The following is an 82514-nucleotide window of genomic DNA, read 5'->3' as shown; positions in this document are numbered from 1 at the left end:
CTCCTAACTCCTAACTCCTAACTCCTAACTCCTAACTCCTAACTCCTAACTCCTAACTCCTAACTCCTAACTCCTAACTCCTAACTCCTAACTCCAAACTCCAAACTCCTAACTCCAAACTCCTAACTCCTAACTCCAAACTCCTAACTTCTAACTCCTAACTCCAAACTCCTAACTCTTGTCTTAAACTTTGCAGTTGTTTTTCCAGTTCTTCAATGCGCCAGAGCAAAGAACGAATCACGGTTGCTTCCACATCGGGTAGCTTTCCATGTTCTAAAGGAGAAAGGCTAGCGTTTTGATTTTGGGAAATAATTCGGCCGGGAACTCCTACGACTGTGCGATCGCTAGGGACATTTTGCAAGACAATGGAACCTGCACCAATACGGACGCGATCGCCAATTTGCAGATTACCTAAAACTTTCGCACCCGCCCCAATCACTGCATTTTTACCCACTGTGGGATGACGCTTACCAGTCTCTTTACCAGTTCCGCCAAGGGTGACATCTTGGTAAATTAGTGTATAGTCGCCCACAATCGCAGTTTCGCCAATCACAACCCCCATTCCGTGGTCGATAAACACGCCCTGGCCAATCTCTGCACCTGGGTGAATTTCAATTCCCGTCAAAAATCGCCCCAAATGAGAAATTAAACGGGGGATAAAACCGACTCCTCGACAATGTAACCAGTGAGCAAGACGATGCAAACATAGCGCGTGCAATCCAGGGTAGCAAAACACCACTTCTAGCCAATTACGTGCTGCTGGGTCGCGCTCAAAAATAATGCGATAATCACTCAATAGTGGCTCAAAAAAAGCGCCAGAGTGGAGATTTTTCAGCCTGGATGTATGTTGTGCAGAATCCTGCGTTTTGGTAGTCTGGTTATCGCTAGTATTGTCTAAAGACTGTCGCATCGGTAATGTCTATCTGGTAAACGAGTCATCTGCTATTTTTATGCTTATATCAGCCGACTCCCAACTCGATACAAAACCCAATGCTGATTGGATTTATTGGATTGATTAAGGTTGTACTCAAACGCCCAAACCCCCACTCAAGATAAACTTAAAATTTATCTTGGGGTAGGGGCGCTAGTATTTAACGATGGGGGTACTAGTATTTTTGGGGCAGGGGTTAAGAATTTCTGTACTCGCTACAAGAAACTTTACCTGTAAGTCTTTGCAAACATTTCATCAATATATTTTGCAATATATTAAGCTGTACTCTGATATACTCAAATATGAGTTTGATGAGGCTAGAAATCGATTTTCTGTATATGCTACTACTATTATTATCCTATTATTTGATTAGGCAAAACACAGGTTTCTTTATTTTATTTTAGGATTTGCTGTCTGTATGTATATATACGTTTCAAAATATAGTTATCGCTCATAGTGAATATCTTATTATATAGATGTGTTTCTTTCCTCAAAAGCCTCAAAAGCTTATCCGAACGGTATTGGCAGAAAAAGAGCCAGAATTTCAAAGTCCCTCTCCCATATATGGGAGAGGGATTTAGGGTGAGGGCAAAAACTACGGTTCTCAACTTATATCCGGTTTAAATTCTTATTTTTTTCAAAAAGATTCCTAAAAACTGTCGTAAAAATAGAATGAAATAGCCCTGGGGGGTAAAAACTAACTTTGACTACTTTCGTGATTTTTTCAATTGTTCTAAATAAACAGCAACCTCCATCATAATGCTGTTACATCTTTGTTAAGAATAGTTACAAGCTCTTAACACAAGGAAATATTTCTTATGCCAGTCTCACTTGAAAATAATGCACCACATCAGGTTGTAATCGTTGGCGGTGGCTTTGGTGGACTGTATGCAGCAAAGGGTCTGAATGCAGCGAATGTAAATGTTACTCTCATTGATAAACGTAACTTTCATCTATTTCAGCCGCTTTTATATCAAGTTGCCACAGGTACGCTATCACCTTCCGATATTTCCGCACCATTGCGATCTGTATTTAGCAAAAGCAAGAATACAAAGGTGTTGTTGGGAGAAGTAAATAATATCGATCCAAAAGCGCAACAAGTTATTTTGGGTGATGAAGTAGTACCTTATGATACCTTAATTGTTGCCACAGGTGCGAACCATTCCTATTTCGGTAAAGATAACTGGGAAAAAGTTGCTCCTGGCTTAAAAACTGTGGAAGATGCGATAGAAATGCGTCGCCGGATATTTGGCGCATTTGAAGCAGCAGAAAAAGAAACCGATCCAGAAAAACGCCGGGCTTTTTTGAATTTTGTGATTGTGGGGGGTGGCCCGACTGGTGTAGAATTAGCAGGTGCGATCGCTGAGTTGGCATACAAAACTCTCAAAGAAGATTTCCGCAGCATCAACACCTCAGAAACAAAAATTTTACTATTACAAGGTGGCCCTCGCATCCTCCCACACATTGCACCAGAGTTATCGGCATCAGCAGCAATAGCTTTGCAAAAGTTGGGTGTAGAACTCCACACTCACACCAGGGTGACAAATATTGAAGGTGATATCGTTACTTTCAAGCAAGGCAATGAATTTACAGAAATTGCCTCAAAAACTATATTGTGGGCAGCAGGTGTCCAAGGTTCTCCAATGGGGAAAGTATTATCAGAAAGTACAGGTGTAGAGTGCGATTACTCTGGGCGTGTAATTGTAGAACCTGACTTGTCTATCGAGGGTTATGACAACATTTTCGTAATTGGAGATTTAGCTAACTTCTCCCACCAAGATAGTAAAGTCTTACCTGGTGTTGCACCCGTAGCTAAACAACAAGGAGAGTATGTAGGTAAACTAATTCAACAACGGCTTAAAGGTAAGACTTTGCCACAATTTCATTACAACGATGTGGGTAGTTTGGCGATGATTGGGCAAAATTTAGCTGTTGTAGATTTAGGCTTCCTCAAACTCACAGGTTTCCTTGCTTGGGCATTTTGGCTATTAGTTCACATCTACTTCTTAATCGAGTTTGACACTAAATTACTAGTAGTATTTCAGTGGGCGTGGAATTATATCACTCGTAATCGTCGCTCTAGATTGATTACAGGCCGAGAAGCTATTGTAGAACCAAAAACTGTTAACAATAGCGTGCAACAGCCTTCTGTGACACCTCTGTAACTTCAGGTATCATATAGTCAATCATGCTACAAGGGGCTATTGGAGTGATGAGTGCCGTGTGGTGGCAAATCTTGCGCGAAGATTAGCTGTTCCTGCAAAAGAATATGGGAATAATATCATGTTCGGTCAATCATTTACGGTATGTCATTGCGAATGTAACTAAGGAACGTGGATTAAATAATTCGTAATTCGTAATTCGTAATTCGTCAATTTTGTTTTGTAATGAAGAGTGCTGTTGTGGGGACGGTTTCCGACTCGCATTACAACGTGGGATTTAACCCCAATCGCATTACTTGTCGGTTTTAGAACTGGGGGACTTAAACCCACGGAACTAGTTAAATAAAATGCAAAACTTCATCAATTATCTAGCTTCCCTCTCCTGATCAATTATCTAACTTCCCTCTCCTGATCAATTATCTAACTTCCCTCTCCTTTATAAGGAGAGGGATTGAGGGTGAGGTAATTTAGCGATATAAATTGTATATTATTTAATTCTTGTTCCTAAGCCAAATGAAGCAATAGCAAGGTTTTGATATTGCCACGCTCCGCTCGCAATAATATAAAATCCGTTTGTATAAGAATTATTGCTCTTTCCTCTCCCTCTGCGCCCTCTACGTCTGGAGCGGTTTTTTAATCATTCAGATGCTACCGGATTTGATATGACTTGCATTTAAACGGACATAATACCGCTCTAAGCAATTTTGGCAATTTGGCATCTCATGACTTCGAGTTGCAGTTTCAATAGAGATATCAACACAATGGGACAGTGAAGAAGTTGTACGAGGGATAGGGCAAAACTTCCCGCTTCTGGTGTCCCAGCTATGCCAGTTGTCAAATGAGTGCTGTAGAATAGCTCTACATAATTGATACAGCACTCAACAGAGTTCAGTTCCCGCTCTGCAACTGGCTAGAAATTAACAAAACCAAATATAGCCCAGATGGCAAAACGCTTGTCAGTGGTAGTCTAGCTAATTAGTTACAGTTAGCACATCTTTGCAACGGAAAACTCTCTTTCCTCCAGCAAGAACTACGGTCTTAATGATAAGTCTTTAACGAGACACGATATGATATACCCAACTTCAGTCAGAAGTAGATTACCACATTCTTGTATTAGTGGGATAGGTTGATCAATCATCTCCAAAAAGAATGAGATTTACATAATTTGGCAGGTGACAGAGTAGAAATAGAAATTCTAAAATTAAATCAGGGACTTGCAGAATTAAAAATAATCGCCTCCTCCAGGTAGCGGGAAACTCTTCAGTTATAAGTATCGTCCTTAACCAGGCTGCTCCTCACATAATTACCATATCAGCCCTCAGTCAGGAAGGTTTTGAACATGAAAGGCCAACAAGGATCTAATCGTATTTCTTCAGGCGCAATTGCAGCCGTGTCAGCAGTGGTTGTAGCCGTGGGTGGCGGTGTGGCTTGGTTTACTACACACTCCAGCAATACTCCCACACCAGCAAACCCCTCTGGGCGCATCGCTCAACCACCACAGCCATCAACTAAGGAGCCATCAACTAAGCAGCCAGCTAATGAGCAAAGCCCTAACGTTTATTGGCTCAGACCAACGGACAAAAATGTTTCTTTAGTCCCCCAGCCTGTTAGAGTCGCTTCTATACGCCCCAACCAGCCATTAGAAGCAGCTTTCCAAAGTTTGTTAGCAGGCCCTACAGAAGGGACGACAGATTCTACAACTATCCCCAAAGGAACCAAACTTTTGGGACTGAAGACAGAAAATGATGAGGTTCACGTTAATTTATCTGAAGATTTTACCAGTGGTGGTGGAAGCACATCAATGATGGGTCGAGTCGGACAAGTTGTTTACACTGCGACAACTTTAAATCCCAAAGCCAAAGTGTACATTGACGTGAACGGCAAACCGTTGGATGTTTTAGGCGGTGAAGGTTTAGAGTTACAACAGCCACTAACTCGTGAAAGCTTTCAGAAAAATTATCAGCTTTAAAAAAGTTAGGAGTTACAAGTTAGGAGAGAGGAGTTTTAACTCATAACTCATAACTCATAACTCATAACTCATAACTTTCTTATAATTACCGTTTGCTATTTAACACACGAAAGTTACGGGCTTGCTGTTCTAACCTTGTGGCAAGGCGATCGCAAACCCGATTACACAAATCAAAAATCATTTCATCTTCCACCCGGTAATAGGCACAAGTTCCTTCACTGCGGCGGCTAAGGATACCTGCTTGCCACATTACCTTCAGGTGTTTTGACACATTTGCCTGAGAAGTCTGTGTTGCCTCTACCAACTCTTGCACGCATTTTTCTTCATCCCGTAATAAGTGGAGCAGGCGCAGGCGCATTGGCTCACTTAACAGACTGAAGTATTCAGCTATTTGTTGCACCACTTCTGGCGGTAAAGGCAACGTTTGTTTCATCAGGATTAACCCGCAAGGACTGAAGTTTTAACGATGACTCATTTGGGATGACTCATTTCATATATAGATTAATACTTAATCAGGGTTAATTCGCATCAAAGGTTGACCATATTCTACAGCGTCGCCATTTTGCAGAAGAATTTCCATCACCTGTCCAGAGACTTCGGCTTCGATTTCATTCATCAGCTTCATGGCCTCAATGATACAGACAGTTTGACCCTTGCGGATGCGATCGCCCACTTCCACAAATGCCACTTCCCCAGGTGCCGGAGCGCGATAAAACGTTCCCACCATTGGGGAAGGCACTTCTACTAATCTTTGGTCAATAATTGAGGGGGGATTTACTGACAACTGCAATTGTGTGCTAGTACCAGTATTCTCAAACACACGAGATGTGGACACCTCCGTTACCTGACTCGTGTTCACCTGGTTTCCCCCAGATGAACCCGATGTCGAGCCAGAACCCACCACACCGCCGAAGGTCGCTTGACCTACCGATAACATCTGATTGCTGACGCTGACAGCTTTACGGACTGTTAGTTCAAAATCATCGCTTTTGAGCGTCACTTCTACAATATCTGTTTGGGCGATAGTTGCTAGTAGTTGGCGGATTTCATTAAAGTCCAATGGCACAGTTTTTATTACCTCGACCTATCCGTAAATGAGCATCTTAAGTGTCGCAGGGATTTAATCCCTATGTAGGGATTTAAATCGGGACTTGCATCTTTGTAGAGATGAAAGTTATTCCCTGCTGATATATTTATCTTCCTGAGTATCAACTTTGATGCGTTCTCCTTGAGAAATAAACAAAGGAACCATCACAACTGCGCCAGTTTCCAGAGTTGCTGGTTTTGAGCCACCTGTGGCAGTGTCACCTTTTAAACCTGGATCTGTTTGTACAATTTCCAAAACCACAGATTTAGGCAATTCTACTCCTAGCACCTGGTCGCCCCACTTAATCACTTCGGCTTCCATACCTTCCTTGAGGTATTTGACGCGATCGCCAATTTGGGCGCGGGTTAATCTGCCTTCTTCGTAGGTTTCCATATCCATAAAGACGAACTCATCGCCCTCTTTATAGGTATGCTGCATCGTACTTTTTTCTAGAGTGGCTTGCGGCAACGTTTCCCCGGCTCGGAACGTTTTTTCCATCACACTGCCACTCTGGACATTTTTTAACTTAGTTCGGACAAAGGCGGAACCTTTACCTGGCTTGACGTGCAGGAATTCTAGCACCCGCCATACAGACCCATCTAATACAATTGAAACACCGGGTCGAAAGTCGTTACTGGAGATCATGAAACTTTCAAATTTTGGAAGACAATCGGCATTTATTGTACCCTTCTAGGGTCGTCATTGGGCATTTGTCATTAGTCATTAGTCATTTGTCATTAGTCATTTGTCATTTATCCTCCGCCCTTAACGTGGGAAGATTATTGATGGGTTACGTCCAGTCAATAATCTAATGCTGCATTTGAGTTATCCCATGCTTAACTTATTAAAATCGTGGCTGAAGAACAGCCTAATGGCAATACTGCTGGTAACAATATTTTTAGGCATAACTACAGCTGGGTGGACTCCCTCTAGTAGCGCCGCACTGCCCGCAGGCAATGCAATTACCGACGGCAAAGCTTTGTTGCGGTATGCACTCCCGATAGATAACAAACCTGTACGGCAATTACAAGCCAGTTTAGAGGACATCTCTGCCCAACTGCGGGCTAATCGACGCTGGGGTGCTATTTCCAAAGACATCAGCCAAGCATCCCGCATTCTCGATAAACCCTCCCAAATCTTAACAAGCGTTCCCGCAGAACGCCAACCCCAAGCCGAGGCTTGGATTACCGAGTTGAAATCTGGGGTAGGTAAATTAGAAGAATTGGCGAAGAGTAAAGATAAAGAACAAATTCTTCAAGAGAGAGGCAAACTTCTGAATCTCGTTACTGGGCTAGAAGAGTCAATGGTGAAACAATTCCCCTTTGAAGTGCCTACTGAGTACAGTAACCTGCCACAACTTAAAGGTCGCGCCACTGTAGAAATAAAAACCAACAAAGGCGATTTGACCCTTGTAGTAGATGGTTATAGCGCCCCTATCACTGCTGGGAATTTTGTAGATTTGGTGCAGAGGGGTTTTTATAATGGCTTAGAATTTACCCGTTCTGAAGAATCTTACTTTTTGCAAACTGGAGATCCTGCTGGCAAAGATGTAGGTTTTATTGACCCAACAACGGGCAAATATCGCGCTATTCCGTTAGAAGTCTTAGTTCAAGGCGATAAAGCACCTACCTATGGCATTACACTAGAAGAAGCTGGTCGTTACGTTGATATGCCAGTTCTACCTTTCTCTGCTTTTGGTGCAGTGGTGATGGCTCGTCCTGAAAGTGAAGTAAATGGTGGTTCATCACAATTCTTCTTCTTCCTCTTTGAACCAGAACTCACCCCCGCCGGACGCAACCTATTGGATGGTCGTTATGCCGTTTTTGGCTATCTCACCGAAGGAAAAGAGGTTTTGGATCAACTGAAAGCGGGTGACAAAATTGAATCGGCAACAGTCGTTCAGGGAATAGAAAATCTGGTTGAGCCGCAAGCAGCATAATATATTTTAGATTTTGGATTGAATCCAAAATCTAAAATATATTGATGTTTTTTTTAAATCGAACGTAATAATTAATTTTTTATGCTTCTAAAAATTTAAATTTTGCGTAAAACAAACCTTTCTAGATTGCGATCTGATGCTTTTCGGTTAAACACATTGCAATACTTTTCTCGTAATAAGCTGCTTCATTGATAAAAATAGGATAAGTAGTTGAGTTTGCTTCGTAAAGGATTGTTTGACCATCAAATGTTAAGAACATAGGATCACCTGGATTTAAAGCCTCATAATCTTTAAACTGAAGCTGAGGATGAATCATGGCTTTAATTTCTCCGTGTTCGTTTCTCGGATAATCAATTGCTTCTATATATCTGTAGAAGATAAGAGTATTTGGGAACGGTGGTACTTTTTGCTGGTTGTACAGTTCTAAATAATCTAAAATTGTGTAAATTATGGCTTCAGTTTTCAGAAAAATATCTGCATTCAAAACACCTTGAGGAACAGAGCCAACCTCAATAGCAACGCTAAATTTGCCAAGCGATCGCAGCGAATTCTCACCTCGACCAGAGTTTCCAGAACTATAAACCTTGACTGAAGGATTAAGATAACTGAGATAGGCGGCTAATTGCAGATTGAAGGGTTGCTCATTATCGATAATAATGGTTACACCCATGTTGGCAGTTGTACTATGTAAATCCAAGATAAAATCAACAGGAGTTTTACCATTTTGACCAAACAGATGGTCAATCTCTTGAGCTAGTAAATCCTCATAAGCAGAAAGTGTTGAATCCTCTAAATTTTGACGCAGAAAGCACCGATTTAAATCTTTGTCAATGTATCGTCTTGCTGCTGCAAATGCTTTAGGATTAGCCAACAAGGTCAGTGTTTCAAAATTGGATTTACGAATTAGCTCAGGAAATTGCTCAAAAAGTTTGATCAAGTATGCTCCAGTAAACTCGTTCCCATGAGTTCCACCTCCAATCAATACTCGATTGATTTGGCTGTTAAGTTTCATTTCTGCTTCCCTAATTGCAAGTGGCTGTATTGCTCTGAAGATATCTTGGAAAACCATGATATAATCACCTTGTTTATGCAACATTCCATGACTCAAAGGTCATAATGCTGAAAAAACAAGAATCTTTAGGCTCTCACAAATGGTCAAATTGGGATGAACTAGAACTGCGTCACCTAAAGTATGCGATCGCTGTAACCCAGAAGCAGGGATTTACCAACGCTGCTGCATATCTGGAAATCGATCAGGGATTTTTGAGTAGGCAAATCAAGTGGCTGGAGAAAAAAATTGGATTTCAACTATTTGATCGCAACCAGCGCCCGTTAAAATTAACAGATGCTGGAAATGAGTTTTTGCAAGAAGCGCGTCAAATTCTCAGTCAGGTTGAACGAGCAATTGAATCAGGTCAACGGTTAAGTCGTGGTGAGAAAGGACGATTAACTATAGGAATCAATACATCCATCGCCAACAGCAAACTACCCGATATCCTCCGAGCATTTCATGAGAAGTTTCCAGAAGTAGAATTGGTGTTACAGGAAATAGCTTCCTATGACCAAATTGAGAAGTTGCGAAACCAACAACTGGATTTAGGTTTCTTTCATCTGCATAATTTACAAAATATCAAGAGCAATAATGATGATGTTTTGACTTTTACGCGTATTCTCCAAGAATCGCTGGTCATTGTTTTACCGGAAAACCATCGTTTCGTAAGGCGAACTAGCATTTCACTTGCAGCACTGGCAAATGAGCAATTTATCTTACCACCACATAACTTGTTATATAACTTACGCGATCAAATTAATCGGCTTTGCGTAGATGCAGGTTTTCAGCCAAAAGTAAGACAAGAAGCAGCATGGATATCAACTGTTCTGAGTTTAGTTGCAGGTGGAATGGGGATTTCACTACTTCCGGCAAACGTACAAAATCTTCAACGAAGTGGTGTAGTCTATCGTTCTATACAAGGACAATCACCAGTATTAGAAATCGTTGCTGTTTGGCGAAGTGATAATGGATCTATAATTTTGAAGAATTTCCTTGAAGTGATTGGGAATTTAGCATGAATTTATCTTCAATATTTTTAAACTTAGCATCGCTGAGGAATTTTTAGTCTAATCACGATTGAAAGAAGACTACTATCTATGATCTACTAAGTAAGTGGGCGCAAATAATCATCACTCGCTTGTAGTTGCGCTTTAGCGCTAAAGCGCAACTACGAGCCAAATACAGAGATTTTATTTTTCGTTACATAGTTTGGTTTTATCTTGCCTACCTACTTAGCCCAGATTACCTGCATTCAACACCTCTTCAACTGCAATATTAAATTCTGGAAAAGTCCGCGATCCAATTTGCTGGTTGGCGGTAAAAACTGTTTCTTCATAAAATCCATCTTCCAGTAGTAACACTGAAATTTTTGCTTTCATGGGGTCTACAATCCAATATTCAGGAACCTCTAAGGCCGCATATTCAGAGCGCTTATGGCGATAGTCTCGTTTAATTGATTCACGACTGACCACCTCGACAATTAGTAACGGCGGTGACTCAAATACTGCTGAGGCATTTAATAATTCTCTAGCTTGTTCCACTGTCATTACACACAAATCAGTCAACCTAGATTTATTTCTACCCGTTCTCACCCCACTTTCTCGAAAACTCAGCCAAGGTAAGCTGCAACGTTTGATTTCTGCATCTAGTAATTGCTCAAGAAATTTGGCAATCAGAAAATGTTCAATATTAGGTGGATTTATTAGCTCTAGCTTGCCATCCACCAGTTCATAATGGAAACTGCTACCATCATCATAGATTAAGTACTCCTCAAAGGTGATGCTGGTTACTGGTGTACTGACCATCCCAACTGTCTCCTAAACGATACCCCGATCTTAAACTTACAATACCAACCTCAGCAACGCCAATTTGATGGGGCTAAGTACTTGAGTGAACGTAGACTGAAGGGTGCTATTTTGTGCAACACTATCATGCCAGATGGGAGTATTAGAAATGATGGTTGTAGGGAAATGAGGGAGAATAATTACTAACTCTTAACTTCTAGCTTCTAACTCCCCTAACTCAGATTCCCGGCGGTGAACACCTGATCAACTGCGATCGCTAATTCGGGAAAAACCCGTGATACTATTTGCTGAGTGGCTGTAAAAACTGTTTCTTCATAAAATCCATCTTCCAGTAGTAACACCGAAATTTTTGCTTCTAGTGGGTCTACAATCCAATATTCAGGAACCTCTAAGGCCGCATATTCAGAGCGCTTATGGCGATAGTCCCGTTTCACCGACTCTGGACTTACCACCTCAACAATTAGTAACGGCGGTGACTCAAATACTGCTGAGGCATTCAACAATTCTCTGGCTTGTTCCACTGTCACTACACACAAATCAGTCAACCTAGATTTATTTCTACCCGTTCTCACCCCACTTTCCCGAAAACTCAGCCAAGGAGAGCTACAACGTTTGATTTCTGCTTTCAAGGCAATATCCAAAAAATCGACAATCAGGAAATGTTCAATAGTTGGTGGATTCATTAGCTCTAGCTTGCCATCCACCAGTTCATAATGGAAATCGCTACCATCATCATAGGTTAAGTACTCCTCAAATGTGATACTAGTTACTGGTGTTGTTACCATCCCAACTGACTCCTAGACGATACCCTTATCTTAAAGACTAAAACAAATCATTAGTTTTCTTAGTAATTTTGTAATTTTGCAACACGGAAAACCGATTGTGAACAGTGAGTTATCTTCTCAACAAGTAAAAGATATTGGTGAACAAGGTCTTTTAGAAAGATTACAGCGCTTTTGTCCTCCAGAAATTATCGGCGATGATGCAGCAGTTCTGGTGACTGCACCAGAGCAATCTTTGGTGGTGACAACAGATGTGCTGGTTGATGGCGTACATTTTAGCAATGTCACCACTTCCCCAGAAGATGCTGGTTGGCGGGCTGCTGCTGCCAATTTATCAGATTTAGCAGCAATGGGCGCTTCACCATTGGGAATTACCGTCGGGTTGGGACTCCCCGGTGAAGTTAGGGTGAGTTGGGTTGAGCGATTATACCAGGGAATGACACAATGCCTGCAAAAATACAATACCTCAATTGTTGGGGGTGATATTGTGCGATCGCCTGTAACTACTCTGGCAATTACTGCTTTTGGTCAAGTTTCCCCTAATCGAATTATCCGCCGTTCTGCTGCTGTTGTGGGAGATGCGATCGTCGTTACAGGCGTTCATGGAGCCTCAAGAGCCGGCTTAGAACTGCTCTTGCATCCCGAATTAGGACAAGACCAAGACCTCAACGACGCAGAACGCACGGCTCTAATCCGCGCCCACCAACGCCCACAGCCACGATTAGATGTCTTACCAATCCTCCACAAAATCTTAACTCCTAACTCTCAACTCCTAACTCCTAACTCCCAACTACCGATTGCTGGTATGGATAGCAGCGATGGTTTGGCAGATGCGATTATTCAAATTTGCCGCGCCAGTGGCGTTGGCGCTGTTCTAGAACGCAGACAAATTTCCATTCCAGCAGCTTTTGACCATTGGCTGACACAACAAGCCCTAGAATATGCTTTATACGGTGGCGAAGACTTTGAATTAGTGCTGTGCTTACCACAAGAGTCAGCATCAGCCTTAGTGCAACATCTTGGTAAAGATGCTGCGAAAGTAGGCAGCATTACACCCGGATCAACAGTACTATTGCACGACGAACAAAAAAAATTCCCTGACCAAGTTCTAAGTCTTAGCCAGGGATTTCAACACTTCAATAGTTAGAAGTTATGAGTTATGAGTTATGAGTTATGAGTTTTAATTCCTTACTTTTCATTCCTAACTCCTCACTCCTCACTCCTAACTTTTTAATTAAACCCACTTCTCGGCTACCAATTCTGCCAAATCCAAAACTCGTTGGCTGTAACCCCACTCGTTGTCATACCACGCCATAACTTTTACTAGGTCATTGCCCATAACCAAAGTCAAGTTAGCATCAACGATCGAAGAAGCATCACTACCTTGATAATCGGAAGATACCAGTTCTAGTTGACTATAATCCAAAATGCCTTTAAGTGGCCCTTCAGCAGCATCTTTGAGAGCTTGGTTAACTTCTTCAGTAATAGTACGCTTCTCAACCTGAACTACGAAATCTACCATTGAGACGTTCGGGGTAGGTACGCGCAAGGCAACACCATTTAGCTTGCCTTTGAGGTCTGGAATAACCAGCGCCACTGCTTTTGCTGCACCAGTGGAGGTGGGTACAATGTTGATCGCTGCTGCCCTCGCCCGTCGCAAATCCCGGTGAGAAGCGTCTAGCAAGCGTTGGTCACCTGTATAGCTATGGGTGGTGGTCATCGTGCCTTTGATGATGCCAAACTTATCGTTCAACACCTTGGCAATCGGTGCCAAGCAGTTGGTAGTACAGCTAGCGTTACTGATAATGTGGTGTTTATTGTGGTCATAGTCGTGATGATTCACACCAACCACAAAAGTGCCATCCTCGTTTTTACCAGGAGCGGTAATCAGAACTTTTTTGGCTCCAGCATTTACATGCTTGAGCGCTCCTTCTTTGCTAGTAAATACCCCGGTTGCTTCGATAATTAGGTCAATTCCCCACTCTTTCCAGGGCAAGTTTTCAGGGTTGCGATCGGATACGCACTTAATGGTCTTACCGTTAACGATGATAGAGTTATCATCGGCACTAATCTCAGCACCCTTGATCTTCCCTAGCATTGAGTCATATTTCAGCAGATGAGCATTGGTTCTAGGGTCTGAAGTGTCATTAATAGCCACAAGGTCGATTTGACTATTCTCTCTACCCACCCAGCAGCGTGCAAAGTTACGTCCAATCCGCCCGAAACCGTTGATTGCAACTCTAATCACAGTGTCTTGCCCTCTGTATTTATGCTTATATGTTGATATCGTTGACCCCAATCATATCGCAAAGGGGGGGGGCAATCTTAACGATAAAGTGTTAGATCAATAAAAAAACACATAATTTATTCAGATTTGTTCGAGTAGAGATTGTTGTTAGTGATATATGATCTGACCGATTCCGGGACTAAATAACGAATTGACTGGCATTCGCGGCAAAATTTGCGGATTAGACTTGACGAAACTCCTACTAAAGGTATATCTAAGAGTTGCCAGTGAATAATATGTGACTGCTCTTTAAGTTGTTCCTCCACTTGCTTGCAGATTAATTTGCTTTGAGTTATAGTCTCACCACCTAGCAGTCGGGGTGCTATTAACCAATCACACATTTGTGCTAGTTCGTGTCCACGGTACCAACGGGGTAAAGTTTGGAAAGTATCCAAACCTACGATCCAGTACCAGTGAGTATTTGGGTAAGAAGCAGATAAGTCAATCAGGGTGTTAATAGCATAAGAAGTCCCAGAGCGATTTGCCTCCACTAGTGAGACAGTAAACGCTGGGTTATCTTCTATGGCTAATTGCAGCATTGCCGCACGATGTTCAAACAAAGCTGCTTGTTTGTACAAAGGATTTAGGGATGGCACCCAAATTACCTTTTTAAGGGATACTTGATGCAAAGCTCTCTCGGCTACCAGCAGGTGTCCGCAATGAATTGGATCAAATGTGCCACCAAAAATTGCTAGTTGCTGCATCCAGTTATGCGTGCATTTTATGCAATTGAAAAATAGTTTCATTATCAATGTACTATTGTAGTCAATTCATGCCTAGACTGGATGCAATTTAAAATCAGCTTGACTAACAATGTATGATGTAGCCAATTCCAGTAAGGTAGCCAAAAAGATGTATTTGACATTACAAGAATTTCTTTCCCGATGCGACCAAAATTTTCAGAATAATCTTGAAAACAGTTCAGAAATAGTAAAAACCTCCAAGCAAGGTAAAATCATTCTGAACAAGCAAAATCAGAGCAAAAATATCATCTGGGCATCAAACATAAACATGATTAAGGGACAGTTACGGTAAAAATCAAATTCCTGTTATGATACGCGTGTCATTTGTGATCTATGGTGTGGTGTGGTGTAAAAGGAGTAAGAAATGACAAATTCTGTAGATTTTAGTGGTAGACCATTTCATTTCATTGGCATCGGTGGTATAGGTATGTCTGCTCTGGCATACGTTCTCGCCAAGCGCCAATTTCCAGTATCAGGTTCGGATCTTCGTCCTAACCACATTACGCACAAGTTGGAATCTATCGGCGCTCATATTTTTGGTAAACAAGAGGCAAGCAATCTCGAATTCTTTCGCCCTCAGGTATTAGCGAATGCAGTAGTATTAAATTCACAAGAAGAATTACCTACTGCTACTAACTCAATACTGCCTCAAGTAATTTGTTCAACAGCAATTAACACGAATAATTTAGAATACAAAGCAGCGCTGGAATTAGGTTGCCCAATTTTACATCGTTCAGATGTACTAGCAGCTTTAATTGCCGATTACCACAGTATTGCAGTCGCAGGAACACACGGCAAAACTACAACCAGTAGCATGATTGGCTATATGCTTTTGGAAGCAGGTCTTGACCCAACGATTTTAGTTGGTGGCGAAGTCAATGCTTGGTCAGGGAATGCTCGATTGGGACAAAGCCAATATTTGGTAGCCGAAGCAGATGAATCTGATGGTTCCTTGATAAAACACGCTCCAGAGATTGGCATCATCACCAATATTGAACTCGATCATCCAGACCATTACGAGTCATTAGAAGAAGTAATTGACATTTTCCAGACATTTGCTAAGGGTTGTAAAACGTTAATAGGTAGCATTGACTGTGCCACAGTGCGCGATCGCTTGCAACCCACAATTACCTACAGCTTACACTCAGATACCGACGCTGATTACACCGTCACTAATATTGATTATCGGGCTGATGGGACCACGGCTCTAGTCTGGGAAAGAGGCAAAGCTTTGGGCGTGTTGAACTTGCGTTTGCTCAGTCGGCACAATCTCAGTAATGCCTTAGCAGCAGTAGCTGTTGGTCGTCTCTTGGGCTTAGAATTTGGAGAAATTGCCAAAGGTATCGCCACCTTTGAAGGAGCAAGACGCCGCTTTGAATTCCGGGGTGAAGTCGATGGTATTACCTTCATAGATGACTATGCTCATCATCCTAGCGAGATTCGCGCTACTCTTGCCGCAGCACGCTTACAAGCAAGACCAGGACAAAGAGTAGTTGCCATCTTCCAACCCCATCGCTATAGCCGTACACTGACTTTTTTAGAAGAATTTGCCGATTCCTTTACCCATGCTGATTTGGTTGTACTGACTGATATTTACAGTGCAGGTGAACCCAATTTAGGGCAAATTACTGGTGAACATCTAGCGGCCCAAATTGCTAAAAAGCATTCTCCTGTAGTTTATCAACCAACTTTACCCTCAGTGCGTGAGTTTTTGCTGCAAAGCCTACGCCCAGGAGACTTGGCGCTGTTTTTGGGGGCTGGGAACTTGAATCAGGTAATTCCTGAAATAATTACGACACTTTGCGAACCAGCTAAAGCCACATCTTAAGTGGAGGCTTTGCGAAGTTTTATTTCTGAGCAAAGCGCCCCTCTAGCAACGGTTCCATCTGTGAACTCTCTTACCGTATTGTAACGGTAAACAAATGTAAAAATTTTACCAAAAAACTAAAGATGACCATTTCCCAGGCAGCTGGAAACGTCTGCACAGTTTCTGCTTTGAATACAAAGAAACCCCAAACAACTAATTCGGTGGAGAGTGAAGTAATCTACTTACCCAATACTGATTGTGCGATCAAATCCCAGGCTTCTTTGTCAGCCTTTACTTCCTATAGAGTTGGGGGAGCAGCTGATTTATACGTTGCCCCTCGAAACATAGAAGCACTGCAAGCAAGTCTTAAATACGCAAAAGAACGTAATTTAAAGGTGACAACACTGGGAGCAGGTTCTAACTTGCTGGTGAGCGATGGGGGTATATCAGGCTTAGTTATTGCTACTCGTCATCTCCGCTTCAGCAACTTTGACCCCAAAACCGGTCAATTAACCGTTGCTGCTGGAGAATCAATTCCTACCTTGGCATGGGCGGCAGCAGAATTAGGATGGCAAGGATTGGAGTGGGCTGTTGGCATCCCTGGAACAGCCGGTGGTGCCGTGGTGATGAATGCAGGCGCACATAATAGCTGTATCGCAGAGATGTTAGTTAGCGCCCAGGTACTTTCACCCGATGGTACATTGGAAACTCTTACCCCCGATCGCTTAGGTTATAGCTACCGAACTTCATTATTGCAAGGTGGCGATCGCATAGTCACCCAAGCCACATTGCAACTCGCGCCAGGTGCCGACCCAGCAAAAGTTCTGGCTATCACTAGAGAACACAAAAAACATCGGTTAAGCACTCAACCATACAACTTCCCCAGTTGTGGTAGTGTGTTCCGCAATCCCAAACCTTACAGCGCTGGCTGGTTAATTGAACAAACTGGTCTCAAAGGCTACCAAATTGGTGGAGCGCAAGTAGCACAACTCCATGCTAATTTTATCGTCAACCGTGGTGGAGCAAAAGCTAGTGATATCTTCTGTCTCATTCGCCACATCCAACATCAAGTACAAGAACGTTGGTCTATTAATTTAGAGCCAGAAGTCAAAATGCTCGGAGAGTTTCAAGGTGCTTGTGGATAAAAAATGGCGAGTGGGGGAGATGAGGGAGATGAGGGAGATGAGGGAGATGAGGGAGATGAGGGAGATGAGGGAGATGAATTAATAACCAATGCCCAATGCCCTATTCCCTACTCCCTACTCCCCTTGGTTGAAGCAAGAAGCAGACCCATCTATTGGAAACTTTAGTTCAATAACTAGCTTTTAAAAAGTTTAGTCAAGTTTTGTGTAGCAGGCAAATTACTTACCGCATCTATAATTGAATTTGATTTGTTATTCAGCGCACAGGCGTACAAATAATTATGACAGGTAAAGGACAAGGATTTGGCTTTGGCTTAGGAAAAATGAAGGAACTGGCTGACGCTTTTAAGAAAGCGCAGCAAGTTCAAGAAGGCGCAAAGCGACTCCAAGAAGAATTGGAGCAAATGGAGATTCTAGGAGAATCTGGCGGTGGTCTGGTGAAGGTGATTGTCAGTGGAAACCAAGAACCCAAGCGGGTAGAAATTTCTCCAGAGGCTCTAAAGGAAGGTGCAGAAGTACTTTCTGATCTAGTAACAGTGGCAATGAAAGAAGCCTACAACAAATCCACAGCAACAATGCGGGAACGTATGGAAGAATTGACCAGTGGACTAGAACTTCCTGGATTTTAGTCATTAGTCATTAGTCATTAGTCATTGGTCATTGGTCATTGGTCATTGGACAAAGGGCAAATGACTATTGACAAAGGAGAAAACATATCTATGGCTTACAAGTTGTTATTTGTCTGCTTAGGTAACATCTGCCGATCGCCATCGGCAGAAAACATTATGAATCATCTAATTGAGCAGGCTGGCTTGAGCGAACAGATACTCTGTGACTCAGCAGGTACATCTAGTTATCACGTTGGTAGCCCACCTGACAGACGCATGAGTGCTGCGGCTGCTACAAAGTTGGGAATTAAACTACGTGGTCAAGCCCGCCAGTTTCAAAAGTCAGACTTTCAAAACTTTGATTTAATTTTAGCGATGGATCAAGAAAATTATGAGAACATTCTCACTCTCGATCAAACTAAGCAGTATCAGCATAAAGTGCGTTTGATGTGCGAGTTTTGCTCTCGACATACCCTGAAGGAAGTTCCAGATCCTTATTACGGTGGTGAAGAGGGATTTAATCGGGTTATTGATTTACTGATCGATGCTTGTGAAGGTCTGCTTACAAAAGTTAGGAGTTAGGAGTTAGGAGTTAGGAGTTAGGAGTTAGGAGTTAGGAGTTAGGAGTTAGGAGTTAGGAGTTAGGAGTTTGGAGTTTGGAGTTTGGAGTTTGGAGTTTGGAGTTAGGAGTTTGGAGTTTGGAGTTTGGAGTTTGGAGTTTGGAGTTTGGAGTTTGGAGTTATCAGTTAAAATAATTTGGTTTAAGTCGCCCACTATATCTGTTCACTGTTTCAAAGGCTACGCTGTACTCCAATAACTGATAACTGTTGATTGTTCACTGATTTTATTTCTAACTGCTCACTTTTAACTAGTTCCGTGGGTTTAAGTCCCCCGGTTCTAAAACCGGTAAGTAATGCGATTGGGGTGAAATCCCCATTACAAAACAAAATTTGCGAATTACGAATTACGAATTACGAATTACGAATTACGAATTACGAATTACGAATTACGAATTACGAATTACGAATTACGAATTACGAATTACGAATTATTTTAACTCCTAACTTTTTTATTCCACCAAACCATGCTTTATCGCAAAACGCACTAATTCCGCTCGATTGCTGGTTAAGGTTTTTCTTAATAAACTGCTAACGTATTTTTCCACGGTGCGAGGACTCAGGTGTAGCTGATGACCCATTTCGGCATTAGAAAGACCATGAGTCAATAACTCTAAGACTTCTTGTTCTCTATGAGTTAGGGATGAGTGCAAGTGGGATTTCTGAATTTGAGTGGAGAAAGAATTATGGGTATCTACCCCTTTTGTCGAGGCGGAAATGCCCAAACTCTCTTTACGAGAAAACCGATACTCCGATTGGATAATTTGCGATCGCTCCAAAAGATTGCGGATTGCTGCTGCTAACTCTTCCAGTTCAAAAGGCTTGGGTAAGTATAAATCACACCCTGACTGGTAGCCCAAAATTCTTTCTTGGGTCTTAGTTCGCCCTGTTAATAAAATTACAGGTAATAACCGAAACACTGGTTGTTGACGCACTCGGCGCACTAGTTCGTAGCCATTCATCTGTGGCATCACGATATCCGTAACAATTAAATCTGGATGATGCTCTTCTACCATAACCAAAGCCTCTTGACCGTCATTAGCCGTAATCACTGAGTAGCCAGACAGTTCAAGATAGTCACTAACAGACAGACGAGTGCCCAAATCATCATCCACTACAAGGATCGTCAAGGGCATGGACAATACACCCCTAGCATTTTTTTACTTATGAATTTGCTTTTACGCGCTTAATCGGTGAACACAGCCAATAATAGTGTTCTTATGTTTCATCCTATGACAGTATTACCAGCTAATGATGTCTTTAGGGATGATTTATAAAGAAAATCTTAAATGCTTAAGAAGGTTTAAAGAAGTGTAACTCACCTTTGACTCGCTCTATTTAGGAGGCATAGAGAGCTTTGTATTTTGTAACAACTCATCAACAAAGCACAGTAAATACTACTATAGTGTAAATTAATATTAACTTAATAAATAATTTATGAAAAGCTAACTAGGGATAAATATCTTTTATTTTTTGCCCTTTGTAATTAATTATTAGCTAATCACTAACGATTATTGGCATCATAGCAATTCTTTGTGAAACTACACAAAATCAAACTAGGTAAGACTTAGGGCTTAAGCCTCAAGTCTTACCTAGCTCACAGGTAATCGGTATCATATAATTTAAAGTTACCAGCAAACTCTTAATTGGGAACTGATAAAAGCTAAATTAGTGATATACAGTTGAGAATTTATAGCAGTTCTAAGATACAGCCTATAATTAACAAGCGAATCCAAATAATTTTTTAGGTACATTTAAAGCACACGAAATTATCAATGAGCGACAAGAGCGACAGTTACAAAGTTATTAGCGACAACCGCCAAGCCCGTTATTTGTATGAAATTCTAGAAACTTACGAAGCTGGAATTGAGTTGACAGGAACCGAGGTTAAGTCGATTCGTGCGGGTAAAGTCAATCTCCAAGATGGCTATGCTTTGCTTCGCAATGGTGAAGCATGGTTGATCAATGTGCATATCTCGCCTTATAACGCTAGTGGACAATATTTTAATCATGAACCACGGCGCACACGCAAGCTGCTGTTGCATCGCAAAGAACTCCGCAAGCTAATTGGCACAGTAGAACAGCAGGGTTTAACTTTAATCCCTTTGAAAATGTATCTCAAACGCGGCTGGGTAAAAGTGAGTATAGCCCTTGGCAAAGGTAAAAAGCTCCACGATAAGCGAGAAGACCTGAAACGACGCCAAGACCAGCGTGACATTCAACGGGCAATGAAAAACTATTGAGCGTCAGTGTCGCTAAACTACTACACCAGAGTGAGAAACCGATTGCTGTAAAAAGTATGTTGTATGTCCACAGCGTGAGTTGTGAAAATTCCTAATTTATAGCCGCAGATTGATTTTCTTTAGGTTGGGAATCGATAAAGTGGTGAGTAACTTCGGATGGCATAAGGAATTGTCAAAACTTATGAAAAGTAATTTCATTAGAGCTATTGGTGCTGGTGTTCTCACCTTGAGTATGGGAATTTTACCCTTAACTCTATCCGCACAAGCTCAAACGACAACTGACTCCGGAGCCAATACTGGTTCAGGAACGACCACTAACAATAACGATCGCAACAACGATCGCAACGGTTTTGATTGGGGTTGGCTAGGATTAATTGGTCTAGCTGGTTTGGCTGGTTTGGGTGGTAAGAAGAGTGGAAACGAACCCACCGCTTACCGCGACCCTAATGCTCCAGGCTCCACTACCTACAGAGACTAGTACCGCAAAGCCCAAGTTACGCATCCAAAAGTCAAAAGTGACTCATGCTTTAATTTTTTTGTGCTTTCTGGCTGTAATCAAATGGTAGGTTTATTTCCGCGCCCCCTGTACTAGACAATTGAAAATTCACTTAGTTGTCAGTTGTTTAGTAGAAAACAACTGACAACTTAATCATGTTAGTTTACTGTTGGTTCTAAGTTAGATGAATTTGTCTGATTTTGAGCTAAAGGTGTCCAATAGCTAGCAATTAAGGCAACTATGAGCCACCAAAGAGTATTAACTTCAGGACGATACCAAACAGTATCTACGGTTCCATGAGCTAGCATCCCCAACAAAATAGCGATCGCTCCAATTAACCAAAATCCCTCTCCACTTCTCAATCGTCGCAGTCGTCGCATTTGTAGAAATGCCATGTTAAATGTGACAATTATTAGCCAGAGAAAACAGGCTAAACCAACAAAGCCAGTTTCTACAGTCACTTCAAACAAAATCGAATAGGCACTTAAAGCAGTGTAACGAGGGCGTTGGTAGAGAGGATAAACTTGATTAAAAGAGTTGTGTCCAGGGCCAATGCCGAAAATCGGGCGATCGCGGATCATCTCGAAAACAGCATCCCACACATTTCGGCGAAAATTATTACTGCTATCTTGACGGTCAGCAAAAATACTGAACACTCGTAGGCGCACTGGCTCTACAAATATCACTGCTAGCAACAATACGCCAATCAAACCTCCCAACACAATCGGTAGCGACCAAGTACGCCAAAAACGAGGCATTTCCAAGCTTTTCCAATAAACTAGCAATGCCATCACAGCCAAAATTGCCACCACTAGTCCAATCCAACCGCCACGACTAAACGTGAGGATCAGGCAGGCAGCATTGACAATTAGCATTGTTAATGCTAAAGCTTTTTTGATCCAGCTTTGCCATGCAAAAATTGCCACTAAGCTAAAAATTACTGCTGGTAAGAGGTATCCAGCCAATAAGTTGGGATTGCCTAAATAACTGTAGACTCTAGTAGTCTTAGACATAGGAGATTCTGGATCAACCCAAGTTGCCAGTGCCGTGGCTCCAAAAAACCATTGCCGCAACCCATATACACTGACAATTAACGATATGTGCAGATAAAGGATGATAATCCAAGACCGGAGGCGAGGCGACCTCAGTATCCTGGCACAAAGGGCAAATAGCAGCAAATACAAGGTTAACGTTCCCAGGTCGTTAAGTGCCGCCTTTTTGACTGGTGACAATGCCGTTGCGACTGCGGCAACCCCCCAGTAGAACAATACCAACAGGTGAATCGGAGTGACTGAGGAGACATTTGCTGGTGTTACTTCATCAGATAAAGTCAACAACAGCCAAAATGCTACACAAGCCCCCAGCAACAAGCCTACCAATGTACTCGAAGCAAAAGGTGCAAGCGCATATACTAAACTGAGTAAAGCAGCTGCTATCGCATCTCCCCACCCAATCAAGACGCTGGTTTGCCGCCAAGAACTTAACAGTCCCACCAAAGAACGGTGTACGTAACTGGTAGCAAGGTATTCTTTGAGCGGTAAAGATGATAAAGTAAATCGTTGCCAGACTAAATTCATAAAAAACATTGCGATCAATTAGTCTGCCGACGCAGAACTTGGAATTGATCATAATGCCTATGGCTATAAAAAGGTAATAACGAAAATCGCACATCGCATGATGGCGTTCTTATTCCTAGCACAATACGGCGCAAATGGCCGGAATACAATTGTTTTGAATGGGTGAATGCGTAACTTGGGCTTTGCGGTACTAGCCATTCGCTACTACGTTTAATCAAAAACCACTTCAGCCTATATTAAGTAGAGCGGCGTGAATAATTCAAGGTTTGTAGTGAAGCAGCACGATCTTGGGGGTTTCCCCGATGAGCGACTAACAAACCCGTTGGGTGAGGATTTTAGTCCTCATAAGATGGCTGAAGCCGCTCACTAAGCTAATCAGCATTTAAGTTGCATAATCAGGGCGGGCAAATCGCCCCACCCCACAAGATATTGATAAAATTTTGATATGCAAATTAGATGTATTTTAGCTTACTAACTAATCTCAAGATTTTTTACATTACTTAATCTAGTTTGATTTATTCTCACCGACTTACTTAAGTTAAGATAGCCGTTCATGTACTTAGCACACACCAAATAGATGGACTATACCTCTTTTCTTACCCCTAATATCCAATCCTTATTATGATTAGACATCGCCAATTGCTTGTGAAGGACTCGCCACTTGCAGTGGCAAAGAAAGCACATAACGATATCCTGATTCTGGTGAACCTTGAATCAAAATTTGTCCACTATGCAATTCTGCCAGTTGACAACTCAGCAATAAGCCCAAGCTTTCACGAGAAATATTTCCATGTGATTTAGCTAAATTTATACCTGAACTAGCAGCAAAGAAATTTGAGTGATTCCCAGTGAAGTTTTTTGAGTTGTCCACTGCTACTGATGAAATTTCTCCTTGCTCCTGGGTTTGTGCATGAGTATTGTAAGTTGCTACCTCACCTGTTAGCTCCAGCAGCGACAAAGAATTGAGACGGAAGTAGGGATCAACTTCAGTAATACCATCCCCTAGCCAAGGATGGGAAACCCAAATAGTAATATTGAGCGTATCTTCCTTGTAAGAAACATGAATGCGAACAATGCTACCTGTAGCCGAAAGTTGAATCACACTAAAAACTAGGTGATAGAGAATTTGTCGCACCTTGTCTTTATCTAAAGGCCAAATGCGATTGCGTCCCGGTTCTATAGAGAGGCGGATATCTTGTTCGCGGCGATTAGCCGCTTCATCAAGGGTGTTGATAGCTTGTTGACATAGCATTTCGATATCCACAGGAGCGATATTTAGCACGTTTGAGTTTTGATCCATAGCTCCTAGTTCGGTAATTTCGTTTACTAAGGAAAGTAAGTACCGACCACTGTGTTGGATAATTTCTAAATATTCTCTCTGCTTAGTCGTCAAAGGCCCATAAATTTCACGTCCTAAAACACTAGCCATACCGAGTACAGATGTTAAAGGCGTGCGTAACTCCTGAGTTAGCTGATCCAAAAGTTCCAGTTTCAGTTCCTTGGTAGAAACAGAGCCGCTTTCTGTAGTGGCTGGGGTGATTTTAATCTCAGTATTACGTTCGCCATTGATTGAAAATATCGGAGCGATCGCCGGAGTGCTTGATTCGAGTCTCCGTTGCAGGAGTCGGTTACGTTCAAATTCACTCATGCTCCAACGAGCTATGATTTGTAAAAACTCAATGTCTCGGTTTGTAAAATTGCGCGGTACTAAATCCATCACCGCCAATGCACCCAAACAATGTCCCTCAGCATCAATCAGTGGCGCTCCTAAGTAAGCACGAATACCATAATCCTGCACCAACTTGCTACTAACAAGTACTGGGTCTGTCAGGTTATGTGTATCATTAATTACAAATATTTGAAGACTCTCTACTACTTGAGTACAAAAGGATTCCCGGCGTGATAGTTGGCGGCTTTGTGCCAAATGATTCATCAGTCCCAGCCTAGATAAGCCTACCGCCGATTTGAACCAGTGGCGTTCTTGATCCACAAATCCCAATATGGAAATTGGTGCTTCCAAAAAGTGGGCAGCAGTTTGTGTCGCCTCTTCAAAAACGGGAATCGTTTCTGGTTGCCGCAAACCTAAATCTGACAAAGCTTTGAGGCGTTGTTGTTCTCTTGATTCATGAGAGTCCCAACCATCCTTTAGGGCAAATAATTTATTTTCAGGCTCCATCATTGCCACTGCTACCTTAATAATTTATCGATACTGTAATTGATATAATCCCTATTTCTGGGTTATCAATTGCTATTTTAAGCATTCCCTAATTTTGCCTCTGACAAACAAATTTTGAGCAAAAATTTTTTATCTCTTATATTAAGTCGGCAACGCGCTATCCACAAGTTACTAGTTACTGCTGCTGAATATTCTTTATCTAGCGCTGGTGTAGCCTTTATTGCTTGGGATTTTACAGTCAGACTGCGTTAGATTTCGATTCCGTCAGGGTAACCTAATGCTAAGGATACAATACAAAGGGGCTGTGATTCTTTATGTACAGAAGGAAAAATTCTTACTGAAATTTTTTAAAGTAGATTTACTTAGAATCATTTTAAGTATGTAGTTTTTATAGCAAATAATACTTATGATAGCTAGCATTAATGGCTGACAATCCTAGATAGTTTATATAAGTCTCGATCCAATAGATTAAACCTATTACGATTTCATGCTGAAAATTGTGCAGGGGTTTCTATTTTTTCCATCCGAGGAAATATTTTTTTGAGGACAATTCGTAATGAATAAAATGACCATTAGAGTTCCTTTTGTAAACCTGAACTTACAACATGAACCAATTAAAACGCAATTGCAAGAAGCAATCCAATCTGTATTGGAACAGGGAGATTTTATTTTAGGGCAAGCAGTCTCAGATTTTGAAGCAGCATTTGCGGCAGCGTCTGGGGCAGCTTATGGAGTTGGGGTTGCATCAGGAACAGATGCGATCGCTCTCGGATTGCAAGCGTGTAATATTGGTGCTGGCGATGAAGTGATTTTACCAACAAACACTTTTATCGCAACCTTGATTGGGGTACAACGGGCTGGGGCGAAGCCAATTCTGGTAGATTGCGATCGCCAAACAGCTTTAATTGACTTAAAAGAAGCAGCAAAGGCAATTACGCCTCATACCAAAGCAATTATCCCTGTGCATCTCTATGGTCAAATGGTATCACCACATGAACTATTGAACTTGGCCGATACTTACAAACTACTAATTTTTGAAGATGCCGCACAAGCACACCTCGCCCAAAGAGATGGATATCACGCTGGTTCAGTCGGCATAGCAGCAGCCTTTAGTTTCTATCCAAGCAAAAATTTGGGAGCATTTGGGGATGGAGGAATGCTGCTGACACAAGATTCAGATATAGCCCAGAAGATGATCCGCTTGCGAAATTATGGTGCATCGCAAAAGTATTTTCATACTGAACCAGGTACAAATAGCCGCTTGGATACTTTACAAGCAGCAGTTTTGCACCAGAAACTACCATATTTGTCACAATGGAATCACGATCGCTTGACTATTGCCCAGCAATATGATATAGAACTAGCACCATTGGCAACTGCTGGTATTATTCCTATGGAAAACCAAAGTGATACCGGCCATGTGTATCATCTTTATGTGATTAGAGTTGATGATTCTTGCCCCATAGAACGCCAGCAACTCCAGGAAAAACTGACAGCCGCAGGAATTCAAACAGGCATTCACTACCCAATTCCTTGTCATCTCCAGCCAGCATTCACCAACTTAGGCTATCAGGCGGGAGATTTTCCCCAAGCAGAAAAACTCTCAAAAGAAATATTATCATTACCAATGTATCCTGGTTTGAGCATTAGCCAAGTTAAAGAAGTTGTAGCTGCGATCGCTGATGCAGTCTCAACTTCTAAAGCAGAAGCACTTCCCTTAAACACTGAGAGTTTTTGAATTACTGAAAATCATGGCACTCCCGCAACAGGTTAAATACAGAAACGCCTCAGACTTATTAAATCTAGCTATTTTAGGCGTTTTGTTGCTGCTTTATGCTCCTATATTGCTACACTGGTTGGATGGTTGGCTGAACAAAAATATTAGTACAGAACACGAATATTTTAGTCACGGGATTATTGGTTTACCATTTGCAGCTTATTTGGTTTGGATGAACCGGAAAAAGTGGAGACGTTTACCAGATACGATCCATCCTTTGGGCGCTGTTTTGTTGTTATTCGGGGCAGTGTTTTATCTTAGTGGTGTTACAGAGTGGGTTAACCTTTCCTTGCCCGTTATACTGGCAGGATTATGCTTGTGGTTTAAAGGAATAGCAGGTTTGCGATCGCAAGGATTCCCCCTACTACTAGTATTTTTGGCAACCCCAACGGCAGTACCCTATCTCATTGCTCCCTATACTATGCCTCTCCAAAGCTTTATCGCTGGTACAGCAGGCTTTATACTGAATCAATTTGGTATGGACGTAACCGTAGATGAAATCAATCTCTACGTGGGAGGACGGATTGTAGAAGTTGCCCCCTATTGTGCAGGGCTGAAAATGTTGTTTACTACTCTCTACGTCGGCTTGATGCTGCTTTATTGGACAGACGCTTTGTCTTCACGCCGCACAGTTATAGCGTTTTTATCTCTTGCTGCGATCGTTAGTACTTGTGCCAATATCATTCGTAATACTTTACTGACTTTCTTCCACGGCACAGGTCAAGAAGCGGCTTTTAAATGGCTGCATGAGGGTTGGGGTGGTGACCTCTACTCTTCTTGTATGCTGGTGTCATTAGTACCTTTACTGAATTGGATTTATAGCTATTTTTCAGTATCAGAAACTCAGCAAGAAGGCGAAAGTCATTAGTTGGGAGTCTTGAGTAAATTCTAACGAGTATCAGAACTGCTTTAATGAGTCTATAAAACTAGGTTATGCGATCGCATCGCTTCCAAACCGGTAGCGATCGCATTATGAATTTTGAACTATGCGGGTTCTTACAGCATGAGATTTTACACAGTTCAGCTTTTATGAGCCGACAGTGACGGGGTAAGACAACACAAAGGGCTTGAAACTAGCTCCAGATTTGGGAGTACCGCTTAACTCCAACTCATAAGCTCCTACTTTAGGAAATACAATGTCGGCTCCGGGAATGCTTTTATATTGCTTGGTTGATACATTATGTAAACTGGGTTTCAGCAATGGGGTATCAGTTTCATTGTGAGGTTCAGGGTAGACACCCAACTGACAGTTACATTGTGTCAGAGGGATTAGTCGCCCGCCTTTACGGGTGAGGACAATCCAAACATGAGCGGTTTTGCCAGCTTGAGGATTATCATAGGGTTCAATATGCAGCATCCCGCCCACATCGTTTGATACCTTTTCGGTATGGGCATTAACTGGTGTGGCAATCAAAACCGAAATTAATAATAGCCATCCCAAATTCTTCTCTCGAGTAAAGTGGAACATAGAGTTTCTAAGAGTAAGCGAAGTAGACCAGGGTAACTGGGGAAAGGCAATTAAACCAAAATTCAAAGATTTTTTATGCTATTTTCCACCAGATATTTAAGAAAGATAATTTTAAAAGAATACTTGCGTCAAAAGACAACCTGTCAAACTTTGCCCAAAAATTTCTTACTACCTACTTAAGACTCAATCTCAACTAAAAACTCGTTGACTCCTGAACTTTTACCTAAATATCTAACTTAAAGCTATATCAGCTTATTTCTTATGATAGTTACTAAAACTCATTTGGATGAGTGAAAGTAATGAGTGAGAGTAAATATACTTAGTAGCTGAGGTTCAGAGCATGGACTCAACAGGTAAGGTTCAAACTATGGACTCGTCCTGGTCTCTTCCAGTGCCGTTGAAAGAGTATGCAATGAGCCGAGTAACTGTCTACTTTTATAGCGACAGATGGGTTCCAATTAAATATTGTTTTTTGGTAAAAGCAATTTTGCTTCACCAGAAGGCGAAATTAGAAGGCAAGGAAATTTTATTATTTCCTGTTAATCTAGACCCTAATGAAGTCTCAAACTCTTTTAACTAAAATGGATTGAGATAGACTATTTTTAACTAGTTCTGTGGGTTGAAGTCCCCCGGTTCTAACATTCTTCCCTACTTGTGGGGCAGAAAGTCGGGAATTCATTATTAAGTTTAGATAGACCAGTAATCTTACTTTTACTGAGGTTTGTCTCTGTATTTTGCTGCATTTGTTTTTTAAACCAACCCAGAACGCAGTGCCACAACTGCTGCTTGTACGCGATCGTCTACTGCTAATTTATTCATAATCCCTCTGACGTGAGTTTTGATGGTGTTGGGACTGAGATAGAGTTTTTCGGCAATCTCCGGGTTACTCAAGCCGTCTACCATAAGTTTCAAAACTTCTAACTCGCGCCCAGATAAGTTGGCGTTGTTGCTGGCGGGTAAGGGCGGTTTGAGATTATCAATTACTCGCCGCGCAATTTGGGGATCGAGATAGGCTGCACCATCAACTGCGGCTGCGATCGCACTTAACAATCGTTCCACACTTGCACCTTTAATACAATACGCATCTGCACCACTAGATAGTGCCGCAATAATTTCTGTCTCCGTTTGATGAGATGTCAGCATCACCACATGAGTTGCTGGCAGGGCCGCCTTAATTTGCTGTGTTGCTGCAATGCCATCCAATCGCGGTAACCCAATATCCATAACCACCAAATCAGGTTTCAGTTGCAGTGCGGCTTGAACTCCCAAATAACCATCTTCTGCTTGTCCAACAATCTCTAACTGAGGATGAGCCATTAACGATTGCTCTAATCCCAGTTGCATCATTGGATCATCTTCAACAATTAACACACGCAATGGCAAAGCATTGGCTGGCAGATTTAAGGGATAGCGAGTATCTAAAGACATTTTTATTTATTAAGAGTCATTTGTCACTTGTACTGAACGACTTGTGCCGAGCGTAGTCGAAGTAAGCCGAGGTATTTGTGATTTGTTCTTTGTCATTTGTTATTAATCTTTTGCATTTTATTCTTTGCTTTTTTGCCTACCAATGACCAATGACTAATGACTAATGACAATTTTTTTTTATTCTTCCACGCGATAGCCTAACTCTGCTAAACTGATGCGCGACTGTCGCCATTTTGGCTGAACTTTCACAAACAATTCTAGGTAAACTTTACCAGAAATTAACTTTTGAATTTGTTCGCGGGCTTCACTACCAATAGCTTTGAGCATTGCTCCACCTTTGCCAATGAGTATGCCTTTTTGGGAATCGCGCTCGACGTTGATAGTCGCAAGTATACGGGTAATGCTGGGAGTTTCTTCTACTAGATCAATAGCGATCGCTACTGAATGGGGTACTTCTTCACGAGTCAATAATAAAATTTGTTCTCGGATTAATTCACCCATAATAAAGCGTTCTGGCTGGTCAGTTACCAAATCTGGCGGGTAGTATAAAGGCCCAATTTCTAAATGTTCTATTAATAATTCTTGAAGTTGCGGTAATCCTGCACTTGTCTTGGCAGAAAATTTTACGATTTCCCATTCATGGGACTGGGCCATGTGAGCGTAACTATCATCTAGAAACTGAGAATCGGACGGTTGTTGGTCGATTTTGTTCACGCCCAAAATCACTGGTGTTTTGCTGCGACACAGCAACTCGGCAATATAGCGATCGCCTGCTCCACAAGCTACGGCTCCATCTACCACAAATAGCACTACATCTACCGATTCAATGGCAATTTTGGCATTTTGCACCAAAACTTCCCCCAATTGATGATGGGGCTTATGAATTCCTGGGGTATCTACAAAAATTAACTGGGCTTCTGGTGTAGTTAAAATACCGCGCAGACGGTTACGTGTTGTTTGTGCTACTGGTGAGGTAATGGCAATTTTTTGTCCTACCAATTGATTCATTAAAGTAGATTTACCGACATTAGGACGACCAACAATGCCGATAAAACCTGATTTGAATTCAGGAGGAGCCTGTGGAATTGTGACTTCTCCTGGAAAAGAGAAGTTGTAATTATCAATACTAGTCACCTTTGGCTCCACCCTCATATTTTACAGCTGGGATAACTTGGTTTTTTCTTAGACACAAAACAAGCATAAAATTCCCCTGGTATTTTTAGGGATTGCTTTTGCCGAGGTTTAATCTACTACTGGCTCTACACTTATATATTACAGCTAAGATAACTTTGTTTTATTTTTAATACAAAACAAACATAAAATTACTTTGGCATTTACAAGGAGCGGATTTGGTTAGGTTTAATCTGCTGCTAACTTTCGCTTAAATTTCATCGATTATTCAATATATTTGGATCAAAATGTCATTGAGAAGCCCTCACTCAGCCTGAAAGGGGAGTGTGAGAGGATGTCACACTGATGAAAAAGGTTTAACCCAACGGAGTTGAATAGCGACATTAAGAGCCAACGCAGCCAAAGTAAACCACAACACACTTTCTCCAGCCAACACCAAAAAAGGCCAAATTATGGTGTGAGAATTCCAAGCAAGTTCTATCTGAGTTAATCCCCGCACCAAGCCAAAGGCCAGTACACCACCAGCTTTGAGTTGAGGATTTTTATCTGAGCGGATGATATAACGGTAGGTGACACCAAATAGTAAGCCAGTAAAAGTTGCAACTGCACCACTTACCCACAAGTGCAAATCAACATCACTTTGCAGAAATGCGAGTGTCTGAAAATACTTTGCCAAAACGAAAGTATTCAAAAGAATAGAAAGAGTAAAAGCAAAACACACAGATAAACCCCCAATTATTGCAGCTTTCAAGGATTCTAGGCGTTCTGCCATTAGTTGAGCATCTAAAATTGCGTTCACTCTATATAGATAAAGATTAAGTATTGGTAAATTCTTCCCTAGCTTCCAATATGATAAATGTTAGAGCAGCTTTGTAATTAATTAAATGCTGCTCTTATGTGGGAATTTTGATGATAAACTCGGTTCCCACACCTGGTTGGGAATCCACATCTAATACACCTTTGTGTTTTTCTACAACTATTTGATATGCGATTGACAAGCCCAGTCCAGTACCTTTACCAACGGTTTTTGTGGTAAACAACGGCTCAAACAAGTGTTGTTTTAGCCTTTCAGGAATACCAATGCCATTGTCAGCAATCCGAATTATGACCAATTCAGAATCTATTTCTGTTGTAATTTTAATCTGAGGAATTAGATTCTTCTTTTTGCTCTGCATTATAGCTTCATCAAGGGCATCAATTGCATTGGCCAGAATGTTCATAAATACTTGATTCATCTGCCCAATATAGCAGTTTATCTCTGGTAATACTCCATAAGTTTTAATAACCTCAATGGCGGGAAGATCGCCATTAGCTTTGAGGCGGTGTTGCAAGATCATTAATGTACTATCTAGCCCTTGGTGCAAATCAGCAGATATTTTTATATCAGTATCCGATCGGCAAAAGCTACGGAGTGAATTAGAAAGGTTTTGAATTCGTTCACTTCCTACTTCAAGTGATCTCAAAATTTTTACCATATCTTCGAGAACAAAGTTCAGTTCCAAGTCCTTAATAGCATTGGTAATTTTGGCTGTTGGGTTTGGATATTCTTGTTCATAGAGTAAGAGCAACTTGGTTATCCCTGCAATGTATTCTTGCAAGGGTGGAATATTGCTGGAAATAAAGTTGATGGGGTTGTTGATTTCATGGCCAATACCAGCGATTAACTCTCCGAGTGTTGATAGTTTTTCTTGCTGCACTAGTTGGACTTGGGCTTGTTGCAAAGCCTTGGTGCGATCGCTAACTTGTTGTTCTAAAGATTCAGTCAATTGTTTGAGTTGTAGATGTACGCGCACTCTAGCAATCACTTCCTCTTGTGCAAACGGTTTAGGGATATAATCTACTGCACCAAGTGAAAATCCCTTCGTTTTGCTTTCCGTATCCGCTAAAGCAGTGGTGAAAATAATCGGAATGTTTTGGGTAACAAAATTAGCTTTGAGGCGGCGACAAGTTTCAAAACCGTCAATACCGGGCATTTGTACATCCAGCAAAATCAACTCTGGTTGATTGCGTTCGGCTTGAGCGATCGCAGTTTCTCCATCGACTGCAACGCGGAAACGAAAACCCTTACTGTTGAGTGCTTCACACAAGACAGATAAATTTGTCGGATTATCATCCACAATCAAAATAAATCCCTTATTTGCAGTTTGGCCCATGATGAATTTTAAATTGAAATTTAACTAAAATTAATTGATGTATTGTTGAATAAAATAATTCAGGAGTCATAATTCAGAATAGAATTAGCATAGTTAGTCACTTACTAACTTCCTGAAGCTTCAGCTTGCAGCTTATATCATTTATTCTGAATCCTCAATTCGGACTCTTGAATACTTACAATAAAAGTTTCTAAACGTTTGAGTTGGAAATTACTAGCAAGCTCGACAAGTTGCTGGTTAAAAACGCTCAAGCTCTGATCAGATGCAGAAAGTTCTTCAGCAAGTTCTAATATTTTTTGAATATCACCGTCTTGTGTCAGTTCGAGTAACTCTTGCAAAACCTCTTGAGCCGGATAAATTATCTCATTTTGTTGCTCCAAAGCACCTGTATAGTTTTTTTTAATTGCGTCTACCTTACCGTCAAAAATCCATTCTAGTTGCAAAAATTGTCGTAGTATTTCCAGCAGCATTTCAGCTTCTATAGGCTTTGCTAGAAATGCATCTGCACCTACATCAATACTCTTGTGCTGGTCGATTGCAAATACGCTGGCTGACGAAGCAATGACAGCAATCTCTTTAAATAACCCAGACTTACGCAAACGTTCGATCAACTCAAATCCATTCAATCTAGGCATCACTAGGTCAGTGATAATCATCTGTGGTTTGTAGAGTAAAGCCTGTTCCCATGCTTCCTCACCGTGACTAGCTTCTACAACAGTAAACCCAACAGGCTCTAGTAAATTTACAATTACCGATCGGTTTTCCCATTTGTCATCCGCAATCAAAATGGTGCGCCTTTGTCCTTGATAACCAATAATGGTTCCCTGCTCAACCACTCTAGAAACCTTTGCCCAGTCTTTAGATTCTGGCAATGTTGCCTCAAACCAAAAAGTGCTACCTTTGCCTAAGCTACTTTGCACCTGAATTTGGCTACCCATCAACAAAACAATGTTTTGGCTAATTGCTAATCCCAAGCCTGTACCTTCAGATTGTCGTTTCTGATTTCCTACTTGCTCAAAGGGCAGAAAGATTTTTTCGGCTTGTTCAGGGATTATACCCGTGCCGGTATCTATTACCTGAAAGCGAATTTTATAGTTAGTTTTTCCGTTGGCGTTTGATTCTTGACCAATCACCTGAACTTTGAAGGTGACACTACCTTGATTAGTAAATTTAATCGCATTACTAAGCAAGTTAATCACTACTTGCCGTAAGCGTTTTTCATCAGCATGAATACCCGTTGGTAAATCAGGATCGAGTTCGACGTGAAATGCGATAGCCTTTTGTTCTGCCCGGATGCGGCAAATTTCAGTCACGCTATCGATAAAGGCAGGTAAGTAAAAATCTACAGGATACAATTCTAGTTTTCGAGCTTCTATTTTGGAGAGATCCAGGACATCATTAATTAGGGTTAAAAGATGAGAACCACATTGATAAATTATGCTGATTCCTTTGCGTCCTTTCTCACTTAAAGATTCTGTGCGTTGGATAATTTGTGTATAGCCAAGAATACCGTTAAGAGGTGTGCGTAGCTCATGACTCATATTGGCGAGAAATTCACTCTTAGCTTCGCTGGAGTTTTGAGTGACTTTCTGTTCAAGGCGTAGTTCTTTTTCGATGCGCTTGCGCTCTACAATTTCAGTTGAAAGCGCTTGATTGATAACTTCTAACTGGGCAGGGCTAGGTAATGTTAAAGCTTGAGGCATGAGATAAAATAACGCAAATGCCGTATATATCGAAATAATGGCAGTTAAAGCTTTTAAAGCACCTGCAATCCAATAGTCTGGATGCCAAAGCGTCCAAATATCCATCAAGTGTCCAGTACCGCAAGCAATGATAAAAGCTCCAAATAACAAAAAGACTCCGTTGAAAGGAACATCTTTGCGCTTGGAAATAAAGTAAATTATTAGGAAGGGAATAGAATAATAGGCCAAAGCGATCGTGGCATCAGAAATAATGTGGAGCCAAACTAATCCAGTTTTCCACAGATAACAATGTCCGTGGGCAACAAAACCGTTAGAGTGGAAAGGATAGTTGAAAAATGTCGGCATGATACTAGGGGTTGGTAGATTTGAAATATATACGCATAGCCCTAGTATTCCCAAACCATCAAGTCAGAAAGCGCGATCGCTAATTTTTTACATTTGTCTTTATTAATGGTTGAAGTCCTAGCGTACCAAGAAAAAATGGTGTATCGTTTGCGCTCGCTTGCAAAACTTGCAATGTCATTTATAAAAAAAATCTGAGCTTGCCCAATCCCTGTATGATAAATATTAGAAACGTTTTGTAATTATTTGAAAAGCGGGACTATGGAGATTTTGACACTAGGTTGGGTATCACTGTTAGTTGTGTTCACTTGGTCAATCGCAATGGTAGTTTGGGGACGTAACGGACTATAGAGGTATTGTGGAAAGTCCATTTTTGAGTATTTTAACAATAGTAGCCATAGTGCTACTCGTAGTAGTCACTGGTGGTATTGGTTATTTGACCGTGGCAGATTGGCGCGATCGCCGTCGCCGAGATGAAGACAAACGCACCAGCCGCAGCGCCACTCCCAAGCGGCGATAATTTGTTTGTGGTTGAGAAATGTTTTTGTAGGGACACGCTATTATCCTGTCCCTACACTATTTTATTTGGCATTCCCAGGAAAGAACTGTTACCTTTGCGATCGCAACGGGAATCATGAGATAGAAGACTTTCAATATTTCAAGTCCCACTGGGAATGGAAAACTCCTCTACTACTCAACCCATAGAACCAAATTCAGAACAGCAAGAATCTCATTTAGATGTGACACTCTCTCTGCGTCAGAATGAGCAACAAAAAGCCTTGTCTGGAGTTATTGCCCGCATCCGTGAGTCTCTAGACATAGAAACGATTTTCAAAATTACAGTCACTGAAGTCCGCCAGCTTCTGAAAAGCGATCGGGTTAGTGTGTTTCGTTTTTATCCCGAATTGGGATGGGAAGGGGAATTTATCTATGAAGATGTGGGAGCAGAATGGGATTCGGCATTAGCAGCCAAACTGCACGATCACTGCTTTGCTGCGGAGTTTGCACAACTATATCAGCAAGGTCGGATTAAAGCAATGGCTGATATATATCAAGCTGGTGTCAGTGATTGCCACGTCCAAATGCTAGAAAGATTCCAAGTGCGTGCCAATATAGCTGCCCCCTTGATGAAGGGTAAAGATTTATGGGGATTGCTGTGTATTCATCAGTGTAGTAATCCTCGGCAATGGCAAGCATCAGAAATTGAGTTTGTACAATTAATCGCCGAACATCTGGGAGTTGCTTTACAACAAGCAGATTACCTGGAACAAGTAAAACTACAATCAGCAGAACTAGCACAAGCAAAAGCCAGAGAAAAAGCAGCCCAATGGCAAAGAACCATCGCTATAACCATTGAGAAAATTCGTCAGTCTCTAGACTTGGAAAGCATTTTCCACACAACCACCGGAGAACTTAGGCAGCTGCTAAATGCTGACCGCGTGGCTATTTATCGCTTCAATCCCGATTGGAGTGGTGAATTTGTGTTTGAATCAGTGGTAGAGGGTTGGATTTCCCTGATAGATGAGCAATTGCAGCGGTCGGAAGTAAGTGAAAACGTCAGTGGATGTAGCGTCAAAGATTTAGCTAAACCTCCAGTCGCTGACACTTACTTACAAGATACAGAGGGTGGTAGCTTCAGTCGCTGTGAAGTGTATCGTGTTTGTAATGATATTTACAATTCAGGGTTTAGTGACTGCTACATTAAAATCTTAGAGATATATCAAGCAAGAGCTTATGCGATCGTTGCTATTTACCACGGTAACAAGCTCTGGGGCTTGCTAGCAGTCTACCAAAATGCCAGAACCCGTGATTGGCAAAAAGATGAGGTTTACTTGCTTACCCAAGTTGGAACCCAACTTGGTGTAGCTTTGCAGCAAGCGGAATTTATCCAACAAATGCAAACCCAAGCAGCAGAGATAAGTAAAGCTGCCGAAAGACAAAGAGCTTTAGCGAACACTGTAGAAAAAATTCGTCAGTCTCTTGATATTGAAGCCATCTTTAAAACCACAACTCAAGAAGTCCGTCGGTTATTAGAAGTGGAACGAGTCGCAATTTATCGCTTCTATCCTGATTGGAGTGGCGAATTTGTCGCTGATTCTATTGTTGATGGCTGGACACCAATGGTTAAGCCGCAGCCTGTGACAGAAGGCGTTTTTGTACAAGGAAAGCAAGCGGGTAAGTATGCACGAAATGAAGTTTTTGTGCCAATTTCTCAGGGCGAGAAGTTGTGGGGATTGCTAGTAGCTTATCAAAATTCCCGGCCTCGTTATTGGCAAGATGAGGAAATCAACTTATTGGCACAAGTTGGCACCCAATTGGGGGTAGCATTACAGCAAGCTGAGTCTTTGAAACAGATGGAGCTGCAAACCCAAAAACTGGCTAAAGCTGCTGCACGAGAACGGAAAGCAGCCGAAAGAGAGAAGGCATTAGCCGCAACGGTGGAGAAAATTCGCCAGTCTCTTGATATTCATACCATTTTTGCCACCAGTACAGAAGAAGTCCGGGGACTATTGGAAGTTGATCGAGTCACAATCTATCAATTCGGGGCTGATTGGAGTGGCAAATTTGTTGCTGAGTCTTTAGCCCAAGGTTGGACACCAATAAAAGAAATTGTACCTGTAGTTGCAGATGATTACTTACAAGAAACGCAAGGCGGAAGGTTTGCTAATGCTAGAAGTTGTGTAATTAAAGATATTTATAGCGCCAATTATTCTATTTGTCATATTGACCTGCTTGAGTTAATGGAGGCTAGGGCATATATGATTGTGCCGATTTTTCAGGGTGAGAAACTCTGGGGATTACTAGCAGCTTATCAAAATATCAAGCCCCGTGATTGGCAAGAGGATGAGGTAGATTTGCTGATGCAGATTGGGAATCAATTAGGGGTAGGACTTCAACAAGCAGAATTACTCGAACAAACTCAACGTCAAAAAGAAGAAATTACCCAGACTCTTAAAGAATTACAGCACACTCAAAGCCAGCTGATCCAAAGTGAAAAAATGGCAGGTTTAGGGCAGTTAGTTGCGGGTATAGCACATGAAATTAACAACCCGATTAGTTTTATTTATGGCAACATCACTTATGTTACTGAACATGCCGAAAATTTATTAAAATTACTGCGCCTCTATCAAAAACAGTATCCTAAGACAACAGGAGAAATTCAAAAGCAAGCAGCAGCAGTGGATTTAGATTTCATTAATGATGACTTGCCCAAAATTCTAACTTCAATGAAGATAGGGGCAGATCGGATCTCTCAACTGGTCTTATCATTGCGAAGTTTTTCTCGACTTGACGAAACAGGAATGAAGCCCATTGATCTTCATGAAGGCATCGACAGTACTTTGTTGATTTTACAACATCGATTAAAACCAGAGACTAATTCTTTTACTATTGAGGTAGTTAAACAATATGGTGAATTACCTCCATTAGTCTGCTATGGCGCCCAGATGAATCAGGTATTTATGAATATTCTCAACAATGCGATCGATGCACTAGAAAACTCAGAAACTAGTAGAAAAATTGACAATCCTAAAATTTTGATTCGTACAGAAGTGATATCCGGGAATACTATTCTGATTTGCATTGCCGACAATGGTTGTGGGATTCCACAGATGATGCGATCGCGCATTTTTGAACCTTTCTTTACCACCAAACAACCTGGACAAGGTACTGGCTTGGGGTTATCTATTAGCTACCAAATTATTGTGAAAAAACACGGCGGTAATATCAAGTGTGTTTCTGAACCTGGTAACGGCTGTGAGTTCTGGATAGAAATCCCGATAAAACGGACAATTTAGGGGTTAGCGATACCTGCGGTAGCCTTTTATAGATAATAACACTACGCGAACGGCGGGCAACTATTGGAGAGGCTACGCCAACGCCTACGCTCTTTTTATCTCACACAAAGGCGCAAAGGAAGGAGAGAGCGATCGCCTACTCCAAATCTTCTATACTTGTACTATGTAAAGGTAATCAAATTCTCTATGATTACAAACACTAATACCCAAATGCAAACCAATCAATACCCATTTGCTCAAGAATTAATCACAGATACTCAAGGTAACATTCGTAAAGTAATTATAGATTTTCAAGATTATCTACGCTTATTAGAAGCGATTGAAGATGAAGGATTGATATTAGCAATTAAGGAAGTACAACAAGAAACGCCATTAAATATTAATGAAGCATTAGCCGAATTAGAAAGAGAGTGAATACCCAGTATCTATCCAGTTTTATTAAAGATTTAAAAGCACTAAAAAGTACTACTATGAGACGATTAAAGTACTTGCTTTTGAAGAAATACCACAAATAGCTAACTTTGAAGAAATTACTAATATCAAAAAGCTTCAAGGATATGATGATATTTATCGTATTCGTATAGGTGATTATCGGATCGGGATTATATTTGACGGTGAAACACTAATATTTCAGCGTGTGTTACATCGTAAAGATATTTATCGATATTTTCCAAAGTGAGTCAAATTAGTTATTTTTTGGAATTGTGCGATCGCACTGTAGAGTTTTTGCGATCGCTTAATTGATAATACTTACCTCGTTCAGTAAGGCGATCGCTCTTTTTAACGAACCGCAGAGAACACAGAGGAAGAAGAGAGCGATGCCAACTCTTGGAGACGCTACGCGAACGGCGGGCAACTCTTGGAGACGCTACGCGAACGCCTACGCTTGGTAGAATAGATATTTTATTGTTGATGTTGCAACCAAGCCACTAAATCAGCTTGCATTGAGAAATCTAGTAAGGCTTCGGCTAAATCCTCTAACAATGTTAAAATTATATATCCATAAAGGAGAAGATTATGAGCAATCAATCTGTTCCTAAAACAAATAGTCTCTATGCACAAGATTATCACTTGTGGTTAGAATACACTGTTGATTTATTAAAAAACAAAAATTTTTTAGAATTAGAGTTAGAAAATTTAATTGAAGAAATTCAAAGTATGGGAAGAAGTGATAAAAATGCTTTAAGGACTAATCTTAGAGTGCTTTTAATGCACCTTCTCAAATACAAATTTCAACCCCAGAACCGATCTAATAGCTGGTTATATACAATCTATGAACATCGTCAAAGATTACAAGAAGCATTTGTAGATAGTCCTAGCTTAAAATACTATTACACGGAAGTTTTTGACATTTGTTACCAACACGCTAGAAAAGAAGCATCTATTGAAACAGGTCTTCCTCTGTCTATTTTTCCCAAAGACTATCCTTTTTCTGTTGATGAAACCTTAGATTCTGATTTTTTTCCAAATTAATCATAATCGCACGGTGGAGTTTTTGCAGGCGATCAATCGCTCTTTTTAACGAACCTTTCTAGGCGCAGAGAACACAGAGTCAGGAGAGAGGAAACTTTATAACTTAGAGAATTAGGAGACAACAAATGACCATACAGCTACAACTGAAACCAGAAATAGAAGCTCGTCTTATTGCTGAAGCTACTGCACAAGGTTTATCGGTAGAAGCTTATCTTGCATCTCTGATTGAAAACAGTTTAACCAGCCACGAAGAAAATTTTTTGTATCAAGTATCAACTCAGGAAGAATGGGAAGCTATATTAACAGATTTAATAAATAGTCCTGCTTTTTCTTTAGCACCAGCACTTTCAGATGCAGCGATTAGTCGAGAGAGTATTTACACCAGAGAAGATGAAATGTTATGAGCTATTTGGTGGATACTAATATTTTGCTGCGTTTGGTGCAGAAGAATAGCCCAATGCACTTTGATACTCAAAGAGCTATCTTGATGCTCAAGAGACAAGGGGAATTATTATATATAATTCCACAGAATCTCATTGAGTTTTGGGCTGTTGCGACAAGACCAATTAATAGTAATGGTTTAGGTTTGTCTACGGCTCAAGCAGTAGAAGAAACTGAGAAACTGAAGAAGATATTTATACTACACCTTGATATACCTGCTATTTGTAGTGAGTGGGAGTCTCTAATTGTTAAATACCAAGTCATGGGAAAACAGGTGCATGATGCACGTTTAGTTGCGGCGATGGTAACGCACCAGATTACACATATACTTACATTTAATATTGATGACTTTAAACGTTTTTCTGAAATTGTAGTTGTTGATCCGCGCAATGTTACACCGCAGTCTTAATTATATTTCAGAGCGATGCCTTCGGCGGGCTTCGCCTACGCTCTTTTTAACGAACCGCAGAGGCGCAGAGAACACAGAGAAAGAAGAGAGCGATCGCATTTGTTGTGAAGGTGCAATTAGACTATGGCTATTTCACTCTAATTCTAAAAACAGTGACTCCAAATCTCTATATCCACTCATGACACGGGCAATATCAATTCCATCTTCTCTGGGATAGTATAAGATGATATATTCTTCAATGTTAAATCCCCGTAAATTGGCAGATAATTGCTCATAACTTTTTCCCATATTGGGAAATCCAGCAACTAATTTGCATTTCTGGCGAATTGCATCAAAAAGTTTACTAGCAGCACTGGGACTATTCTGAGCAATATATTCACAAATAGTATTTAAATCTTTGACTGCTTGATCAGAAAAAGAGTAGTTACTCATTTTCGAGACTCAGCAATTTTATTGATTTTTTCTTGTAGTTGAGCAAATACTATCTCACCATCTGTAACCTCTCCTCTAGCAATTTGTTCCTTTCCAATCACTATTTTTTGTCGAAGTTCTTCCAAACGTTGTTCTCGTGCTTGTAGCAATTTTAATGCTTCGTTCATTAATTCTTCTGCATTAGCATATCTCCCAGTTTGAATTTGGGATTGAATAAACTGCTCATGCTCAGGTTTAAGGGAAATATTCATTCCAAATAACCCTACTAAATTTACTATATTCAAATTTTATCGCTAATTGACTTGACGATCGAATACGGCTCAGTTTTCAACTAAAAGATTAATGCGATCGCATTTCAATAAAAAGCAAGCGATCGCACAATGGAGATTTTTCAGGCGATCGCTCTTTTGGTTAAATGCATCAAAGTCTAATCGTGGGTTGTACCGTCTGGCATAATAGCACCAGCAAGATTTGCATCTTCTAAATTTGCACCAAGGAGATTTGCGTTTGTAAGGTTGGCTTTTTCTAGATTGGCATTACTCAAGTTTGCCCCACGCAAGTCGGCTGATGTTAGATTTACTCCACTTAAGTTTTCTTGGTTTAGACCAGCACCGCAAAGATTAGCTTCACTCAAGTTTGCACCATTAAGTTCTGGATACTTAAAAATTGCCCCTACTAAATTTACAGAACTTAGATCAGCACCTATGAAATTTGTTCTAATTAATTTTGCTTCGGTTAAATTTGCTTGACTTAATTGAGCCGCAGTTAAGTTAGTTTGTTCTAAATTTGCCTGATTCATATTTGAGCCTTTGAGGTTTGCCGAAGTAAGGTTTGCGTCTTCTAGGTTCGCTTGACTTAAGTTAGCTGCTTGCAAGTCAGATCCAGCTAAGTTCACATTATTCAAATTAGCACCTGCAAAATTAGCATTTTGTAGCGATGCACCAGGAGCAATAAAATAACTTCCAGCTTCAGCCGGATCAAAACCTGTGGGAAAGATAGTCAATGTGTTGTAATAGCTATATTGCAAATCTATTCCCTCAATATTTGCTCCCTTTAGATTTACTCCTAATAGATTTGTATGGATCAGATTGGCATTACTTAGATTTGCCCTCATCAACTTTACTCCACTCAAATTTACCCCGCTTAAATTTGCTCCACTGAGGTTGGCTAAACTGAGGTTGACTTCACCATCTAAAATAGCTTCACTGAGATCAGCTTCACTAAGATCAGCTTCGCGTAAAGATGCCCCAGTCAAATCAGCTTCACGAAAATTAGCTTTTTTCAGTTTTGCCTTATCTAGCTTGACCGATCTGAGGTCTGTTTTATAAAGACATGCATCCTCTAGATTAGCTTCAGTTAATTTTGCACTGGATAAGTCAGCTTCACTGATATCTGCTTCTCTCAGATTTGCACGAGTTAAGTTTGCATATCTGAGAGAAGCAGCATTTAGATCAGCAAAACTTAAATTAGCTTCACTTAAATTCGCTTCACATAAGTCAGCTTTACTGATATCTGCTCCTTCCAAATTTGCGCCACTCAAATTGAGGTTACGCCAGTTGACATCGCTTAGATTAGCATTTGTCAAATTAGCTTGACTTAGGTTAACCTCGTCTGCTAACGTTTCACCACTCAAATCGACTCCAGCTAAATTAATCCCGCTAAAGTTACGTTCTCCTGCCTTATAACGCTGCCAAAATTCTTCAGCATTAATAGGTATTTCCTGTCCTAACACTGTTTTACTTTGTTGCTGTTCAATACGCTCAATAAATTGCTTCACAACTTCACCATCATCAAGATTTGCTTCTTTATTTGATGCGTTACTATTATCCAAATCTTTACTAATATTAGACAGATGATTGAGGGGCTGTTGTAATTCTGCAAATTGTACATTTAATTGTGCGATATTTTGTTGTATAATTTCAATCTGCTGTAATTCAAGTCTGTTGTTAAATTGTTCTTTAAATTGATCAAAATACTTTTTTAGCCAAGCAATATTTTTTCGTCGCAGATCCTGTTCTACTTCTAACTGTGAAATCCGCAATGCCAAAGATTCTAAAGTTACTTCTGAGTTGGAGCTATTCATAAATTTACCGCTAACTATATTGTGCCTATATTTATAAATTGCCCAAATTCCACCTTAGATTAACAGCCAACAGTCACAGTTTTCACGGTTTTCTTTGCGCCTATTCGTGAGGTAATTCCCCAACAAAAAAACTTGCCCCAGAAGCATCACCCCCCCAAGGCAAGCAAACTCTCTACATTCTTTCTTTACTCCGCGCTCTCTGCGCCTCTGCGGTTCGTTAAAGTTGCTTCACTTCCGAAACCAACTTCGACACCATATCTTTAGCGCCACCAAAAAGCATCGTAGTTTTATCCTTGTAGAACAACTCATTATCTACACCGGCAAAACCCGTACTCATCCCGCGCTTAATCACAATCGTCTGCTTCGCCCGATCAACTTCCAAAATTGGCATACCATAAATCGGGCTATTTTTATCACTCCGCGCCGCCGGATTTACCACATCATTTGCCCCAATTACTAAAGCCACATCCGCTTGCTCAAATTGGGGATTAATATCATCCATGTCGTACAACTGCGTATAAGGCACATTTGCCTCTGCAAGTAACACATTCATGTGTCCCGGCATTCTCCCAGCAACGGGGTGAATGGCATACTTGACATCAACGCCCATTTTTTCTAACTGATCTGACAATTCCCGGACACTATGTTGCGCTTGGGCAACTGCCATACCATAACCAGGTACAATTACCACAGAACGGGCATAACCCAACATCATCGCCCCTTCTTCGGGATCGATACTGCGGACAGTTTGATCAGTTGCACCACCACTAGCAGCAGCACCACCAGAACTAGAACCTGTACCAAAAGCGCTGAACAGCACACTAAATAACGAGCGGTTCATCGCCTTACACATAATTTCGGTGAGGATTAAGCCAGATGCTCCCACCAAAGCCCCAGCGATGATTAACATATTGTTCATCACCACGAACCCAGCAGCAGCAGCCGCCACACCTGACAACGAGTTCAACAGCGAAATTACCACCGGCATATCGCCGCCACCAATGGGGATGACGAACATCACGCCCAATACTAAAGAAACGCCAACCACTCCCAAAAATATCGGTAAGCTATTTGGTGTGATGATTAAGTAAGCACTACCTACTATATAAGCACCCAGAAGCAAGAGGTTAAATGGTTGCTGGAAAGGAAATGTAATCGGGGAACCGCTAATTAAACCTTGCAATTTGGCAAAGGCTAAAAAACTACCTGTGAAGGTAATACCACCGATTAACACATCCAATAGTATGGAAATGTTGACATCTAGCGGTATCGCCTGAGAACTATCTAATAATCGCCAGAATTCGGCAACAGCTACTAAAGCCGAAGCTGCACCACCCAAACCGTTGAGTAAACCCACCATTTGGGGCATTTCGGTCATTTGGACTTTGTAGGCAACGATCGCACCAATTCCCGATCCAATCGCCAAGCCCAACAATATCATCTCGTAATTCAACACATGTTGATCCAGCATTGTCGCGGCGATCGCTAGCAGCATCCCTACAGCCGCAACGAGATTACCATTCCGCGCTGTAGCAGGTGATCCCAGTTTTTTCAACCCCAGAATAAATAACGATGCAGCGACTAAGTACGTCAGCTGAATGCCAGTTGGTAAAAAGTCGCTCACGCCTTAATCTCCTTCTTCTTGAACATTTGCAACATTCTGTCTGTCACTAAAAAACCACCCACAACGTTGATTGTTGCCAATACCACAGCAATCAAACCGAGAATTACTGATACATTCGTGTCTCTCGCACCAGCAGCAACTATTGCTCCCAGTACCGCAATGCCAGAAATCGCGTTTGAACCTGACATTAAGGGCGTGTGTAAAGTCGGTGGTATTTTATTGATGACTTCAAAACCGATAAAAGATGCCAATACAAATACAAACAAAGCAGCAAGTAATGCCTCTGTCATGCTTGAAAAACTCCTAGTTGATTTTTCATTAGCCCACGGAGGTGGGCTTCGTTTGTGTAGCCGCGAATTCCATTCGCCCCGGCTCTAAGTTGACATTTATGAACATGTTATGCTCCTACTAACCTGCTCCAACGCCGCTCAAAGCTTGTAAAGCATCCCTGACTCGTTGATTGCGAATTTCACCTGCGTGGGTAACGCAAGCTGCATCAACGATGTCGTCGCTAAAGTCCACCTGCAAAGCTTTGTCTTTAATTAGTAATTGCATCAACGAAGTTACGTTTTTGGCATACAATTGGCTGGCATGAATTGGCATCGATGATGGGAGATTGATCGGGCCGATAATTGTTACACCGTTCCACACAATATCTTTGCCGGGTTCAGTACAGGCGCAGTTACCACCCTGTTCGGCGGCCAAATCCACAATCACTGAACCTGGTTTCATTTGTGCCACCATTTCTTCTGTAACTAGCCGTGGTGCTTGTCTCCCAGGTACTTGAGCGGTAGTAATCACCACATCAGAATTCTTAATGTGTTCGGCGACAACTTCTTGAGTGCGTTGTTTGCTAGCTTCCGAAATTTCCTTAGCGTAACCACCTGCGGCGACGGTTTCTTCGTCTAATTTAACTTCAACGAATTTCGCCCCCAAACTTTGGACTTCTTCTTTAACGGCGGGACGAATATCAAAGGCTTCTACCACTGCTCCCAAACGTCTCGCGGTGGCGATCGCTTGCAATCCGGCTACACCAGCGCCCATAATAAATACTTTCGCTGGAGCGATCGTCCCGGCGGCTGTGGTTAACATCGGGAAATATTTCGGTAATGCAGCTGCGGCAATTAATACAGCCTTGTAACCTGCTAATGAAGCTTGCGAGGACAAAGCATCCATACTTTGCGCCCTGGTAGTACGGGGAATCATTTCCATACTCAAGGCTGTGACTTTACGGTTTGCTAGTTGCTGTGCTACAACGGGGTTTCCCAAAGGATTGAGGAAACTGACTAAAACAGCCCCTTCCTTTAGCAAGTCAATTTCTGAGCGTCCATCTTCTCGTTCTTGTGGGGGACTGACTTTCAACAGAATATCTGTTTCGCCCCATAATTTGGCAGTATCGCTGATTATTGTGGCTCCTGCGGCTTCATAGTCAGAATCGTTAAAAAATGCTCGCTCTCCTGCACCTGTTTCTACCCACACTTCCAAACCTTGTTTTACCAATCGGGTAACGGTGTCAGGAATTAATGCCACACGACGTTCACAAACTTCAATTTCTTTAGCAACTGCTATTCTCATGAAATCTCCTGAAGATAAATACCTAATCTCTGCTAAGTAAACGATTGTCTAGATGAGAGTATCCCGCACTCATAGTACTTAGGCAGGAACATCACCCATGAATTTTACTTGTAGATTGAACAAAAGAAACTTTCCTCTCCCACTCCTAGCTGTCCAGGCAAAGCCTGATGCCGTTCGCAGATGTCATATCACATAGTTGCAAACAGGGTTACGTATTGCACATCCTAAATTGATTCCCAAATTTTGCATCTTTATCTTCAGCTTGTTTTCGGGATTGATAAATTTTGGTATTCCTTTCTTATAGAGTAATATTGACCAAATTTTGAAAGCTTTATAATTTCCCAATTAAATTTTAATGATTACGACTTTGATTCCAACTTATTTTAATCAGTTTAGTTTAGCTTAACTGGCGATCGCTGATGGCACGCCTCAATTTTTATAACAAAATTCTCAAATTTAGATACACTTATACATATTTGGAAACACAATCTAACCCCGACTGTGTTTATATTTAGTTTAAAATTTGACCAACCTAGTCATCAAATCAGCACTCTGTAAGGGTAATTAAGTAAATAAATTATACGTTAAGTAGGTAGGCAAGATAAAACCAAACTATGTAACGAAAAGTAAAATCTCTGTATTTGGCTCGTAGTTGCGCTTTAGCGCTAAAGCGCAACTATGAGCGAGTGATGATTACTTGCACCCACTTACTTAAATTTATAACTAAGTAGTTTTGCTGTCGCCCAAACCTTAGTGAGGATGACACTTTTTTTTGTTATTGAACGTCAATTGTCAGGAAGTCAGTAGTAAAGTTTAGTAACGAATAATAACACACAGTTATTTGAGATAACAGATTTATATTTTGGTAGAGGAAGCCTGATTATGCGACGTTTACTTTCTGCTTTAGCCGTGACTAGCTTTGTAGTTACTGGATTACCAGCCCTAACTTTGGCACAAAGTTTACCTGGATTTACGCTCTTTAGCGGTGTCAAAGCCGAAAATCAGCTGCCCTTCCGGTTAGATTATGGTGGGCAAGCTAATGGTTGGGATCGTTACATATTAAGGATTCCAGCCAAAAAAATGAAATTGGCAGTGGGTCAATTTGCAATTACCTACCCTAATTATTACAAAGGAACTTTTGACCAGAAAAAAATTGAAGTCCGAGTCAAAGGCAAAGCAGTTCCGCTTTCTGAGGTGAAGTGGGACAAAGAAGGTAAGCTGATTAATATTTTTCCCCAAGACCCAGTGCCAGCAGGTAGCGCAGTTGAGGTAGTCTTATCTAACGTGAAAAATCCATCTTTTGGCGGAGTTTACTATTTTAACTGTCAAGTCCTCTCCCCTGGCGATGTGCCACTCCTGCGCTACATGGGAACATGGATTTTGAGCATCAATTAAGTTTGGGGGCTGGGGAGATGAGGGAGATGAGGGAGAAAGAATAACTAATGACAATTCCCTATTCCCTATTCCCTATTCCCTATTCCCTAATAAAGTAATAGAATTAGAGATTGTGAGTTTTTATAAAAATCACCTAAGAGGAGAAGAGTATGAAAAGAACACTAGGCGGCACTAGCCGTAAGAGAAAAAGAACCTCTGGTTTTCGGGCTAGGATGCGGACACCAGACGGCAGGAACGTGATTAGCGCCAGGAGAAGAAAGGGGCGTCACCGTCTAAGCGTTTAGGGCGTATCTAAGCTAAAAGAGCATCTGTGGCTTTGCCTAAAGCAAATCGATTAAAATCCCGCAAGGATTTTCAGGCAGTTTTCCGGGAAGGGATTCGGCGTAATGGCTCTTATTTAACATTGAGAGCCTTAAAGCCGTTATGTTCAACAAAACCTTCTTTGTCTACTGCTACCCAGACAACACAAGCAACTGACTTAAGAACTCTTGCCAGTACGCGGATTGGCATTTCCATAAGCACAAAAGTCAGCAAAAGGGCAGTGGTTCGCAACCGAATCAAACGGCAAATTGCTTCTGCTTTACATAACTTGCTGCCCAAATTATCACCAGGATGGCGGCTAGTGTTCATTGTCAAACCCACAGCAGTAGAATCTAAGTGCGTAAGCCCACAATTTCTGCAAGAATTAGAGCAGTTGTTGGCACAAGCTGAGGTGTTCGATGGGAATTCGTGAAGATGTTTATTATGAAGGTGGCCCCCATCGCGGGGATTTAATTGTCAACGTGTTGATTGGGCTAACCATTGTCGGGATACCATTAACAGTTGGGGCAATTGTCAGAGCATTGTGGCTGCGTTTCCGCATCACCGATCGCCGAATTACTGTGATCGGAGGTTGGCAGGGACGCGATCGCACTGACATAATTTACTCAGAAATTGTCAAAGTCGTTACAGTCCCCCGTGGCATTGGCTTATGGGGAGATATGGTACTAACCCTAAAAAACGGCAGTCGTCTCGAATTGCGGGCAATTCCCAAGTTTCGGGAAGTCTATGACTACATCAACGAAAGAATTGTTGCGAAAAATCCCGAATATAGCGCTGCTGCTAACAAGTGATCAGATTAGGGAGTAGGGAGTAGGGAGTAGGCAATGCAAAATTTACTTAGATAAAATCCAAAGTTAAGAACTTCCCACTTACCAAAAACTACATACCACTCCCAATTCCCCACTCAATTTTTTGGGATGTGCGGCTATCCGTAGCGAAGGGTAGTCGCACATAATTCATGATTTAGATAAATTAGATTCAGTTTACAGTAGCTCAGGTTGAATTCAGAATAATGGATTTTGGTATCGGCTTTCTCTCGAACAACGTGATGCTGCCAATCATAGATTTTTTCTATGGTATTGTGCCTAGCTACGGATTGGCGATCGTTGCTTTGACATTGATAGTCCGCTTCGCGCTCTATCCCCTGAGTGCTGGCTCAATTCGCAATATGCGGAAGATGCGAATTGTACAACCTCTGATGCAGAAGCGGATGGCAGAAATCAAAGAGCGCTATAAGGATGAACCGCAAAAGCAGCAAGAGGAAATGGTCAATGTTCAAAAAGAATTTGGCAATCCCTTAGCAGGCTGTTTTCCATTACTAGTGCAAATGCCGGTCTTATTAGCGCTGTTTGCCACTTTGCGGGGTTCGCCTTTTGCAAGTGCTAACTACAGCGTTAATCTGCAAATCTTACCCGCAGCACAAATCGAACAAATTCAACCGCAAGCCTTTGCCACTGCTCCTCAAAATATTTACGTTGCTGATGGAGAACACGTTAAAGTAGCTGCCATCCTTCCTAGTGGTAACAAACTAGCGGTGGGAGAACAAACTAAGATCCAATATCAGACCGTTGAGGGCAAACCATTTCAGGTACTCTTAGCAGAACACCCAGAAAATAAGCTGGTTCCTGATTGGAAAGTTACCAAAGGTGAAGATAGGGTAAAAATTGATGCCCAAGGCAATGTAGAAGCATTGCAGCCCGGAGAAGTTACTATTCAAGGAACAATTCCTGGACTAGCAGCAGACAAAGGCTTTCTATTTATTGATGCCTTAGGCAGGGTTGGCGCAACCGATCCAGATGGCACAATCCACTGGGATATCGTCGCCATGATCGTCTCCTTTGGAATCAGCCTTTATGTTAGCCAAATGCTATCCGGGCAAAATTCCAGTGGTGGCAATCCGCAGCAAGATACAGTTAACAAAATCACTCCAGTAATTTTTTCTGGGATGTTTTTGTTCTTCCCCTTACCTGCTGGGGTGCTGATGTATATGGTAATTGGTAATATTTTCCAAACTGCACAAACTTATCTTCTCTCGCGCGAACCTCTACCAGAAGAACTGCAAAAAATCGTAGCAACCCAGGAAAAAGAAGCAGTAGTGGTAGAACAAAAGGCATTGCCATTTGAACCAAAAAGTGCCAAGAAAAAGGCGACAGGGGGATCATGAGCAATATTCCCATGCAGCGAGGTCAGCAGTGGTTAAAAACCCTGCTGGAACTCACTGGAATACCTGCTGAAATTCAGGGTCATTTAGAAGCAGCCCAATCTCAAGAGGGCGATTCGCCAGAACCAGATAACTACTGGTTAACAATTGATCAAACTAAGTTGACGACAGAACAAATCCAGGTATTAATTGGTGCTGATGGTTCTGTGTTAGATGCGATTCAGTATCTAGCAAATTCGGTTTTAAACTTAAGCCAACCCCCTGAAGAACAAGCCTCTTACACCATTGAGTTGAATGGCTACCGGGTCAAAAGAGAAGCCGAAATTCGCGCATTAGCAGAAGCAGCAGCCGATGAAGTGCGCTTTTCTGGTAGAGAAGTGGAAATCAAATCCCTTAGTTCTGCTGAAAGGCGACAAATCCATACCTTCTTGAAGGAGTTTGGAGATTTGGAAACCTTCAGTCGCGGTAAAGAGCCGCATCGTCATCTGGTTGTCCGTCCGGCTTCGTTGGAAGAAGTTAGGAGTTAGGAGTTAGGAGTTAGGAGTTGGGAGTTGGGAGTTGGGAGTTGGGAGTTGGGAGTTGGGAGTTGGGAGTTGGGAGTTGGGAGTTGGGAGTTGGGAGTTGGGAGTTGGGAGTTTGGAGTTGGGAGTTTGGAGTTGGGAGTTGATTGAAAACTCATAACCATATAATTTCAAAACTTCTCTTGTTCTTAAGAGATAAAGTAAAGATGTAGTATCAGTATTATTGCTGGTAATGAAGATAAATTCTTAGTGAGGATGTCTCACAAATCCTATGGACGCAATTTTTATTCCGCAGCTAACTCAAGCCCCGGAGCGGACAGAGGAAGTTCAGGTTCAGGAATTTCTGCCTGGTCTGGAAACGTTGACACCAGTTCGCGCTCGTGTGCGCGTGCAGCATCATGGCAATTACCTGGAAGTGTCCGCTCAGGCAGAAACAATTATTACTTGTACCTGCAACCGATGTTTGCAGCAATACAATCGACGTTTAGGGCTTGATACGAAGGAAATCATCTGGTTAGACGAAAATGCAAATCAGGCAAATGACTTGCCTTTAGAGCGAGAAGTAGTTATGGAAGAGTTGCTGGAAACCCTTCCACCCGATGGTTATTTTTATCCAAACGAATGGCTCTATGAGCAGATGTGCTTGGCAGTACCTCAGCGCCAATTATGTAATCGCAATTGTCCAGGTATTCCTGTAAATAGTACTATTGATATTTCTGATAGTCCTGAAACTCCAGTTGATCATCGTTGGGCTTCTCTGGAAGCACTGAAAAAGCAACTTCCGGGATAGACAAATCACTATCAACTTCGTCAACGCGCTACTAATAGCGCGTTTTTTAAGTAGTTAATTATTATACCTGTATGGTACACAGTAAAGCTAGGAACTGAAAGTATAGTCCCAAATAATTCGCCAGACAAACTCGCTAATTATTTGCCCTCTCCTTCATCTTTTTGCCAAATTGGGATGCTCCCAGTTGTTGACTGAGCGCACTGTAAGTAAGTCGGTCCAAATAATCATCACTGGTTTGTAATTGCGCTTTAGCGCAAGACAGCGCAACTACGAGCCAAATACAGAGATTTTACTTTTCGTTACATAGTTTGGTTTTTTCTCGGTGGCCTACTTACTTCTGAGTCAAAGTTATACATCTAGGAGGAGCGCTCTGTCACCGCTTCGCTACAACTGGCTCATCATTAAATTTTTGTCTGCTCACACCCAAGCCTAGATACACAATTGATTTTTAATTATGTAAAGTTACGCTTTCACTGCCTTGAAAGCCCTGATTTCCCGTAGGGGCAATTCATGAATTGCCCCTACATTTCGTACCTAATGCGTAAGTCCTAGTTAAGTCATGTTACATATTTAGATTTCTATCCTGACATGCTTAATAATTAATATTTAGTATTTGATCCTAAAAATCACTTACTATTGGAAAATTTTGAAGAATTACCAGGAGTAACTCAATGCTTATTTCAAATTTAAAGACTGAAAATATGTTTGTGGAATTACTTGATAAGGAAGCGGAATCCATATCTGGAGGAATTAGCGTCACAGCCGATAAACTTAACTTATCATTCACAAATGTAGCTTTAGACCTAGAGGGTTTTAAGATTTTCCTTAAAAAAGGATCTATCAAGTTAACTGGAGTAAAATTAAGTGTTTGAAGATAAAAGGAGAGCGAACATTCTGATTTTGCAAAAATAAAACAAGCCATATTATTCGCGAGTTTCGATTGCGAATAATATGGCTTCAATATTGTAGTTCTTCCTCCTCTTGCTCAGGTCGATAACTAATGTCTAGAAGACAATCATCAAGAGGATGAATTATTCTCTGTATCTCCTGCCAAATAAAACGTCTAAAAACTGATTTTCCCACTGTTGAGATGTCTTATCAAAGGCCAACCATCGCAGAAACATAAATACCGTTTGGTGTTATAAATATTACATTTGGGTCATAAGATATTTCTTGTCTCTTGAAGCCTCCAACCTGTATTAGCGTGGTGTCTTTGCTCAAAATTCTAATACTAATTCCTCGGTTGTCGGTTGAGTAAGTGATGTCAACATTGAAAACTTCACCATTTGGCAGTCTGACTGGCGCGAAATGAATACCAAGGACATTTTAAGCTTCTGCAAAAGGGCGTGAATTTACGTTCAATAGAGGCTTAAGTTCAATTTCGCAGAGGCTTTTCCATTGCCCCGACAATTCTTCACCGTACTGCAAATACAACTTCATTTGATCTTCCTAAAGTTAATAAGTAGGTAGGCATAATTAAATATAAGATCAAACCTCACCCTCAATCCCTCTCCGTGAGTTCGGAGAGGGAAGCCGGATTGAGGGTAAGGTTTTATATTTAATTTGACCCACTTACTTATATCGTCATAAGCGCATTTCAAATGCTATTGAAAAGCAGTTTTAGAGGCATCATATTGGGATAAACAAGCAACAATAATAGTTAGCATATAGTTATTATCGGTAGCGGCTCGATTTGATTTTTGACGATTACTACGTTTGCTAAAATTAAATGTTATCAATCACCTAATGATTTAAATTCTGTTTACCACAAAAGAGCGATCGCCTTTAAAAAATATCTCACATAGAGCGATCGCACTCGCAACCGCTATGAACTGGTAGATGTTGGTTTTTTAGTTGTTAGAGGTGATACAAACCTGAACAATGAGAGAATAACTAATAACCACAGCTATATATGAACTTCCGTGAAGAGTTTAAACTGCTGCTACGCGCCCGCTACCCGTTAATTTATATTCCCACCTATGAGGAAGAACGGGTAGAAGCAGCTATCCGGGAAGAAGCAACCAACCAGGGTAATCGCCCAGTGTATACTTGGGATTTTGTCGATGGCTACCAGGGAAACCCTAATGATGTTGGGTTTGGGCGGCGTAACCCATTGCAAGCTTTAGAATTTATCGAAAAATTACCAGCTTCGGCACCAGCTGTATTGATTCTCCGAGATTATCATCGCTTTTTAGATGATGTAGCGATCGCTCGCAAACTCCGCAATCTGTCTCGGCTTCTCAAGTCGCAACCAAAAAATATTGTCCTACTCTCACCGCGCATCGCCATTCCTGACGACTTAACCGAAGTGCTGACAGTAGTGGAGTTTCCCTTACCCGCCGGCCCAGAAATTAAAACTGAGGTGGAACGCTTACTACAAAGTACTGGCAACTCCCTTTCTGGCAAAGTTTTAGATGATTTGGTGCGCTCTTGTCAAGGGCTTTCGATGGAACGGATTCGCCGGGTTTTGGCAAAAGCGATCGCTACCCACGGTGAATTGCAACCAGAAGACGTGGATCTCGTTTTGGAAGAAAAGCGCCAAACTATCCGCCAAACCCAAATCCTGGACTTCTACCCCGCTAGTGAGCAAATATCTGATATTGGCGGACTGGATAATTTAAAAGACTGGCTGATTCGGCGGGGAGGTTCATTTACTGATAAAGCGCGACAGTACGGATTACCGCACCCCCGTGGTTTAATGTTGGTGGGTATTCAGGGAACTGGTAAATCGTTAACCGCAAAAGCGATCGCTCATCACTGGCATTTACCCTTGTTACGTTTGGATGTGGGAAGGTTATTTGGTGGTTTGGTGGGTGAATCAGAATCTCGGACTCGGCAAATGATCCAAGTAGCTGAAGCCCTCGCTCCCTGTATTTTGTGGATTGATGAAATAGATAAAGCCTTTGCTGGAGTTGGTAGCAAAGGTGATGCAGGAACAGCCAGCCGGGTGTTTGGTACTTTTATTAACTGGCTAGCCGAAAAAAGCTCACCCGTTTTTGTTGTCGCCACCGCCAACGACATTCAAGCCTTACCACCGGAAATGCTGCGTAAGGGACGATTTGATGAAATTTTCTTTGTGGGATTGCCCACCCAAGAAGAGAGAAAAGCAATTTATGATGTTCATTTATCCCGATTGCGCCCCCATAACTTAAAAAGTTATGACATCGAAAGGTTAGCTTATGAAACGCCCGATTTTTCTGGAGCAGAAATTGAGCAAACTTTAATTGAAGCGATGCATATTGGATTTAGCCAAAACCGCGACTTTGCGACTGACGACATTTTAGAAGCAGCTAGTCAGATCATCCCCTTAGCGCGAACTGCTGTAGAGCAAATTCAGCACCTCCAAGAATGGGCTGCTGCGGGGAGAGCGCGTTTAGCATCTAAACACAATCCTTTAAGCGATCGCCTGCGGCGGACTACGTGAACGCATTCAGTAGTAGCTACAATAATTGGTTAGTTAATAATTGCTAGTTAATAGTCAATAGTTAATCATGATATTACTATTGACTATTGACCATTGGCGATCGGGTTTTAACTATGTTGTCTGGCTTCATAAAGTTTATACTTGGGTTTTTCTTAGCGATCGCTGTGCTAATAGGTGGCGGCGCTGCAATTGGACTCTATTTCATGAATCGCACCGGCATACCCCCTGCCAAACCGGTTTTTTCTAATGATAGTCCCTCGGTGAAAGCCCAAGCTCCCAAAGCAACTGAGCCTAAAGGAGCTAAATCCACACCTGGGGCAAAGGCTGAATCGTCTTCAAGCCCAACCTCCACTCCCACAGAATCACCAAAGGCTAGCCCATCACCAAAACCATTGCCATCGGGAGCTTACCGAGGGCGTGTTAGTTGGCGTGAAGGCTTGAGTTTGCGATCGCAACCAAATCAAGAAGCTGAAAAAGTTGGTGGGGTTGGTTTTAATCAAAAAATTATTATCTTGGAACAAAGCGAGGATAAATCCTGGCAAAAGATCCGTTTGGAAGGTAGCGAACAAGAAGGTTGGGTAAAAGCAGGTAATACTCAAAAAGTTGATGAACAATAACATTTGGGAATGTTCTTCGGGGCATTGGTTATTAATTCTTGTCCCTCACTCCCTCATCCCCCTACTCTCTACTTCAATCACTTGTAAAGAACCATACACAAAATAAACACAACACAGAGCAAGTCGTATAATTAGGTGTAGTCATAACTTGAAAAAAACAAGTGGAAACAGGGGTAAATAGCTATTCAACCAAGCTTGCCTCAGTCTACGAGGCATCCGCAAGTGTCAAGGTTGTTCCTACCGTAGCTAATTTCAAATTTTTGAATTGGAAAAAGTTATCTAGTGGTGTGGCGATCCGTCTTTTGTCCGTAGCATTGACTACGGGGCTTCTGAATATCGCTGGACAAGCTTTAGCACTTCAGAAAATAGGAAGTAATGGCGCTGAAGTTAGCAGTAGCCAGAGGTGTTTAAAAAACTTAGGCTACTTTAAGGGCCCAGTAAGTGGCAAGTTTGCTAACTTGACTCAGAATGCTGTGATCAAATTCCAGCAAGCCAATAGAATTCCTGCTGATGGTGTTGTGGGTGCTAGTACTCAAAGAGCCTTGCAACGAGCATGTCAAAGTAGAACTTCTAGCAGAAATACTAGTGGTGGATTGCGGCCAAGTGGTCAATATCCTGTTCTCTCTCAAGGCAAAACTGGTGCAGCCGTAACAAAGTTACAACAGCGTTTGCGGCAGTTAGGCTACTTGAATGCTAATCCCACTGGAAATTTTGGCCCAATGACTAGAGATGCTGTAATTGCATTCCAGCGAAATTATCGCATATCTGGTAAGGGGATTGTGAATCAACAAACGTGGAACGCACTACTAGGTTCCTCTCCGACTCCAGCCAGATCAAGTCTCTCAACTCAACAAGTGAAAGAATTACAAGTGCGTTTGCGGCAGCTAGGTTATTTTAATACTGCTGCTACCGGGAATATTGGCCCAATGACTAGAGATGCTGTAATTGCATTCCAGCGAAATTATCGCCTACCTGTTGATGGCATTGCCAATACTCAAGTTTTGGAGTCAGTGCGTAGAGCCTCCACACCTGGATATACTACTCAACAACCAGGCAGAAGTTATCTGACTATAGGCGATCGCGGAGAAAATGTCAGATTAGTTCAAGAGCGTTTGTCGCAGTTGGGTTTCTCTAATACCAATCCTGATGGCGTTTTCAACGATTACACCAAAGAATCTGTGATTGCATTTCAGCAATCTTCTCGACTCAATTCTACTGGAAATGTAGATTGGCAAACTTGGGAAGCATTAGGGTTGAATAGCTCGAATGTGGGGAATTCTGCTGAGAATAATAGTTATGTATTTACTAATACTAATGACTATGTAGCAGATGAAAATAATCGCTATTTACCTCCTACTAATAACCTAGTGCCTGTGACTAATGGCAACACATTAGTTGCTAATAATCCCTACAGAGTAATAGTACCAATTTCCAATAATGATACTCTGAGTAAAGTGCAACAATATATACCCAATGCTGTCACGGAACAATCCCATTTAGGGGATTATGTGAATGCTGGAGAATTTAGCGATCGCGCACAAGCAGAAACACTAACGAAAAAGCTTCGCTCATTAGGTCTTGATGCACGGGTAAAATACAATTAATTCGTAATTCGTAATTCGTAATTAAATTGACAAACTCAATTGGGAACCTTCTTGAGTTTTATTCACTTCAATCCTGGCTTGAAAAGCTTCTTTGAGGTGGGGCATGTGGGTGACAGTGAGGATGCAGGCGAAATCGGAAGCGATCGCATTAATCGCTGCAATCAAGCGATCGCATCCTTCGGCATCCTGTGTACCAAAACCTTCATCTACAATCAACAATTGCAACGCCGCCCCCGCCCGTTGCGCTAATAATTTCGCCAAAGCCAAACGGATGGCAAAGTTAATTCTAAAGGCTTCTCCACCAGAGTAAGTTTCATAAGATCGCGTTCCTCTAGAATCGGCGATTAAAATATCTAAGGTATCTATCAGCTTGGCATTTTTCTTGGTTGATTTAGCACTACGCCCAGCTTTTTGAGTAATAAATTGTACGTGAAATTGATTACCACTCAGCCGCGAAAGTAGTTGATTTGTCTCGGCTTCCAGTTGCGGTAACACATTCTCAATCATCAGTGCTTGGATACCATTTTTACCAAAGGCTTGCGTTAATTCCTGATAAACACGGTATTCATGCTTGCAAGATTGGAGTTGCTGGTGCTGTTGTTCATACTGAATTTGTAGCGTTTCTAGTTGATGCGCCAACTGCTCTAAACGCCCTAACTTGGCAATTTGCTCATCGAGTTGCCGTCTGCGTAGTGCTAACTGCTGCTCTAAAGTTTGAATTTGGGCAGAGGGGTTAGCTGTTGCTTGTAGTTGCTGGATAATGCTTTCAATTTGCCGACCGAGTTTTTGCCGCTCCGTTACTCTGGCGCTTCTGGATTCCTCTAAGTCTTGTAATCTAGTCTGGAGTTGAGGATACTGTTGCTGGGCTGAGTGCAGTTGTTGATACCGCAAATGCCAAGATTGAGCTTGGCGGACAGCTATACGCAGATTGTTGTGCTGCTCAGAACTGTAGCCAATTTCGGTAATGTGACGCTCAAGAGCCGCGATTTGTTTAGCACATTCAGAATCAATCTGATCCTGCTGGATTCTGGATTGTAATTGAGCAATTTGGGATTGTAATTCTGGTTTTCGGGCTAATAGTTGCGTTTGTCGCTTAGTAGCATCTTTAATCTGCTGGAGTTTTATTTCTGCCCATCGCCACCGCTCAACTTCGCTCCGGGCGAGGGCGTGGTCTTGTTCATTATAATTAACTTGTTGCAGATATTGGTCTAGTTGCTGGAGTTCAGCTTGTTTATCAGGAGCGTAATCACCAGCTTGGAGCGATCGCTCTAAATGCTGTTTTTCAGCAGCAATCTGTTGTAACTGTTGTTGCACATCAGTTGTAGCTTCTAACTGGGCTGCCAACTGTCCCCGGTGTTCACGCAAACCATCGTAGCCCGCCAATTGTTGGGAAATTTCCCGATATTCCTGCCTGAGTGTCTGAATTTCTTTGTCTGACACAGCCAATTGTTCCCGTAGTACCCAAAACTGCCCTTGAGTATCCTCTATCTCAGCGTGGGTTTTTTCTACCACGCGACTCCAGTGATGTTCATCCAGTGGACGTTCGCATAATGGACAAAGCGCTTCAGGATTTTGGAGCATTTGCAATTTCTGCTCTAATTCTCCCAGCAGTTTTTCATAGTCGCGTTGGTGGGCTTGCAGACGTTCGATAAAATGCCGCCTTTCTTGCCCTTTTTCTTGGACTCGTTGCAAATAAACCCGCTTTTTCTCCAGTTCTTCAATCTGGATTGCCACATCCATCACCGCTTGTTGCAGTTGCGGTTGGCGGCGGTGCTGGCGTTGCAATTGGTTCTCAGTACTTTGGAGTTGTTCGAGTCGCGCTACTAAACCCGCATGAGTGCGATCGAGTTGGCTTTGTAAAGTTGCGCGTTGTTGCAACAAAGGAGTCACTTGCATTTGCAGTTGATCTAAACGAGCAACATGGTGACGGGCTGCGGTTAGTTGTGACAAAGCAGCTTCTACTTCACCTGATTTAGTCAGAGTTAGCTGAATTTCTCGCTCTTGTTGCTGCAAAGCTTCGATTTGGGCTTGGGCTTGTTGCAGTTGCCGTTCGATTTCGTGAATTTGTTTGGTAAGCTGTTGTTGCTTTTGTTGGCGAGTCTGCCCAGCGCGGGTGTATTCTTCAAATTTGGCAGCAAAGGCTTCTTCTTGAGATTGGAGACTTTGATATTGGGCGTATCCAGCTTTAATTTCAGCTTCTTGGTGTAATATTTTTTCTAAATCTGATAGCTGAGAGCCAATAGCTGATTGTTCTTGTTGGAGGCGATCGCAATCTTGGGTAAGATTTTGGTATTGCTGCTTTATAAAACTGAGTTGTTGTTCCCAATTTGTGCGCTGGTGCTGGACAACTTGCAAACTTTGTAATTGAATATTATCAAAAGCTTGCACCTGTTGCAGTTGGTTGAGTTGGGCTTCTAACTCGACTCTTTGCGCTTCGGTTGTCTCGCGTTGTTGCAACTGAATTTTAATCGACTCTAAAGAACGCTCTAACTCTAGTGCCTGTGCTTTGAACTGACGAGAAGATTCCTTTGCCCGTTCTTCCAAATCATCGTACTGATTAAGTTTCAACAACTCCGCTAAAATTTCTTTGCGTTCGGTAGGGCGTTTGAGCATGAACTCATCTGCACGGCCTTGGCGTAAGTAAGCAGAATTAATAAATGTATCGTAATCGAGCTTGATGTGTTCTAAAATCAAATCTTGGGTTGCTCTTACCCCTTTGCCAGTGAGTGAGCGAAACCCAGATGGTATTTCTATTTGAAATTCCAGAACGCTAGTACCTGCCCGAATTCGGGTACGAATCACGCGATATTTTTGCTGATTACTTTGGAAAGTAAAATCAACCCGAACTTCTTTCGCGCCAGAATAGATCACATCATCTTCAGCAGTGGCACGGCTTTCACCCCAAATTGCCCAAGTGATTGCTTCCAAAAGTGAAGATTTACCCGCACCATTGGAACCGGAAATACAAGCCGTATGCAAACCACGAAAATCTAAAGTTGCATCACGGTAACTGAGGAAGTTTTTGAGGATAAGTTGTACTGGGATCATTCACCCTATAGCGTCACATCTACTTTTAATAATTAACAGTACAGATGCACTGTTTGTTAGTTTAGCTATCTAGTTATCAGGTTTCTAGTCTTGAAGACATCAAATTTACAAAATTTAACAATATAATCAGCAAATTTCTCTTGTTGCATGAAAAAGTTTTGTTGTCTTAGGAGAAAAATGAAACTTCTGTGGAGCTTTCTTGTTATTTCTGCCTGTAATCTGAGAGAAAAACATTCCTAGAAGAGTGGTTACAACAATTGAGATGATTGGACTAAATTTCGCGTCAAAGTAAAACAATCAAGGTGATAGGGGAAAAAACGTTAATATACTCAGTAAATATAAATGTACATTTCTGAGATAGACATCATAAACCAATGGATATAGCTCTACTTGTTAAAGTTCTGGCTCCCTGTCTGCCATTTCTGTTAAAAGTGGGTAACAAAGCCGTAGAAGGGGCATCTCAGAAAGTAGGTGAGGATGTTTGGAATAAAGCCAAAGCTATTTGGGCTAAGTTACATCCCAAAGTAGAGGCGAAAGAAGCAGCGACGGATGTGGCACAAAAGCCAGAGGATGATAGATTTACAAGCAAGTTTGCGAGTGCAACTCAAGAAGATTTTAGAAGCGGATACAGCACTTGCAGAGGAAATAGCTAAAATTTTGCAAGCATCGACTGACCAACCAGGAGACAATATTCAGGTCAGTGCTAATGCTTACGACCAAAGTACGGTTAAGCAAGTTGGGAAGATTGACGCAAACCAAGTAAGTTTTTAATTGAGTAATTAAAAGTTACTTGGGCGGTTATAAACCGCGGCTACACAGGCAAAACCCACCTCAGTGGGTTATAAAAGTTTGATTTTTCTTAGTCCGCGGAGGCGGACTTCGTTTGTGTAGCCGCGAATTCCATTCGCCCCGGCTCTAAGTTGACACCAATCTAGAATACTGCCCACCCTACAAATTTTGATGTTCCGAGTTCTGAACACCAACTTCCGAGTTCTGAGTACTGATATCTTGCAGCATTCTTGATTAGCGCCATAGCCCACCCAGAAATAAATTTCTGGGCTGATAGCTAAAGTCCACTCAAGTGGACTAAAACCCTTGTTCAGTCTTCAATAGATAGACTTATAGCTATAAGAGAGGTGATATTCATTCTGAGGCGGTTGTTGGGATCTTTCATCACTTTTATCAGTTGCAAAATTATGACTCTGCCTTTGATGCGCTTTGGAATTGCAATGATTTTTTAACCTTGCGGGGTCATTATGCAGACCAAGTAGAATTATATGGGCAGTTGGTAAGTAAATGGAAAGAAATTGGCAATAGAAAAAACTGGAATTATGGGGCTGCTCTCACTAATTTGGGCAATGCTTACCGATCCTTGGGACAATACCCACAGGCGATTGAGTTTCTGCAACAGTCATTAGATATAGCCAGAGAAATCGGCGATCGCAATGGAGAAGGTAGTTCATTAATAAATTTGGGTAATACTTACAACTCGTTGGGACAATACCAACAATCAATTGACTGCTACTATCAGAAGGCTTTACAGATTTTTAAGGAGACAGGGGATCGCAAGGGAGAAGGCGATTCTTTAATAGGTTTGGGTATTGCTTACAACTTCTTGAGACAGTACAAACAGGCGATTACCTACCATCAGCAGTCTTTACTGATAAAAAGAGAGGCAGGTGATCGTCAGGGGGAAGGAAATTCCTTAGATGCTTTGGGTATTGGTTACAACTTTTTGAGACAGTACAAACAGGCGATTATCTACCATCAGCAGTCTTTGGCGATAGACAAAGAGATAGGCGATCGCAATGGAGAAAGCAAATCTTTAAGCGCTTTGGGCAATGTTTACCAATCTTTAGGGAAGTACAAACACGCGATTATCTGCTATCAGCAGTCTTTAGAGATAAAAAAAGAGATAGGCGATCGCAATGGCGAAGCGATCGCATGGTTTAATTTAGCTCAGGCATTAGAAAACATGCATCGAGAATTAGACGCGCTGGGTGCTTATCGCAATGCCCGTGAACTATTTCAGGCGATAGGAATTGATGATAACGTGGAACTTTGCAACAATGCAATTGAACGTCTTTCTCAACCACAAACGCCTGTAGTCTCCCGTCGTGGGTTTTGGGTGTGGTTGCGTTGGTTATGGCGTTGGGTTTGCTCTTGGTTTCGGCGCTGAAAGAGAGATACGCCATAATTACTCACAGCGTTATAATATTACTTAATTTATGACAAAAATAACTGAATTATGAAAAAAATAGAAATCGAACTGGATCAAGAAACATTTGCAAAAATAGAAAAATTAACACAAACTTATCATTGCGAAATTTCGGACATAATCAAAGCAATGATTGAGCAACTAACACAACCAGAAGTTATTAATGATTCCTTTATCGGTAAATGGTCTAATGAGGCGGAATTAGTTGATACAATGGTTGCAGATATTTTAAAACAGAGGAATTTATAAAAACTAATTTAGCTGTGAGAAAATCTTTAATTGATACAGACATTGTATCAGAGATTCGCAAATTAAAAAATATTAAAATAAATGCTAAAGCCATTGCTTATAGAGCTATATGGCAACAGTACACAATTTCTGTAATTACTGTTTCTGAAATTATCAAGGGATGGAGGAAAATAAATCGCAATGACCGCATTCAAGAATTTTTAGCAGATTTGTCTCAATTAGAAATTTTGCATTTAGACCAAAGCTGTGCAGAAATTTCAGGCTTAATTCAGGCAGATTTAGAAAAAGCAGGACAACCAATAGGATTAGCAGATGTCTTAATAGCTTCTATAGCTATCGAAAATAATTTAGTTTTAGTAACAGGGAATACTAAACATTATCAAAATATCCAACCATTAGGATATCCTTTACTAATCGATAATTGGCAAGGATAAAAATTTTTATTTGACTATCAATTTACAAAGCCAAATTGTAGATTTGGAGAAAATGAGATGAAAACTGAAAGTGCAAATAAAGCAGAATCCTCCTACATTGCTATAATTCTCTATAAATCATCTTTATCTGAAGATGATTATCAACCTTTGTACCAAGAAAGCTTTGTTTTGATTAAAGGCACTTCTTTAGAAGAAGCAAAAGGAAAAGCTTTGAATCATGGTAAAAATGAAAGCGTTAGCTATACAAATGAGAATGGAGAAACTATTAGTTGGTCTTTGCAACAAGTTGTAAACGTGAATTCAGTTTTGGATGATAACTTTGATTCATCTGAGGATATTGTTGATTTATATACTCGACATTTTCGGAACTATGAGGTTTACCAATCATTTGAGCCATTATTATCTCAAGAGCAATTTGGAGAATAGTTATAAAACCATGCGATCGCTCTTGTCGATTCCCATCACTGACACATAAGCGATCGCAAGATAAGAAATTGTACTTAAAAGTTCTGGTTACTTCAGTTTTATTACTGGAGTTTAGACTAAGCCATGACAAAATAACTCAGCAGCAGTGAGTTAGCAAGCTACACAACTAAAAATATAAGGGCTTTTCAGTCTCACTATGTTTTCAGAATTGACAGTGTTGTTGTTGTTGTTTCCCCATTATTTACAGTTACTGGGATTAGAACTTGCTTCCGGCGGGATAGACCGTTAATAAAGTCTTCCGCCAGAGACCCTACTGCACCTCCAACTAATCCTCCTGCAATAATACCAGCTAGTCCTGCTTTAGAGCCGATATAACTACCAGCAACAGCGCCAACAATACCACACTTCCAAATAAATTACCTCCAACTACAAGTTGAGATTCTTCATCAGATAGTTCTTGCAATTCGAGTTCTTTAAGATTAGATAAATCAGACAATATGTTACTCATATCTATGCTCCTTAATTTTTGAGAAGCGATTTACAATTGCAGTAGTTTGCTTGGTTAAAGCAGTGTAAGCAATGCTTTTAAACTTATTAATACCGTAGTAAGTACTGTTAATTGCTGTAGTATAACATTATTTAATATTTATTTTATAAACACCCTCTAAGAGGTGCAAATTGATAACCGAGCAGCATTGGGTTCCTATCAATGATAATTTTAAGCATTGGGAACCCCTAAAAATCAAAGTTTATGAACGTAGCCGACGATAAAACGATTGTTCGTGAGTATTTCAATTCCACAGGATTTGACCGTTGGAAGCGAATCTACGGCGATGGCGAAGTCAACAAAGTCCAACTAGACATCCGCAATGGACACCAGCAAACCGTGGATACAGTTCTCGGCTGGCTGAAGGCTGATAACAATTTACCAGAGCTATCAATCTGTGATGCTGGGTGTGGTGTCGGTAGTCTTAGCATCCCCCTAGCGGTAGATGGTGCCAAAATCTATGCCGCCGATATTTCTGAAAAAATGGTGGAAGAAGGTAAGGATAGAGCAAAGCTTACCTTGTCAAATGCCGAAAATCCGACTTTTGCCGTGCAGGATTTGGAATCGTTGAGTGGTAGTTACCATACCGTTATTTGCTTGGATGTTCTTATCCACTATCCCCAAGAAAAAGCGGATGAGATGATATCTCACCTCTGTTCTTTGGCACAGTCGCGGATAATTCTCAGTTTTGCGCCGAAGACTTGCGCCCTGAGTATACTGAAGAAAATTGGCAGTTTCTTTCCCGGCCCAAGTAAAGCAACTCGTGCATATTTGCATCGTGAGGCTGATGTGGTAAAAATTTTAGAAAGTAATGGCTTTTCATTGCAACGAAAAGCGATGACGAAGACTCGTTTCTATTTTTCCCGCCTACTTGAAGCTACACGTAACTAAAGTTAAAATCGCAGCAAGAGAAATATTATACCTTTGCTGCGATTTAAAAATCTCAAGGCTTAACACTGGTAAGTATTCTAGTACAGCGATCGCTCTGATTGGGAGCATGAACAATTATGATAGCGATCGCCCAGCCATATTTAAGTAATAAAGCAAAATTTATACTATATTGTTGACATTTAATGCGATCGCTTTCCTGCGTGACAAATAAACAGTGGGAGAACCGTAAGCGCCTAGATGCTATGGAGAAAAAACTCAACAAGATAGAACAATGGCTTACAAACCTAATAGATTGATATATTGGAACCTTTGCGAAAGTCAGGTTAAAATCGCTAGCAAAGTGTAAATCTGAAGTGGAACTATGAAAACTGCTGAAAAATTGGCCGCAGCTTGGCTACTGACAATGGGATTCATGTTTATAACTCTATCAGCAACAGAGGTATTTAATAAAACGACTACGGAAAAATCAATCACAGTACCCTTAGCTTGGGATGGTTCGATTGAATTCTCACAAGATACCCCTGTAATTGATGATACTACGGTAGAACGTCTAATTTTTGGCATTCCTAGCCTAACATTGGGGGCATGGTTAGTATTGGGATTATACCGTCAAAGCCGACAGGAGAAAAAGGCGCTTAATCAACAAGTTAGCGATCGCTTGCAATCAATTTTTTATAAAATGCTACAAGAAAATCATGGGCGTGTAACTGTTTTAGGCTTTGCCATGCAGTCACAATTACCCGCAGCCCATGCTAGGCAATATTTAGACGAAAAAGCTAAAGACTTCAATGCAAACTTTAAGGTGAACGAAGAAGGGGCTGTATCATATCATTTTGATGTCTAATTGTCATTTGTCATTTGTCATTTGTCCTTTGTTATTAACTAATGACTAATGACTAATAATCAACTTACGGCCAGGTCTAATGACGCAGATTTTTTTGAGCGTAGCTGCCATTTTAGGCGGTTTGTCAGTTGCTGCTGGTGCTTTTGGTTCCCATGCCCTGCGGGAAAAAATTAGTGAGCGATCCCTAGAAATTTTTGAAACTGGCGCTCGTTACCAAATGTATCATGCTCTAGCACTTTTTCTCGTAGCACTACTAATTAGTCGCACCGAATTTCCTCAACCCACTCTCGTAGCCAGTGGATGGCTGTTTATCATTGGTATTGCTATTTTCTCAGGAAGCTTGTACGCCCTTAGCTTAACCGGTATTAAATCTTTAGGAGCGATTACACCATTAGGCGGCGCAGTCTTTCTTGCTGGTTGGGGTACTTTAGCTTTTGCTGCTTGGAATTTGAAGTTGTAAAGTAACAAGAATATTTTCCTACAAACAAAGTTATGAATTATGAGTTTTTCACTCACTCATAATTCATAGCTTCTCGTTCTCAAGCGTACCAACAAATTATGTAAATCCGCATTCGCTGAAGGGGCTTCAGGTAATGGGCTAGATTGATATGCCTCCTGCAACTTATTACGCAGACGTTCATATTCTATTTGATGAAAATCTACATTAATATCTAACAGAATAGACTTTTCTGTAGCTGCTAACTTTTGGGCGATTAAATCAGGAATATATGATAAATTAAAAACCTCATTCAGCTTAATTAAATTAGCTTCAAGTATCCCTGTTTGCATCAAATAAATCCCAGTTAATAAAACTCGATAAACATAAACTAATGGCTTGATTCGATGTGTCTGTTGTTTATTAAAAAGTTTCCATTGTGTTGCAGCAAAACCCAAATAGTGATAACTATGGTGACGAGTAATGCAATTTTTGGCAATAAATTTTAATTCTTCATGTTCGGGTGAAGTGGTTAATATTAAAGGTGAATACAATTGTTCTAATACGTAACCATTCTTTTTAAGTAGCATCAAAAAGAATTTTTTGACATCATGAGTTACTAAATCAATATCTAAAGATTCCCGAACTTCTGAAACTTCAATAGTTTCATTCCCAGTCTCTAATCCCACCACTTCTCTAACTGGTAAAATATGCATACCACGCAAGTCATAATCAGAATCAGGTGACGGAAAACCATATAAGTGGGAACCACTGATGATAGCGAATAAAAGCGGGTAAGGCTGTTGCCCAATAATTGTGTTAATTGAAGATGGAATATTCATAATGTGCCGTTTACTTGCTTACCTCGGTTCGCCTATTTCTTTAGAGCATCTTTTGTATAAACCAGTAATAAGTAGGTAGGCGTAATTAAATATAAGATCAAACCTCACCCTCAATCCCTCTCCTTAATATTGTCAAGGGAAGCCGGGGGCAGGGTGAGGTTTTATATTTAATTTGACCCACTTACTTATCAAATCCGGTAGCATTTGAATGATTAAAAAACCGCTCCAGACGCAGAGGGCGCACAGGGAGACGACAGAGCAATAATTCCAAACGGATTTGATATAAATCCTTAAAAATACCTTTAAAGCTTGAGCAATATTGCTCAAGCATGATTTTATTAACTATACCTATGTGTTTCACTAATTAGAGTAAAGGTTTGCCATCACAGCTAACCTATTACGCCAAGCATACGGAGGTTTAATGTCGATATCTAAAGCTCTTAACAAGAACGTTACTTCTCAAAACACCGTTGAAAAACGCTTGCAGATACAGCGTTTGATAGGAGTAACTCAAATAGTTGCACCTAGTACTGGGAGTGATGTATTGAAGGGATTAACTCAAACATCTAAATCTCTACCCCCTTGTTACTTTTATGATGACCGTGGTTCTGAGCTATTTGAGCAAATCTGTGATTTACCAGAATATTATCTCACACGCACAGAAACAACAATTTTACAGCAGTATGCTGGTGAAATTGCCAAGATAACTGGCGCTTGTGAATTAGTAGAACTTGGCAGTGGCAGTTCTACCAAAACCCGCATTTTACTAGATGCCTACCAGCAGCTAGACTATCCCCTGCACTACTTACCAATTGATGTGAGTGCAGGTATCTTGGAAAGTAGCGCCAAGCAGTTATTAAGAGATTATCCCTTACTACAAGTTTATGCTTTAGCGGGAACCTATGAATTAGCCCTTGCAAAACTCCTACCGACGGAATTACCCAGCAGGATGATTTGTTTTATTGGTAGCAGCTTAGGTAATCTTACACCTAATGAGTGTGATGTATTCTTCTCTCAAATTACAGAAGCCCTACAAGTAGGTGAGTATTTCTTGTTAGGGATAGATTTACGAAAGCCGAAACAGATTTTGGAACCAGCTTATAACGACAGCCAGGGAGTGACGGCAGCATTTAACCTGAATATGCTAGAGCATTTAAATCAACAGTTTGAAGGGAATTTTGATACTACGCAGTTTGAACACTGGGCATTTTACAATGAAAGTGAGCATCAAATAGAAATGCATTTACGCAGCTTGCGATCGCAAATTGTAGAATTACGCGCTCTCAACCTCAAGGTTAATTTTGCACTAAATGAGACTATCCTCACCGAAATTTCCCGCAAATTTGACCTCAATACGATTAAGCAGCAACTCACCGCACAGGGTTTATTACCTCTTAATGTGTGGACAGATGCAAATCAATGGTTTGGTTTATTGCTCTGTCAGCTGCAAGCATAAAGCAAATCAGAGTATGCCTCACATATATACTGGTTCTCAGTTGAGTCCAATATAGATCGCACAAAAGCAGCCCCAACCCTACAAAGGTTGGGGAATAAAACTTTTATTCCTCTCTTCATTAAGAAATCTCGCACTGCGTTTCTATCCCGCCTCAGAATGAATTCCGAGTCTCATAAATGAAGTCCACGCTTGCTGGACTAAATTGATCATTCAGTCCAGCAAGCGTGGAGTTCAGCTATGAGCCGTTGAACTAAAGTTCAGGGCGAGATGTCGGTGAGTGTGAAAAGTCTAAGTATGTTGTATCCAAACGAGAACCGCTATAAATCATATTCCTCCCACACCAATGAGAGAGAAAAATTAAAATCTCTCTCACTGTCTTAGTATTTTCACTAAGTAGGCTTGTATATGATATATAAATTCATGTCTCTACCAGCCCAAACAAGTAAAATAAATATTTAGCCCCTGATTATTGCTGCATCGAAGGTGTAGGAAAAATTCTGCTGAATATAGGAAGCCGTGGCTTCGGCTTAGTTGCAACATTGCCATTAGCAGCAGAAGAGTTATTGGCTGCCTCAGAGACGATAGATGGTTTGCTATTAGTAGAATTGGCAAAATCACTCAATTGGATAGCCGAAGGTGAATTTGAAGATATGGAAGTAATATTATCAGTATTTTGGCTGTTGGATTTTACCGGAGTTTCAGCTTGAGATGGAGTAATGATAAAAGCCGAGCTTGTCCCTAATACCAGTATTAGCAGATTAAAAATATATTGTCGCATGGGGATTTTCAAAAAAGCTTCAAGATGTTGTATTTGTTCTCAGTTGGAAATAAAACTGTGATTTTTTAAGATAAATCACTCCGCCGTTGCAGAAAACCTGATTACAGCAATTTTCAGATGAATAGACTAGTCGCCTATGCTTCAGATTTGAAGGCAGCTTAGTACAGCGATTCACTCACAAAAACTTAACCCCTTCAGTTAGCTTTCCTGTAAGGTAGGGGAAAGCTAAACTCTGCTCTCCTTTTAAGAGAGGAGTTATTCTATAATTATGGAATCGATCTTATATATAGTCTGCAAATAGATACACCTGAAAGAATTGACATTGATTCATCAATTAAGCCAGCAGAACTATTAATAATTTAGTTGCATTTGATTATTATTAAAAGAGAAATTTTACTGAAGTTTTTCAAAAAGACGCTTTTCAGTAAATCAGCTATTAACTTGCATATTTAATGAACTACAACCAACAATATATAAAGTTTTAATAAAAGCTGACTTTTATGAAATGATTTTTATAAAGTATGTGTATGCGTTCTGGGACGGATACCAGTCTTCAGAGACGGATAAATTTAAATATATTAAGTAATGTAAAATTATTATAATTGATTTTGTAGTAAGTACTTTAGTCTTACGACTTACGCATCAGGTACGAAATGTAGGGGCAATTCATGAATTGCCCCTACGGGAAATCAGGGCTTTCACTGCCTTGAAAGCGTAAGTCCTGAGTCTTAAAAGAAGGACTGAAGTCCTGACTACGAACCTTTAATTATTTACGCCATTTCACTTAATGCTTAAGTTGTAGTGTGATTTGCTATACAAATATTTTTAACTTATTAATATCAATTAGCCTTACTCTTGGTTATGCCAAATAGTTCCTTAATAGATTTGTGAAAATCGAAAAGCTCAGATTTCCAGCTTTTCTAAGAAGCCGAGAATCTTTTTGTACTAAAATGTATTCAAAAGCACAAACAAACTTAACTTAAACTATGTATCTTTGGTAGTAGTGGCTTGATGCTTGTGATGGAAGTTGGGGAAAAGATTATCAGTTATTCTAAGTAATCATGGAAACAATTATTATTAGCACTAAATTATTCATTAGGAGAATGATTTAGTGGGTTAAACAAGAATAGGAACTTAAAGTTGAGATCCAGGGTTTTCTAAATGTGCTGTTTTATCTAATTTATCTGCTAGTCATAATTGTGACTGGCTTATAAGTTTAATCACAAATTAGCATCATTTCATTTTAGGTCAACAGATTTTGCATTGGTATTTAGCTGAGTTTAATAAATCTTCCCACTAAAGGTAGAAAGAATACTTAGCAAAATGCTGTAAGCTTTTTTATAAAAAACATCTAAGTGCAAAAGATATCAATGGACACTCTTTAATTTCCTAAATTCAATTTGCTTTGCTCATCTAAGTTAAATGCAATACATGTCATTTACAAAACTATACCACCTGTAGTCCTATGAGACATAAATTGTTGAAAACTTAGAATAGACGTACTCTTATAGGTTCTATTGAGTAATAATTGCAGTTCAGAACTAAACTAAATTTATATATAAATAATAGGAAATGCTGCAATTTTTCCAAGAATTTACCTAGTAGATTTTTTGCTTAAACTCTGCAAGTAAGTAGCGGGAATTTAAGGTGAACATAGAAAAATTTATCCAACGCTCAGAAACATTGCACAATCGTTTAGCAGATTTATACCAAACTGCTAGTGTATTACCTTGGATTTCCCCGGATCTGCTACCGCAAGCTTTTAAGGAACTCTCTAACACCTCAAAGGTAGTGCAGTTAGCAGCAGAGGAACTCCATCAGCAAAATGAGGAACTAATAGAAACACGGAATTGCTTAGAAACAGAACGCCAACACTATCAAGAATTATTCGAGTTTGCGCCTGACGCCTATTTAGTGACTAATACAGAAGGAATCATTCAAGAAGCTAACTTCACCGCAGCTAAATTCCTCAATGTTTCAAAGCAATTTTTGGTGGGCAAACCAATGATTAACTTCGTCCCTCTAGAAGAACGTCAGCACCTCCGTAACGAACTTATCGAACTATCTGAATCAGATAGAGTTAAAGAGCTATTGATCCGCTTGCAACAACGTCATGGCGAATTTTTTGATGCAGCTTTGACAGTAGCAGTTGTCCGCAATCCGCAGCGTCAAGCAACCTCTCTACGCTGGATGGTACGTAATATTACTGAACGTCAAGGAGTAGGATCACCAGTTGTCAAAAACGATAGCGACCTCTTGTACGATCGCACCGTGGAGAAATATTCTAAAGGAGAAACTATTCCCCTTAACCCATTAGTAATTTTGTATGTTTGTCAGGGTTTGGTGAAACTTAGCACTTACTGTGAAACGGGTGAAGAAGTTTTAATAGGATTGGCAACAGCAGAAATGGTTTTTGGCTCTAGTTTGACATCTCTAAATATTTACCAAGCCACAGCCCTATCGGATGTTGAGTTGGTGTCAATTTACGCAGCAGAGATAGCAGCTTCTCCCAATCTGAGCCATATCCTTTTACCAAAAATTAATCAGCGCTTACGCCAAACAGAATCTTTTTTAGTCATTTGTGGAAGACGACGGGTACAAGAGCGTTTACACCATCTATTACAACTTTTGAAACACCAAGTTGGTGAAACTGTGCCGGAGGGAACTCGCCTAAGTGTTCGCTTTACTCACGAAGATATTGCTAGCGCCTGCTGTACTACCAGGGTAACAATTACACGATTAATCGGCAAATTACAAGAAGAAGGTGTAATCAGTTTTGACTTAAAAAAACACATGATATTGAGAGGTTTTGATTAATTACTTATGGGTATCCCATGAGAAAATTTGACATTTTTTTAATTAAGTAGGTAGGCGTAATTAAAACAATTCGCAATTCGCAATTCGCAATTCGCAATTACGTTTTGTGACGGGGATTTAGACCCCGACACAAAACGCACTGCTTGATAGAAGCAGGGGACTTAAACCCCCACCATTTGTTAAATATAAGATCAAACCTCATAAGATGAAACCTCACCCTCAATCCCTCTCCGATATTTTGGAGAGGGAAGCCGGAGGCAGGGTGAGGTTTTATATTTAAATTGACTTCATTGTTATCTTGCAAAGAGGGTACACGATCGCAGAATTTAAAAATGTACCCAAAATAATGTATATCTAATTTGACGTGTATTGCTAAAATCGCCTACGCAGCATGTAAAAACAGTTATGCACACACTTGGCAACACAACTCCATTATCAGGCTACATCTTAGCGCTGGACTTAGGTACAACAGGCAACCGCGCCTTTGTGTTTAACGCAGACGGCAAGATTGTTGGGCAGGCATATAAAGAATTAACTCAGTATTATCCTCAGCCCGGATGGTTAGAACATGACCCTCAAGAAATTTGGCAGGATACGTGTTGGGTGATGCAAACCGCAATTGAGAATGCCCAAATTGCTCCATCAGCGATCGCAGCCTTAGGACTAACTGTGCAGCGTGAAACCTGTTTGATTTGGGACAAAACTACTGGTAAACCACTGCATAGAGCGATCGTCTGGCAAGATCGCCGCACTGCTCCCCTTTGCCACCAATTACAACAGCAAGGCTACGCTCAAGAAATTTACGATCGCACCGGATTAATCATCGATGCCTACTTTTCTGCTACTAAGCTCAGGTGGCTATTAGACAAGTTTACAGATGTTGACCTGAAGAATGTCTTAGCAGGTACTATTGATACCTGGGTGCTATGGAACCTCACAGGTGGCATCCATGCTACCGATCACAGCAACGCCAGCCGAACAATGTTGATGAATCTCCAAACCTGTGAGTGGGATGAAAATTTACTTAAACTATTTCAGATCCCGGCGCATATTTTGCCCCAAATTCAGCCGAGTTTAGGAGTATTTGGAGTTACTGATGCTACTTTGTTGGGCGCTGAAATTCCGATTACTGCCATCTTGGGGGATCAACAAGCGGCTCTATTTGGTCATGGCTGCGTAGGCGTAGCTCGTCGTAGACATCGCCCCGGTTTAATGAAATGTACTTACGGGACTGGTAGCTTTTTAGTGGCTCCTACAGGCGATCAAATTGTGCGATCGCACCATCAACTTATATCTACGGTGGCATGGACACAAGCAAATCCCAAGGGAACTTTAGATGTAGGCTATGCCTTAGAAGGTAGTATGTTTACTAGTGGAGCTTGTATTCAATGGTTACGCGATCGCTTGAAGCTGATTAAAACTGCTGCCGAAAGTGAAGCGATGGCAAATCAGGTAACAGATAATGGCGGAGTCTACTTTGTGCCTGCATTTAGTGGGCTGGGCGCACCCTACTGGGATATGAGCGCTAGGGGAGCCTTTTTCGGCATTACCGCCAGTGTACAACCAGAGCATCTAGTTCGCGCCGTGTTGGAAGCGATCGCTTATCAAGTTCTAGAAGTAGTACAGGCGATTAATGCATCTAGCAGTACTCCAGTTGGGCGATTAACCGTAGATGGTGGTGCTTGCGAGAATAATTTTCTGATGCAGTTCCAAGCTGATGTATTAGGTATTCCAGTTGAACGTCCGGTAATGCGCGATACGACTGTTCAAGGTGCAGCATTTGCAGCAGGTTTAGCTGTAGGATTTTGGGAGAGCTATCAAGTACTGGTGCAGCAACGGCAAATTGAGCGTGTGTTTGAGCCGAGGAGCGAAGCCCCATTGTCCAACTTTCCTACTTGGCAAAAGGCAGTGAAACGCACTCTCGCTTGGGAGGAGTAAGTCCTAATAATTACGAATTACGCAAATAAGAGACTTTACCAAATCCGCCTCCTCCAGGAGTTTCTATCACAAAAACATCCCCAGGTTTCATCTCTACTGTTGCTGTACTGTCTAAATTCTCTTCAATTCCATTCTGACGTTGTATCCAATTGCGTCCGACAAGTCCAGCTTCTCCACCATTTAATCCAAAGGGAGGAACAACTCGATGGCCAGAGAGAATATTAGCTGTCATCGATTCGAGAAAACGGATGCGGCGGACAACTCCATTACCACCGGAATATTGCCCTTTTCCACCGCTATCGGCACGAAGATTAAAGCTTTCTAAAAGTACAGGATAACGGGTTTCTAAAACTTCTGGATCGGTCAAACGGGAGTTAGTCATGTGAGAATGAACACCATCAGTTCCATCAAAATCAATTCCTGCCCCAGAACCGCCGCAGATTGTTTCATAATATTGATATTGCTCATTACCAAAAGTAAAATTATTCATCGTTCCTTGAGAAGCAGCCATGATACCCAAAGCGCCATATAAAGCATCGACAATGGTTTGAGAAGTTTCGACATTACCCGCTACTACTGCTGCTGGATAAGTTGGATTCAGCATACAGCCAACCGGAATAATAATTTCTAGAGGGTTAAGACACCCGGCATTAAGTGGAATATTATCATCAACCAAAGTCCGAAAGACATATAAAACTGCTGCTTGAGTTACAGCTTTAGGAGCATTAAAATTACTATTTAATTGCTCAGAAGTTCCAGTAAAATCAATGGTAGCACTACGACTTTCTGGATGAATCGTCACTTTAACTTGAATTCGTGCCTGATTATCCATTTCATATACAAATGATCCATCCTTGAGAAGATTTATAGCCTTTCTCACCGACTCCTCAGCATTAGCTTGTACAAACTTCATGTAAGCTTCAACAGTATCAACCCCGTATTGGAAAACCATTTTACGAAGTTCTTGTACTCCCCGTTCATTTGCGGCAATTTGTGCTTTAAAATCAGCAATATTTTGGTCAGGGTTACGAGCAGGATAAGTATGATTTGAAAGGTGCTGTCTTACTGCGGGTTCTTGAAAATTGCCTTCTTCAACTAAGAGAAAATTATCAAAAATAATTCCTTCCTCTTCTACTGTCTTACTCTGCGGAGGCATTGAACCTGGAGTAATTCCACCGATATCTGCTTGGTGTCCACGAGAAGCAACAAAAAATAGGGGAGTAGGGAATGGAGTATTTTCACGACTCTCTAGAAAAACAGGAGTAATTGCAGTTACGTCAGGAAGATGTGTTCCGCCATTATAAGGATTATTAGATAGATATACATTCCCTGGTTTTAGGGTGTCGCGTTTTTCGTCAATTAAACTGCGGACACTTTCGCTCATTGAGCCTAAATGTACAGGAATATGGGGAGCATTAGCAACTAATAATCCAGATGAGTCAAAAATAGCGCAGGAGAAATCCAGCCTTTCTTTGATATTTACAGATGCAGCTGTATTTTGGAGAACAATTCCCATTTGTTCTGCAATAAATTGATAGAGATTTTTGAAGATTTCTAAGCGGATGGGATCTGGTTGAGAGCGTATTTCGGAAGGAAGAGAAAAAAAGTTTAACATTGAAAATCTCCTAATTAAGTGGGTCAAATTAAATATAAAACCTCACCCTGCTTCCGGCTTCCCTCTCCTTAGTAAGGAGAGGGATTGAGGGTGAGGTTTGATCTTATATTTAATTATGCCTACCTACTTAATAATTTTCAGAAAGTAAGTAGGTTTGGTTAATGTAATTAAACTTTAAAGCCTTATACAAGACGTTGCAAAATTAAATGATTACTTTCAGTTAATCTTACTTGCCAGTTAGATTCAACTACAATTGTGCTAATTTTTTCGACAACGATCGCAGGCCCCTTAATACTATCTTCTGGTTGTAAATCTTCTCGTCGGTAAACAGGCGTATCATACCATTTATCAGCAGTAAACATCCTTACTGTTTCAACGGCTTCGATGGCTCCAACTATAGAACGTGTACGAGTAATTAAGGGTTCTTCGGGAGTCTCCATTTTGTGAATTACTTCTACTGACGCGGATTCGACAATTAAAGTTTTATCTAATTGAATGAAACCATAACGAGATTTATGTTCATCCTCAAATTGTTGCCGCATCAATACCACATCATCGCCAAAGTTAACGGTTAAAGTAGAGTTAGTTCCTTCATATTTTAAGTTGACTTTATTTACTATTTCTGTTTGAGGATTAGCTTCATTTATTTCACTCCTAACTAGAGTTTCTAAATATTCCATTAACTGGTGTAATTTAGGAATTAATGCTTGGGTTAAAGGCTGTTCTACTCCTCCTTCTCTAATCGCCCGGACATCAGCTAATCCCATTCCATAAGCAGAGAGAACACCAGCATAAGGGTGAAGGAATATCTTTTTCATTCCCAAAGTATCAGCAATTAAACAAGCAACTTGTCCACCTGCACCGCCAAAACAACAAAGCACATATTGGCTGACATCATAACCCCGTTGCAAACTAATTTTTTTTATTGCGTTCGCCATATTTTCGACTGCGATCGCAATAAATCCAGCCGCTACTTGTTCAGGAGTACAATGATTAAATGTAGCGGCTTGAATATCTTGGGCTAATTGTGTAAACTGCTGAATTACAGTATCTTTATCTAAAGGTAAATTCCCATCAATTCCAAAAACCGAGGGAAAATATTGTGGGTGGATTTTGCCTAACATGACATTAGCATCAGTAACCGCTAATGGTCCCCCACGTCGGTAACAAGCAGGGCCAGGATTTGAACCAGCAGATTTAGGGCCGACACGATAACTAGAACCATCAAAAAAGAGAATTGAACCGCCTCCAGCCGCAATCGTATTAATTGCTAATACGGGAACTCGCATCCGCGCCCCAGCAATTTCTGAATCTAGTTGTCGTTCATACTCCCCTTTAAAGTGGGCTACATCTGTACTTGTCCCTCCCATATCAAAGGTAATAACTAACTCAAAACCTGCTCTTTTACTAGTTTGAACTGCACCGACAATACCTCCAGCCGGTCCACTCAAAATACTATCTTTGCCTTGAAATTGTTCGGCTGCAACTAAACCGCCGTCAGATTTCATAAACATTAATTTGACTCTAGGTAACTGACTCGCTATTTGGTTGACATAGCGACGGAGAATCGGAGTTAAATAAGCATCGACTACTGTTGTATCTCCTCGGCTGACTAATTTCATTAACGGACTAACTTGATGAGATACAGATATTTGTGTAAAGCCGATTTTTTGGGCGAGTTTGGCTATTTGTTGTTCGTGTTCAGGATAGCGATCGCTGTGCATAAAAACAATAGCACAACTCCGAATTCCTGTCTTGTAAACTGCTTCTAAGTCATTTTTGACTTGTTCAATATTTACAGGGGTTAATTCATTACCATGAGCATCATAACGTTCATCAATCTCAATCACCTGCTCATAAAGCATAGTTGGTAAAATGATATGACGGGCAAAGATATTAGGACGGTTTTGGTAGCCAATTCGTAGTGCATCTTTAAAGCCTTTGGTAATCAGAAGAACAACCCTGTCTCCTTTCCTTTCTAACAGGGCATTTGTTGCTACTGTTGTCCCCATTTTTACTACTTCTATCGCTTCACTAGGAATAGGTTCATTCCTGGGAATACCCATGATATCCCGAATTCCTTGAATGGCTGCATCTTCATATTGTTCGGGATTTTCTGAAAGTATTTTGTAGACTATGATCGATTGCTGATTAGCTAGAGAAACAATTAAAAAACGTTCAGGATGTCTTGAGAGTGTGTCTATAATTGCTTGATTATTAGTAACAGCAACAATATCTGTGAATGTACCACCCCGATCTGCAAAAAACTTTAACATAATTCTGTTTCCTCAACTCTATACAGGTAGCATAACAATGGGTTATGAAGTCTTTCTACTTCAAGTGTGAAATGTTTTTCTACAGATGTGGAATCTTAGATATAGTCAATAGCTACTTTTTTATGATCGTTTTCGGGCAATCTCTCTGTCAAATAATGAGCTAACTGTGTGGCATTTATGCTATCTTGAGTAGTCAGTCTAAAAAAGGATAAGCTTTCACCCCCAGATAAATGAGAAAGTTCATTAGATGTACTGCTAGAATTTACTAAAATTAGCCCATTTTCAGAATATAACTGTAATGCCTTCTTAGTCATTTCACTTGAATAGTGACCGATAATAGAAATCAGGTTTAATTGTGGCGCTAAATTGGCTAAATTCTCTGCTGTTTGGCTATATGGTGCATATAAATTATTAGGATCATTGACAATTAAAATTTTGAAGACTATTTGACTATCTGTATTATTTAGAGTAAAAAACTTATCGGGTTTTATCTCATCTAAATTTATTTCTTTTTCTAGTGAAATTTTATCAAAGCTTTGAAGATTTACTTGAAGTTGAATTTGAGCAATACCTCGTAAAATTTCAGATGCTACATGACCTTGATTATGATAAAATGGCACAACCACAGCTAAAGTATAAATCTGAATCTTTTTCTCTTCTAAAAGAAATTTTTTATATTCGATTAAGCAGTTATTAATATAAATTAAAATTTCTGGATTCCCTATACCATAAATTTCTATTTCTTTTTTCCAAGCCCAAAGAAAGCACTTTAATGCTTGATAATAAAGTCCTTGCTGATAAAATTTATTCCCTTGTATCTGTAACTCCACAATATCTTGATTTGGGGGATAAAGAAAAATTTGTCTGCCAAAACTACCTTGAAAGTTATCATTGTTTAATTGAGGAGCAGTCTGCAATTTATATCCGTTATTAGGATGAAGTAAGAAATTAAGCAGGTTAACCCACTTTCCAGCTCTCTGTTCTTGATCAATTTGCATTAGTTCTGCTATTCTGGGATAAATATTATTACTGAGCCTATCCCTAATTTGTTGGTCAGATAAATTAAATATTTTAGCTATATCTTGTCGAGAGTGTCCTAATAGAGATTGACAAATAATTTGCTTGTCAATTTCACTGATTTGCTTTCTATTTGAAGTTGTTTCTAATTTATGAAAGAAAAGGTCAATATTAATATTTAGCTGTTCTATAACCTGTTGACAGTTTTGACACACCATAATTATCTATCATCCTTTTTTCAAAATGATAGTCTAATTTTTAACTTAGGTGATTCTATGGGTGTCGAACTAATTTCTATTTATGTTGACAATTAGATAGCTTGCTGGTTAAGCGGAATTACAATTACAATAAAAAAACATGAGTGGCAAATTAATTGTATTTGAAGGGGTAGAAGGCTGTGGTAAAACCAGCCAAATGCAGCTTTGTTCTGAGTGGCTGAAAAGTCTGGGTATTTCTGTAGTTGTGACTCGTGAACCAGGAGGAACAGAGTTAGGCTTACATCTTCGCCGCTTGCTATTAGAGAAGGCAGAGGATAAACCAGTTGCACAAGTGACAGAACTTTTGTTGTATGCTGCTGATCGATCGCAACACGTAGAACAAGAACTCAAACCAAATCTAGCAGCAGGGAAATATATTTTATGCGATCGCTACAGTGACTCTACCATTGCTTACCAAGGATATGGTCGCGGTCTTAACATGAGTTTAATCAATCAACTTAATCATATTGCCACTGCTGATTTAGAGAGTGATTTAACTATTTGGCTAGATATCGATGTCGAAGTAGGACTAGCTAGAAAACGGGGAGATGGAATAGGGTTAGACCGCATTGAACAAGAAACAATTGCTTTTCATCGGCGCGTTCAGCAAGGATACGCAGAGTTAGCAACATCCTATCCCTCAAGAATTGTGCGGGTAGATGGCAGCTTGAGTAAAGAAGCTGTACAACAAGTAATTCAAGGAATTTTGCGCGTCCACCTGAAGGGGTTACCATAGGCATCACCTCAAATTTTGAAGGCAAAATTTTGTGAACTATTCCCATCAGTAAATGCAAACGCCTTTGTGTATTTCAAAAATCAAATATCAGTCCTATAGCAGTTGATTTTTATTAGTCATTTGTCCTTTATAAATGACTAATGACTAACTTAACTATTTACCCCGCTTAACTTCAAATCCCCGTAACCCTTCCGGGGATTCTTCATACTCAACCACAACATCTTTAACTACAGCAGCAGGTGGACCAGAGTGACACCAGCGAACCATGTCATCTACAACATCTCGCGCCCCTTCAAAGACTGCCTCTACTCGATTATCAGGGAGATTCCGCACCCACCCGGTTAATCCCAACTGGCTAGCTGTATCCACAGTGGAATAGCGGTAGCCCACTCCTTGGACTCGGCCAGAAATGAATACATGGGCGCGGATGATCTTTGGCAGTGCTGTGGAATTCTGCATAAACTGGTCTAATCTTTACGATTCCAGTCTACCTAGTTTGTGTATACACAAGCTATTTTTAACTCCAACTTGCGAAATTAATCCCGGTTTTCGCGATCGCCGTGATTGCTGCGATGTTTGTACTGGCGATCGCAATTATCTCATTCTTCATCACGTTGTTTCTGCTTGTGGCGGATAAATCTTCTAGCAGGTGTAGATAAAAATAATAGGACTTACCCAAAGGTACATGCGCTCTGGGGCAATTCATGAATTGCCCCTACGTGAAAATAAGGATTTCGGCTATTGTTTGCGTAAGTCCTGAATAAAATTATTCCTATGTTTGGGAGTGTAGCAGAGTAGTGATAAAGTATTTTTCAATACCTAATTAACTGTAGTGAATTTAATTAATCATTAGTTAGTTTTTCAACTTGGAATTTTGAATTGCTTATGTCTAACCTGCCACCACTCAATACAGAAACAATTTGGGCAATTATTGACCAGAAACTGGATGATGCGACAGTTAACGAGTTGCTATGGCATTATTTAGGCTATCGCTTTGACTCATCAATTGCACAATGGGACACTAGCCAAGTTGCACCAGAATGGCAAAATGAGTACCCACAACCACCAGATTTTATTGAATCTCGCCCCGCAACAGTCAAGTTGACTCGTTCCATTCCTGTTGAAAATAAACAATTGCTCAAACAAAAACTCGGTTTCAAAGGTTACAAAATTGGAGAATTTGGCCCTCGCCAAACTCGCAGGGCGACAGCAGCAAGTTGGTTGTTAAGCTATCTGCAACAAACTAACAGCATTGAGTAATTTATATAACAGATATTTAGGAATAACTATTTTACTTTGACTTAATATCTGCTAATTAATAACTTAATAACAACTTTTAAATATTAGTAAGTGGGTCAAATTAAATATAAAACCTCACTCTGACTCCGGCTTCCCTCTCCAAAGCATCGGAGAGGGATTCAGGGTGAGGTTTTTTCTTATGTTTAACTAGTTCCGTGGGTTTAAGTCCCCCAGTTCTAAAACCGGTAAGCAATGCGATTGGGGTTACAGCATTTACGGCTGTTATGAGGTACAGTAGCAGCAACTGGCAAACCAGTTTCTTAAATGTTGAGGATTTATTAAATCGAGTGCAACTGAGA

80 protein-coding genes are annotated in these 82514 nt (G+C 40.9%); 46 read left to right on the top strand and 34 right to left on the bottom strand.

What is annotated here, in order from left to right:
* Window positions 1-157 precede the first annotated feature (157 nt).
* Window positions 158-910, bottom strand: a complete 753-nt coding sequence (gene cysE, locus V7K73_RS20925) for a serine O-acetyltransferase (RefSeq protein WP_334882664.1) — start codon at window positions 908-910, stop codon at window positions 158-160.
* 839 nt (window positions 911-1749) lie between these two features.
* On the opposite strand from cysE, the gene V7K73_RS20920 reads away from it, so the two are divergent.
* Both V7K73_RS20920 and V7K73_RS20915 read left to right on the top strand, forming a co-directional pair.
* Window positions 1750-3096 carry an NAD(P)/FAD-dependent oxidoreductase gene (locus V7K73_RS20920; RefSeq protein WP_334882661.1) on the top strand — a complete coding sequence of 449 codons (1347 nt, stop codon included), beginning with the start codon at window positions 1750-1752 and terminating at the stop codon, window positions 3094-3096.
* A 1336-nt stretch (window positions 3097-4432) separates the two neighbouring features.
* Window positions 4433-5062, top strand: a complete 630-nt coding sequence (locus tag V7K73_RS20915) for a GerMN domain-containing protein (RefSeq protein ID WP_334882659.1) — start codon at window positions 4433-4435, stop codon at window positions 5060-5062.
* Window positions 5063-5147: 85 nt separating this feature from the next.
* On the opposite strand, the gene V7K73_RS20910 is transcribed toward V7K73_RS20915, so the two are convergent.
* The 3 genes from V7K73_RS20910 to efp form a co-directional block, all read right to left on the bottom strand.
* Window positions 5148-5495, bottom strand: a complete 348-nt coding sequence (locus tag V7K73_RS20910; protein WP_334882657.1) for an ArsR/SmtB family transcription factor — start codon at window positions 5493-5495, stop codon at window positions 5148-5150.
* A gap of 75 nt (window positions 5496-5570) precedes the next feature.
* On the bottom strand, window positions 5571-6128 hold the full coding sequence (gene accB / locus V7K73_RS20905) for an acetyl-CoA carboxylase biotin carboxyl carrier protein (protein WP_334882655.1): 558 nt from the start codon (window positions 6126-6128) through the stop codon (window positions 5571-5573).
* Between the two features lie 108 nt (window positions 6129-6236).
* Entirely contained in the window at window positions 6237-6794 is a 558-nt protein-coding gene (efp, locus tag V7K73_RS20900; protein ID WP_334882653.1) for an elongation factor P, read from the bottom strand.
* Window positions 6795-6981: 187 nt separating this feature from the next.
* Here efp and V7K73_RS20895 point away from each other — a divergent pair, with 187 nt between their 5' ends.
* Window positions 6982-8088 carry a peptidylprolyl isomerase gene (locus V7K73_RS20895; protein ID WP_334882651.1) on the top strand — a complete coding sequence of 369 codons (1107 nt, stop codon included), beginning with the start codon at window positions 6982-6984 and terminating at the stop codon, window positions 8086-8088.
* Window positions 8089-8209: 121 nt separating this feature from the next.
* Here the strand turns inward: V7K73_RS20895 and V7K73_RS20890 are convergent, their stop codons facing one another.
* Window positions 8210-9100, bottom strand: a complete 891-nt coding sequence (locus V7K73_RS20890; protein ID WP_334882673.1) for an aspartoacylase — start codon at window positions 9098-9100, stop codon at window positions 8210-8212.
* A 104-nt stretch (window positions 9101-9204) separates the two neighbouring features.
* On the opposite strand from V7K73_RS20890, the gene V7K73_RS20885 reads away from it, so the two are divergent.
* On the top strand, window positions 9205-10158 hold the full coding sequence (locus tag V7K73_RS20885; protein WP_334882650.1) for a LysR family transcriptional regulator: 954 nt from the start codon (window positions 9205-9207) through the stop codon (window positions 10156-10158).
* Window positions 10159-10371: 213 nt separating this feature from the next.
* Here V7K73_RS20885 and V7K73_RS20880 read toward each other — a convergent pair whose 3' ends face one another.
* Together V7K73_RS20880 and V7K73_RS20875 are read right to left on the bottom strand one after the other, a co-directional pair.
* Window positions 10372-10944, bottom strand: a complete 573-nt coding sequence (locus V7K73_RS20880; RefSeq protein WP_334882648.1) for a Uma2 family endonuclease — start codon at window positions 10942-10944, stop codon at window positions 10372-10374.
* 212 nt (window positions 10945-11156) lie between these two features.
* Window positions 11157-11729: a Uma2 family endonuclease gene (locus tag V7K73_RS20875; RefSeq protein WP_334882646.1), complete on the bottom strand. Its 573-nt coding sequence runs from the start codon at window positions 11727-11729 to the stop codon at window positions 11157-11159.
* A 97-nt stretch (window positions 11730-11826) separates the two neighbouring features.
* On the opposite strand from V7K73_RS20875, the gene thiL reads away from it, so the two are divergent.
* Complete coding sequence (thiL, locus tag V7K73_RS20870) at window positions 11827-12873, top strand: thiamine-phosphate kinase (protein WP_334882645.1); 1047 nt, start codon at window positions 11827-11829, stop codon at window positions 12871-12873.
* Between the two features lie 87 nt (window positions 12874-12960).
* Here thiL and V7K73_RS20865 read toward each other — a convergent pair whose 3' ends face one another.
* Window positions 12961-13974 carry a type I glyceraldehyde-3-phosphate dehydrogenase gene (locus V7K73_RS20865; RefSeq protein ID WP_334882643.1) on the bottom strand — a complete coding sequence of 338 codons (1014 nt, stop codon included), beginning with the start codon at window positions 13972-13974 and terminating at the stop codon, window positions 12961-12963.
* A 116-nt stretch (window positions 13975-14090) separates the two neighbouring features.
* Window positions 14091-14717 (bottom strand): nicotinate (nicotinamide) nucleotide adenylyltransferase, encoded by a 627-nt coding sequence (nadD, locus tag V7K73_RS20860; RefSeq protein ID WP_334882641.1) that lies wholly within the window; start codon window positions 14715-14717, stop codon window positions 14091-14093.
* A 403-nt stretch (window positions 14718-15120) separates the two neighbouring features.
* Between nadD and murC the strand changes: the two genes are divergently transcribed.
* The 4 genes from murC (at window position 15121) to V7K73_RS20840 (ending at window position 18895) form a co-directional block, all read left to right on the top strand.
* Complete coding sequence (murC, locus tag V7K73_RS20855; protein WP_334882639.1) at window positions 15121-16584, top strand: UDP-N-acetylmuramate--L-alanine ligase; 1464 nt, start codon at window positions 15121-15123, stop codon at window positions 16582-16584.
* Window positions 16585-16706: 122 nt separating this feature from the next.
* Window positions 16707-17708: a UDP-N-acetylmuramate dehydrogenase gene (gene murB / locus V7K73_RS20850; protein ID WP_334882637.1), complete on the top strand. Its 1002-nt coding sequence runs from the start codon at window positions 16707-16709 to the stop codon at window positions 17706-17708.
* A gap of 278 nt (window positions 17709-17986) precedes the next feature.
* Window positions 17987-18334 carry a YbaB/EbfC family nucleoid-associated protein gene (locus tag V7K73_RS20845; protein WP_334882635.1) on the top strand — a complete coding sequence of 116 codons (348 nt, stop codon included), beginning with the start codon at window positions 17987-17989 and terminating at the stop codon, window positions 18332-18334.
* Window positions 18335-18424: 90 nt separating this feature from the next.
* Window positions 18425-18895: a low molecular weight protein-tyrosine-phosphatase gene (locus tag V7K73_RS20840; protein ID WP_334882671.1), complete on the top strand. Its 471-nt coding sequence runs from the start codon at window positions 18425-18427 to the stop codon at window positions 18893-18895.
* A gap of 487 nt (window positions 18896-19382) precedes the next feature.
* Here the strand turns inward: V7K73_RS20840 and V7K73_RS20835 are convergent, their stop codons facing one another.
* Complete coding sequence (locus tag V7K73_RS20835; RefSeq protein WP_334882633.1) at window positions 19383-20066, bottom strand: response regulator transcription factor; 684 nt, start codon at window positions 20064-20066, stop codon at window positions 19383-19385.
* A gap of 639 nt (window positions 20067-20705) precedes the next feature.
* On the opposite strand from V7K73_RS20835, the gene smpB reads away from it, so the two are divergent.
* Window positions 20706-21173, top strand: a complete 468-nt coding sequence (gene smpB, locus V7K73_RS20830) for an SsrA-binding protein SmpB (RefSeq protein WP_100900463.1) — start codon at window positions 20706-20708, stop codon at window positions 21171-21173.
* A gap of 181 nt (window positions 21174-21354) precedes the next feature.
* Window positions 21355-21651, top strand: coding sequence for a WGxxGxxG family protein (locus tag V7K73_RS20825; protein ID WP_334882631.1), 297 nt, complete (start codon window positions 21355-21357; stop codon window positions 21649-21651).
* A gap of 176 nt (window positions 21652-21827) precedes the next feature.
* On the opposite strand, the gene V7K73_RS20820 is transcribed toward V7K73_RS20825, so the two are convergent.
* The gene (locus V7K73_RS20820; protein ID WP_334882629.1) at window positions 21828-23246 is read right to left on the bottom strand and encodes an IctB family putative bicarbonate transporter; all 1419 of its coding nucleotides are present in this window, start codon (window positions 23244-23246) and stop codon (window positions 21828-21830) included.
* Window positions 23247-23871: 625 nt separating this feature from the next.
* A complete protein-coding gene (locus V7K73_RS20815; RefSeq protein ID WP_334882628.1) occupies window positions 23872-25425 on the bottom strand; it encodes a sensor histidine kinase in 1554 nt (517 codons plus the stop codon).
* 111 nt (window positions 25426-25536) lie between these two features.
* Between V7K73_RS20815 and V7K73_RS20810 the strand changes: the two genes are divergently transcribed.
* The 3 genes from V7K73_RS20810 to crtB all read left to right on the top strand — a co-directional run bounded on the left by V7K73_RS20810 (window position 25537) and on the right by crtB (window position 28067).
* Entirely contained in the window at window positions 25537-25674 is a 138-nt protein-coding gene (locus V7K73_RS20810; RefSeq protein ID WP_334882625.1) for a hypothetical protein, read from the top strand.
* A 304-nt stretch (window positions 25675-25978) separates the two neighbouring features.
* Entirely contained in the window at window positions 25979-27160 is a 1182-nt protein-coding gene (locus tag V7K73_RS20805) for a DegT/DnrJ/EryC1/StrS family aminotransferase (protein ID WP_334882623.1), read from the top strand.
* Window positions 27161-27173: 13 nt separating this feature from the next.
* On the top strand, window positions 27174-28067 hold the full coding sequence (gene crtB / locus V7K73_RS20800) for a cyanoexosortase B (protein ID WP_334882621.1): 894 nt from the start codon (window positions 27174-27176) through the stop codon (window positions 28065-28067).
* 159 nt (window positions 28068-28226) lie between these two features.
* Here the strand turns inward: crtB and V7K73_RS20795 are convergent, their stop codons facing one another.
* From V7K73_RS20795 to V7K73_RS20770, 6 genes are all read right to left on the bottom strand, one after another.
* Entirely contained in the window at window positions 28227-28667 is a 441-nt protein-coding gene (locus tag V7K73_RS20795) for a hypothetical protein (RefSeq protein WP_334882619.1), read from the bottom strand.
* A 750-nt stretch (window positions 28668-29417) separates the two neighbouring features.
* A complete protein-coding gene (locus V7K73_RS20790) occupies window positions 29418-30095 on the bottom strand; it encodes a response regulator transcription factor (RefSeq protein ID WP_334882617.1) in 678 nt (225 codons plus the stop codon).
* Window positions 30096-30272: 177 nt separating this feature from the next.
* On the bottom strand, window positions 30273-31247 hold the full coding sequence (era, locus tag V7K73_RS20785; protein ID WP_334882615.1) for a GTPase Era: 975 nt from the start codon (window positions 31245-31247) through the stop codon (window positions 30273-30275).
* Between the two features lie 316 nt (window positions 31248-31563).
* A complete protein-coding gene (locus V7K73_RS20780; protein ID WP_334882669.1) occupies window positions 31564-31998 on the bottom strand; it encodes a hypothetical protein in 435 nt (144 codons plus the stop codon).
* A gap of 121 nt (window positions 31999-32119) precedes the next feature.
* Window positions 32120-33379: a hybrid sensor histidine kinase/response regulator gene (locus V7K73_RS20775; RefSeq protein WP_334882614.1), complete on the bottom strand. Its 1260-nt coding sequence runs from the start codon at window positions 33377-33379 to the stop codon at window positions 32120-32122.
* A 137-nt stretch (window positions 33380-33516) separates the two neighbouring features.
* Complete coding sequence (locus V7K73_RS20770) at window positions 33517-35427, bottom strand: ATP-binding protein (RefSeq protein ID WP_334882612.1); 1911 nt, start codon at window positions 35425-35427, stop codon at window positions 33517-33519.
* Window positions 35428-35685: 258 nt separating this feature from the next.
* Between V7K73_RS20770 and petN the strand changes: the two genes are divergently transcribed.
* The 5 genes from petN to V7K73_RS20745 all read left to right on the top strand — a co-directional run bounded on the left by petN (window position 35686) and on the right by V7K73_RS20745 (window position 39900).
* Window positions 35686-35775 (top strand): cytochrome b6-f complex subunit PetN, encoded by a 90-nt coding sequence (gene petN, locus V7K73_RS20765; protein ID WP_012408302.1) that lies wholly within the window; start codon window positions 35686-35688, stop codon window positions 35773-35775.
* Window positions 35776-35782: 7 nt separating this feature from the next.
* Entirely contained in the window at window positions 35783-35944 is a 162-nt protein-coding gene (locus V7K73_RS20760; RefSeq protein ID WP_322641163.1) for a hypothetical protein, read from the top strand.
* Between the two features lie 154 nt (window positions 35945-36098).
* Window positions 36099-39221: a GAF domain-containing sensor histidine kinase gene (locus V7K73_RS20755; protein ID WP_334882609.1), complete on the top strand. Its 3123-nt coding sequence runs from the start codon at window positions 36099-36101 to the stop codon at window positions 39219-39221.
* A 186-nt stretch (window positions 39222-39407) separates the two neighbouring features.
* Window positions 39408-39635: a hypothetical protein gene (locus V7K73_RS20750; RefSeq protein WP_334882607.1), complete on the top strand. Its 228-nt coding sequence runs from the start codon at window positions 39408-39410 to the stop codon at window positions 39633-39635.
* Window positions 39636-39699: 64 nt separating this feature from the next.
* Window positions 39700-39900, top strand: coding sequence for a type II toxin-antitoxin system RelE family toxin (locus V7K73_RS20745; RefSeq protein WP_334882667.1), 201 nt, complete (start codon window positions 39700-39702; stop codon window positions 39898-39900).
* Between the two features lie 224 nt (window positions 39901-40124).
* Here the strand turns inward: V7K73_RS20745 and V7K73_RS20740 are convergent, their stop codons facing one another.
* Complete coding sequence (locus V7K73_RS20740) at window positions 40125-40292, bottom strand: DUF4351 domain-containing protein (RefSeq protein ID WP_260675865.1); 168 nt, start codon at window positions 40290-40292, stop codon at window positions 40125-40127.
* Between V7K73_RS20740 and V7K73_RS20735 the strand changes: the two genes are divergently transcribed.
* The 3 genes from V7K73_RS20735 to V7K73_RS20725 all read left to right on the top strand — a co-directional run bounded on the left by V7K73_RS20735 (window position 40239) and on the right by V7K73_RS20725 (window position 41544).
* A complete protein-coding gene (locus V7K73_RS20735; RefSeq protein ID WP_334882602.1) occupies window positions 40239-40694 on the top strand; it encodes a DUF29 domain-containing protein in 456 nt (151 codons plus the stop codon). The genes V7K73_RS20740 and V7K73_RS20735 overlap by 54 nt on opposite strands.
* A gap of 125 nt (window positions 40695-40819) precedes the next feature.
* Window positions 40820-41098 carry a hypothetical protein gene (locus V7K73_RS20730; protein WP_334882601.1) on the top strand — a complete coding sequence of 93 codons (279 nt, stop codon included), beginning with the start codon at window positions 40820-40822 and terminating at the stop codon, window positions 41096-41098.
* The gene (locus tag V7K73_RS20725) at window positions 41095-41544 is read left to right on the top strand and encodes a type II toxin-antitoxin system VapC family toxin (RefSeq protein ID WP_334882599.1); all 450 of its coding nucleotides are present in this window, start codon (window positions 41095-41097) and stop codon (window positions 41542-41544) included. The genes V7K73_RS20730 and V7K73_RS20725 overlap by 4 nt, the downstream gene beginning before the upstream one ends.
* Before the next feature lie 132 nt (window positions 41545-41676).
* Here V7K73_RS20725 and V7K73_RS20720 read toward each other — a convergent pair whose 3' ends face one another.
* The 6 genes from V7K73_RS20720 to V7K73_RS20695 form a co-directional block, all read right to left on the bottom strand.
* Window positions 41677-41976, bottom strand: a complete 300-nt coding sequence (locus V7K73_RS20720) for a type II toxin-antitoxin system RelE/ParE family toxin (protein WP_334882597.1) — start codon at window positions 41974-41976, stop codon at window positions 41677-41679.
* Complete coding sequence (locus V7K73_RS20715; RefSeq protein ID WP_334882595.1) at window positions 41973-42260, bottom strand: type II toxin-antitoxin system ParD family antitoxin; 288 nt, start codon at window positions 42258-42260, stop codon at window positions 41973-41975. The genes V7K73_RS20720 and V7K73_RS20715 overlap by 4 nt, the downstream gene beginning before the upstream one ends.
* A 143-nt stretch (window positions 42261-42403) precedes the next feature.
* A complete protein-coding gene (locus tag V7K73_RS20710; RefSeq protein ID WP_334882594.1) occupies window positions 42404-44059 on the bottom strand; it encodes a pentapeptide repeat-containing protein in 1656 nt (551 codons plus the stop codon).
* 217 nt (window positions 44060-44276) lie between these two features.
* Window positions 44277-45683: an NAD(P)(+) transhydrogenase (Re/Si-specific) subunit beta gene (locus V7K73_RS20705; protein ID WP_334882592.1), complete on the bottom strand. Its 1407-nt coding sequence runs from the start codon at window positions 45681-45683 to the stop codon at window positions 44277-44279.
* Window positions 45680-45973: an NAD(P) transhydrogenase subunit alpha gene (locus tag V7K73_RS20700; protein WP_191757267.1), complete on the bottom strand. Its 294-nt coding sequence runs from the start codon at window positions 45971-45973 to the stop codon at window positions 45680-45682. Before V7K73_RS20700 ends, V7K73_RS20705 begins: the two co-directional genes overlap by 4 nt.
* Window positions 45974-46091: 118 nt before the next feature.
* Window positions 46092-47258: a Re/Si-specific NAD(P)(+) transhydrogenase subunit alpha gene (locus V7K73_RS20695; RefSeq protein WP_334882590.1), complete on the bottom strand. Its 1167-nt coding sequence runs from the start codon at window positions 47256-47258 to the stop codon at window positions 46092-46094.
* A gap of 882 nt (window positions 47259-48140) precedes the next feature.
* On the opposite strand from V7K73_RS20695, the gene V7K73_RS20690 reads away from it, so the two are divergent.
* The 11 genes from V7K73_RS20690 to V7K73_RS20640 all read left to right on the top strand — a co-directional run bounded on the left by V7K73_RS20690 (window position 48141) and on the right by V7K73_RS20640 (window position 58091).
* On the top strand, window positions 48141-48653 hold the full coding sequence (locus tag V7K73_RS20690; RefSeq protein WP_334882588.1) for a DUF2808 domain-containing protein: 513 nt from the start codon (window positions 48141-48143) through the stop codon (window positions 48651-48653).
* A gap of 149 nt (window positions 48654-48802) precedes the next feature.
* Window positions 48803-48937, top strand: coding sequence for a 50S ribosomal protein L34 (gene rpmH, locus V7K73_RS20685; protein ID WP_094327629.1), 135 nt, complete (start codon window positions 48803-48805; stop codon window positions 48935-48937).
* A gap of 26 nt (window positions 48938-48963) precedes the next feature.
* Window positions 48964-49386 carry a ribonuclease P protein component gene (rnpA, locus tag V7K73_RS20680; protein WP_334882586.1) on the top strand — a complete coding sequence of 141 codons (423 nt, stop codon included), beginning with the start codon at window positions 48964-48966 and terminating at the stop codon, window positions 49384-49386.
* Complete coding sequence (locus V7K73_RS20675) at window positions 49373-49765, top strand: PH domain-containing protein (RefSeq protein ID WP_334882585.1); 393 nt, start codon at window positions 49373-49375, stop codon at window positions 49763-49765. The genes rnpA and V7K73_RS20675 overlap by 14 nt, the downstream gene beginning before the upstream one ends.
* Window positions 49766-49986: 221 nt before the next feature.
* Entirely contained in the window at window positions 49987-51138 is a 1152-nt protein-coding gene (gene yidC, locus V7K73_RS20670) for a membrane protein insertase YidC (protein WP_334882583.1), read from the top strand.
* A complete protein-coding gene (locus V7K73_RS20665) occupies window positions 51135-51662 on the top strand; it encodes a Jag family protein (RefSeq protein WP_334882581.1) in 528 nt (175 codons plus the stop codon). The genes yidC and V7K73_RS20665 overlap by 4 nt, the downstream gene beginning before the upstream one ends.
* 265 nt (window positions 51663-51927) lie before the next feature.
* The gene (locus V7K73_RS20660; RefSeq protein ID WP_334882579.1) at window positions 51928-52446 is read left to right on the top strand and encodes a YceD family protein; all 519 of its coding nucleotides are present in this window, start codon (window positions 51928-51930) and stop codon (window positions 52444-52446) included.
* A 671-nt stretch (window positions 52447-53117) separates the two neighbouring features.
* The gene (locus V7K73_RS20655; protein WP_334882577.1) at window positions 53118-53318 is read left to right on the top strand and encodes a hypothetical protein; all 201 of its coding nucleotides are present in this window, start codon (window positions 53118-53120) and stop codon (window positions 53316-53318) included.
* 1040 nt (window positions 53319-54358) lie between these two features.
* On the top strand, window positions 54359-55870 hold the full coding sequence (locus V7K73_RS20650; protein ID WP_334882575.1) for an AAA family ATPase: 1512 nt from the start codon (window positions 54359-54361) through the stop codon (window positions 55868-55870).
* Between the two features lie 113 nt (window positions 55871-55983).
* Window positions 55984-56487 carry an SH3 domain-containing protein gene (locus V7K73_RS20645; RefSeq protein ID WP_334882666.1) on the top strand — a complete coding sequence of 168 codons (504 nt, stop codon included), beginning with the start codon at window positions 55984-55986 and terminating at the stop codon, window positions 56485-56487.
* 161 nt (window positions 56488-56648) lie between these two features.
* Window positions 56649-58091: a peptidoglycan-binding domain-containing protein gene (locus V7K73_RS20640; protein WP_334882574.1), complete on the top strand. Its 1443-nt coding sequence runs from the start codon at window positions 56649-56651 to the stop codon at window positions 58089-58091.
* A 21-nt stretch (window positions 58092-58112) separates the two neighbouring features.
* Here V7K73_RS20640 and V7K73_RS20635 read toward each other — a convergent pair whose 3' ends face one another.
* A complete protein-coding gene (locus V7K73_RS20635) occupies window positions 58113-61139 on the bottom strand; it encodes an SMC family ATPase (RefSeq protein ID WP_334882572.1) in 3027 nt (1008 codons plus the stop codon).
* A gap of 374 nt (window positions 61140-61513) precedes the next feature.
* Between V7K73_RS20635 and V7K73_RS20630 the strand changes: the two genes are divergently transcribed.
* From V7K73_RS20630 to V7K73_RS20610, 5 genes are all read left to right on the top strand, one after another.
* The gene (locus tag V7K73_RS20630) at window positions 61514-61792 is read left to right on the top strand and encodes a hypothetical protein (protein ID WP_334882570.1); all 279 of its coding nucleotides are present in this window, start codon (window positions 61514-61516) and stop codon (window positions 61790-61792) included.
* A 533-nt stretch (window positions 61793-62325) separates the two neighbouring features.
* Window positions 62326-63318: a tetratricopeptide repeat protein gene (locus tag V7K73_RS20625; protein WP_334882568.1), complete on the top strand. Its 993-nt coding sequence runs from the start codon at window positions 62326-62328 to the stop codon at window positions 63316-63318.
* Window positions 63319-63387: 69 nt separating this feature from the next.
* Complete coding sequence (locus V7K73_RS20620) at window positions 63388-63606, top strand: hypothetical protein (protein ID WP_334882566.1); 219 nt, start codon at window positions 63388-63390, stop codon at window positions 63604-63606.
* Window positions 63607-63620: 14 nt separating this feature from the next.
* Window positions 63621-64040 (top strand): PIN domain-containing protein, encoded by a 420-nt coding sequence (locus tag V7K73_RS20615; protein ID WP_334882564.1) that lies wholly within the window; start codon window positions 63621-63623, stop codon window positions 64038-64040.
* A 57-nt stretch (window positions 64041-64097) separates the two neighbouring features.
* Window positions 64098-64466, top strand: coding sequence for a DUF4288 domain-containing protein (locus V7K73_RS20610; RefSeq protein WP_334882562.1), 369 nt, complete (start codon window positions 64098-64100; stop codon window positions 64464-64466).
* A gap of 349 nt (window positions 64467-64815) precedes the next feature.
* On the opposite strand, the gene V7K73_RS20605 is transcribed toward V7K73_RS20610, so the two are convergent.
* Window positions 64816-64974 carry a hypothetical protein gene (locus V7K73_RS20605; protein WP_334882560.1) on the bottom strand — a complete coding sequence of 53 codons (159 nt, stop codon included), beginning with the start codon at window positions 64972-64974 and terminating at the stop codon, window positions 64816-64818.
* A 243-nt stretch (window positions 64975-65217) separates the two neighbouring features.
* Between V7K73_RS20605 and bchM the strand changes: the two genes are divergently transcribed.
* From bchM to V7K73_RS20590, 3 genes are all read left to right on the top strand, one after another.
* The gene (bchM, locus tag V7K73_RS20600; protein WP_334882558.1) at window positions 65218-65904 is read left to right on the top strand and encodes a magnesium protoporphyrin IX methyltransferase; all 687 of its coding nucleotides are present in this window, start codon (window positions 65218-65220) and stop codon (window positions 65902-65904) included.
* A gap of 361 nt (window positions 65905-66265) precedes the next feature.
* On the top strand, window positions 66266-66748 hold the full coding sequence (locus V7K73_RS20595; RefSeq protein WP_334882556.1) for a hypothetical protein: 483 nt from the start codon (window positions 66266-66268) through the stop codon (window positions 66746-66748).
* Between the two features lie 79 nt (window positions 66749-66827).
* Window positions 66828-67208, top strand: coding sequence for a DUF423 domain-containing protein (locus tag V7K73_RS20590; protein ID WP_334882554.1), 381 nt, complete (start codon window positions 66828-66830; stop codon window positions 67206-67208).
* Between the two features lie 56 nt (window positions 67209-67264).
* On the opposite strand, the gene V7K73_RS20585 is transcribed toward V7K73_RS20590, so the two are convergent.
* Window positions 67265-68026, bottom strand: coding sequence for a nucleotidyltransferase domain-containing protein (locus V7K73_RS20585; RefSeq protein WP_334882552.1), 762 nt, complete (start codon window positions 68024-68026; stop codon window positions 67265-67267).
* Window positions 68027-68447: 421 nt separating this feature from the next.
* On the opposite strand from V7K73_RS20585, the gene egtD reads away from it, so the two are divergent.
* Window positions 68448-69482, top strand: a complete 1035-nt coding sequence (egtD, locus tag V7K73_RS20580; RefSeq protein WP_334882550.1) for an L-histidine N(alpha)-methyltransferase — start codon at window positions 68448-68450, stop codon at window positions 69480-69482.
* A gap of 466 nt (window positions 69483-69948) precedes the next feature.
* Here egtD and V7K73_RS20575 read toward each other — a convergent pair whose 3' ends face one another.
* Complete coding sequence (locus tag V7K73_RS20575) at window positions 69949-70260, bottom strand: hypothetical protein (protein WP_334882548.1); 312 nt, start codon at window positions 70258-70260, stop codon at window positions 69949-69951.
* Window positions 70261-71907: 1647 nt separating this feature from the next.
* Between V7K73_RS20575 and V7K73_RS20570 the strand changes: the two genes are divergently transcribed.
* Window positions 71908-73077 (top strand): PAS domain S-box protein, encoded by a 1170-nt coding sequence (locus tag V7K73_RS20570; RefSeq protein ID WP_334882547.1) that lies wholly within the window; start codon window positions 71908-71910, stop codon window positions 73075-73077.
* A gap of 405 nt (window positions 73078-73482) precedes the next feature.
* Complete coding sequence (glpK, locus tag V7K73_RS20565) at window positions 73483-75015, top strand: glycerol kinase GlpK (RefSeq protein WP_334882545.1); 1533 nt, start codon at window positions 73483-73485, stop codon at window positions 75013-75015.
* A gap of 10 nt (window positions 75016-75025) precedes the next feature.
* On the opposite strand, the gene V7K73_RS20560 is transcribed toward glpK, so the two are convergent.
* From V7K73_RS20560 to V7K73_RS20550, 3 genes are all read right to left on the bottom strand, one after another.
* Window positions 75026-76630, bottom strand: coding sequence for a hydantoinase B/oxoprolinase family protein (locus tag V7K73_RS20560; RefSeq protein WP_334882543.1), 1605 nt, complete (start codon window positions 76628-76630; stop codon window positions 75026-75028).
* Between the two features lie 182 nt (window positions 76631-76812).
* On the bottom strand, window positions 76813-78906 hold the full coding sequence (locus V7K73_RS20555; protein WP_334882541.1) for a hydantoinase/oxoprolinase family protein: 2094 nt from the start codon (window positions 78904-78906) through the stop codon (window positions 76813-76815).
* A 95-nt stretch (window positions 78907-79001) separates the two neighbouring features.
* Window positions 79002-80141: an ABC transporter substrate-binding protein gene (locus V7K73_RS20550; protein WP_334882539.1), complete on the bottom strand. Its 1140-nt coding sequence runs from the start codon at window positions 80139-80141 to the stop codon at window positions 79002-79004.
* Window positions 80142-80280: 139 nt separating this feature from the next.
* Here V7K73_RS20550 and tmk point away from each other — a divergent pair, with 139 nt between their 5' ends.
* Window positions 80281-80916 carry a dTMP kinase gene (gene tmk / locus V7K73_RS20545; RefSeq protein ID WP_334882538.1) on the top strand — a complete coding sequence of 212 codons (636 nt, stop codon included), beginning with the start codon at window positions 80281-80283 and terminating at the stop codon, window positions 80914-80916.
* A 153-nt stretch (window positions 80917-81069) separates the two neighbouring features.
* On the opposite strand, the gene V7K73_RS20540 is transcribed toward tmk, so the two are convergent.
* Window positions 81070-81375, bottom strand: a complete 306-nt coding sequence (locus V7K73_RS20540; RefSeq protein WP_334882536.1) for an acylphosphatase — start codon at window positions 81373-81375, stop codon at window positions 81070-81072.
* A gap of 58 nt (window positions 81376-81433) precedes the next feature.
* The gene (locus V7K73_RS20535) at window positions 81434-81622 is read right to left on the bottom strand and encodes a hypothetical protein (RefSeq protein WP_334882533.1); all 189 of its coding nucleotides are present in this window, start codon (window positions 81620-81622) and stop codon (window positions 81434-81436) included.
* Between the two features lie 179 nt (window positions 81623-81801).
* Between V7K73_RS20535 and V7K73_RS20530 the strand changes: the two genes are divergently transcribed.
* Window positions 81802-82176, top strand: coding sequence for a DUF1823 family protein (locus V7K73_RS20530; protein WP_334882531.1), 375 nt, complete (start codon window positions 81802-81804; stop codon window positions 82174-82176).
* Window positions 82177-82514 lie beyond the last annotated feature (338 nt).

The sequence above is a fragment of the Nostoc sp. genome (genome assembly GCF_036916975.1).
Taxonomy (GTDB): Bacteria; Cyanobacteriota; Cyanobacteriia; order Cyanobacteriales; family Nostocaceae; genus Nostoc.
The sequence above is the reverse complement of the archived record's forward strand: the minus strand, read 5'-3'. Positions and strand labels throughout refer to the sequence as shown.

What these genes read in the sequence shown, in the direction of transcription:
- cysE (WP_334882664.1), bottom strand. Translation starts at nt 910, where the DNA reads ATGCGACAGTCTTTAGACAATACTAGCGATAACCAGACTACCAAAACG.
- V7K73_RS20920 (WP_334882661.1), top strand. Translation starts at nt 1,750, where the DNA reads ATGCCAGTCTCACTTGAAAATAATGCACCACATCAGGTTGTAATCGTT.
- V7K73_RS20915 (WP_334882659.1), top strand. Translation starts at nt 4,433, where the DNA reads ATGAAAGGCCAACAAGGATCTAATCGTATTTCTTCAGGCGCAATTGCA.
- V7K73_RS20910 (WP_334882657.1), bottom strand. Translation starts at nt 5,495, where the DNA reads ATGAAACAAACGTTGCCTTTACCGCCAGAAGTGGTGCAACAAATAGCT.
- efp (WP_334882653.1), bottom strand. Translation starts at nt 6,794, where the DNA reads ATGATCTCCAGTAACGACTTTCGACCCGGTGTTTCAATTGTATTAGAT.
- V7K73_RS20895 (WP_334882651.1), top strand. Translation starts at nt 6,982, where the DNA reads ATGCTTAACTTATTAAAATCGTGGCTGAAGAACAGCCTAATGGCAATA.
- V7K73_RS20890 (WP_334882673.1), bottom strand. Translation starts at nt 9,100, where the DNA reads ATGAAACTTAACAGCCAAATCAATCGAGTATTGATTGGAGGTGGAACT.
- V7K73_RS20885 (WP_334882650.1), top strand. Translation starts at nt 9,205, where the DNA reads ATGCTGAAAAAACAAGAATCTTTAGGCTCTCACAAATGGTCAAATTGG.
- V7K73_RS20880 (WP_334882648.1), bottom strand. Translation starts at nt 10,944, where the DNA reads ATGGTCAGTACACCAGTAACCAGCATCACCTTTGAGGAGTACTTAATC.
- V7K73_RS20875 (WP_334882646.1), bottom strand. Translation starts at nt 11,729, where the DNA reads ATGGTAACAACACCAGTAACTAGTATCACATTTGAGGAGTACTTAACC.
- nadD (WP_334882641.1), bottom strand. Translation starts at nt 14,717, where the DNA reads ATGCAGCAACTAGCAATTTTTGGTGGCACATTTGATCCAATTCATTGC.
- murC (WP_334882639.1), top strand. Translation starts at nt 15,121, where the DNA reads ATGACAAATTCTGTAGATTTTAGTGGTAGACCATTTCATTTCATTGGC.
- murB (WP_334882637.1), top strand. Translation starts at nt 16,707, where the DNA reads ATGACCATTTCCCAGGCAGCTGGAAACGTCTGCACAGTTTCTGCTTTG.
- V7K73_RS20845 (WP_334882635.1), top strand. Translation starts at nt 17,987, where the DNA reads ATGACAGGTAAAGGACAAGGATTTGGCTTTGGCTTAGGAAAAATGAAG.
- V7K73_RS20840 (WP_334882671.1), top strand. Translation starts at nt 18,425, where the DNA reads ATGGCTTACAAGTTGTTATTTGTCTGCTTAGGTAACATCTGCCGATCG.
- V7K73_RS20835 (WP_334882633.1), bottom strand. Translation starts at nt 20,066, where the DNA reads ATGCCCTTGACGATCCTTGTAGTGGATGATGATTTGGGCACTCGTCTG.
- smpB (WP_100900463.1), top strand. Translation starts at nt 20,706, where the DNA reads ATGAGCGACAAGAGCGACAGTTACAAAGTTATTAGCGACAACCGCCAA.
- V7K73_RS20825 (WP_334882631.1), top strand. Translation starts at nt 21,355, where the DNA reads ATGAAAAGTAATTTCATTAGAGCTATTGGTGCTGGTGTTCTCACCTTG.
- V7K73_RS20820 (WP_334882629.1), bottom strand. Translation starts at nt 23,246, where the DNA reads ATGAATTTAGTCTGGCAACGATTTACTTTATCATCTTTACCGCTCAAA.
- V7K73_RS20815 (WP_334882628.1), bottom strand. Translation starts at nt 25,425, where the DNA reads ATGATGGAGCCTGAAAATAAATTATTTGCCCTAAAGGATGGTTGGGAC.
- V7K73_RS20805 (WP_334882623.1), top strand. Translation starts at nt 25,979, where the DNA reads ATGAATAAAATGACCATTAGAGTTCCTTTTGTAAACCTGAACTTACAA.
- crtB (WP_334882621.1), top strand. Translation starts at nt 27,174, where the DNA reads ATGGCACTCCCGCAACAGGTTAAATACAGAAACGCCTCAGACTTATTA.
- V7K73_RS20795 (WP_334882619.1), bottom strand. Translation starts at nt 28,667, where the DNA reads ATGTTCCACTTTACTCGAGAGAAGAATTTGGGATGGCTATTATTAATT.
- V7K73_RS20790 (WP_334882617.1), bottom strand. Translation starts at nt 30,095, where the DNA reads ATGTCTTTAGATACTCGCTATCCCTTAAATCTGCCAGCCAATGCTTTG.
- era (WP_334882615.1), bottom strand. Translation starts at nt 31,247, where the DNA reads ATGAGGGTGGAGCCAAAGGTGACTAGTATTGATAATTACAACTTCTCT.
- V7K73_RS20780 (WP_334882669.1), bottom strand. Translation starts at nt 31,998, where the DNA reads ATGGCAGAACGCCTAGAATCCTTGAAAGCTGCAATAATTGGGGGTTTA.
- V7K73_RS20775 (WP_334882614.1), bottom strand. Translation starts at nt 33,379, where the DNA reads ATGGGCCAAACTGCAAATAAGGGATTTATTTTGATTGTGGATGATAAT.
- V7K73_RS20770 (WP_334882612.1), bottom strand. Translation starts at nt 35,427, where the DNA reads ATGCCGACATTTTTCAACTATCCTTTCCACTCTAACGGTTTTGTTGCC.
- petN (WP_012408302.1), top strand. Translation starts at nt 35,686, where the DNA reads ATGGAGATTTTGACACTAGGTTGGGTATCACTGTTAGTTGTGTTCACT.
- V7K73_RS20755 (WP_334882609.1), top strand. Translation starts at nt 36,099, where the DNA reads ATGGAAAACTCCTCTACTACTCAACCCATAGAACCAAATTCAGAACAG.
- V7K73_RS20750 (WP_334882607.1), top strand. Translation starts at nt 39,408, where the DNA reads ATGATTACAAACACTAATACCCAAATGCAAACCAATCAATACCCATTT.
- V7K73_RS20735 (WP_334882602.1), top strand. Translation starts at nt 40,239, where the DNA reads ATGAGCAATCAATCTGTTCCTAAAACAAATAGTCTCTATGCACAAGAT.
- V7K73_RS20730 (WP_334882601.1), top strand. Translation starts at nt 40,820, where the DNA reads ATGACCATACAGCTACAACTGAAACCAGAAATAGAAGCTCGTCTTATT.
- V7K73_RS20725 (WP_334882599.1), top strand. Translation starts at nt 41,095, where the DNA reads ATGAGCTATTTGGTGGATACTAATATTTTGCTGCGTTTGGTGCAGAAG.
- V7K73_RS20720 (WP_334882597.1), bottom strand. Translation starts at nt 41,976, where the DNA reads ATGAGTAACTACTCTTTTTCTGATCAAGCAGTCAAAGATTTAAATACT.
- V7K73_RS20710 (WP_334882594.1), bottom strand. Translation starts at nt 44,059, where the DNA reads ATGAATAGCTCCAACTCAGAAGTAACTTTAGAATCTTTGGCATTGCGG.
- V7K73_RS20700 (WP_191757267.1), bottom strand. Translation starts at nt 45,973, where the DNA reads ATGACAGAGGCATTACTTGCTGCTTTGTTTGTATTTGTATTGGCATCT.
- V7K73_RS20695 (WP_334882590.1), bottom strand. Translation starts at nt 47,258, where the DNA reads ATGAGAATAGCAGTTGCTAAAGAAATTGAAGTTTGTGAACGTCGTGTG.
- V7K73_RS20690 (WP_334882588.1), top strand. Translation starts at nt 48,141, where the DNA reads ATGCGACGTTTACTTTCTGCTTTAGCCGTGACTAGCTTTGTAGTTACT.
- rpmH (WP_094327629.1), top strand. Translation starts at nt 48,803, where the DNA reads ATGAAAAGAACACTAGGCGGCACTAGCCGTAAGAGAAAAAGAACCTCT.
- V7K73_RS20675 (WP_334882585.1), top strand. Translation starts at nt 49,373, where the DNA reads ATGGGAATTCGTGAAGATGTTTATTATGAAGGTGGCCCCCATCGCGGG.
- yidC (WP_334882583.1), top strand. Translation starts at nt 49,987, where the DNA reads ATGGATTTTGGTATCGGCTTTCTCTCGAACAACGTGATGCTGCCAATC.
- V7K73_RS20665 (WP_334882581.1), top strand. Translation starts at nt 51,135, where the DNA reads ATGAGCAATATTCCCATGCAGCGAGGTCAGCAGTGGTTAAAAACCCTG.
- V7K73_RS20660 (WP_334882579.1), top strand. Translation starts at nt 51,928, where the DNA reads ATGGACGCAATTTTTATTCCGCAGCTAACTCAAGCCCCGGAGCGGACA.
- V7K73_RS20655 (WP_334882577.1), top strand. Translation starts at nt 53,118, where the DNA reads ATGCTTATTTCAAATTTAAAGACTGAAAATATGTTTGTGGAATTACTT.
- V7K73_RS20650 (WP_334882575.1), top strand. Translation starts at nt 54,359, where the DNA reads ATGAACTTCCGTGAAGAGTTTAAACTGCTGCTACGCGCCCGCTACCCG.
- V7K73_RS20645 (WP_334882666.1), top strand. Translation starts at nt 55,984, where the DNA reads ATGTTGTCTGGCTTCATAAAGTTTATACTTGGGTTTTTCTTAGCGATC.
- V7K73_RS20635 (WP_334882572.1), bottom strand. Translation starts at nt 61,139, where the DNA reads ATGATCCCAGTACAACTTATCCTCAAAAACTTCCTCAGTTACCGTGAT.
- V7K73_RS20630 (WP_334882570.1), top strand. Translation starts at nt 61,514, where the DNA reads ATGGATATAGCTCTACTTGTTAAAGTTCTGGCTCCCTGTCTGCCATTT.
- V7K73_RS20620 (WP_334882566.1), top strand. Translation starts at nt 63,388, where the DNA reads ATGAAAAAAATAGAAATCGAACTGGATCAAGAAACATTTGCAAAAATA.
- V7K73_RS20610 (WP_334882562.1), top strand. Translation starts at nt 64,098, where the DNA reads ATGAAAACTGAAAGTGCAAATAAAGCAGAATCCTCCTACATTGCTATA.
- V7K73_RS20605 (WP_334882560.1), bottom strand. Translation starts at nt 64,974, where the DNA reads ATGAGTAACATATTGTCTGATTTATCTAATCTTAAAGAACTCGAATTG.
- bchM (WP_334882558.1), top strand. Translation starts at nt 65,218, where the DNA reads ATGAACGTAGCCGACGATAAAACGATTGTTCGTGAGTATTTCAATTCC.
- V7K73_RS20595 (WP_334882556.1), top strand. Translation starts at nt 66,266, where the DNA reads ATGAAAACTGCTGAAAAATTGGCCGCAGCTTGGCTACTGACAATGGGA.
- V7K73_RS20590 (WP_334882554.1), top strand. Translation starts at nt 66,828, where the DNA reads ATGACGCAGATTTTTTTGAGCGTAGCTGCCATTTTAGGCGGTTTGTCA.
- V7K73_RS20585 (WP_334882552.1), bottom strand. Translation starts at nt 68,026, where the DNA reads ATGAATATTCCATCTTCAATTAACACAATTATTGGGCAACAGCCTTAC.
- egtD (WP_334882550.1), top strand. Translation starts at nt 68,448, where the DNA reads ATGTCGATATCTAAAGCTCTTAACAAGAACGTTACTTCTCAAAACACC.
- V7K73_RS20575 (WP_334882548.1), bottom strand. Translation starts at nt 70,260, where the DNA reads ATGCGACAATATATTTTTAATCTGCTAATACTGGTATTAGGGACAAGC.
- glpK (WP_334882545.1), top strand. Translation starts at nt 73,483, where the DNA reads ATGCACACACTTGGCAACACAACTCCATTATCAGGCTACATCTTAGCG.
- V7K73_RS20560 (WP_334882543.1), bottom strand. Translation starts at nt 76,630, where the DNA reads ATGTTAAACTTTTTTTCTCTTCCTTCCGAAATACGCTCTCAACCAGAT.
- V7K73_RS20555 (WP_334882541.1), bottom strand. Translation starts at nt 78,906, where the DNA reads ATGTTAAAGTTTTTTGCAGATCGGGGTGGTACATTCACAGATATTGTT.
- V7K73_RS20550 (WP_334882539.1), bottom strand. Translation starts at nt 80,141, where the DNA reads ATGGTGTGTCAAAACTGTCAACAGGTTATAGAACAGCTAAATATTAAT.
- tmk (WP_334882538.1), top strand. Translation starts at nt 80,281, where the DNA reads ATGAGTGGCAAATTAATTGTATTTGAAGGGGTAGAAGGCTGTGGTAAA.
- V7K73_RS20540 (WP_334882536.1), bottom strand. Translation starts at nt 81,375, where the DNA reads ATGCAGAATTCCACAGCACTGCCAAAGATCATCCGCGCCCATGTATTC.
- V7K73_RS20535 (WP_334882533.1), bottom strand. Translation starts at nt 81,622, where the DNA reads ATGAATTGCCCCAGAGCGCATGTACCTTTGGGTAAGTCCTATTATTTT.
- V7K73_RS20530 (WP_334882531.1), top strand. Translation starts at nt 81,802, where the DNA reads ATGTCTAACCTGCCACCACTCAATACAGAAACAATTTGGGCAATTATT.